This is a genomic window from Nocardia sp. NPDC049707, assembly GCF_040674855.1.
Taxonomy (GTDB): domain Bacteria; phylum Actinomycetota; class Actinomycetes; order Mycobacteriales; family Mycobacteriaceae; genus Nocardia.
Window position 1 is genome coordinate 144,642 of record NZ_JBFANN010000003.1, and the last position, 115,343, is coordinate 259,984.

The 115,343-nt window shown below is 65.3% G+C and carries 105 protein-coding genes, 6 pseudogenes and 1 riboswitch (2 of these 112 cut by a window edge); of the genes and pseudogenes, 46 read left to right on the top strand and 65 right to left on the bottom strand.

Translation table 11 applies throughout. From position 1 onward, the window contains the following. From AB0J29_RS04965 to AB0J29_RS04995, 7 genes are all read right to left on the bottom strand, one after another. Nucleotides 1-10,279, bottom strand: partial view of an amino acid adenylation domain-containing protein gene (locus tag AB0J29_RS04965; RefSeq protein ID WP_364779389.1) — the 5' portion only. Its footprint begins 3,368 nt before the window's first position; 10,279 of the gene's 13,647 nt are visible here — the first part of the coding sequence; the start codon lies at nucleotides 10,277-10,279; the stop codon falls past the left edge of the window. 386 nt (nucleotides 10,280-10,665) lie between these two features. Further along, on the bottom strand, nucleotides 10,666-12,324 hold the full coding sequence (lnt, locus tag AB0J29_RS04970) for an apolipoprotein N-acyltransferase (protein WP_364779392.1): 1,659 nt from the start codon (nucleotides 12,322-12,324) through the stop codon (nucleotides 10,666-10,668). After that, nucleotides 12,314-13,906 (bottom strand): amidohydrolase family protein, encoded by a 1,593-nt coding sequence (locus AB0J29_RS04975; protein ID WP_364779395.1) that lies wholly within the window; start codon nucleotides 13,904-13,906, stop codon nucleotides 12,314-12,316. Before AB0J29_RS04975 ends, lnt begins: the two co-directional genes overlap by 11 nt. Before the next feature lie 54 nt (nucleotides 13,907-13,960). Continuing rightward, nucleotides 13,961-14,185: a hypothetical protein gene (locus tag AB0J29_RS04980; RefSeq protein ID WP_364779398.1), complete on the bottom strand. Its 225-nt coding sequence runs from the start codon at nucleotides 14,183-14,185 to the stop codon at nucleotides 13,961-13,963. Nucleotides 14,186-14,305: 120 nt separating this feature from the next. Continuing rightward, entirely contained in the window at nucleotides 14,306-14,782 is a 477-nt protein-coding gene (locus tag AB0J29_RS04985) for an FxsA family protein (protein WP_364779401.1), read from the bottom strand. An 84-nt stretch (nucleotides 14,783-14,866) separates the two neighbouring features. Then, nucleotides 14,867-15,526: a response regulator transcription factor gene (locus AB0J29_RS04990; RefSeq protein WP_364779404.1), complete on the bottom strand. Its 660-nt coding sequence runs from the start codon at nucleotides 15,524-15,526 to the stop codon at nucleotides 14,867-14,869. A 140-nt stretch (nucleotides 15,527-15,666) separates the two neighbouring features. Further along, complete coding sequence (locus AB0J29_RS04995; protein WP_364779407.1) at nucleotides 15,667-16,434, bottom strand: glucose 1-dehydrogenase; 768 nt, start codon at nucleotides 16,432-16,434, stop codon at nucleotides 15,667-15,669. A gap of 87 nt (nucleotides 16,435-16,521) precedes the next feature. Here AB0J29_RS04995 and AB0J29_RS05000 point away from each other — a divergent pair, with 87 nt between their 5' ends. Then, complete coding sequence (locus tag AB0J29_RS05000; RefSeq protein ID WP_364779410.1) at nucleotides 16,522-16,845, top strand: helix-turn-helix domain-containing protein; 324 nt, start codon at nucleotides 16,522-16,524, stop codon at nucleotides 16,843-16,845. 76 nt (nucleotides 16,846-16,921) lie between these two features. Continuing rightward, nucleotides 16,922-17,575, top strand: a complete 654-nt coding sequence (locus tag AB0J29_RS05005) for a helix-turn-helix domain-containing protein (RefSeq protein WP_364779413.1) — start codon at nucleotides 16,922-16,924, stop codon at nucleotides 17,573-17,575. 4 nt (nucleotides 17,576-17,579) lie between these two features. Here AB0J29_RS05005 and AB0J29_RS05010 read toward each other — a convergent pair whose 3' ends face one another. Continuing rightward, the gene (locus AB0J29_RS05010) at nucleotides 17,580-18,347 is read right to left on the bottom strand and encodes a TSUP family transporter (RefSeq protein ID WP_364779416.1); all 768 of its coding nucleotides are present in this window, start codon (nucleotides 18,345-18,347) and stop codon (nucleotides 17,580-17,582) included. A 55-nt stretch (nucleotides 18,348-18,402) separates the two neighbouring features. Here AB0J29_RS05010 and AB0J29_RS05015 point away from each other — a divergent pair, with 55 nt between their 5' ends. From AB0J29_RS05015 to AB0J29_RS05030, 4 genes are read left to right on the top strand one after another with little or no spacing between them, the layout of a single operon-like run. Continuing rightward, nucleotides 18,403-19,581: a histidine kinase gene (locus tag AB0J29_RS05015; protein ID WP_364779419.1), complete on the top strand. Its 1,179-nt coding sequence runs from the start codon at nucleotides 18,403-18,405 to the stop codon at nucleotides 19,579-19,581. 12 nt (nucleotides 19,582-19,593) lie between these two features. Continuing rightward, nucleotides 19,594-19,746, top strand: coding sequence for a zinc ribbon domain-containing protein (locus AB0J29_RS05020; protein ID WP_364779422.1), 153 nt, complete (start codon nucleotides 19,594-19,596; stop codon nucleotides 19,744-19,746). A gap of 38 nt (nucleotides 19,747-19,784) precedes the next feature. Then, entirely contained in the window at nucleotides 19,785-21,314 is a 1,530-nt protein-coding gene (locus AB0J29_RS05025; protein ID WP_364779426.1) for a TldD/PmbA family protein, read from the top strand. Between the two features lie 8 nt (nucleotides 21,315-21,322). Continuing rightward, nucleotides 21,323-22,714, top strand: a complete 1,392-nt coding sequence (locus tag AB0J29_RS05030; protein ID WP_364779982.1) for a metallopeptidase TldD-related protein — start codon at nucleotides 21,323-21,325, stop codon at nucleotides 22,712-22,714. 33 nt (nucleotides 22,715-22,747) lie between these two features. Here the strand turns inward: AB0J29_RS05030 and AB0J29_RS05035 are convergent, their stop codons facing one another. Together AB0J29_RS05035 and AB0J29_RS05040 are read right to left on the bottom strand one after the other, a co-directional pair. Beyond that, complete coding sequence (locus AB0J29_RS05035) at nucleotides 22,748-23,131, bottom strand: PPOX class F420-dependent oxidoreductase (protein WP_364779429.1); 384 nt, start codon at nucleotides 23,129-23,131, stop codon at nucleotides 22,748-22,750. Nucleotides 23,132-23,172: 41 nt separating this feature from the next. Continuing rightward, nucleotides 23,173-23,721, bottom strand: coding sequence for a PadR family transcriptional regulator (locus tag AB0J29_RS05040; RefSeq protein WP_364779432.1), 549 nt, complete (start codon nucleotides 23,719-23,721; stop codon nucleotides 23,173-23,175). A gap of 108 nt (nucleotides 23,722-23,829) precedes the next feature. Between AB0J29_RS05040 and AB0J29_RS05045 the strand changes: the two genes are divergently transcribed. After that, a complete protein-coding gene (locus tag AB0J29_RS05045; RefSeq protein ID WP_364779435.1) occupies nucleotides 23,830-24,552 on the top strand; it encodes a glyoxalase in 723 nt (240 codons plus the stop codon). 6 nt (nucleotides 24,553-24,558) lie between these two features. Here AB0J29_RS05045 and map read toward each other — a convergent pair whose 3' ends face one another. Continuing rightward, nucleotides 24,559-25,323: a type I methionyl aminopeptidase gene (gene map, locus AB0J29_RS05050; RefSeq protein WP_364779438.1), complete on the bottom strand. Its 765-nt coding sequence runs from the start codon at nucleotides 25,321-25,323 to the stop codon at nucleotides 24,559-24,561. Between the two features lie 194 nt (nucleotides 25,324-25,517). Here map and AB0J29_RS05055 point away from each other — a divergent pair, with 194 nt between their 5' ends. Next, complete coding sequence (locus AB0J29_RS05055; RefSeq protein ID WP_364779441.1) at nucleotides 25,518-27,146, top strand: hypothetical protein; 1,629 nt, start codon at nucleotides 25,518-25,520, stop codon at nucleotides 27,144-27,146. A 32-nt stretch (nucleotides 27,147-27,178) separates the two neighbouring features. Here AB0J29_RS05055 and AB0J29_RS05060 read toward each other — a convergent pair whose 3' ends face one another. Together AB0J29_RS05060 and AB0J29_RS05065 are read right to left on the bottom strand one after the other, a co-directional pair. After that, a complete protein-coding gene (locus AB0J29_RS05060; RefSeq protein ID WP_364779444.1) occupies nucleotides 27,179-27,691 on the bottom strand; it encodes a hypothetical protein in 513 nt (170 codons plus the stop codon). 468 nt (nucleotides 27,692-28,159) lie between these two features. Continuing rightward, entirely contained in the window at nucleotides 28,160-29,302 is a 1,143-nt protein-coding gene (locus AB0J29_RS05065; protein WP_364779447.1) for an FAD-dependent monooxygenase, read from the bottom strand. Nucleotides 29,303-29,377: 75 nt separating this feature from the next. On the opposite strand from AB0J29_RS05065, the gene AB0J29_RS05070 reads away from it, so the two are divergent. Then, entirely contained in the window at nucleotides 29,378-29,950 is a 573-nt protein-coding gene (locus tag AB0J29_RS05070; RefSeq protein ID WP_364779450.1) for a TetR/AcrR family transcriptional regulator, read from the top strand. Between the two features lie 142 nt (nucleotides 29,951-30,092). Further along, entirely contained in the window at nucleotides 30,093-30,296 is a 204-nt protein-coding gene (locus tag AB0J29_RS05075; protein ID WP_364779454.1) for a hypothetical protein, read from the top strand. A 77-nt stretch (nucleotides 30,297-30,373) separates the two neighbouring features. Here AB0J29_RS05075 and AB0J29_RS05080 read toward each other — a convergent pair whose 3' ends face one another. Together AB0J29_RS05080 and AB0J29_RS05085 are read right to left on the bottom strand one after the other, a co-directional pair. Continuing rightward, nucleotides 30,374-31,177 carry an MFS transporter gene (locus tag AB0J29_RS05080; RefSeq protein WP_364779457.1) on the bottom strand — a complete coding sequence of 268 codons (804 nt, stop codon included), beginning with the start codon at nucleotides 31,175-31,177 and terminating at the stop codon, nucleotides 30,374-30,376. A 73-nt stretch (nucleotides 31,178-31,250) separates the two neighbouring features. Beyond that, nucleotides 31,251-31,886 (bottom strand): annotated as a pseudogene (locus AB0J29_RS05085) (MFS transporter); the annotation flags it as partial. Nucleotides 31,887-31,978: 92 nt separating this feature from the next. On the opposite strand from AB0J29_RS05085, the gene AB0J29_RS05090 reads away from it, so the two are divergent. Next, a complete protein-coding gene (locus AB0J29_RS05090) occupies nucleotides 31,979-32,701 on the top strand; it encodes a TetR/AcrR family transcriptional regulator (protein WP_364779460.1) in 723 nt (240 codons plus the stop codon). A gap of 141 nt (nucleotides 32,702-32,842) precedes the next feature. Here AB0J29_RS05090 and AB0J29_RS05095 read toward each other — a convergent pair whose 3' ends face one another. The 9 genes from AB0J29_RS05095 to AB0J29_RS05135 all read right to left on the bottom strand — a co-directional run bounded on the left by AB0J29_RS05095 (nucleotide 32,843) and on the right by AB0J29_RS05135 (nucleotide 41,263). Beyond that, nucleotides 32,843-33,391 carry a GNAT family N-acetyltransferase gene (locus AB0J29_RS05095; RefSeq protein WP_364779985.1) on the bottom strand — a complete coding sequence of 183 codons (549 nt, stop codon included), beginning with the start codon at nucleotides 33,389-33,391 and terminating at the stop codon, nucleotides 32,843-32,845. Nucleotides 33,392-33,538: 147 nt separating this feature from the next. Beyond that, nucleotides 33,539-35,047 (bottom strand): carboxylesterase family protein, encoded by a 1,509-nt coding sequence (locus AB0J29_RS05100; RefSeq protein ID WP_364779463.1) that lies wholly within the window; start codon nucleotides 35,045-35,047, stop codon nucleotides 33,539-33,541. A 196-nt stretch (nucleotides 35,048-35,243) separates the two neighbouring features. Beyond that, on the bottom strand, nucleotides 35,244-35,495 hold the full coding sequence (locus AB0J29_RS05105; RefSeq protein WP_364779466.1) for a nuclear transport factor 2 family protein: 252 nt from the start codon (nucleotides 35,493-35,495) through the stop codon (nucleotides 35,244-35,246). A gap of 202 nt (nucleotides 35,496-35,697) precedes the next feature. Then, nucleotides 35,698-36,342, bottom strand: coding sequence for a CoA transferase subunit B (locus AB0J29_RS05110; protein WP_364779469.1), 645 nt, complete (start codon nucleotides 36,340-36,342; stop codon nucleotides 35,698-35,700). 70 nt (nucleotides 36,343-36,412) lie between these two features. Next, nucleotides 36,413-37,159 (bottom strand): CoA transferase subunit A, encoded by a 747-nt coding sequence (locus tag AB0J29_RS05115; protein ID WP_364779472.1) that lies wholly within the window; start codon nucleotides 37,157-37,159, stop codon nucleotides 36,413-36,415. After that, nucleotides 37,156-38,340 carry a fumarylacetoacetase gene (gene fahA, locus AB0J29_RS05120; RefSeq protein ID WP_364779475.1) on the bottom strand — a complete coding sequence of 395 codons (1,185 nt, stop codon included), beginning with the start codon at nucleotides 38,338-38,340 and terminating at the stop codon, nucleotides 37,156-37,158. Before fahA ends, AB0J29_RS05115 begins: the two co-directional genes overlap by 4 nt. Continuing rightward, the gene (locus AB0J29_RS05125) at nucleotides 38,337-39,248 is read right to left on the bottom strand and encodes a hypothetical protein (RefSeq protein ID WP_364779478.1); all 912 of its coding nucleotides are present in this window, start codon (nucleotides 39,246-39,248) and stop codon (nucleotides 38,337-38,339) included. Before AB0J29_RS05125 ends, fahA begins: the two co-directional genes overlap by 4 nt. After that, complete coding sequence (locus AB0J29_RS05130; protein WP_364779481.1) at nucleotides 39,245-40,444, bottom strand: homogentisate 1,2-dioxygenase domain-containing protein; 1,200 nt, start codon at nucleotides 40,442-40,444, stop codon at nucleotides 39,245-39,247. Before AB0J29_RS05130 ends, AB0J29_RS05125 begins: the two co-directional genes overlap by 4 nt. A gap of 255 nt (nucleotides 40,445-40,699) precedes the next feature. Beyond that, nucleotides 40,700-41,263 (bottom strand): MarR family transcriptional regulator, encoded by a 564-nt coding sequence (locus tag AB0J29_RS05135; RefSeq protein WP_364779485.1) that lies wholly within the window; start codon nucleotides 41,261-41,263, stop codon nucleotides 40,700-40,702. A 230-nt stretch (nucleotides 41,264-41,493) separates the two neighbouring features. Here AB0J29_RS05135 and AB0J29_RS05140 point away from each other — a divergent pair, with 230 nt between their 5' ends. The 3 genes from AB0J29_RS05140 (at nucleotide 41,494) to AB0J29_RS05150 (ending at nucleotide 46,277) form a co-directional block, all read left to right on the top strand. Beyond that, on the top strand, nucleotides 41,494-42,177 hold the full coding sequence (locus AB0J29_RS05140; protein ID WP_364779488.1) for a helix-turn-helix domain-containing protein: 684 nt from the start codon (nucleotides 41,494-41,496) through the stop codon (nucleotides 42,175-42,177). 383 nt (nucleotides 42,178-42,560) lie between these two features. Then, nucleotides 42,561-44,888: a cytochrome P450/oxidoreductase gene (locus AB0J29_RS05145; protein ID WP_364779491.1), complete on the top strand. Its 2,328-nt coding sequence runs from the start codon at nucleotides 42,561-42,563 to the stop codon at nucleotides 44,886-44,888. A 42-nt stretch (nucleotides 44,889-44,930) separates the two neighbouring features. Further along, nucleotides 44,931-46,277, top strand: a complete 1,347-nt coding sequence (locus AB0J29_RS05150; RefSeq protein WP_364779494.1) for an MFS transporter — start codon at nucleotides 44,931-44,933, stop codon at nucleotides 46,275-46,277. A 376-nt stretch (nucleotides 46,278-46,653) separates the two neighbouring features. Here the strand turns inward: AB0J29_RS05150 and AB0J29_RS05155 are convergent, their stop codons facing one another. The 7 genes from AB0J29_RS05155 to AB0J29_RS05185 all read right to left on the bottom strand — a co-directional run bounded on the left by AB0J29_RS05155 (nucleotide 46,654) and on the right by AB0J29_RS05185 (nucleotide 52,952). Then, on the bottom strand, nucleotides 46,654-47,076 hold the full coding sequence (locus AB0J29_RS05155) for a hypothetical protein (protein WP_364779497.1): 423 nt from the start codon (nucleotides 47,074-47,076) through the stop codon (nucleotides 46,654-46,656). Nucleotides 47,077-47,402: 326 nt separating this feature from the next. Continuing rightward, nucleotides 47,403-47,891, bottom strand: a complete 489-nt coding sequence (locus tag AB0J29_RS05160; RefSeq protein WP_364779500.1) for a nuclear transport factor 2 family protein — start codon at nucleotides 47,889-47,891, stop codon at nucleotides 47,403-47,405. A 68-nt stretch (nucleotides 47,892-47,959) separates the two neighbouring features. After that, complete coding sequence (locus AB0J29_RS05165; RefSeq protein ID WP_364779503.1) at nucleotides 47,960-49,309, bottom strand: MFS transporter; 1,350 nt, start codon at nucleotides 49,307-49,309, stop codon at nucleotides 47,960-47,962. Between the two features lie 13 nt (nucleotides 49,310-49,322). Next, entirely contained in the window at nucleotides 49,323-50,804 is a 1,482-nt protein-coding gene (locus AB0J29_RS05170; protein ID WP_364779506.1) for an FAD-dependent oxidoreductase, read from the bottom strand. Next, nucleotides 50,801-51,586, bottom strand: a complete 786-nt coding sequence (locus AB0J29_RS05175; RefSeq protein WP_364779509.1) for an SDR family oxidoreductase — start codon at nucleotides 51,584-51,586, stop codon at nucleotides 50,801-50,803. The genes AB0J29_RS05170 and AB0J29_RS05175 overlap by 4 nt, the downstream gene beginning before the upstream one ends. Beyond that, complete coding sequence (locus AB0J29_RS05180; RefSeq protein WP_364779512.1) at nucleotides 51,579-52,415, bottom strand: SDR family NAD(P)-dependent oxidoreductase; 837 nt, start codon at nucleotides 52,413-52,415, stop codon at nucleotides 51,579-51,581. The genes AB0J29_RS05175 and AB0J29_RS05180 overlap by 8 nt, the downstream gene beginning before the upstream one ends. A gap of 81 nt (nucleotides 52,416-52,496) precedes the next feature. Further along, nucleotides 52,497-52,952, bottom strand: a complete 456-nt coding sequence (locus AB0J29_RS05185) for a nuclear transport factor 2 family protein (RefSeq protein WP_364779515.1) — start codon at nucleotides 52,950-52,952, stop codon at nucleotides 52,497-52,499. A 136-nt stretch (nucleotides 52,953-53,088) separates the two neighbouring features. On the opposite strand from AB0J29_RS05185, the gene AB0J29_RS05190 reads away from it, so the two are divergent. Continuing rightward, entirely contained in the window at nucleotides 53,089-53,829 is a 741-nt protein-coding gene (locus tag AB0J29_RS05190) for a helix-turn-helix domain-containing protein (protein WP_364779518.1), read from the top strand. Nucleotides 53,830-54,273: 444 nt separating this feature from the next. Continuing rightward, a complete protein-coding gene (locus AB0J29_RS05195) occupies nucleotides 54,274-55,035 on the top strand; it encodes a dienelactone hydrolase family protein (protein WP_364779521.1) in 762 nt (253 codons plus the stop codon). A gap of 123 nt (nucleotides 55,036-55,158) precedes the next feature. On the opposite strand, the gene AB0J29_RS05200 is transcribed toward AB0J29_RS05195, so the two are convergent. The 6 genes and pseudogenes from AB0J29_RS05200 to AB0J29_RS05225 form a co-directional block, all read right to left on the bottom strand. Beyond that, nucleotides 55,159-55,557: a hypothetical protein gene (locus tag AB0J29_RS05200; protein WP_364779524.1), complete on the bottom strand. Its 399-nt coding sequence runs from the start codon at nucleotides 55,555-55,557 to the stop codon at nucleotides 55,159-55,161. 21 nt (nucleotides 55,558-55,578) lie between these two features. Continuing rightward, nucleotides 55,579-56,118 (bottom strand): MarR family transcriptional regulator, encoded by a 540-nt coding sequence (locus AB0J29_RS05205; protein WP_364779527.1) that lies wholly within the window; start codon nucleotides 56,116-56,118, stop codon nucleotides 55,579-55,581. Between the two features lie 740 nt (nucleotides 56,119-56,858). Beyond that, nucleotides 56,859-58,298, bottom strand: coding sequence for a proline--tRNA ligase (gene proS / locus AB0J29_RS05210; protein ID WP_364779530.1), 1,440 nt, complete (start codon nucleotides 58,296-58,298; stop codon nucleotides 56,859-56,861). 531 nt (nucleotides 58,299-58,829) lie between these two features. Further along, the gene (locus AB0J29_RS05215; RefSeq protein ID WP_364779533.1) at nucleotides 58,830-59,567 is read right to left on the bottom strand and encodes a nitroreductase; all 738 of its coding nucleotides are present in this window, start codon (nucleotides 59,565-59,567) and stop codon (nucleotides 58,830-58,832) included. Between the two features lie 187 nt (nucleotides 59,568-59,754). After that, a pseudogene (locus tag AB0J29_RS05220) lies at nucleotides 59,755-59,883 on the bottom strand (NmrA family transcriptional regulator); the annotation flags it as partial. 46 nt (nucleotides 59,884-59,929) lie between these two features. After that, nucleotides 59,930-60,844: an MBL fold metallo-hydrolase gene (locus tag AB0J29_RS05225; protein WP_364779536.1), complete on the bottom strand. Its 915-nt coding sequence runs from the start codon at nucleotides 60,842-60,844 to the stop codon at nucleotides 59,930-59,932. Between the two features lie 100 nt (nucleotides 60,845-60,944). Between AB0J29_RS05225 and AB0J29_RS05230 the strand changes: the two genes are divergently transcribed. Both AB0J29_RS05230 and AB0J29_RS05235 read left to right on the top strand, forming a co-directional pair. Continuing rightward, nucleotides 60,945-61,094 (top strand): helix-turn-helix domain-containing protein, encoded by a 150-nt coding sequence (locus AB0J29_RS05230; RefSeq protein WP_364779539.1) that lies wholly within the window; start codon nucleotides 60,945-60,947, stop codon nucleotides 61,092-61,094. 53 nt (nucleotides 61,095-61,147) lie between these two features. After that, nucleotides 61,148-61,294 carry a hypothetical protein gene (locus AB0J29_RS05235; RefSeq protein ID WP_364779542.1) on the top strand — a complete coding sequence of 49 codons (147 nt, stop codon included), beginning with the start codon at nucleotides 61,148-61,150 and terminating at the stop codon, nucleotides 61,292-61,294. 77 nt (nucleotides 61,295-61,371) lie between these two features. Here the strand turns inward: AB0J29_RS05235 and AB0J29_RS05240 are convergent, their stop codons facing one another. From AB0J29_RS05240 to AB0J29_RS05255, 4 genes are all read right to left on the bottom strand, one after another. After that, nucleotides 61,372-61,746 (bottom strand): cupin domain-containing protein, encoded by a 375-nt coding sequence (locus AB0J29_RS05240; protein WP_364779988.1) that lies wholly within the window; start codon nucleotides 61,744-61,746, stop codon nucleotides 61,372-61,374. Nucleotides 61,747-62,201: 455 nt separating this feature from the next. Next, nucleotides 62,202-62,840: a hypothetical protein gene (locus AB0J29_RS05245; RefSeq protein WP_364779545.1), complete on the bottom strand. Its 639-nt coding sequence runs from the start codon at nucleotides 62,838-62,840 to the stop codon at nucleotides 62,202-62,204. A gap of 47 nt (nucleotides 62,841-62,887) precedes the next feature. After that, on the bottom strand, nucleotides 62,888-63,232 hold the full coding sequence (locus AB0J29_RS05250) for a PEP-utilizing enzyme (RefSeq protein WP_364779548.1): 345 nt from the start codon (nucleotides 63,230-63,232) through the stop codon (nucleotides 62,888-62,890). A 41-nt stretch (nucleotides 63,233-63,273) separates the two neighbouring features. Continuing rightward, complete coding sequence (locus AB0J29_RS05255; RefSeq protein ID WP_364779551.1) at nucleotides 63,274-63,546, bottom strand: hypothetical protein; 273 nt, start codon at nucleotides 63,544-63,546, stop codon at nucleotides 63,274-63,276. A gap of 107 nt (nucleotides 63,547-63,653) precedes the next feature. Between AB0J29_RS05255 and AB0J29_RS05260 the strand changes: the two genes are divergently transcribed. Then, the gene (locus tag AB0J29_RS05260) at nucleotides 63,654-64,862 is read left to right on the top strand and encodes an FAD-dependent oxidoreductase (RefSeq protein WP_364779554.1); all 1,209 of its coding nucleotides are present in this window, start codon (nucleotides 63,654-63,656) and stop codon (nucleotides 64,860-64,862) included. A 142-nt stretch (nucleotides 64,863-65,004) separates the two neighbouring features. Here AB0J29_RS05260 and AB0J29_RS05265 read toward each other — a convergent pair whose 3' ends face one another. After that, a complete protein-coding gene (locus AB0J29_RS05265) occupies nucleotides 65,005-65,769 on the bottom strand; it encodes a TetR/AcrR family transcriptional regulator (RefSeq protein ID WP_364779557.1) in 765 nt (254 codons plus the stop codon). A gap of 95 nt (nucleotides 65,770-65,864) precedes the next feature. On the opposite strand from AB0J29_RS05265, the gene AB0J29_RS05270 reads away from it, so the two are divergent. The 3 genes from AB0J29_RS05270 to AB0J29_RS05280 all read left to right on the top strand — a co-directional run bounded on the left by AB0J29_RS05270 (nucleotide 65,865) and on the right by AB0J29_RS05280 (nucleotide 68,107). Next, the gene (locus AB0J29_RS05270) at nucleotides 65,865-66,290 is read left to right on the top strand and encodes a DUF4440 domain-containing protein (RefSeq protein ID WP_364779560.1); all 426 of its coding nucleotides are present in this window, start codon (nucleotides 65,865-65,867) and stop codon (nucleotides 66,288-66,290) included. Nucleotides 66,291-66,310: 20 nt separating this feature from the next. Beyond that, the gene (locus AB0J29_RS05275; RefSeq protein ID WP_364779563.1) at nucleotides 66,311-66,907 is read left to right on the top strand and encodes an NAD(P)H-dependent oxidoreductase; all 597 of its coding nucleotides are present in this window, start codon (nucleotides 66,311-66,313) and stop codon (nucleotides 66,905-66,907) included. Between the two features lie 90 nt (nucleotides 66,908-66,997). Beyond that, a complete protein-coding gene (locus AB0J29_RS05280; protein ID WP_364779566.1) occupies nucleotides 66,998-68,107 on the top strand; it encodes an NADH:flavin oxidoreductase in 1,110 nt (369 codons plus the stop codon). A gap of 70 nt (nucleotides 68,108-68,177) precedes the next feature. Here the strand turns inward: AB0J29_RS05280 and AB0J29_RS05285 are convergent, their stop codons facing one another. Both AB0J29_RS05285 and AB0J29_RS05290 read right to left on the bottom strand, forming a co-directional pair. Further along, complete coding sequence (locus AB0J29_RS05285) at nucleotides 68,178-68,732, bottom strand: YdeI/OmpD-associated family protein (protein WP_364779569.1); 555 nt, start codon at nucleotides 68,730-68,732, stop codon at nucleotides 68,178-68,180. Between the two features lie 262 nt (nucleotides 68,733-68,994). After that, a complete protein-coding gene (locus AB0J29_RS05290) occupies nucleotides 68,995-69,459 on the bottom strand; it encodes a VOC family protein (RefSeq protein WP_364779572.1) in 465 nt (154 codons plus the stop codon). A 103-nt stretch (nucleotides 69,460-69,562) separates the two neighbouring features. On the opposite strand from AB0J29_RS05290, the gene AB0J29_RS05295 reads away from it, so the two are divergent. The 3 genes from AB0J29_RS05295 to AB0J29_RS05305 all read left to right on the top strand — a co-directional run bounded on the left by AB0J29_RS05295 (nucleotide 69,563) and on the right by AB0J29_RS05305 (nucleotide 72,141). Continuing rightward, nucleotides 69,563-70,564, top strand: coding sequence for a WYL domain-containing protein (locus AB0J29_RS05295; RefSeq protein WP_364779575.1), 1,002 nt, complete (start codon nucleotides 69,563-69,565; stop codon nucleotides 70,562-70,564). A 121-nt stretch (nucleotides 70,565-70,685) separates the two neighbouring features. Further along, entirely contained in the window at nucleotides 70,686-71,534 is an 849-nt protein-coding gene (locus AB0J29_RS05300) for a metalloregulator ArsR/SmtB family transcription factor (RefSeq protein WP_364779578.1), read from the top strand. A gap of 7 nt (nucleotides 71,535-71,541) precedes the next feature. After that, a complete protein-coding gene (locus AB0J29_RS05305; protein ID WP_364779580.1) occupies nucleotides 71,542-72,141 on the top strand; it encodes a dihydrofolate reductase family protein in 600 nt (199 codons plus the stop codon). A 129-nt stretch (nucleotides 72,142-72,270) separates the two neighbouring features. Here AB0J29_RS05305 and mgtA read toward each other — a convergent pair whose 3' ends face one another. The 3 genes from mgtA to AB0J29_RS05320 form a co-directional block, all read right to left on the bottom strand. Further along, nucleotides 72,271-74,976, bottom strand: coding sequence for a magnesium-translocating P-type ATPase (mgtA, locus tag AB0J29_RS05310; protein ID WP_364779583.1), 2,706 nt, complete (start codon nucleotides 74,974-74,976; stop codon nucleotides 72,271-72,273). 475 nt (nucleotides 74,977-75,451) lie between these two features. Next, nucleotides 75,452-75,637, bottom strand: coding sequence for a hypothetical protein (locus AB0J29_RS05315; protein ID WP_364779586.1), 186 nt, complete (start codon nucleotides 75,635-75,637; stop codon nucleotides 75,452-75,454). Between the two features lie 290 nt (nucleotides 75,638-75,927). Further along, a riboswitch (M-box (ykoK) riboswitch) is annotated at nucleotides 75,928-76,101 on the bottom strand. A 645-nt stretch (nucleotides 76,102-76,746) separates the two neighbouring features. Next, complete coding sequence (locus AB0J29_RS05320; protein WP_364779589.1) at nucleotides 76,747-77,265, bottom strand: hypothetical protein; 519 nt, start codon at nucleotides 77,263-77,265, stop codon at nucleotides 76,747-76,749. A 673-nt stretch (nucleotides 77,266-77,938) separates the two neighbouring features. On the opposite strand from AB0J29_RS05320, the gene AB0J29_RS05325 reads away from it, so the two are divergent. Further along, nucleotides 77,939-78,700, top strand: a complete 762-nt coding sequence (locus AB0J29_RS05325; RefSeq protein ID WP_364779592.1) for an endo alpha-1,4 polygalactosaminidase — start codon at nucleotides 77,939-77,941, stop codon at nucleotides 78,698-78,700. 340 nt (nucleotides 78,701-79,040) lie between these two features. Continuing rightward, on the top strand, nucleotides 79,041-79,304 hold the full coding sequence (locus AB0J29_RS05330; RefSeq protein WP_364779595.1) for a helix-turn-helix transcriptional regulator: 264 nt from the start codon (nucleotides 79,041-79,043) through the stop codon (nucleotides 79,302-79,304). Between the two features lies 1 nt (nucleotide 79,305). Here the strand turns inward: AB0J29_RS05330 and AB0J29_RS05335 are convergent, their stop codons facing one another. After that, a complete protein-coding gene (locus AB0J29_RS05335) occupies nucleotides 79,306-79,683 on the bottom strand; it encodes a PPOX class F420-dependent oxidoreductase (protein WP_364779600.1) in 378 nt (125 codons plus the stop codon). Between the two features lie 223 nt (nucleotides 79,684-79,906). On the opposite strand from AB0J29_RS05335, the gene AB0J29_RS05340 reads away from it, so the two are divergent. Both AB0J29_RS05340 and AB0J29_RS05345 read left to right on the top strand, forming a co-directional pair. Continuing rightward, the gene (locus tag AB0J29_RS05340) at nucleotides 79,907-81,391 is read left to right on the top strand and encodes a biotin carboxylase (protein ID WP_364779603.1); all 1,485 of its coding nucleotides are present in this window, start codon (nucleotides 79,907-79,909) and stop codon (nucleotides 81,389-81,391) included. Nucleotides 81,392-81,449: 58 nt separating this feature from the next. After that, nucleotides 81,450-82,643 carry a serine hydrolase gene (locus tag AB0J29_RS05345; RefSeq protein ID WP_364779606.1) on the top strand — a complete coding sequence of 398 codons (1,194 nt, stop codon included), beginning with the start codon at nucleotides 81,450-81,452 and terminating at the stop codon, nucleotides 82,641-82,643. Nucleotides 82,644-83,545: 902 nt separating this feature from the next. Here the strand turns inward: AB0J29_RS05345 and AB0J29_RS05350 are convergent. Then, nucleotides 83,546-84,895 carry a serine hydrolase gene (locus tag AB0J29_RS05350; protein WP_364779609.1) on the bottom strand — a complete coding sequence of 450 codons (1,350 nt, stop codon included), beginning with the start codon at nucleotides 84,893-84,895 and terminating at the stop codon, nucleotides 83,546-83,548. Between the two features lie 299 nt (nucleotides 84,896-85,194). On the opposite strand from AB0J29_RS05350, the pseudogene AB0J29_RS05355 reads away from it, so the two are divergent. The 4 genes and pseudogenes from AB0J29_RS05355 to AB0J29_RS05370 form a co-directional block, all read left to right on the top strand. Beyond that, a pseudogene (locus AB0J29_RS05355) lies at nucleotides 85,195-85,461 on the top strand (IS21 family transposase); the annotation flags it as partial. 653 nt (nucleotides 85,462-86,114) lie between these two features. Then, a pseudogene (locus AB0J29_RS05360) lies at nucleotides 86,115-86,198 on the top strand (AAA family ATPase); the annotation flags it as partial. 835 nt (nucleotides 86,199-87,033) lie between these two features. Further along, nucleotides 87,034-87,720, top strand: a complete 687-nt coding sequence (locus tag AB0J29_RS05365) for an alpha/beta hydrolase (RefSeq protein ID WP_364779612.1) — start codon at nucleotides 87,034-87,036, stop codon at nucleotides 87,718-87,720. A gap of 346 nt (nucleotides 87,721-88,066) precedes the next feature. Continuing rightward, a complete protein-coding gene (locus AB0J29_RS05370; RefSeq protein WP_364779991.1) occupies nucleotides 88,067-88,339 on the top strand; it encodes a TetR-like C-terminal domain-containing protein in 273 nt (90 codons plus the stop codon). A 756-nt stretch (nucleotides 88,340-89,095) separates the two neighbouring features. Here the strand turns inward: AB0J29_RS05370 and AB0J29_RS05375 are convergent. Both AB0J29_RS05375 and AB0J29_RS05380 read right to left on the bottom strand, forming a co-directional pair. Further along, a complete protein-coding gene (locus AB0J29_RS05375; RefSeq protein ID WP_364779615.1) occupies nucleotides 89,096-89,365 on the bottom strand; it encodes a helix-hairpin-helix domain-containing protein in 270 nt (89 codons plus the stop codon). Continuing rightward, nucleotides 89,362-89,616 carry a hypothetical protein gene (locus AB0J29_RS05380; RefSeq protein ID WP_364779618.1) on the bottom strand — a complete coding sequence of 85 codons (255 nt, stop codon included), beginning with the start codon at nucleotides 89,614-89,616 and terminating at the stop codon, nucleotides 89,362-89,364. Before AB0J29_RS05380 ends, AB0J29_RS05375 begins: the two co-directional genes overlap by 4 nt. Before the next feature lie 118 nt (nucleotides 89,617-89,734). Here AB0J29_RS05380 and AB0J29_RS05385 point away from each other — a divergent pair. Further along, nucleotides 89,735-90,546 (top strand): IS5 family transposase gene (locus tag AB0J29_RS05385; protein ID WP_364779994.1). Its coding sequence is split into 2 segments (ribosomal slippage): nucleotides 89,735-90,070 and nucleotides 90,073-90,546, totalling 810 coding nucleotides; the frame shifts between segments, so codons are not numbered across the junction. On the opposite strand, the gene AB0J29_RS05390 is transcribed toward AB0J29_RS05385, so the two are convergent. Beyond that, nucleotides 90,535-91,194 (bottom strand): LLM class flavin-dependent oxidoreductase, encoded by a 660-nt coding sequence (locus AB0J29_RS05390; RefSeq protein WP_364779621.1) that lies wholly within the window; start codon nucleotides 91,192-91,194, stop codon nucleotides 90,535-90,537. The genes AB0J29_RS05385 and AB0J29_RS05390 overlap by 12 nt on opposite strands. 226 nt (nucleotides 91,195-91,420) lie before the next feature. Beyond that, the gene (locus AB0J29_RS05395) at nucleotides 91,421-92,308 is read right to left on the bottom strand and encodes an MBL fold metallo-hydrolase (RefSeq protein ID WP_364779623.1); all 888 of its coding nucleotides are present in this window, start codon (nucleotides 92,306-92,308) and stop codon (nucleotides 91,421-91,423) included. 470 nt (nucleotides 92,309-92,778) lie between these two features. Between AB0J29_RS05395 and AB0J29_RS05400 the strand changes: the two genes are divergently transcribed. Continuing rightward, complete coding sequence (locus AB0J29_RS05400; protein ID WP_364779625.1) at nucleotides 92,779-93,372, top strand: hypothetical protein; 594 nt, start codon at nucleotides 92,779-92,781, stop codon at nucleotides 93,370-93,372. A gap of 468 nt (nucleotides 93,373-93,840) precedes the next feature. Beyond that, entirely contained in the window at nucleotides 93,841-94,140 is a 300-nt protein-coding gene (locus tag AB0J29_RS05405; RefSeq protein WP_364779628.1) for a hypothetical protein, read from the top strand. 341 nt (nucleotides 94,141-94,481) lie between these two features. Here the strand turns inward: AB0J29_RS05405 and AB0J29_RS05410 are convergent, their stop codons facing one another. From AB0J29_RS05410 to AB0J29_RS05420, 3 genes are all read right to left on the bottom strand, one after another. Then, complete coding sequence (locus AB0J29_RS05410; protein ID WP_364779631.1) at nucleotides 94,482-94,877, bottom strand: hypothetical protein; 396 nt, start codon at nucleotides 94,875-94,877, stop codon at nucleotides 94,482-94,484. A gap of 656 nt (nucleotides 94,878-95,533) precedes the next feature. Then, nucleotides 95,534-95,680 carry a hypothetical protein gene (locus tag AB0J29_RS05415; RefSeq protein WP_364779634.1) on the bottom strand — a complete coding sequence of 49 codons (147 nt, stop codon included), beginning with the start codon at nucleotides 95,678-95,680 and terminating at the stop codon, nucleotides 95,534-95,536. Nucleotides 95,681-96,222: 542 nt separating this feature from the next. Then, entirely contained in the window at nucleotides 96,223-96,789 is a 567-nt protein-coding gene (locus AB0J29_RS05420; protein ID WP_364779637.1) for a GrpB family protein, read from the bottom strand. Between the two features lie 788 nt (nucleotides 96,790-97,577). On the opposite strand from AB0J29_RS05420, the gene AB0J29_RS05425 reads away from it, so the two are divergent. Together AB0J29_RS05425 and AB0J29_RS05430 are read left to right on the top strand one after the other, a co-directional pair. Next, nucleotides 97,578-98,297 carry a VIT family protein gene (locus AB0J29_RS05425; protein ID WP_364779997.1) on the top strand — a complete coding sequence of 240 codons (720 nt, stop codon included), beginning with the start codon at nucleotides 97,578-97,580 and terminating at the stop codon, nucleotides 98,295-98,297. A gap of 42 nt (nucleotides 98,298-98,339) precedes the next feature. Next, a pseudogene (locus AB0J29_RS05430) lies at nucleotides 98,340-98,793 on the top strand (ATP-binding protein); the annotation flags it as partial. Nucleotides 98,794-98,902: 109 nt separating this feature from the next. Here the strand turns inward: AB0J29_RS05430 and AB0J29_RS05435 are convergent. Beyond that, on the bottom strand, nucleotides 98,903-99,331 hold the full coding sequence (locus AB0J29_RS05435) for a pyridoxamine 5'-phosphate oxidase family protein (RefSeq protein ID WP_364779640.1): 429 nt from the start codon (nucleotides 99,329-99,331) through the stop codon (nucleotides 98,903-98,905). A gap of 82 nt (nucleotides 99,332-99,413) precedes the next feature. Between AB0J29_RS05435 and AB0J29_RS05440 the strand changes: the two genes are divergently transcribed. Both AB0J29_RS05440 and AB0J29_RS05445 read left to right on the top strand, forming a co-directional pair. After that, nucleotides 99,414-100,412, top strand: a complete 999-nt coding sequence (locus AB0J29_RS05440) for an AraC family transcriptional regulator (protein WP_364779643.1) — start codon at nucleotides 99,414-99,416, stop codon at nucleotides 100,410-100,412. A 410-nt stretch (nucleotides 100,413-100,822) separates the two neighbouring features. Beyond that, nucleotides 100,823-101,119, top strand: coding sequence for a hypothetical protein (locus AB0J29_RS05445; RefSeq protein WP_364780024.1), 297 nt, complete (start codon nucleotides 100,823-100,825; stop codon nucleotides 101,117-101,119). A 65-nt stretch (nucleotides 101,120-101,184) separates the two neighbouring features. Here AB0J29_RS05445 and AB0J29_RS05450 read toward each other — a convergent pair. The 6 genes and pseudogenes from AB0J29_RS05450 to AB0J29_RS05475 all read right to left on the bottom strand — a co-directional run. Continuing rightward, nucleotides 101,185-101,403: pseudogene (locus AB0J29_RS05450) on the bottom strand (transposase family protein); the annotation flags it as partial. A gap of 302 nt (nucleotides 101,404-101,705) precedes the next feature. Beyond that, a complete protein-coding gene (locus AB0J29_RS05455; protein ID WP_364779646.1) occupies nucleotides 101,706-102,596 on the bottom strand; it encodes a class I SAM-dependent methyltransferase in 891 nt (296 codons plus the stop codon). Nucleotides 102,597-103,112: 516 nt separating this feature from the next. Further along, nucleotides 103,113-103,643, bottom strand: a complete 531-nt coding sequence (locus AB0J29_RS05460) for a hypothetical protein (protein WP_364779649.1) — start codon at nucleotides 103,641-103,643, stop codon at nucleotides 103,113-103,115. A 171-nt stretch (nucleotides 103,644-103,814) separates the two neighbouring features. Beyond that, nucleotides 103,815-107,429 (bottom strand): cobaltochelatase subunit CobN, encoded by a 3,615-nt coding sequence (gene cobN / locus AB0J29_RS05465; protein ID WP_364779652.1) that lies wholly within the window; start codon nucleotides 107,427-107,429, stop codon nucleotides 103,815-103,817. 178 nt (nucleotides 107,430-107,607) lie between these two features. Then, nucleotides 107,608-107,748: a hypothetical protein gene (locus AB0J29_RS05470; protein WP_364779655.1), complete on the bottom strand. Its 141-nt coding sequence runs from the start codon at nucleotides 107,746-107,748 to the stop codon at nucleotides 107,608-107,610. Next, nucleotides 107,745-107,888, bottom strand: a complete 144-nt coding sequence (locus tag AB0J29_RS05475) for a hypothetical protein (RefSeq protein ID WP_364779658.1) — start codon at nucleotides 107,886-107,888, stop codon at nucleotides 107,745-107,747. Before AB0J29_RS05475 ends, AB0J29_RS05470 begins: the two co-directional genes overlap by 4 nt. Between AB0J29_RS05475 and cobG the strand changes: the two genes are divergently transcribed. Further along, nucleotides 107,887-109,314 carry a precorrin-3B synthase gene (gene cobG, locus AB0J29_RS05480; protein ID WP_364779661.1) on the top strand — a complete coding sequence of 476 codons (1,428 nt, stop codon included), beginning with the start codon at nucleotides 107,887-107,889 and terminating at the stop codon, nucleotides 109,312-109,314. The two genes, AB0J29_RS05475 and cobG, sit on opposite strands and share 2 nt — an antisense overlap. Nucleotides 109,315-109,510: 196 nt before the next feature. Here the strand turns inward: cobG and ddaH are convergent, their stop codons facing one another. Further along, nucleotides 109,511-110,374: a dimethylargininase gene (gene ddaH / locus AB0J29_RS05485; RefSeq protein WP_364780000.1), complete on the bottom strand. Its 864-nt coding sequence runs from the start codon at nucleotides 110,372-110,374 to the stop codon at nucleotides 109,511-109,513. 146 nt (nucleotides 110,375-110,520) lie between these two features. Here ddaH and AB0J29_RS05490 point away from each other — a divergent pair, with 146 nt between their 5' ends. The 5 genes from AB0J29_RS05490 (at nucleotide 110,521) to AB0J29_RS05510 (ending at nucleotide 114,771) form a co-directional block, all read left to right on the top strand. Next, nucleotides 110,521-110,958 (top strand): Lrp/AsnC family transcriptional regulator, encoded by a 438-nt coding sequence (locus tag AB0J29_RS05490; protein WP_040691444.1) that lies wholly within the window; start codon nucleotides 110,521-110,523, stop codon nucleotides 110,956-110,958. A 75-nt stretch (nucleotides 110,959-111,033) separates the two neighbouring features. Then, complete coding sequence (locus AB0J29_RS05495; protein ID WP_364779664.1) at nucleotides 111,034-111,669, top strand: precorrin-8X methylmutase; 636 nt, start codon at nucleotides 111,034-111,036, stop codon at nucleotides 111,667-111,669. After that, the gene (gene cobJ, locus AB0J29_RS05500) at nucleotides 111,666-113,441 is read left to right on the top strand and encodes a precorrin-3B C(17)-methyltransferase (RefSeq protein ID WP_364779667.1); all 1,776 of its coding nucleotides are present in this window, start codon (nucleotides 111,666-111,668) and stop codon (nucleotides 113,439-113,441) included. The genes AB0J29_RS05495 and cobJ overlap by 4 nt, the downstream gene beginning before the upstream one ends. Nucleotides 113,442-113,549: 108 nt before the next feature. Continuing rightward, nucleotides 113,550-114,104, top strand: a complete 555-nt coding sequence (locus AB0J29_RS05505) for a dihydrofolate reductase family protein (protein WP_364779670.1) — start codon at nucleotides 113,550-113,552, stop codon at nucleotides 114,102-114,104. Between the two features lie 109 nt (nucleotides 114,105-114,213). Next, nucleotides 114,214-114,771: a PadR family transcriptional regulator gene (locus AB0J29_RS05510; protein WP_364779673.1), complete on the top strand. Its 558-nt coding sequence runs from the start codon at nucleotides 114,214-114,216 to the stop codon at nucleotides 114,769-114,771. Between the two features lie 26 nt (nucleotides 114,772-114,797). Here AB0J29_RS05510 and AB0J29_RS05515 read toward each other — a convergent pair whose 3' ends face one another. Then, nucleotides 114,798-115,343: the 3' portion of a cobalt-precorrin-6A reductase gene (locus AB0J29_RS05515; RefSeq protein ID WP_364780003.1), read on the bottom strand. 204 nt of this gene lie beyond the right edge of the window; only the last 546 of its 750 coding nucleotides appear in the window; its start codon lies beyond the right edge, outside the window; the stop codon is at nucleotides 114,798-114,800.

A 115,343-nucleotide genomic window follows, 5' to 3' on the forward strand; every position in this document is an offset into this window, starting at 1 on the left:
GAATCCCGTCCAGGGTGCCGCGCCAGTAGTCGAGCTGGCGGTGTACCACCGAATCGGGATCGCCCTCGGTGCCGAGCGTATCCTGTTGCCAGAGTGTGTAATCCGCGTACTGGATCTCCGATTCCGGCCAGTCCGGCGCCAAGTCGCCGCGTGCGGCCGCATAGGCGGCGGCCACATCCGCGGCCAGAGGTGCCAGCGACCAGCCGTCCATCGCGATGTGGTGCACGACGAGCACCAGCACGTTCTCGGTCGACTCCCCCAGTTGCGGGTCGCTGGATTCGTCCGGCTCGACCTTGATGAGCGCGGCACGCATCGGCACGGTCGAGGCGAGATCGAATCCCGGAGCGGCAAAACTCTGTACCGCGCCCGGTATTTCCGACGATGACATCGACACGACGAACGGCGTGATGGCGGCATCGGCCGGGTCGAGAATCCGCTGCGTGGGTACCCCATCGACCTCCGGGAAAACCGTCCGCAGCGTCTCGTGCCGCTGCTGCACCGCACACAATGCCCGCACCAGCGCATCGACATCCAGCTCACCGCGCAACCGCAGCACCAATGGGATGTTGTAGGCCCCGTCGGCATGATCCGCGCCGTCCCCGATCCGGTTGAACCGGTTCAGGAACCACAGTCGATACTGCGCCGCCGACAACGGAATCCGCTCCGGCCGCTCACGACGCACCAACTCCGATCGGATGTCCGCACGGGATCCGGAATCGAGCAGCGTCGCTAGTTCGGCCACCGTCGGCGTGCTGAAAACGGTGCGCACCTCCAGCCGAGTATTGGTCGCTACCGCCAGCCGAGCCACGAGTTGGGTTGCCAGCAGCGAATTTCCGCCGATCTCGAAGAAGCTGTCATCGGCGTTCACGACCTCGGCACCGACCAACTCGCCCATCACCGCGGCGACCAGCCGCTCGGAGTCGGTCGCAGGGGCTCGCTGCGCCGTGCGCGCCATCAACTGCGGTTCCGGCAGCGCGGCGACGTCCAATTTGCCGCTCGGGGTCAGCGGAATCCCGTCCAGCACAGTAATACTCGCCGGAACCATATGCGCGGGAAGCTGTTCCTCGACATGGGCGCGCACCGCATCGATATCCGGTACGGTCGCGTCGGCGGGCTGAATGAACGAGACGATCCGATCCGCACCCGCGATATGGCGCACCTCGGTGTGCGCGAACCGCACCTGCTCATGGGTGACGAGCGCACTGGTGATCTCGCCGAGTTCGATGCGGAAGCCGCGCACCTTGACCTGATGGTCGCTGCGTCCGAGATAGACGATCGCGCCCGCGGCATTCCAGCGCACCACGTCACCGCTGCGGTACATCCGCGATCCCGGTGGTCCGAAGGGGTCGGCGACGAATCGTGTCGCGGTGAGTTCGAACCGATCGAGATATCCACGCGTGACACCGAATCCGCCGAGGTACAGATCGCCGGGCACACCGATCGGGACCGGGCGCAGCCGCTCGTCGAGCACCACTGCCCGCGCACCGCGCACCGGGGTGCCGATGGTGATCGGTTCACCGATCGCCATCGGCTCGGAGATCGTGATGACGATGGTGGTTTCGGTCGGCCCGTATCCGTTGTGCATCTGCCGTCCCGGCGCCCAACGGGCCACCAACTCGGGACCGAGGGCCTCGCCGCCCACCATCAGCGCACGCAGGTGCGGCAATGACCACCGTTCCCGATCAATGGTGGCCAGCGCGGCCGGGGTGATGAACATGTGGGTGACACACTCACGCTCCATCAGGTCGGCCAGTTCGTCGCCGCCGTAGACATCGGTCGGAACGATCACCATCGTCGCACCGGATCCGATCGCGAGCAGCAGATCGAGAATGGCCGCGTCGAAGCTCGGGGAGGAGAAATGCAGCGTGCGCGAATCCTTGTCGATCCGCATCCGATCGCGGAGCTCGTCGCCGAAGTTCGACAGGCCGCTGTGTGTGACAGCGACACCCTTGGGTTTACCGGTCGAGCCCGATGTGTAGATCACATATGCCAGATCGGCGATCTCGACGGGGCGCAGGCGTTCGTAGCCGTCGATCATGCAGTCCTCGAATTCGTCGAGTTCCTCGATGAATTCGGGCGCATCCAGCAGCAGCCAGTCGGTGCCCGCGGTCGCGGGCAGCAGATCGGCGTGCTCGACCAGCGTGACACCCACCCGGCACCCGGAATCGATCAGCATATGCCGCACCCGGTCGGCCGGATAGTTCGGATCCATCGGCACGAATGCGGCACCGGACTTGGCCACCGCGAGCATCGTGACGACCGAGTCGACCGAGCGGGTCAGGCCAAGGGCCACCCGGTCCCCCGAACCGAGCCCGCGCTCGATCAGCACCCGTGCCAACCGATTCGAGCGTGCGTCGACCTCCGCGTAGGTCAGCGAGGTGCCGCTCGCGCGAATTGCCGTGCGCTGCGGATGCATATGCGCGGTGGCGGTGAAGTATGCGGCCAGCGTGCACTGCGGCGTGGTCGCACCGCCGGTGGCCGGGGTGAGCCGGCGACGCTCGAATTCGGTGCGCACATCGATATCGCGGACCAGCACCTGCGGCGTCGCGGTAATGGCCGCCAGTACCGCCAGGAAGCGATCAGCCAGCGTGCTGATCGTCTCGGCATCGAAAAGCTCTGCGGCGTATACGAATTCGAAGGCATGCGCCCCCGCGTCCGGTCCGGCGTCGCGAGCGGCGGCCGCGACCCGCAGCTCCAGATCGAATTTGGCCAGCGCGATATCCAATTCCTCGGCACGCAGCGCGAGATCGGGTAGTTCGAGCGACGGCACCGGCCCGTCCTGCACCGTCAGCGCCACCTGGAACAGCGGCTGTCGGCTGCTTCCGCGCGCATCGCGCCCCAGCTCGTTGACGACACGCTCGAATGGAATATCCGCGTGTGCCATGGCGGCCAGCTCGTTATCCCGATCCGCGCGCAGCAGCACGGCGAACGAGATATCCGGGTCGACGTTCGAGCGCAGCACCAATGTATTGACGAACATGCCGACCAGCTCGTCGAGCTTCGTATCGGCGCGCCCCGCAATCGGCGTGCCGATGACGATATCCCGACCGCCGGTAATGAACCGCAGCATGACCGCGAGGGCCGAGCGCAGCACCATGAACATGCTGACACCCTGTCCGTGCGCGAGTTCGGCCAGCGCCCGCTGCATAGGCTCGGGCACGGTGAAGCGCACCGAACCTGCCTCCTGCGTCGGCTCGGCCGGCCGGAGCCGATCGTAGGGCAGCGGCAGTTCATCGGGCAGATCCGCGAGTGCGGTTCGCCAGTACTCGAGTTGCGCGCCCGCGAGGCTGTCCGGATCGGCCTCGTCACCGAGGTAGGCGCGCTGCCACAGCCCGAAATCGGTGTACTGCACCGGAAGTGGCGTCCAACTGGGCGCGGCACCCGCACGCCGTGCCAGATACGCCGTGGCCAGATCCCGCGTCAGCGGGCCGAGTGACCAGCCGTCGGCGGCGATGTGATGTACCACGATGCCGAGCAGATGCCGCCGAGAGTCTGTGCGCAGCAAGGTGATCCGCAGCGGGATGTCCTTGGTGAGATCGAATCCGGTGCGGGCCAGGGCTCGCAGTGCCTGTTCGGCGGCGCCTTCGTCGGTCGCGACCGGCTCGACCACCGGCATCGCCTCGACGGTCGGGAGCACCGACTGTTGGGCGCCGAGATCGTCCTCCGGGAATACGGTGCGCAGCACCTCGTGCCGCTCGACCAGATCGGTCAGCGCGGCGCGCAGTGCCGCCGCATCCAGATCGCCGTCGATCCGAATGACGAATGCGATGTTGTAAGCGCTCGATTCGGGTGAGAATCGATTGAGGAACCACAGTCGCTGCTGGGGCAGCGACAATGGAATGCGTCCCGGACGTGGGGTGTGCACAGCCAGCGCCAACCGTTGCGTCCGGGGCGCTTCCGTTATCCGCTCCGCGATACCGGCCACCGTCGGCGCCTCGAAGATCAGCCGCACCGGCAGGTCGACGCCGAATTCCGCGTGCACCGCGGCGGTGAGGCGGGTGGCCAGCAGCGAGTTGCCACCGATGTCGAAGAAGCTGTCCTCGGCACCGGTCACGGGACGGCCGAGGATTTCGCCGAATGCGGCGGCGACGCGCCGCTCCAGCTCCGTACTCGGGGCACGTGAGGTACCTGCCGCCGCGAAAATCGGTGCGGGCAGCGCCTTTCGGTCCAGCTTGCCGGCCTGGGTGACGGGCATCTCGTCGAGTACCGCAATCGAAGCGGGCACCATATAGCCGGGAAGCCGCTGACGCGCGGTCTCGGTGATATCGGCGGCGTCGATCGGTTCGTCCGCGGTCACGTACGCGACCAGGCGGGGCTGGCCGTGTTCGTCGGTGTGCACAATGGTGAGCGCGGCGGTCACACCCGGATGGGCGCGCAGGACATGGTCGATTTCGCGCAGTTCGATGCGGAAACCGCGGATCTTGATCTGATCGTCGGCGCGGCCGAGGAAGCGCAGCTGTCCGGCCGGATCCGAGACCACGAGATCGCCGGTGCGGTACATCCTTTCACCGCGCCTACCGTGTGGGTTGGCCGGGAAGCGCTGTGCGGTAAGGCTGTATCGGCCCAGGTAGCCGCGAGACAGGCCCGGACCGGACAGGTACAGCTCGCCTGGGGTGCCCGGTGGCACCGGATGCAGTCGACCGTCCAGCACGAACAACCGCATACCGCGCACCGGCATCCCGAGCGGCACCGGGCGCCCCGGCCGCATCGGGCCGCTGGCGGTGGCCGCGACGGTCGCCTCGGAAGGTCCGTACATATTGTGGATGCGGTGCCTGGCCGACCACCGTTCTACCAGCTCCTCCGAGCACGCATCACCGCCGACGATGACGGCCTCGAGCTCGTCGAGCCCCGCCTCCGGCACGGTGGCGAGGGCGGCCGGCGTGATGAACGCATGGGTGATCCGCTCCGCGCGCAGCAGATCGGCGAGTTCCGTGCCGCCGTAGATACCCGCGGGTGCGACCACGATGGTGGCGCCGGCCGCGAACCCGAGCAGCATCTCCAGCACCGATGCGTCGAAGCTGGGCGAGGAGAAGTGCAGCGTGCGCGCCGAATCCGTGACACCGAACAGATGCATCTGCTCTTGTGCGAGCGAGGCGATACCGGCATGGGTGATGATCACGGCCTTGGGCTTTCCGGTGGAACCCGAGGTGTAGATCAGGTAGGCCGGATGTCCGGTGCGCAGCGGGTAGCTGCGATCTGCATCGGTGACGGGATCGGTTGAGTGGCGGGCGGATTCGGCGATCAGCTCATCCGAACCCAGCACCAGCCAATCGACATCGTGCTTGCGGTGCCTGCCACGTGCGGCAGGCCAGGCAGGCATGGTGGCCATGGATTCCGCAACGGTCAACCCGAGCATGGCGCCGGAATCGGCGATCATGTGCCCGATCCGCTCGCCCGGATAGCTCGGATCGATCGGCACATATGCGGCACCGGTTTTCGCCACGGCCCAGATGGCCGCGATGGAATCGAGGCTGCGCGGCAACGCGATCGCCACCACGACCTCGGGTCCAGCACCATGCTCGATCAGCGTGCGCGCCAAGCGGTTCGACATCTCGTCGAGTTGGCGGTAACTGGTGTCGACGCCCTTGTAGCGCACGGCGGCCGCATCCGGCAGCCGCTCCGCGATATCGGTGAACAACTGCGCCAAGGTGATCGAGGGCTCGCCCGGGGCACCGGCAATCGGTACCAGCTTCGCGGTCTCGCGGGTGTCCAGGATATGCAGATCGCCGACCGGGCGATTCGGCTCGGCGACGACAGCACTGAGCATGGCGATGAAGCGCCGGGCGAACGATTCGACCGTGCGCTTGTCGAAAATATCGGTGGCATAGCCGAATTCGGCGTGCAGCGGTCCCTCGGCGACGCCGTCGTGCAGCTCGAGTTGCAGATCGAACTTCGCGATATCCGCGGCGATCGGCAGCACCCGCGCCTGCACACCGGGCAGGTCGATGCTCAAATCCGGTGCGCGGTCATAGGACAGCATCACCTGGAACAGCGGGTGCCTGGCGGCGGAGCGCGCCGGGTTGACGAGTTCGACCAGTCGCTCGAACGGCACATCCGCATTGGCGAAGGCATTGAGATCGGTTTCGCGGACCACATCGAGCATCTCGTCGAATCCGGCGGCCGGATCGACCTCGGTCCGCAGTACGAGTGTGTTGACGAACATGCCGACGAGATCGTCGAGTGCCGGATCCGAGCGGCCCGCGATCGGGGTGCCGATGGCGATATCGGTGCTCGTGCACAACCGCGCGAGCAGGATGGCCAGTGTGGCATGCAGCACCATGAACATGCTGACACCACGGCTGGCCGCAAGTTCGCCTGCGGCGCTGCGGATCTCGGGTGCGATGGTGAATTCGACCCGGCCGCCGTCGGTGGAGCGGCGTAGCGGGCGCGGACGATCCAGCGGCAGGTCGAGCTGGTCCGGCAGCCCGGCGAGGGCCGAGCGCCAGTATGCGAGCTGGCGGCTCAGCGCACTAGCCGGATCGGCTTCCTCGCCGAGCAGTTCGCGCTGCCACAGGGCGAAATCGGCGTACTGCACCGGCAGCGGGTTCCACTGTGGTGCGATGCCCTTCGCCCGTGCGGCTGCCGCGGACATCAAATCCCTGGCCATCGGTGCGACCGACCAGCCGTCACCGCAGATGTGGTGCAGCACGATGAGGAATACGTGCCGATCCGGTCCGGTGGACCACAGGGCCACCCGGATCGGGGCCTGGCTGCGCAGATCGAAGCCGTATCCGGCGAACTCCTCGGCGAGTGCGCGCACATCGGCGCCGGTCGCGTCGATCGGATCCAGGGTGAGCGGGATATCGGTGGCCGGATGTATGAGCTGGTACGGGCCTTCGGGCGCATCCGGGAAGGTGGTGCGCAGGGATTCGTGCCGTTCGATCACATCGACGAGTCCGGCACGCAGCGCCGCGAGATCGATGGGTCCGTCGAATTCGACTGCCAGCGGCATGTTGTAGGCGGCGGTGTGTTCGGCGAAACGGTTGAGGATCCACAGCCGCTGCTGGGCCAGCGACAGCGGAATCCTTTCCGGCCGTTCGACCGGTACCAGCTTCGGGGAGGACGCATCCGGGTTGTCGGTGGCAAAGCGTTCTATCAACGCGGTGATGGTCGACGCCTCGAACAGGTCGCGGATGGTCAGTCCGGTGCCGAGAGCGGCATTGATCCGCGCGACCGCGCGGGCGGCGATCAGCGAATTGCCGCCGAGATCGAAAAAGCCGTCCTCGACACCGATTCCGTCGATGCCGAGAACTTCGGCGAAGATACCGGCGAGCACCCGCTCCACCTCGGTGCGAGGTTCGACGGTGAGCTGGCCGGACGGGCGGTCGGCGACCGGTTCGGGCAGCGCATTGCGGTCGATTTTGCCGTTCGGGCTCAACGGTAGTTCGGCGAGCACCATCAGCACCGAGGGCACCAGGTAGCCGGGCAGCGTGCGACGCAATGCGTTCAGCAGCGCAGTCCTGTCCAAATTTTCCGAAAAGTCCGGGGCGGCAACGACATAGGCGACGAGTTCGTCGCCGGTACGACCACGGTGGGCGACGCAGACCGCACGAGCGACCCGTTCGTCGGCCAGCAGTGCCGCTTCGATCTCGCCGAGTTCGATGCGCAGACCGCGGATCTTGACCTGGAAGTCGCTGCGGCCCAGGTATTCGAGAACACCCCGCCCCGAACCCCCCTGATGACTACCGAGATCCGGATCGCCCTGCCAACGCGCCAGATCGCCGGTGCGGTACATCCGGGCGCCCGGGGTGAACGGGTTGGCCACGAAACGGTCGGCGGTCAACCGGGATTGGCCGAGGTAACCACGCGCCAGTTGCACACCAGCGAGGTACAGCTCGCCGGCGACCCCCGGCGGTACCGGTCGTAAGCGTGTGTCCAGGACGTAGGTCTGGGTGTTCCACACCGGCGACCCGATCGGCACGGTATCCGCATCGGCCGGGCACGACCAGTAGGTGACATCTACGGTGGCCTCGGTCGGCCCGTACAGATTATGCAGCTGCGGCCCGTGCAGAGCCTTGTGGAAATCACGAACGGTGGCCGCGGGCAACGCTTCACCGCTGCAGAACACCTGGCGCAACGTGGTGCAGCCGCGCAGGTCGGTATCGGTGACGAACACCGAAAGCATGGACGGCACGAAATGGGCTACGGTAATGGACTTTTCGGCGATTGTCCGGGCCAGGTAGCCGGGATCGCGATGGCCGTCGGGCATCGCGACGACGAGTCGCGCGCCGATCTGCAAGGGCCAGAAGAATTCCCAGACCGAGACATCGAAGGTGGCCGGGGTCTTCTGCAGCACGGCGTCGGCGTCGGCGAGCGGATATTCGTGCTGCATCCAGCGCAGCCGGTTGACGATCGCGGCGTGGGTCACGCCAACGCCCTTGGGCTTTCCGGTCGAGCCTGAGGTGAAGATCACATACGCGAGATGATCGGCCCGCAGCGGGGCGAGACGGTCGGTGTCGGTGATCCGATGGGCGGCGAAATCCGCGAGGTCGACGGTATCGATCGCCACCGCCTCCGCGGCAGCGGGGAGCGCGAGTTCGTCTCGGGTCGTGATCAATACGCAGACCGGATCGGCCTGTTCAAGGATCTGTTCGATGCGCTCGACCGGGTGATCTGCATCCAGTGGCAGGTACGCCGCGCCCGCCTTGACGATCGCATACATACCGACGACCAGTTCGAGGCTGCGCCGCAGGTACAGCCCGACCACCGTCTCCGGGCCCGCGCCGCGCGCGATGAGCAGTCGGGCCAACCGATTGGCACGCTCATCGAGTTCGCGGTAAGTCAGTGTCGCGTCTCCGAATTCGAGCGCGACCGCATCCGGGCAGGTCATCGCGCGATCGGCGAACAGGCCGGGCAGTGTCCCCTGCTGCGGCGCGGTCTCGGTGGCGTTCCAGGTGCGCACCACGCGCTGGTGCTCGTCATCGGTGATGGCGATGAGGCTCTCGGCGCGCGCATCGGGTTCGGCGGCGAGGAATCGGGTCAGGAAGTCCAGGAACCGACTATGGTGCGCGGTGACCTCGGACTCCGCGTAGAGCTGCGGATTGGCCTCGAAGTCGATATGGATGCGACCACCCTCGCCGTTGTACAGATTGATGGACAGGTCCTCGACCGGACCGGTGGCCAGCACATGCAGCGAGCCGAGCAGACTGCCGAACTTCAGCTCATCGTGGAACAGCATGATGTTGACCATCGGGCCGAAGAACCCGCGCGCATCGCGGGAGTAGCCGCAATCGCGGCGGATGTCATCGTGTCGGTAGCGCTGGTGGCGCAGCGCACCGGTGATCTGCAATTCGGCGGCGCGCACCACATCGCGCACAGTGGTATCGGCATCGAAGCGCACCCGGATCGGTACCACATTCGAGACCACGCCGGCGGAGCGACGCAGCGCGACCGTGGTCCGCGCCGACACCGGCAGGCTCAGGACCACGTCGGGATTGCCGGTGACCGACCGCACATAGGCAGCCAGTGCGGCGACGAACATGGTCGAGCTCTGGGTCTCGAGTTCGGCGGTGACCGCGGTCATGGCGGTCTCGGCGCGTTCGTCGAGGACTGCGCAAGCACGCCGCCGCCCCGCATCGGGGGCGGCGGTGAGGCCGTTCACGCTGGACAGCGTCATCGGTCCCCCCGCGCCCACCAATTGCTCGAGCCAGTAGTCGCGGTCGTTGCGGAACCGGCTGGAGTCGCGGTAAGTGGATTCGTCCGCATAGATGGTGGCCAGCGGTGCGGCTCGGGATACCGCGGGTTCGGTGCGGTTCTCCACCGCCGTATAGATCTCCGCGGTGCGGGTGAGTGCGTTCATCGCGCCGTAGCCGTCGATCACGATGTGATGGCCGCGTGCATACCAGATGTAGTCGGATTCGCCGGTCCGCAGCACGATGTTCGTGGTCAGCGGATCGTGCTCGAAATCGATCGGTGAGCTGGCGTGCTCATTCATCCAGCGCAGTGCGGCAGCGTGCGGATCGGGCTCGTCGCGCAGATCGATGCGGGCCCAGCCCGGGCGGCGCGCATGGTCGATCACCTGATGCGGGACACCGTCGATCTCGACCAGCCGCACGTGTCCGACCTGCGTTTCGACACCGAACCGTTCGATCGCGTACAGCAGGCGGCCGACGTCCAAATCGCCGTGGATCTCGACATACTGCGCGATGGTCAGCGGAACATCCGGGCGGATCCGTTGGGCGTACCAAAGGGCTGTTTGCGCAGGCGACAGTGCGAACGGTTGTGCCGGGAATTCACCGGAAGAGCATTGGTCGACGCGATCCGTGGCCAATGACTTCATCAATCACTCCTTCTGCCGCTGTTGATGCACAACTCCCCGAGCACCGCCACCGCAGGCGCGCACGCGCCAGCCGTAGGACGTGATCCACGCCCATAGATTCGGAGCATCTAATGCAGCGGATGGCCAGCGTTGCGGATTTGTTTCACTTCGAACGACGTTGGCAGCAAGGCACTTTCGCAGGCTATCTTTCTGCAAACTTTACAGATTCGCGCGGTCAACGGCAGAAATGCCGCAATAACGTCGAAGCCCGTCAGATCCCATTATAACCTAGCTAACTACAAGCTAACGCTTAGGGAAGACTGGAGGTCGGTTTTCCAGCCCCGAAACATACCAACTGTTTGGTTAGGGGAAGCCCCTATGCGTCGCGTTCAGCCGATCTTGCGAGCTCAGCCGACCGGCTGGTCCATGGTCGCCCGGTCTTTCGCGGACTCGCCGCGCGCCTTTCGCCGCCGGATAAAAGCCACCACCACGGCAGCAGCGGAAAGAATAACCGAGAGAAGTTCCGGTTGCGGGCCGAATCGGGTCGCGAGTGTCACGCTGCTCCGCAATGGCAGTTCGGCGACTAGGGCGTCGGGTACGAACTTCGGTGTCTGCTGCTGGACCGTGCCGTCCGCGGTGATGATGGCGCTGACACCGGAGGTGGCGGCGACCACGAGGGCACGACCGTGTTCGACGGCGCGGATCCGAGACATGGCCAGCTGCTGATAGGTCATTTCGCTGTCGCCGAAGGTGGCGTTGTTGGTGGGCACGGCCAGCAGTTGCGCACCCGCGTGCATGGAATCCTGGAAGGCTCGGTCGAAGGCGACCTCGTAGCAGGTCGCGACGCCGATATCGATGCCGTCGGCATGCACAGTGCCGTTACCGTTGCCGGGGACGAAGTATCCGGCGCGGTCGGCGTATTCGGAGAACAGGCGGAAGAAGCCGCGCATGGGCAGGTATTCGCCGAACGGCTGGATGATCTTCTTGTCGTGCCGCTCTCCCGGACCGGCCGCACCGTTCCAGACGATGACCGAGTTCGTTGTCGTGCGATCGCCGTTCACCAGTACCGCACCGACGAGGATCGGCGCGCCGATCTGCTCGGACGCCTCGGTGATCTCCGCGGCCGCGTCGGCATTGCGCAGGGGGTCGATATCGGATGAGTTCTCCGGCCAGATCACCACGTCCGGCTTGCGTGCCTTGCCCTCCGCGACCGCCCGAGCCAATTCCTCGGTGCGCCGGACATGGTTGTCCAGTACCGCGCGGCGCTGGGCATTGAAGTCCAGCCCGAGCCGCGGCACGCTGCCCTGGATGGCGGCGACCGTGATCGTCCGGTCGCCCTCCCCGGGGCCGGGCAGCGCGGTCCGCAGGATCACTCCGGTGACCGGGATGATGACCAGAGTCGCCGCCGCGGCGATAATTCCGAGGCAGGTCATGGTATTCGCACGGCCCGGCTCGGCAGCCGAAGGATTATCCGTCGGCGCGACTGTCGTGCGAGTCCACAAGTGCAGCAGCAGTGCAGCCGCGGCGGTTGCGGTGAGCGCCACCGCGAATCCGACGAGCGGCGCGCCACCGACCATGGCCAGCGAGAGGTACCACCCGTCGGCCTGTCCGAACGCCAACCGCCCCCACGGGAATCCGCCGAACGGAAAGCTCGATCGCAGCCACTCGGTGGCCGTCCACGTCAACGCCACCCACACCGGCCACCCCGGCAGCGAAAACAACGACCGCGCCGCGAGCCCGAATAGTCCTATATATAGGGAACACACTGCCGACAACGCGAGCCACGGCACCGGGCCCACGTAGATCCCGGTCCACGGCAACAACGGAACGAAGAACCCGAGCCCCGCCAGGAATCCGTACCCGAACCCCCCACGCAACCGCGCGGCGCCGCGCACGGTCAGGGTCAGCACCACGATCCCGATCGGCGCGAGGAACCAGAACGGCCGCGGCGGAAAGCTTCCGAAGATGAGCAGCCCCGAAACCACCGCCGCCACCGACCGACTAAGTACCGCGTACCGCCCGAGCGCGGCCGTTATGCGCCCCACGCCCGATGTTTCAGGCCTCATGGATGGTGACTCCGCGGTGGACGGTGCGCAAGCAGGTGGGCAGGGATGCGTTCGGATCGAGAGGCGGTAGGCCGGGGACGCGCGAGCGGGGGTCGGTGGACCAGCGTTGGACGGTGTCGGCGGCGGCTGCGACGACGAGGTCGGCGGCGTCCCAGATCGCATAGGAGGCGGGGGCCCCCGGAACCAGAGTGCCGGCGACGCCGTCGCGGATGCCGCCCGCGCGCCAGGCACCGCGGGTGGCGGCGGCGAAGGCGGCACGGGGTGAGAGGCCGTGGCCGGGGGTGCGGTGGTTGACCGCGGCGCGAACCGCCGACCAGGGGTCGAGTGGGGTGACCGGTGCGTCCGAGCCGATAGCGAGGGCGATGCCCGCTGCGGCCATAGCCGCGAACGGATTCAGGGTCGCGGCGCGTTCGGCGCCGAGGCGGGTGGCGTACATGCCGTGTGGACCGCCCCAGGTCGCGTCGAAACCCGGCTGGACACTGGCGATTACGCCCCACGCGGCCAGTTTCGCGATCTGATCGGCATCGATCATCTCGGCATGCTCGACGCGGTGCGCGCGGGACGCGACGGCCGGACCACCGAGTTCGGCGACCACGCGTTCGAACCCGGCGACGACAGCGTCCATCGCGGCATCACCGATGACGTGGAATCCGGCTTGGATGCCCGCCTCGGTGCAGGCGCGCACATGTGCGGCGATCGTATCGGCGTCGAGGTAGCCGAGACCGGTTCCGGCGCCATCGGCGTAAGGCGCGCGAAGCCGGGCACTGTGCGAACCGATCGAACCGTCCACGAACAGGTCGCCGCCGAGCGCGTGCACCCCGAGTTCGGCGACCAGCGCCCGCGCCTCGTCAGCGGTGCGCACCACCTCACCCCAATAGGCGCGGACTTCCACACCGTGGTCGAACTCGAGCAACTCACGAATATCGGTGCGCCCGGCAATCTCCGGTCCCCCACATTCGTGCACGGCCACGACACCGTGCGCGGCCGCCGCATCCAACGCCGCCTTGCGCGCCCGATCCCGTTGTGCGCGATCCAATCCCGAGAGAACCGCGGTGCGCACCAGGTGATGCGCGTCGGTGCGCAGGGGTGCACCGCGGGTGAAGCCCGATGCGGCTGCGACGGCCGCAGTCAACAACGCCGACGACACCACCGCCGAATGCGCGTCCACCCGTGACAGATACACCTGCCGCCCCGGCTGCACCGCTGCGTCGATCTCCTCGACTGTCGGCGGGCGACCTTCCGGCCATGCGGTCTCGTCCCAGCCGTCACCGAGAATCGCGCCGTCGGGATGCGACACCGCGAATGTGCGCAACAGGTCCAGGCAGTGTTCGAGTGAGCGTGCCGCCGACAGATCGAGTCCGGTCAGCTTCGAGCCCAACGCAGTGACGTGCACGTGCGGATCGACGAACGCCGGTGCGACAAAAGCACCGTCCAGGTCGATGATCTCCGCATCTGGATGCAGCGCGCGTCCGGGTTGTTCGGCGCCGAGCCACACCACGGTGCCATCGGTCACGGCCATTGCCGTCGCGTCGGGTGAACTCGAGCTATAGAAACGACCGCCGATCAGCAACTGGGTACTCACGAGAGACCAGTCTGCCGTATGCGTGTTTCAGTCGGTCGAGTCGGACAGCCTCCCCTACGGCGAAACGTCCGCGGGTTGTGCGAGCACCGCCATGACCTCCGCGTATTTTGGCGCCGCGCCACCGGGTGCGGCCCGCATACCCGCCTCCACCGCGATCAGTTCCAACCGCAATGCCGCAGCCGTGAATCCGGAAATCGACTGTCCCGCAGCCGCCGCGGCCTGCCGAACCGCCGCTGCCAGCTCCTCACTCACCGTGACGGTGAGTTCTTCGGTCGCCATCTGGCCACCCTAGTCCTTTGATCCGTCTCACAAAATGGGCACGAGGGTGATAGTCGGCACGGTTATCGAAGCGGCCTGATGTGAACCCGAACAGACGCGACGGACCCTTCCGAGCAATCGCTACGGGAGAGCGGGGCGAGTCGACGGGCGAGGGTCGTCGTACCACTCGGTGACGACCACGCCGTCGACCACATCGTCTCCGTCGATGATCACGCCGCGATACGGCATCGCCGCCGCCAGTCGGCCGAACCGGCGCGCCGCGAACGCGGCGACCAGCGGACGGACCAGGAAGCGGGTCGGCGGCAGCAGCAGGAGCAGCCCGAAGAACGAGGTGACCAGGCCCGGGATGAACATCAGGAACCCGCCCGCGGCGACGAGCGCACCGTCGGCGACCGCGGTACCCGGATTGATCTCCCCACGCCCGGCGCGCCGGAATTGTTCGAAGACGCGACGACCCTGGGAGCCGATGAGCAGCATGCCCGCGGCGGACCCGGCGATGAGCAGTAGGATGGTCGGCATCACCCCGATGAGGTGACCGACGCCGATCAGCGCGGCGATCTCGACGATGACGTAGAGCACGAACAGTATGGCGGGCATGGCGATCCTTTCGGACGATCTACCCGGTTCAACGTCGCACGGTCCGATTTTTCTCCCGATCGCTCCTGATAGCTCGCTGAGATCTCAGCCGCCTGGTCGCACCAGCCCGGTCTCATAGGCCAGCACCACCGCTTGAACCCGGTCGCGCAGACCGAGTTTCGTCAGCACCCGCCCGACGTGTGTCTTGACGGTCGCCTCGGACAGATACAGCTGCTCGGCGATCTCGGCGTTCGAGCGCCCTGCCGCGATCTGCTCCAGCACCTCACGCTCCCGCGCGGTCAGCACATCGAGCACCACCGGATCCCGCGTACCGCCCGGGTCATCGCCGATGAGCCGGTCCAGCAGCCGCTTGGTCACCTTCGGCGACACCACCGCATCGCCGCCCGCGACACTCCGGATCGCCGAGACCAGATCCTCGGGCGGCGTGTCCTTCAACAGGAATCCGCTCGCGCCGGCTCGCAGCGCGCCCAATAGGTGTTCGTCGAGATCGAATGTGGTCATCATCAGTACCCTGCAGCCGTCACCCGCCTCGACGATGCGCTGGGTGGCGGATACCCCGTCGACGACCGGCATCCGCACATCCATCAGCACCACATCCGGTCGTAACTCCTTGGCCCGGGATATCGCGGCGGCTCCGTTCTCGGCCTCTCCGATCACCTCGATGTCCGGATGCGCACCGAGCACCATCTTCAACCCCATACGCATGAGTTCCTGATCGTCGACAACGAGAACGGTAATCGGCACGTCCCTAATCTATCGGCCCCGTCCAGCGTGTTTTACGCACCGTGCGCGGCGCTGCATCGGATGCAATCGTGCATGACGCTCGCCGGTTGTCGGTCATGACACCAGGGCTGCATCCCGCGCGAAGGTGCGGTGGCGTAGTGCTAGACCATGGCCGCGGGGGTGGCGGCTACGAGACCACCGTCGATGAGCAGGTCCTGGCCGTTGATGTATGACGCCTCGTCGGAGGCGAGAAAGGCGACCGCGGCGGCGACATCCGCTGAGGTGCCGATGCGCCCCGCGGCCACGGTGGCGACGGCGGCGGCCTGCACGTCCGGCGAGGCTTCGGCATAGAACGCGGGAGTCCCGGTGTAACCCGGACTCACCGAGTTGACCCGGATGCGCCTGGGTGCCAGTTCGGCCGCCAGTGTGCGTGCGAGGTTGTGCACCGCCGCCTTGGTCGCCGAGTAGAGTGCCGCGCCGGGCCCGCCCCGATGCAATGCGAATGATGCGTTGATCACGATCGCGCCACCATCGGCCAGCAGCGGGAGGGTCTGCTGGATGGTGAAGAACGCGGCCTTGAAGTTGATATCGACGACCCGGTAGAACTCGGCCTCGGTGACATCGGCGACCGCCTGGAATGCACCGACGCCCGCATTGGCGAAAACCACGTCCAGGCGTCCGTAACGGTCCCGGATCGCGGCCGTCAACACGTCGAGATCGGCGAGATCGGCTGCGTCGCCGGGGATTCCGAGGACGCGATCGCCACCGTTCAGCTCTTCGACCGCCGCATCGAGGCGGGATTTATCCCGTCCGGTGATGACCACCCGCCCGCCCTCGTCGAGCAATCTGCGCGCGGTGGCCGAACCCATACCGCTGGTTCCGCCGGTGATCAGCGCGATCTTGTCGTCGAATCGGGAATTGCTCGGCATGGCACGACCTCTCATACAGTTGGATAGTTCAAAAATATATGGACAGTTCGACTGTATGTCAACAATCGAGCTATCCTGGGAGGTGTGATGACTGCACATCCCGAGCGGGATCGGATCGAGTTGGCGAATGTATTTGCCGCGTTGGGAAATCCGTTGCGGCTGCGGATCGTTCGAGTGCTCGCGGATGGGGCCGAGCACACCTGCGGTTCGATCGTGGACGGTGTGCCCAAATCCAATCTGACACACCACTATCGGGTACTGCGCGATGCGGGCATCATCTGGCAGCGGCCATCCGGACGAGAAACCTTGCAGTCGTTGCGCCGTGACGATCTCGACGCCCGATTCCCGGGTTTGCTGGATTCGGTGCTCGACGCGGCCCGCCGGGATCAGTCGGAGACAACCCGAATGTGATCACGGTTCGGCCGCATGGCGCGCGCGAAATTCGCGGTTACCGTACCCAAGTCGGGTTATGCCGTACTGTGCCCGCGTGCCGCCATCCGCCCTCCGCGATCGCAAACGAGAACGTACCCGCCGTGCCCTCCTCGAGGCTGCTGTCGAGCTTTTCGAGAACAGAGGCTATGAGGAAACCACAGTGGCCGATATCGCCGCCGTGGCCGAGGTCGGTACCCGGACCTTCTTCAACTACTTCGCCAGTAAGGAAGAGTTGCTCTTCCAGGAGCAGGACGAACGGGTGCGCGCCGCAGTGGCAGCCATTGCGACTCGTCGGCCCGGCGAGCGGCCGGTGGAGGTGCTGCTGCGCGCATTGCGTGCGGCGGGTGACAATCCCGGCGAACATCTCGTCGATGATCTGAGCGCGCGCATTGCCGCACTGCGCGCACAGGTTTCGCGCACGGTGCCCGCGGTGAGCGGGCGGGCCGCACATGCGCAACTGGTCGCCCAGCGCGAGATCGCGCGGCAGTTGCATATGGCATTTCCCGCCGAATTGGACGAGGTCGGCGCCGCCGCACTGGTCGGTGCCGTGGTAGGCGCGGTGTCCGGCGCGCTGACGGTGCTGTTCCAGAGTCCGGTGACCGGAGTCGACGGCGAGCGGCTGCATCGCCAGATCCACGAGACGACCTCGCGCGTACTGCAGCCGTGGCTCGCGTCGAATACCAAGATGCATGCCGGACCGATGCACTGATCCGTCAGCCGAATTGCTGCCAGCCCAAACGGATCACCATGACGATGACGACCATCAGCAGTACGACGCGCACGAACTTCGCGCCGTTGCGTAATGCCATGTGTGAGCCGATGATCGCGCCGGCCACATTGCCGACCGCCATGGCCGCGCCCAGCACGAACATGATGTGGCCGGTGACGCCGAAGTAGATCAGCGCGCCGACATTGGATCCGCAGTTGATTACCTTCGCCATCGCGGCCGCGCGCACGAATTCGGTGCCGAGCAGGGTGGCGAAGGTAATGATCAGGAAGGTGCCGGTGCCGGGGCCGAGCAGTCCGTCGTAGAATCCGATCAACCCGGCGGCCAGCGCAATCACCAGCACGAACTTGCGCCGGGACGGTGCGTGCGTGGCCAGGGTGATGCCGATCGACGGGCGCAGCGTGACGAATACCGCGACGCCGACCAGCACGACCATCACGATCGGGATGAACAGGTCGCGATCGATGAGGGACACCGCGGCCGCACCGGTCGCCGCGGTGACCGCAGCGATCGCCGCCGCGGGCAGCAGCGTGCGCCACCGCATGGGAACTTTGCGCGCGAATGTGATGACCGATGCGCTGGTGCCCGCGACCGCGGCGAGTTTATTGGTACCGAGCGCGGTCTGTGGTGCGATGCCCGGCGCGACGACGAACAATGTCGGGAGGATGATCAATCCGCCGCCGCCGACCACCGCATCCACCCAGCCCGCGGCGGTCGCGGCCGTTAGTAGGGCAGCCCAGTCTGAGAAATCCACCCGGTCACCCAACCAGATGGTTGGATCGTGCCTGTCCGCACCTAGGCTGATGCTCGTGCGCCGGTTCAGTCTGTGGCTTCGCGGCAAGCCCCTCATCTCGGATTCGCTATTGGCCGCCGTGCTGATGCTGCTCGAGATTCTCGCGGTCGGCAATTCCGATAGCAAGCTGGCCTACCTGGGAACCGGTGTGCTGTTGACGGGACCGGTGGCGTTTCGGCGGCTGTACCCGCGGGCGATGGCGGGCGTGATGCTCGGTCTCTCGATCGCCTCGACGCTGGTGAGCTACGCGTCCGACGACAACGCCGACCATATCGCGCTGTTGGGGCTCGGCATCATGCTCTACACGCTGGTCGCGTATGTCGGTCGCAAGGAAGCACTGTGGTATGTGCTCGGCCTGATCGCCTACAGCAGCATCTCATTTCTCGTGGTGCACAAACCGGCCGGCTCGGATCTGATCTTCACCGCGATGTTCTACGCGCTGTGCTGGACGTTGGCCGAATTCATCGGTGCCAGACACGCTTACGACCAAGAGGTGGCGGCACGGCTCGCAGTCGCCGACTACGACCGGGAACGCCGCGCGCACGATGCCGTCGCCGCCGAACGCACCCGCATCGCACGCGAACTGCACGATGTCGTCGCTCATGCGGTCAGTGTGATCATCGTGCAGGCCGACGGTGCGAAGTATGCGCTACGCCGCGATCCGGACGCGGCCGAACGGGCGTTGACCACGATCGCGAGCACCGGCCGGGATGCCTTGCGGGAATTGCGCCGAACCGTCGCACTGTTGCGCATCGAGCACGCTCCGGATCAGTTGCCGCAGCACGGAACCGCGGGGCTGGCGAAGGTGGTCGAAATGATGCGCGATACCGGCCTCGCGGTGGAACTCGAAATGACCGGGGAACTCGACGATATCGCGCCCGAGGTGAGTCTCGGCACGCACCGCATCGTGCAGGAATCACTGACCAATACGCTCCGGCACGCCGGCTCTCATCCGAAGGCATGGGTGCGGGTGCAGCGCGGCGATGCGGACGTGGTCATCGAAGTCACCGATACCGGCGGGGTTTCGGTGCAGGAGCAGGCCGTGAGCTCGATTGTCGGCGGCGGTATGGGATTGGTCGGCATGCGCGAACGCATCGCCGTACTCGGCGGCACGCTGGAAGCGGGCCGCACCGCCGACGGCACGTGGCGGGTACACGCGACCATTCCGCTGGTGCGCGGCAACGACAACGGTTAGCCGGGTGGCGTTTTGCGCCGATCGCGGTCCCGGTTCAGATCATATTGCGGTACCCGAAAGGCCGAACTCACCTTGGCCGACCGAATCTGGGTCTGCGGGTGTGGCCGTCGACTCGACCGCGATCACAACGCCGCGGTCAACCTCGCCGCGAGACGGTCTCGCTGAAATCTCGGTGTTGAGCGAGACGCTGTAGGTTTGATCGGGTGAGCATCGCGACTTCCAAGGATGTGGACGCCGAGTTCCTTGCGTTACCACTGCACGCGCTCGCCGACGCCGCGCTGTCCGCGGCGCGTGCGGCAGGCGCACAGCACGCCGATCTGCGGGTGCATCGGCTGGTCACCCAGTCGATCCGCCTGCGTGACGGCCGAGTCGAGGCGATCAGCAATGCCACCGACCTCGGCTTCGCCGTCCGCGTGATCGTCGACGGCACCTGGGGTTTCGCCTCGCATGCCGCACTCACCCCGGAGACCGCGGCCGAGGTCGCGCGCCGGGCGGTCACGGTGGCGACGACCCTACGCGCCCTCAATCGCGAGCGTGTCGAACTCGCCGACGAGCCGCGATACGACGATGTGCAGTGGGTTTCGGCCTACGACGTCGACCCGTTCACGGTGCCGACCGCCGACAAGGTCGGTGTACTGCAGGATTATTCGGGCCGTCTGTCCGCCGCCGACGGCGTCGATCACGTCACCGCCTCGGTGCTGCAGGTCAAGGAGCAGACCTTCTATGCCGACACCGTGGGCTCCGCGATCACGCAGCAGCGCGTGCGCCTGCACCCGCAGCTCGAGGCGATCACCGTGGACGCGGCGGCGGGCGCCTTCGAGACCATGTGCACCCTCGCCGCGCCAGTCGGACGCGGGTGGGAGTACGTCACTGGTGCGGACGGAATCTGGGACTGGAGTGACGAACTCGCACGGATCCCGGGGTGGCTTGCCGAGAAGGTGAAGGCGCCGAGCGTCGAGGCGGGCCCGACCGACCTGGTGATCGACCCGACCAATCTGTGGCTGACCATTCACGAATCCATCGGCCACGCCACCGAATACGACCGCGCCATCGGCTACGAATCCGCCTACGCGGGCACCTCGTTCGCGACCCCGGACAAACTCGGCACCTTGCAGTACGGAACGCCGATCATGCACGTCACCGGTGACCGCACCGAGGTGCACGGGCTGGCCTCGGTCGGCTACGACGACGAGGGCGTCGCTGGACAACGCTGGGATCTGGTGCGCGACGGCATTCTGGTCGGCTACCAACTCGACCGCGCCTTCGCCCCACGCCTCGGCCTCGAACGCTCCAACGGCTGCTCCTACGCGGACTCGGCGCACCATGTGCCGATCCAGCGCATGGCCAATGTGTCGCTGCAGCCGGATCCCGAAAACGACACCAGCACAGCCGAACTCATCTCCCGGGTCGAGAACGGCATCTATGTCGTCGGCGACAAGTCCTGGTCGATCGATATGCAGCGCTACAACTTCCAGTTCACCGGCCAGCGATTCTTCCGCATTCGCGACGGCAAGCTCGACGGTCAGCTGCGCGATGTCGCCTATCAGGCCACCACCACCGACTTCTGGGGTGCCATGGAGGCGGTCGGCGGACCGTCCACCTGGCGCCTCGGCGGCGCATTCAACTGCGGTAAGGCCCAACCCGGCCAGGTCGCGGCGGTCAGCCACGGCTGCCCGTCGGTCCTGGTGCGCGGCATCAACATTCTCAATACCCGGACGGAGGCAGGCCAGTGACCGAGGTGATGATGCCCGCTGGTGCCGTCGTCGAGCAGGCGCTCGCGCTGTCGCATGCGGACGAGGCGATGGTCATCGTCACCGATGCGCATGAGGCGTCACTGCGCTGGGCGGGCAACTCGATGACCACCAATGGCTCCTCGATTTCCCGCGACTGGGCGGTCATTTCGATCTTCCGCGACGGCCCGAACTCCGCACGCGTCGGCAGCGTCGGCTCCACCAGCGTCGACCCGGCCGAGATCGAAGCGGTTGTCCGCGCCAGCGAGACGGCGGCCCGTAGCGCCGAACCCGCGAAGGATGCAATGCCGCTGCTCATGCCGGATTCGGCTGGTCTGCCGCACGCCGCCGGCGACTGGGCGGCCGCACCGGGCAGCACCGGGATCGAGGTGTTCACCGACCTCGCCCGCGACCTGGCCGGCGGATTCGACGGCGCCGATCGGCTCTACGGTTTCGCCCACCACCAGATGCATACGATGTGGCTGGGCACGTCCACAGGTATTCGCCGTCGCTTCGTGCAGCCCACCGGTTCGGTGGAGATCAATGGAAAGCGGGGCGAGGGCGCGGATCTCGCGAGTGCGTGGGTTGGTGTCGGCACCTCGGACTTCACCGATGTCGACGTACCCGGGCTGCTCACCGAATTGTCACGGCGGTTGGATTGGTCCAAGCGACGGGTCGAGCTGCCCGCGGGTCGCTACGAAACCCTACTACCGCCCTCGGCTGTCGCGGATCTGATGATCTACCTGGCGTGGTCCATGGAGGGCCGCGGCGCGCACGAGGGGCACAGCGCCTTCGCCAAGGCTGGCGGCACCCGAATCGGAGAGCGGCTCAGCGATATCCCACTGACGCTCTACTCCGATCCGAACGCGCGCGGCCTCGAATATCGTCCGTTCGTGGCGACTTCGTCGTCCTCGGAATCGCTGTCGGTGTTCGACAACGGTATGTCGGCCGGGCGGGTGGACTGGCTACGCGACGGCGTGATCCAATCGCTGGTCTACCCACGTGCCACCGCCGCCGAATTCGGCGCTCCCACTACGGTTCCCGGCGATAACCTGCTGATGACCGGCGGCTCCCGCGCGAGCATCGATGCGATGATCGCTGATACCGAGCGCGGCCTACTACTGACCACGCTCTGGTACATCCGCGAGGTCGATCCCGCCACCCTGCTGCTCACCGGTCTCACCCGCGACGGCGTCTACCTGGTCGAAAACGGCGCGGTCACCGCCGCGGTCAATAACTTCCGATTCAACGAAAGCCCCCTCGACCTGCTGCGCCGCACCACCGAAGCTGGTGCCACCGAAACCACCCTCCCCCGGGAATGGAAGGACTGGTTCACCCGAACCGCCATGCCGCCCTTGCGAATCCCGGATTTCCACATGTCCTCGGTCAGCCAGGCGACCTGACGGCGGTGGGCTCCCGCCGCGGGAGCCCGCAAACTACGCGGCCGGGGTGATCTCGAGGCCGATGGTGCCGGACTTGCCGCGGCGAATGCTGCTCGCGGTCACCAGAATCGGGCCGAGTAGCCAGTACTTCTTCTTGATCAGCTTGCGCACCCGTTCGGTGCCGGCGGCATCGAGCACCCGGCCGGTGCCTTCGATGACGTCACCGCGCGGCTTACCGGACGGACTGCACGGCTGGAAGGTGACGGCGGGATTGTTGCGCAGCCGCTTGACCTTCCAGCTGTTGGTCTCGGTCCACACATACAGCTTGCCATCGTCCTCGGCGGCCCAAACGGCGGTGCCGACCGGTGTGCCATCCTTGCGGAAGGTCGTCAGCAGCACGTAATCGGCCTTGCCGACCGCACCCAGCGTGTTCGTCATGCGGCCAGCCTATCCGCCAGCGGACCGGCGGGCGCCCGCCATCAGTCCGGCATCCGGTATTCACCCGCCTCCATGCGCTCGAGTACGCCACCGGTCCATTGCGACAGGTTGTCGAATACGCCGCTCCACAGCTCGAGCAGATCGGTTGCATGTGGCGGTTCGTATCGGCCGGGGAAGGTCGGGATCATGGCGAGCAGATCGTCGCGAACAGCCGCGGCATTGCGGCGTTGTTCGCGCAACTTCTCGACGACGTGCGCGCGTGGCAGCGCATCCATGAACGCGATCCCCGCACCGAGTTCCTCCATATCGACGCTGACCAGCGCCTCGTCCATGAGCTTGCGGAACTCGGCCTCCCCCGCCTCGGTCAGTTCGAACAGGGTCCGCCCCGGACCCTCGGCACTCCCCTGGGTTCCGTACGCGCTCAATTTCCCTTCCTGCGTCAGCTGTTTCAGCGCGTGATAGATGGACCCAGGCTTCACATTCGTCCAGGTTTCGGCACGCCATGACAGCAGTTCGCGACGCACGGCATAGCCATAGGTCGGCTGACGCAACCGCATCACGCCGAGGACCAGCAGGCGCACCGCCGACATCCGGACATCCCTTCTCTCGAAACGGCCATACTACTCAAATTTGACTTCTGACATTTCACCGCCATAATCTCCGGTAGTCAAAATTGATTACCGCAAGTGAGGTAGGCGATGACGGGCGATACAACGGTTCCGGTGTTGTGGAGCGGCGATCTGAAGGACACCCTCGACTTCTACCGAGCTCTGGGCTACACGGTGACCCGTGAGCAGACCAGGCCATACGCCTACGGCGCGATCGAGGCCAATGGCTGCGCGGTCCATTTCGCCGCCGCTCCGCCGGGCACCGAACTCCCCACGGAACAGGTCTGCTGCCTGGTCATGCTCGACGATGTCGCGGAGCGCCACGGCGCATTCACCGCGGCACTGCGCAAGCGTTACGGGAAGGTCCCCGCGAAGGGCTGCCCGCGCATCACCCGATTCCGGCCCGGCCAAAGCAGATTCAGTGTGGTCGACCCGGTGGGCAATACCATCATCTACATCCAGCGCGACGAGCCCGAAGACGTCGAGTACGGCGGCTCGCGCGAACTCGACGGCCTGGCACGGGTGCTGGACAATGCCCGCATCCTGCGCGATTTCAAGAATGACGATGCGACCGCGATCCGGGTGCTCGAGGTCGGCCTCGGTCGCTACTCCGCGCAAGCGTCGACTGCCGATAAGGCTCGGGCGCTCGCGGCGCTGACCGAATTGGCCATCGCCACCGGCGATTCCGAGCGGGCCGAGGAGTTGCGCGCCGAACTCAGGACCATGCCGCTCTCGGCAGCCGAACGCGCGAGCGTCGCGACCGAGACGCGCGCCGCCACCGATCTCGCGGATTGGCTCTCTCAAACAGATTGAGACAGGTTATGCGGCCGTCAACACCTGCGGCCCGTCCGCGGTGATCGCGATCGTGTGCTCGGAGTGCGCGGTCCGCGAACCATCCGCCGAGCGGATCGTCCAACCATCCGGATCCGTGTAAATCCGGTCGGTCGTGCGCGCGAACCACGGCTCGATCGCAATGGTCAACCCGGGCCGCAGCAGATACCCGCGACCCGCACGCCCCACATTCGCCACATGCGGATCCTCGTGCATTGTCCGCCCGAGCCCGTGCCCGCCGAATTCGGTATTCACCGGATAGCCGTTCGCCCGCGCGACCTCCGCGATGGCGGCGGAGATATCGCCCATCCGATTGCCGGGCAACGCAACCGCGATCGCGGCCGCCAGCGCGTCCTCGGTAGCCTTGATCAGCCGCAGATCCTCCGCATCGGCGGTACCGACGATCATGCTGGTAGCCGAGTCGGCTACCCATCCGTCGATGCCCAGCGCCAGATCCATGGTCAGCACATCACCGTCGCGCAGCGCATAATCGAACGGAAGTCCGTGCAGGACAGCATCATTCACCGACAGACAAACCATATTACGGAACGGACCGCGGCCGAACGACGGCGCATAGTCCCAGTAGCACGACACCGCGCCACGCTGCCGAATCCGCTGCCGCACATGCGCTTCCAGATCCAGCAGATTCACGCCGACCCGGGCCAGCACCCGCAGTTCCGCCAGGATCTCGGCGACAAAATGCCCCGCCACTCGCATGCGTTCGATCTCCTCCGGTGACTTCAACTCCACCATGTCCAACCTCCATCTCGGTATTTTAATACCGAGCATAGCGGTTGTCGGTATAAAAATACCAACTACCCGCTGACCAGGCGATGTGCTATGTTCGCGAACGCGAGAGAGCACTGGTTTGTTTCGTTTTTCGCCGCCCCGAGCGGCATGCGTTCCGCCCGATCGACTGCCCGATAGCGAACGTAGAGGAGCAAACGATGAGCCTGCGCCGCAAGGCACTCGTCGCCGCCGTCGCGCTGGCCGTGGCCCTGGCCACTCCCGCCTGCGGCGGCGAGTCGGCCAAGCACGAGAACCAGTCGGGCACCGCCGCAGGCCCCGCCCGCAACCCTTATCTCGCCGCCGCGACCTACGGGCTCACCCACATCGATCCGGGCCAGTCCGATACCTTCCCGTACGAAACGCCATCGGGCGAATTTCATATCGATCCCAAGCAGCAGCAGCGCATCACCGCGGGACCGGTCAACATCATGACGCTCGCCGCCACCGATCCGGACCACATGTGGGTCTCCTCCACCCAGGGCGTGGTCTATGTCCAGGTCGGCAATGGCATGTTCCACGAAATCGCCCGCGCGGACGCACCGGGTGTGACACCGCTGGCGCCGCAGGCATTGAACCAGGTGCTAGACCAGAACTTCACCGACGTAGGTCAGGTGGAGGCCGCCGTACACGACGACTGGCGCCTCGATTGGACGCGCATCACCAATGGCGTCTACAGCCTGGTGGACAAGGATAATCGGGTCTACTACGTCACGCAGAATGCGCAGATCGTCGTGTTCGGTTTGAAGAATTCGAACAATCCCGAAGCGGGCGTACGGATTCTGCGCACCCTCGACTTCAAACCCTGGCTCGGCACCGGTCCCGGTCTCGGCGGCCAACCCGAGTCCATCGTCGGCCTGAATATGACCTATGACGGCAAATTGGCCGTACTCAGCACCCGAGGGCTATCGATTATCGACCGCAGCCTGCAAGGCGAACCGCAGCAGGTTCATTTCGGCGCCGACGAGGTGGTCTCCAACGCGATGGCCGTGGACGAGAAGGGCGGGATCTACGCCGCCTCCGACAAGATCATGCGCAAGGTCGTGTGGACCGGCTCCAAACTCTCGACCGCAGCGGCCGATGGGGCATGGGAATCGCCCTATGATTTCGGACGCCAGCCGCCCGCGGTGAAGTTCGGCATCGGCACCGGCTCGACCCCCACACTGATGGGCTACGGCAACGACGACCGGCTCGTGGTGATCACCGACGGCGCCGACCGGATGAAGCTCGTCGCGTTCTGGCGCGACGCCATCCCCGAAGGGTTCCAACCCAAACCGGGCACCAAATCCGATCGGATCGCCGACCAGATCCCAGTGACGGCCGGCCTGAATCCACAGCCCGAGTTCATCCAGAGCGAGCAGTCGGTCGTGGTGGACGGCTACGGCGCCTTCGTGGTCAACAATGCTCGACCGCAAGGCGCACCGGACCGGCTCGTCGATGTGCTGGCGGGCGGTCCGGTATTCACGGCACCATCGGGCATCGAGCGATTCCAATGGGATCCGGCCGACCACAGTTGGTCATCGGTGTGGTCACGTCCCGATGTGGTCTCGACCAGCATGGTGCCCAGCCAGAGCAGCAAGTCCGGCGTGGTTTTCGTCAACGGCTACACCAAGATCGACGGCTGGGAGGTGACCGGCCTGGACTGGAAATCAGGAAGGACGGTGTACCGCACCATCTTCGGGCAGAGCAACCTCGGTAACGGCGCCTACGCGCTGATCCAGTTCTTCCCGAACGGGGATCTGCTGTTCAACAGTATCGGCGGACCATTCCGAGTGAAGCACAACGGCTGAGCCTGAGGGCCCCAGCCGGCGGAGGGGAAGCCCTAGGCGATGAACTGGCCGATGATCGCACCGATCGCACAGCCGATGATGGCACCCACCAGGAAGAACCAGATCCCGATGAGAATGCCGATGACACAACCGATCATCTCGCCGACCTCGACGACGGCGAAGGATCCCTGTGCCTGGTGCCGCCCTGGCACGGAGGCCGACGCCGGGGTCAGCATCAATTCCGTGCTGGTGTCGTCCAACGCCGGCGTGAGGGTGAACGTCTGCCCGGTCTGGGCCTGCAAGGTCGTCGGAATGGCGCCGACGACGGTGCCGTCGTCCGCGGTCACGGTGACCGCGTCGGGGCCGAGCGTGAATCTGCCGGCGGCCAGCCGGACCAGCGCGCTGGCGTGATCGGCGGCGAGGGTGGTGGTGTAGGCGACGGAGCCGGCGTTCGCACCAATGGTGACGTCCGAGGCCACCCCGGCCTGACCGTTGGCCATGACGGTGGTTGTACCGGTGGCCGCGATGGCCAAGATCGCAGTCGCCAGGAGTTTCTTGATCTTCACCGCACTTCCATTCGTTCCGATTTTCGATGTTCCCAGACGAACGGCACCGAATATGATCGCTCCCGGCTATCTTCTCGGCTTCGGACAATATCGCATTTCAGAGCGAATCGTTGGCCAACATGCCGCTTGATAGCTATTTAATCGCAATCATTTCCGGTACGTGACGGCCCGTCGAGCCGGGCTACCGGCGGAGAAAGGCCCCCACGTCACCCATCGCTCTTATTGTCCAGTTTCGTTCGTTGTCACCCGTGTCGGCTCCGGCCCCTACTGCTATGCCAATACTCTCAGTGCCGCGCTCGGGCAGACCTCGCCGCCCGCTCTGATCGAGACGCCGAAGGCCGCGTTCGTCACCGCGTGGGCAAGTCCGATCAGCTACTGCGTCGGAAGCTACCCGTTACGCACCGGTTTCCGGCAGACGACGAACGAATCCCGCTGCGGTGCAGAGCATTCCCACACTCGGGGCGTGGATTACTGCGGCGGATTCCAGCTCAGCACCGGATCCAGGTTGCGCAACATCGCGCTGCTCGACGACAGTCGGATCGCAGTGTCACGCAATAGGGTTGCGGTCGGCGACGACAATTGAGCCACGTCGCCGATGATTCGGGAACGCCGCACAATGGACTGGGTGCGCTTGCGGCGCAGCCGATCGTATTCGGCCAACGCGGACTCGATCGGCTGCCGGTCCAGTACTGCGGCGAGGGTCACCGCATCCTCGAGAGCTTGGTTGGCACCCTGCCCGAGATTCGGAGTCATGGCGTGGGCGGCGTCGCCGAGCAGGGCGACGCGCTGACGAACGAAGGTGTCCAGGGGCGGCAGATCGTAGATGTCGTGGCGCAGCACAGCGTCCGGGTCGACCGCGGCAAGGGCGGCGGGAATCGGATCGGCCCAGTGCGCGAATCTGCGCCGCACCTCGGCAAATTCCCGCCCCGGGAACCGCTGCCCCTCCGGCGCGTCGGCGACGCCGAACAGATATGCACACCCGTCCCGCAACGGGACGACTCCAAACCGCTCACCCCGGCCCCAGGTTTCACTACCACCGGGCACGAAGCCCAGAGGGCGGGTGATCATCCGCCAGGCGGTGTAGCCGGAGTACCGGGGCTCGCGCGCATGCGGCCAGAGCGACTCCCGCACTACGCTACGGATCCCGTCAGCACCGACGACGAGATCAGCCTCTGACACGCCACCGGTGTGCGTGACCCGCACTTTCGTGCCGTTGTTGTCGACGGCGGTGACCACGATGCCGAGTCGCAGGGTATCCACCGGCAGGGCCGCGGCCAGGATGGCGAACAGATCGCCGCGGCGAATGGCGACCGTCGACCCGTACCGACGCTCGAGCTCTGCCGTATCGGTCTTGGACAGCCACTTACCGGTCCTGTTGCGGATACCGGCCTCGGCGTCGATCCGCCCGGCCGTCCTGACCTCTTGCCCACGGCCGAGCGCATCCAGCGCCCGCACACCGTTGGCCCATAACGAGATTCCCGATCCCACTTCCCCAATCTCGGATGCCCGCTCGAGCACCTCGACTTTCCAGCCACGGTCGGCCAGGGCGATGGCTGTGGCCAGACCACCGATGCCGCCGCCCACCACGATCGCCGTCCTGTTATCAGTCACGATAACCTCCACTACAGATGTAGTTATCCTTTTGACTACAGTTGTAGTGGACGATGCGACAGATAGGAAGCAACCGTGACCGACACCGCAGACCGACGCACGCTTCTGGCCGACGCGGCGATCGAAACCCTGGCCCGCTCCGGCCTGCGTGGGCTCACCCACCGTGCGGTCGACCAGACTGCGGGCCTACCGGAAGGCTCCTGCTCCAACCACTTCCGCACCCGTGAGTCCCTGCTCGAAGCAGCCGTGCACCGCCTCGCCGAACTGGACACCGACGAGCTCGCCACCGAACCCCTCGACAACCCGGCAGTCGACGAGGTCGCCGACATCCTCAGCAACCTCGTCGACCGCTTCATCACCATCGACCGCGACCGCATGCTGGCCCGCTACGAACTGGCCCTCGAATCGACCCGCCGCACCCAGCTGCGCACGGCCTTGACTGATGGCGGAGCTCAGATCCGCGCCTTAGCCTCACACCTCTTCGCCGAACTCGGCGCACCCGACCCGGAGGTACGCGCGCACGCGTTCGTCGCCTGCATCGACGGTCTGATATTCGACCAACTGGCAGGCGCAGGCACCACCGCCGACCCCTACTCGCAGCGCCTCAGCGAAATCATCCGAATCCTGTTGCGCAGCTTCATCTCTTGACCCATGAAGCCCGCATCACTGCGGCCCATCACCTCGACCATTCGGTGATTCCGTCAACAATCATGGCGACTGCCTTGTTGATCGTGTTCGCGGTCAAGCCGCGGCCCAGGTGGGTGGCGTGGATGTGAGTCAGGCATCTTAAATGCCTGTCCTCGAGCTGGCCGACGATCTCTCCGCCGTCGGCGCGAGTGTGTACTGCTACCGCGTGCGAACACTGCATGCGGCCAACCCGCTCACCGGCGGCCATTGCATCGAGCTGCCCCTACTCTTCGGCGATGAGCCGGTCTGGCGCACCGCACCCATGCTGGGGGGAATGGGGGTTGAGGGATATCCGTGCGATAAGTAGCTCTAAGTCGCAGACCAAGCGCGCTGGGCTCGTCATGCCCAGCGGTTGGGTGGCGACCAGGACGACAATCTGAAGGACTATCTTTCGTTCGCGATGCCCGAGTTGATTGCTGGCAGTTTGTCCATACCGTCGGTGTCGGTTGTGGCCGGGGCGGATGCTCGTGTGGATTTCCGGGGCAGCAGCAGCGCGGGTACGACCGCGACAGCGCCGATCGCGAGTGCCCACCAGTAGGTTTGGGTGAACGCGTGAGTCAGCGTATGGGTGATTCCCTCGGCTCGGTCCGTTCTCGTGAACGCCTCTGAACCGGGGGCCCGGTGTTCGATGTTGCGCTGGACCAGCACCAGCAGCACTGCGACGCCGAACGAACTCGCCGCGCGAAGGCTGACGTTGGTAGCGGTGGTGGCCGAAGGGATTTCCGTGCGCTGCAACGTCTGATAGCTGGCGCTCATCGCGGCAGGCATGATCGTGCCGTGCCCCAGACCGATCAGGAACAGTGCTGCCACAACCAGGGCGTTGCTGGTGTCGGGGCCGATCTGGGCGAGGAAGACGATACCGAGCAACACGACGGGCAGTCCGGTGAGGATCAGCAGTCGCGGGGAGTGCTTGTCGGTCAGTTTTCCGGTGATCAGCGTCGTCATCATCGCGCCCAGCCCCAGGGGCGCGACCATCGCTCCCGAACGCAGCGGGCTGTCGCCGTCGACGGACTGGAAGTGCAAGGGCAGCAGCGCCGTCAGTCCGGACAAGGTACCGATGTAGACGAACACCAGCACGTTGACCGCGGCGAAATTCCTGTCCCGCAGCAGCCGGACATCGACCAGGGCCGCATCGCCCTTGCGGCGGGCGTGCAGGACATAGCAGGCGATCAAAGCAACTCCGGTCAACACGGATATCGGTCGGGCTCGTTCCGCTGCCCGCTTGTGCGGTGCCGTACACCAGCGCGCCCAAACCGGGTGACAGCAGCGCCAATCCGAGGATGTCGAGTCTGGCGTCGCGGTCGCGGACCTGGTCGGTCGGCAGTAGCCGAATCGCGGCGAGGACGGCTATCGCGCACAGGGGAACGTTGATGTAGAACATCCACCGCCACGACAGGTGGCCGAGGATCAGGCCGCCGACGGTCGGGCCGAGGACTGGGGCGAGCATGGCGGGCACCGCGACCGCGCTCATGGCGCGCCCCATCCGGGTGGGTCCGGCGGTGCGGGCCAGCATGGTCTGACCGATCGGCAGGATCACGCCGGCGCCGAAGCCCTGCAGCACTCGGAATGTGATGAGGCTGGTGATGTTCCAGGCCATTCCGCACAGCACCGATCCGGTGATGAACAGCAGCAGCGAGGCGATCCACATCGTCTTCGGGCCGAACCGCACAATCGCCCAACCCGACAGCGGGATGCTGGCCGACAGCGCCAGGGTGTATCCGGTCAGCACCCACTGGATCGCCGACGGCGATGTATGGAACTGGGTGGCGAGGGTGCTCACGGCGACGCTGGTGATCGTGGTGTCGAGGATCGTCATGATCGCGCCGAGAAGCACCACGACCACAACTGTGCGCAAGGCCGGGTCGAAGGCGGTTGATGCCGTTCGCGGTTGTGTCATTGCAGGATCCCCCTCATCGTTATCGATACACTGTATCGATAACGATACGGTGTTCTGTCAAGCGATACGGTGTCACGGGTAGACTGCGGGCCGTGGAGCTGCACGATTCCGGCGAAGACAACGTCTCTTCCGGTACCCCGATCTGGGCGCGAGAGTCACCGCGGCGGCGACCGGCGGTGACCAGGGACGACATCGTCGCCGCGGCAATGGATCTCGCGAATTCCGAGGGCCTCGACGCCGTGTCCATGCGCCGAGTCGCCTCACGGCTGGGCGTCGGACCGATGGCGCTCTACACGCACATCGACAGCAAGGACGACCTGTTCGACCTGCTCGCCGACGCGCTGGCAGGCGAGATCATCCTCGACGAGAACGAGCTCACCGCGGACTGGCGTGCATCGATCACGCAGGTGGCCCGCAGCGAGCGCGCCATGATCAAACGGCATCCCTGGGCCACAGACCTCGTCGGCAAGCGCACGACAATCGGACCGAACGCACTGCTGCACATCGAACAATCACTCAAAGCGCTGGACGGACTGGGTATTTCACCGGCGCAGGCGACACAGATCGTGCAAGCGGTCGACCAGTACACCACTGGATTCGTCCTGCGCGAGACCCTGGCATCCTCGCCAGAGTCGTTCGGCCTCGACTCGCCCACCGGCGCCTACGTTCGCGACGCGGCGACCAAGGCCGGCCACCAGCGGCTGGTGGAACTCCTCGGGCACAACCCTTCCGAGCTTCCCGACCCCGACGAGAGTTTCGAACAAGGACTGCGCTGGCTACTGGAAGGTATCGCGCGCGACATCACCGGTCCGTGACCCCAGGAGGCGTCTCAGAAAGCTCACGTGGCGCATTGCCGCCCGCCAAGTACGCCTGCCCGTCTGCGGAGGCATTGATGACCTGGCAGGCTCGCACGGACCCCGCTGCTCGGCGGCGGAAGTAGCCGCGCTACCTGCGGTTCAGGCTTTGAACGAGTGCAGGCTGGCCACACACAGGGTCTGCTCGGCGTCGAACCATACGAAGGTGCTGACCGGCTGGAAGCCCAGGCGCAAGGCGAGACTGAGCGAGCGTTTGTTGGCCGTTTGCGTCGCGATGAGGACTGGCTGGTCGGGGAGTTCGTCTGCGGCGGCTAGCAATACGGCTGTAGCCGCCTCGCTCGCCAGCCCTGCGCCCCAGATATCGGGCCGCATCAGGTAACCCAGTTCCAGTTCCTCACCGTCTTCGGTGACATGACCGGGGTAGTCGGCGGCGCGTCGTTTGAGCTCGAATGTTCCGAGAAGGTCGTCGGTGGCTTTGTCGGCGATGACGAAGGTGCCGGGGGTGGTGGTGGCGTTGGCAGCGCCACCGATCTCGTCGAGGTATTGCTCGACACGCTCTCGAGGAAGCGGGCCGCCGATGTAAGCCCCGACCTGCGGGTCGGTCCGTAGCTCGATGAGCCTTTCCCGATCGGTATCGCGCGCTTTGCGCAGCAGCACGCGCTGCGCTGCAATCTCGACAGCGGACAGCATCGGCAACTGATTCACGTGGCCCTCCCCTTTGCTGGACGTTTGATCCATAAGATCATGTTGCTCGGCTACACACATCGGTCACTGCCCACTTTCCGCGCACACCTGAACCGGCCGCCCGAAGCGGAAACCATTGTCTTGCTGGTAGTTTCAGCGCGTGAGGTCCAGGGTGTCGAATCGGTGGGCGGACCAGATGCGGCGTGAGGGTTCCTCGGGGTAGGGCTGGGTGACCGGTTCGGCATGGTAGACGCGGGTGGTTCGTTTCTCCGGATCGTAGGGGGCCCAGCCGGGTTTGCCAGTGGTCGCGAAGTTCACCCAGTCAGTGCGCATGTGCTGGCCGACATGGGAGATCTCGTTCGCTGCGTTCGGGTGGGCAGCGCGGTGAGCGCGTACCTCTTCGGGACTGAGGGTGCCGAACAGGAGTAGGAAGTCCAGGCAGTGCGAGGCGCCCTGTTCGGAGTTGAAGCTCCAGGCCAGTTCGTAGAGCCACACGGGTCCGCCGCCGGTGTGGGCAGCGTCGGCCAGGTGCAGGCTCGGCATCCGGAACAGCCAGTCGGTATGGACAAGCTCGAATCGCCGGCCGGGGGTGGCGTCCGGATAGGCGGCGCGGTAGAGCCGGTCGCCTTCCGCGTCCGGTGCGAGGTGTTCGAATGCCGCGGCCATTTGTACTGGGGTCGGTTCGCTGCCGGGTCGGGAGGTATAGAGCCGGAACTCGTCTCGGGTGTGGCCGATGAGCAGGTCCACCGCACGCGCGGCACCATCGGCGACCGCACTCCACGGTGCGCACGGAAGCACGTCGCCGCCGACGACGGGCGAGAACGGGGTGGGCGTGAGCGCCATCGGACCCCAGATATCCACGAACTCCGGCATTTTCGCGATGACCGCAGTGGTCGCGTCGGTCACGGCCCGTGGCGGGAGACTGGCAAGGTCCGCGACGCTGGCCTGCACGCCGAGCTGGGCGGCGATCGTGGTCGAGATCGCGGTGGCGAGCTGTGGGGTGAAGTAGGTGCCGGGCATGCTTTGGCTGATCGCCCGTCGAAACAGTCCGGCCGCCTTCGGCATGACGAGCAGGGCGGCGATGCACGCCCCGCCGGCGGATTGGCCGAAAACGGTGACGTTGGCCGGGTCGCCGCCGAACGCGGCGATATTGTCCTGGACCCAGCCCAATGCGGCGATCTGGTCGAGGATGCCGCGGTTGTCGGGGGCGCCGGTGATGCGGGCGAACCCGTCGACGCCGACGCGATAGTTCATGCTGGCCACCACTACACCCGCCTCGGCGAGTGCGGCCCCGTCGCAGTGCGGGTTGGCGGTGTTGTTCTCCAGGTAGGTGCCGCCCTGAATCCACACCATCACAGGCAGTTTCGCGGCACCTAGCTCGGGTGACCAGACATTGAGGGTCAAACAGTCTTCGGAGCCATCGTCGGTACTGCCGGATACCGACGACATCACCGAACCAGTGTTACTCGCTTGCGGAACCGGCGGTCCGAACTGCTGTGCGTCGCGGACTCCGTCCCACGGCTGTGCAGGAACCGGGGCTGCGAACCGTCGTGCGCCGACCGGTGGCTCGGCGTAGCGGATGCCCCGGAAGACCGTGATGGGGCCTTCCCGCCTGCCGCGCACGACTCCGGCCGCAGTACGGATTTCAGGTTCGATGTCCACGCGATGCTCGCCTTCCTGCGGTACCCGATTCACGACCTTCAGCCGAAACCGCAGGCTACCCAGAAGGATTCGCGGACGGCTACGGATTATCCGCCCGCGTTCGCGCCTCGTTGTCACGCCGCCGCCCTCGCCCAGGCAAGCCGCCCGTATCGCGAGTCGACACGGGCTCTGGAGAGGCATTCTGGGAATCCGAAGGTCAGCCGTCGGAGGGGGAGCTTGCCAGGGTTTCTGCGCTGTACGGGAGCCCTTGACCGAGTGCCCAGTTCTCCGTGATCCGGCCGCTGTCGATCCGGAAGATCTCGATCATCATCGGCTGCGGGCCATCGTGGGCGACCGGGATTCCTTCGATAGACGAGCGAACCGCGACCTTGTCGCGGTCGACCAGAACATCTTCGGCTACAACGCGTATGCCGGGGAATTGGGCAACGAGACTGCGCCAGGCTGCCATGACTCACTCGCTGGGATCCAGCAGACACAAGGTTGTCGGATCGGGTTTCAGGTAGACGCCCGCATTCTGGGAGTCGGCTCGGTCGCCACCTGCGGATCGATCGGCCGCACCTCTGCGCACGACCATGGGTATGGGGGCGCCCCATCCCCATGGCGAGAACCGCCGTTTTACGTCTTATCAACCACCTGTGAGGAACGCAGCACTAGGCGGCGGCAAGGTCGACGACCAGTTCGGCACCGGTCGCGGACTTCACCTGCTCGATGGTGACGTCGGGCGCGAGTTCCCGCAGTACCAGTGCGCCGTCCTGGACGTCGATAACGCCGAGATCGGTGATGATGCGCTGCACCACCGCCTGGCCCGTCAGCGGGAGCGAGCACTGCTCGACGATCTTGGCGCCGCCATCACGGTCGGTGTGTTCCATGACCACGATGACGCGCCGGGCACCGTGCACCAGATCCATGGCACCGCCCATACCCTTGACCATCTTGCCCGGCACCATCCAGTTGGCGAGGTCCCCGTTCCGGGAGACCTGCATACCACCGAGGACCGCGGTGTCGATGTGCCCACCGCGAATCATGCCGAACGACAACGCCGAATCGAAGAACGCCGCACCCGGGTTCACCGTCACCGTTTCCTTTCCGGCGTTGATCAGGTCGGGGTCGACCTGATCATCCGTCGGGTAGGGACCGGTGCCGAGGATGCCGTTCTCCGAGTGGAGGACCACCTTCACCCCGTCGGGGAGGTAGTTGGGGATCAAGGTCGGCAGGCCGATCCCCAGGTTGACGTACTCACCGTCGATCATCTCGGCCGCGGCGCGCGCGGCCATCTGCTCCCGTGACCAGCTCATACTGCATCCTCTCGGGCATGAGCGGAGCCCTGCGTGGTCACGCTACGCTGCCGCCTCCGGGCCTGACCGCTCATGCCGACACCGTCCGTTTCTCGATTCGCTTGTCCCCCACACCCGTATGCACCACCCGCTGCACGAACACGCCCGGCAGATGAACCTGCGCGGGATCGAGTTCGCCCGGCTCGACCAACTTCTCCACCTGTGCGATGGTGACCCGGCCCGCCATCGCGGCCAACGGGTTGAAATTCATCGCGGTTTTGTTGAACACGAGATTGCCCTCCGTGTCACCGATCTCGGCGTGCACGAGCGCGTAGTCCGTGACGATCGACTCCTCGAGCACGAACGTCTTGCCGCCGAACTCGCGAGTCTCCTTGGACGGCGACGCGATCGCGACCGAGCCGTCGGCGTGGTAACGCCACGGCAACCCGCCATCGGACACCGGGGTGCCGACACCGGCCGGGGTGTAGAACGCGGGGATACCCGCGCCCCCAGCCCGCAGCCGCTCGGCGAGCGTGCCCTGCGGGGTCAACTCCACCTCGAGCTCACCCGACAGATACTGCCGCGCGAACTCCTTGTTCTCACCCACGTACGACGCGGTGACGCGACGGATCCGACCGGCCGACAACAGGATTCCCAGCCCCCAGTCGTCGACACCGCAGTTGTTGGAGAACACCTCGAGCCCTGACACGCCGAGTTCGGCCAGACCACAGATCAGCTCGCTCGGGATGCCGCACAGACCGAAACCACCGACCGCTAGCGACGATCCGTCGGCGATGTCCGCGACGGCCTCCGCCGCGGTCGCGAAGACCTTGCTCATCGGGCGTCCCCCGTCGCGGGCAGGATGCGGGCACGGACTTCCCCGAAGCCGATGCGGCCGCCGCTCGCGCCGGGCGCGGTCGCCGAGATCGAGATCTCGTCGCCGTCCTCGATGAACGTGCGCTGCTCGTCACCGACGGTGACGGGTTCGGCGCCACCCCAGGTCAATTCGATGAAGGCACCGCGTTGTGCCTTCTCGGGACCCGAGATGGTGCCGGACCCGAACAGGTCGCCGGTGCTGGCGGCGGCACCGTTGACGGTGGTATGCGCCAGCATCTGCGCAGGCGACCAGTACATCTGTGCGTACGGCGGGCGGGAGACGACGTGACCGTTCCACTCGACCTCGAGGTCGATGTCCAGACCCCACTTCTCCTCGCCCTGCAGGTACGGCAGCGGAGTCGGATCCTGCACCGGGGTGTCGATGCGGGCGGCCTCGAGCGCCAGCAGCGGAACGACCCACGCGGAGACCGATGTCGCGAAGCTCTTGCCCAGGTTCGGGCCCAGCGGGACGTACTCCCACGCCTGGATGTCACGTGCCGACCAGTCGTTGAGGATCACCACTCCGAAGCAGTGCTCGGCGAACTGATCCGGGGTGATCGAGGAGCCCATCGGCGAGCCGACACCGACGATGAAGCCCATCTCGGCCTCGATGTCGAGGCGGATCGACGGACCGAACGACGGCACGGTGTCGGCGGGGGCCTTACGCTGCCCGCACGGACGGACGATATCGGTGCCGGAGACGACGACGGTGCTGGAGCGGCCGTGGTAGCCGACCGGCAGATGCTTCCAGTTCGGCATCAGCGCAGCCGAATCCGGACGGAACAGCCTGCCGAGGTTGGTCGCGTGGTTCTCCGACGCGTAGAAGTCGACGTAGTCCGCGACTGCGATGGGCAGGTGCATCGTGACGTCGTCGATGGAGAAGACCGCGTCGTCGGCGATCTCACCGGACACCAGCTCGGTGATCCGTGCGCGGACCGCGACCCACCGCTCGCGGCCCTGGGCCATGAACGCGTTGAGGGTCGGGTGGGCGAAGACCTCGTCGCCGAGGGCCTTCGCTAGGTCGACAACGCTGTCACCGACGCGCACACCGACCCGTTGCCCGGCATCAGCGGTCGAGAACACGCCGTAGGGCAGGTTGTCGACACCGAACAGAGAATCGGCGGGGATCGAGATGACGGTCATACGTGGGGTCCTTCCTCGGTCGAGGTGGAGTCCACCGAGCCGACAAGCGCGGAGGGCTCGGTGGAAGCTTGGGGCACCAGTCCGAGGCCGACCAGTTCGGTCAGCGGATCGCTGATGCTGCAGGTGCCGAAGGACCGGAAGGTTGCGCGCAGAGCCTCCACCGCCTCGGCAGACAGCCCTGCCAATTCTCGGGCGAGACTCGTTCCGTCACGATCGGCGAGCGTGGCCGCGATGTCGTCGACACCCGCCCCATCGACGGCCCGGTGGGTCGCGAGCATGACGTTGAGGAAGCCGTGCTGCTCGAATCCCGTGTGCGGGTCCGTGTTCCGCACCGCATGGTGCAGACCGGCGGTTCCCTTGAACCGCACGCCCGCACCGACGACCGCGTGAATGGCGGCGGCAAGCTCGGCCTCATCCGGGTAGGCGGTGGCGACGATGCCGCCGGTGCGGAACTTTGCCGCGTACGGCGTACTCGCCAGGTGGGACAGGATCTCGGCACGGCGGTCGTCGCGCGGGACCTCGACGAAGATGTCGACATCCGGTGCGGTCGAGGCGATCTCGTCGAGCGCGGCGAACAGCTCGTCGGGAGTCTGTCCCCCGGGCACGGCGATCTCCAACGCGACGAGCTGCACGTCGTCGATGCCGCGCAGCTGTTCGAGCGCACCGGGAACGGCAGCGGTGCCGCCGGGCACGGTGAGACTCAGCTCGAGCCGGCCGTCGGTCGCAGCGAGGATCACGGGCAGCTCACCCAGCCGCGGCGCGGGGAACACGAACGGCCCCACCAGCGCGGCGTGGTCGCTGCTCTGGTGCACGAAATGCGCGGGGACCGCTTCGCCGATCGCGGCGTTCCCCGGTGGGAACAGCGCCGCATCGTCGCACAGGCCCCGCACCAGTGCAGAGATGGTCATTTGTTCGGCCCCCTTCCGGACCAGCTCCAGGCGTAGGCCTGGTCCTCGCATGCCAACGCACCCTCACCGAGCTCGAGCGGGCGGAACGTGTCGACCATGACGGCGAGCTCGTCGAAGAACTCGACGCCGATGCTGCGCTCGTACGCGCCGGGCTGCGGGCCGTGGGCGTGGCCGCCGGGATGAATCGAGATCGAACCCTGGCCGATACCCGAACCCTTACGGGCCTCGTAGTCGCCACCGCAATAGAACATGATCTCGTCAGAGTCGACATTGGAGTGGTAATACGGCACCGGAATCGACAGCGGATGATAGTCGACCTTGCGTGGCACGAAGTTACAGATCACGAAATTATTGCCCTCGAACGCCTGATGCGCCGGCGGCGGTTGGTGCACGCGGCCGGTGATGGGCTCGTAGTCGGAGATGTTGAAGGTGTACGGGTACAGGCAGCCGTCCCAGCCGACGACGTCGAACGGGTGGTTCGGGTACACCATGCGGGTGCCGGCGATCCGACCGCCGGCCCGGTGCTTGACCAGCACCTCGACATCGGTGCCCTCAGCGACCAGCGGCTCGGTGGGGCCGTGCAGGTCGCGCTCGCAGTACGGTGCGTGCTCGAGCAGCTGACCGTACTTCGACAGGTAGCGCTTGGGCGGGACGATGTGACTGTTTGCCTCGATCGCATACGCGCGCAACGGCTCCGACCCCTGCGGCACCCAGCGGTGGGTGGTCGACATCGGGATCAGGACGTAGTCACCCTGACGTGCGTGCAGGGCACCGAACACGGTCTCGACGATCGCCTCGCCCGATTCGACGTACACCATCTCGTCGCCGAGCGAGTTGCGGTACAGCGGGGACTCATTGGCAGAGACCACATACGAGATGCGCACGTCGGCGTTGCCGAGAATCAGTCGGCGGCCGGTGACGACGTCGGTCTCGCCCCACGTCTCCGCTGGAAAGAGGTCGTGGAGCTTCAGGTGCCGCGGCTTGAGCGGATGGTTGGGGGTGGTGCTCTGGTCACGCAGCTCCCACACCGTGGCGTCGACGATGGCCGACGGGATGTGACGGTGGTACAGCAGCGACGAATCCGACGAGAAGCCCTCCTCGCCCATCAGCTCCTCGAAATAGAGCCGGCCGTTCTCGTCCCGGTGCTGGGTGTGACGCTTCGGCGGGATATTGCCGAGCTGTCGATAGAACGCCATGACCGGCCTCCTGATGGGTTCGCGCCCGGTTCGCTCCGGGCTGTGGTCGTCACCGTCGGTGGAACAGCATCGCGGCTGTGATCGTCACTACCCTCCGGTTAGTAAACACATTAACTAGTTTCGGCGCGTGAACGCAACCACATGACCAGTCTCGCCTTCACGCACCCGCCCCTGCCCCACGATGTATGCACTTATCCGGGGCCCCGCAACGACCTCCCAGGCGCCGATGAGTGCGCACCATGCGAGAGAGTGGCGTCAGTTGCGGCCGCGGACGTCGAACTGGCTGCGGTTGGTGATCAACTTGTCGAGCAGCATCACGAGAATGTGCTGCTCGGCCTCGGTAAGTACGCTCGCCCACGCGTACTCACGCTCGTTGTGTTCCCGGTAGGTGGCAGCCATCTCGGCGCGCCCCTTCTCAGTGAGCGACAGCTGCACCGAGCGCCCGTCGTGCTCATCCGGCCTCCGCTCGAGCAGGCCGCCCGCTTCCAGCGTCTTCGTCAGGTTCGACACCGCCGCACGGCTCATACCGGTGAGCTTGGCGGCACTCTTCGACTCGATCGGGCCAGCGAGCCAGGTCACGAACATCAGCCGGAACGCCGACCACGACAGCCCACGGGGTCGGTGCACCGAGGATTCCAGGTCGTAGGTGACCACGTTCGCGGCCCGGTTGAGGGTCAGCAGAACCTGGGTGGCCAGCTGGTGCGTGGAGCCGAACTCGGTGCTCAGCCGCCGATTCGCGAGGTCGATGAACGACCAGAAGTCGAGCGAGTCGGGCGTCGCCGAATGCTCCACCGCGCTGCGTCTTTCGTCCCCGCTCATGCGGCCGACCCTATCGCGGCCGGTAGTGGATGCGCGCAGCGCGGGCGGTCCCGAATACTCACCCAATTAGTATATCTGTGAACTATTCACGAATACCTCATCGCCGTCCTCCGATCATGCCGATCAACAACGGCGATCGCTGCGCCCCAACGGGTTACCGCTCCGCGCCGGAAGTTCTGTACAAAGGATTCGAACCGACGGGCCGGGACGACGACACCGAGAGGACGCACATGACCACGCTGCAGACACTCGACCGTGGGCTACGCGCGCTCGACATCGTCGCGCAGTCGCCGTCCGGCATCTCGGTGGCCGACCTGTCCAAGGAACTCGACGTCCACCGGGCCATCTGCTATCGGATCGTCGCCACCCTCGAAGCACACTCGCTGGTCACCCGCACCACCGACGGCCGGATCCGGCTGGGCGTCGCCACCGCCGTGCTCGCTTCGCGGTTCGAACCGCAGTTCACGAGAGACGTCCAGCCCGTCCTGCACGCACTCGCCAACGAAACGCTCGCGACCGCGTTCATCTCCGCAGCCCAGGGCCCGAACTGTGTCGTGATCATGGTCGCCGAACCGGAGGGCGCCCTACTGCGGGTCGGTTACCGCGTGGGCAGCAGCCACCCGCTCGAGCGTGGCGCAGCCGGCATCGCGATCCTCGCGCGGCGCCCGGAAGCGCCCGGCGACTCCGATGCCGTCCGCCAAGCCCGCGCCGACGGCTACAGCCTCACCCGCGGGCAGCTCGAGCACGGCGCCGTCGGCATCGCGTCCGGCATCGCCCTCCCGGAGGGGGTCAGCTCGAACACCGGCCTCGAACGCAGTGTCGGCGTCGTCGCAATAGACGGGCTCGATACCGACCGGGCCGCGGACGCCGTGATGCGCACCGCCCGCGAGGTCGAGCACCTCATCAGCGTCTGACGCTTCCCCGTTCCCTCTCTCCTGCCCGTTTCGTAAGGCTGCCTCGAACCACCGTGGCACCGGTCGCACCCACACCGGTGACCACGGCGAAGACCCGCGGCGCACCGAATTCTGCCCAGCCCCTTGCCAATTCGAGCGCCGAAAGCGGTGTCACCTCCGACCGCTCGAGGATCACTGCGGTGCGGTGCGCACAGCGCGAACCGAGCGCGGGCAATCGGGTCATCCCCAGAGGCTCGGAACAGGCCACCTACCTGTTGTCCAAGCCGTACTTGACCTCGAATGTGACCGCGCTTACTCTGTCCGGAGTTCGCTCACCGATACATGGTGTGCGTTATTAGTAACTTCGCATTTCAGCGCAGTTTAGACAGACGGAGATGCAAGTCATGAGCGTGTGCCCGATCGACCACGCAGCCCTACAGAACACCGGCCGCTCCACGGCCGTGCCGGGCTGCCCGGTTTCCGCGAATGCCGCCGCCTTCGATCCCTTCACCGGCCCGTACCAGATCGATCCCGCGGCGTCGCTGCGTTGGTCGCGCGACGAGGAACCCGTGTTCTACAGCCCCGAGATCGGCTACTGGGTCGTCACCCGGTACGAGGATGTCAAGGCGGTCTTCCGCGACAACATCCTGTTTTCGCCGTCGATCGCACTCGAGAAGATCACCCCGGTCTCCGACGAGGCGACCGCGACGCTCGCCAAGTACGACTACGCGATGTCGCGCACCCTCGTGAACGAGGACGAGCCCGCGCACATGCCGCGACGCCGCGTGCTGATGGACCCGTTCACCCCCAAGGAACTCGTCCACCACGAGCCAATGGTCCGCCGGCTCACCCGCGAGTATGTCGACCGCTTCATCGAGTCCGGCAAGGCCGACCTCGTCGACGAGATGCTGTGGGGGGTCCCCCTCACCGTCGCCCTGCACTTCCTCGGTGTGCCCGAGGAGGACATGGACACGATGCGCAAGTACTCGATCGCGCACACCGTGAACACCTGGGGACGTCCGGCGCCCGAGCAGCAGGTCGCGGTGGCCGAGGCAGTCGGCAAATTCTGGCAGTACGCCGGGCAGGTGCTCGAGAAGATGCGCAAGAATCCGTCCGGACACGGCTGGATGCCGTTCGGCATCCGCATGCAGCAGGAGCAGCCCGACATCGTCACCGACTCGTACCTGCACTCGATGATGATGGCGGGAATCGTTGCGGCACACGAGACCACGGCCAATGCGTCGGCCAACGCCTTCCGCCTACTGCTCGAGAACCGCAGCGTGTGGGAGGAGATCTGCGCCGACCCGAGCCTGATCCCCAACGCCGTCGAGGAGTGTCTGCGCCACTCCGGTTCGGTCGCCGCGTGGCGCCGACTGGTCACCGCCGACACCACCATCGGTGGCATCGACATCCCCAAGGGCTCGAAGCTGCTGATCGCCACGTTGTCCGCCAACCACGACGAGCGCCACTTCGACAACGGCGACGACTTCGACATCCGGCGCGAGAACTCCAGCGATCACCTGACATTCGGGTACGGCAGCCACCAGTGCATGGGCAAGAACCTCGCCCGCATGGAGATGCAGATCTTCCTCGAAGAGTTCACCAAGCGCCTCCCGCACATGGAACTGGTCCCCGACCAGGAGTTCACCTACCTGCCCAACACGTCGTTCCGCGGGCCGGATCACGTGTGGGTGCAATGGGATCCGGAGAAGAATCCGGAGCACGCCGATCCGTCGATCCTCGAGAACCGCCAGCCGGTGAAGATCGGCGAGCCGTCGAAGACCAACATCTCGCGGAGCGTCACGGTGGACGCGATCACCCCGGCCGCCGACGGTGTCGTGCGCGTGACGTTGTCCGATCCGTCGGGCAAGCCGCTGCCCAAGTGGACTCCAGGCTCGCACGTCGATGTCGAACTCGGCGAACTGTCGCGGCAGTACTCGCTGTGCAGCGATCCGAACGACCTGTCGCACTATGAGATCGCGGTGCTCGAGGAGCCCGAGAGCCGCGGCGGCTCGCGCTACGTGCATCGCACCCTGAAGGCCGGCGACACGCTGAAGATGCGCGGACCGCGCAGCCACTTCAAGCTCGACCCCGACGCCGAGCGCTACGTCTTCATCGCGGGCGGCATCGGCATCACCCCGATCGTCGCGATGGCCGACCACGCGAAGGCCGCCGGCAAGGACTACGAGATCCATTACTGCGGACGCGATATCGCGACGATGGCGCTACTCGACCGGCTGACGGCCGACCACGCCGACAAGCTGGAGGTGCACTCCAGCACGGCGGGCAACCGGCTCGACATCCCGGCCCTGCTCGACGTCCCCGTCGACGGGACGCAGATCTACTCATGCGGCCCGCAGCGACTACTCGCCGCGCTAGCGGAAGCCACCGCGCACTGGCCGGAAGACTCCCTCCACGTCGAGCACTTCACGTCGAACCTGGCGACGCTCGACCCGGCCAACGAGCACGCGTTCGAGGTCGAACTGCGTGACTCCGGTCTGACTATCCAGGTGGCCGCAGACCAGACGGTGCTCGAAGTCCTGCGCGCGTCGAACATCGACATCCAGAGCGACTGCGAAGAGGGGCTGTGCGGATCGTGCGAAGCCCCCATCCTCGACGGCGAGGTGGATCACCGCGACATGGTGCTCACCAAAACCGAACGGGCGCAGAACAAGTCGATGATGACGTGCTGCTCGCGTGCATGCGGCACAAAGATCACCCTCGCGCTCTGACCAACCTCCCCAGAATCTCTTCAGCACCCGAAAGGATCCGTCATGGGATCTTCCAGCGTCTCCGCGCCCGCAGTACCACCGGGCTCGTCTGCGATCGACCAGCCACCCAAGTCCAGCTTCACGCGCGTCCTCACCGGCAGTATGGCCGGTGCCGTGCTCGAGTGGTACGACTTCGCGATCTACGGCATCCTCGCCGCGACCGTCCTCGGTCCGCTGTTCTTCCCTGGCGACAGCGGCGTCGCGAAGCTGCTGTTGGCCCTGGCCACGCAGGGCCTCGGCTTCGTCGCCCGCCCGTTGGGCGGCATCGTCTTCGGCCACCTCGGTGACAAGTTCGGGCGCAAGCCGATGCTGGTTGTCACGTTCCTGATGCTGGGCACCGCGACCGCGGCGATCGGCCTGCTGCCCACGTACGACCAAATCGGTATCTGGGCCACCGGCCTGCTGGTCGTTCTTCGCATGATCCAGGGCTTCGCTCTCGGCGGCGAGTTCGGTGCGGCGGTGCTGCTGGTCAGCGAGTACGGCGAGCCGAAGAAGCGCGGCTTCTGGGCATCCTGGCCACAGGCCGGCGCCCCGCTGGGTACCGTCCTCGCCACCATCGTGGTCTCGGTGATCGGATTGTTGCTGTCCGACGACGGGTTCGACCGATGGGGTTGGCGAGTCGCGTTCCTGTTCGCGATCCCGCTGCTGATCATCGGATTCTGGGTGCGCCGCGGCGTCGAGGAGTCCCCCGTCTTCAAAGCCGCCCAGGCGGCAGACCGCGCACCGGCGGCGCGGGAGCGTTCGTCCATCCTCGAGGCGCTGTCGCGCCCGCGTGAGGTCCTCACCGGCCTGGGCATGCGCCTCGGCGAGAACATCGCGTTCTACGTCTACACCGTCTTCGTCATCGCATACGCCACCACATACTTCGACTTCCACCGCGGCGACATCATCATGGCCGTCACGTTCGCGTCGCTGTGCCAGTTCGTCGGCATGATCGGCGGCGGCGCGTGGTCCGACCGAGTTGGCCGCAAGAAGGCGCTGATGGTGCCCGCGATCGTCCTTGTGGTCTGGGCGCCGGTGTTCTTCTGGCTGGTCCAGTTGGAGAGCCTGCCGATGCTGTGGCTCGGCGTCTGCGTGGGCGCCTTCTTCCACGGCATGCTCGCCGGCCCGGAGGCCGCGTGGATCACCGAACTGTTCCCCACCCGCTACCGCTACGCCGGTTCGTCGCTGGTGTTCCAGGGTTCGTCGATCATCGCGGGTGCCCCGGCGCCGTTCATCGCGGTCTGGCTGATCAAGAACTTCGGTGTCGGTACGGTGGTCGGCTATCTGGTGGTCACGATGGCGATCACGGTGATCGCCATCTCGTTCAGCCGGGAAACCAAGGGCGTGGATCTCGACGATATCGCCTGAGGCGAGACCGTTCGGTCGCCCCACACGACCTGACATCTGGGCCTCGGTCCCGCCCCGCCCGGGGTGGGACCGGGGCCCGACTCATGCGTTGTTCGAGGCACCGGTCGCGCTGGCCACCAGCATCGAAAGGGTCCCTTTCCAGCCACGCCCGCACGGTCGCCCGGTGGGACGCAAGCCATTAGTGAGCCACACCAAACAAGCCGGGAGCAGCCGATTAGGGAGCCTCCCACCGGGCACCTGGGACTCGATCCTGGCCGGGATCAAACCCTGACACCAGTCTTAAGTAGCCGATTACAGGATATTCAGGCTGGCTGTGATCCGCGGCGTTGCGTAGCGGTGTTCTCGCGGCGTCAAGTGGCACCGAGGACGCGGTAGGTCACCTAACGTCAGGGCTCCGAATGGCCCGGCCGTCCAGCAGGCGGCGGATCTCCTCGCCCGGATATGGGGTGCTCCGGCTCTCCTGCTGGAAGGCACGCGTGAATGTGGACATCGCCGCGGCGATCGGTGCGTGCCGGAAGCCCGCCCCGCCGGTGAGACCGACGCCGTAGTGGTAGAACAGCGGCAAGTCGAAAAGGTTCGCCGTGGACCGGACATGCTCGGGCTGTCGTTCCAGGTCGGTGAGAGGTACTCGCTTCACGAAGACCGGGGTTCCGGCGACCTCCAGCAGTGCCGACTTCCCACCGATACCGGCGCCGAGCGGTGCGGCCACGTCCACGAGCTCGCGCAACGCGTGATCGCTGTGCAGCGCCAGTGCCGTGGAGACGGCGCTGTGGACGTGCAGGCGCGCCGGGCGCGACATGTCGCGGGTCGTCGCCGCGTCAGATGACGAGGACGTCACTGCGTCAAGGGAATTCGCTGCGGCCTTCATGTGGGCGCCGACCTCGATTCAGCCATGGGCCACGCGGTTGTGCCGGCGGCCTCCGGAGCGGGCAGGAGGTCGGTCCGCAGGCCGCACCCGACGGCGGTCCCAGCTTGCCCCCGGAACCGCACTCTACGTCACGATCTGCAGGACTTGACGATCTATAGGACTATCGCAAGAGATGCAGTGCGCAATGCATGACAGCGCCGGCACCCGCGGACAGGGTGCCGGCGCTGTCGTCTTCGCGACCCCGGAAGCGTTGCCGGTCAGGGCTTTCCGGTGAAGACCGGGTCCTCGAAGGACCGACGTGATCGGACCCAGGAGGGGGCCAGGCCGTCCACGATCTCGTCGGTCACGGACTCGTCGAACACGACGATGCGGTCCGCGATGCGCCACTGCCCGTCGCGCCGCTCGAAGCGGTCGACGTAGCGGCACTTGATGGTTGCGCGCGACTGCGACGCCCCCGGCCGCGCCGGGGCCTGCCGCAGGTAGCACAGGCAGTACGACTCCACATTCGCCGTGTCGCCGTCGAGGTCGATCAGCACGTTGGTGATGTAGTGCAGGGACGAATCGATCGTGGCGTGCCGGGACTTCATGTCCTCGATCAGGCCGTCCACGGTGCCGACGTAGCCACCGTGGTTGTCGATCGCGTCCGGGAAGTAGCAGTCGGCCACGCGGTCGAAGTCCTTGCGGTCCACCGCCCGTGCGTAGCGGTAGAGGACCTCGGTGATCTCCTGCTTGTCGATCAGCGACATGTGCATCTCCTATCGAACGAAAACGGGCCCTGCCGATGACGCCACCGGCAGGGCCCGACCCAGCCGTACTAGTCGGCGCGGAGCTCGATGCCCTTGGTCTCCTTGACGAAGAACACCGCACCGAGGGTGAGCAGCGCGCAGAACACGAAGTAGCCGGCCGGCGCGAGTCTGTTACCGGTGATGTCGATCAGCCACGTCGCGATGAACGGCGCTGTGCCACCAAGGGCCATGTTGGTGATGTTGTTGCCCAGGGCGAGACCGCTGTAGCGGACCGACGCCTTGAGCATCTCGACGTACGTCACGTACGACGCACCGTTGACCACCGACACCGCGATGAACAGCACCGACTGCCCGAGGACCGCCTGCCAGATGCTCCCGCCCGCCATCAGCATGAACATCGGGACACCCAACACCACGGCGGCGATACTGCCGACGAACAGCACCGGCTTGCGGCCGTGGCGGTCGGCCAGGTAGCCCGCGATCGGCAGCGTGACGACACCGAGGATCAGCGCCAGGGACGTGGACAGGAACGCGACGGTGGAGGACTGCCCACCGGCCTTCTGCAGGTAGGTCGCCGCGTACACCGAGGCGATGTAGTAGCCACCGGTGATGAGCGCACCGAGGAAAATGATCTTGACGAGGGCGCCGCCGGAGCTGGTGATCAGCTCCTTGACCGGGACCTTCGCGGTCTCGCCCTTGTCCTCGAGCTCCTTGAACTGCGGGGTGTCCTCCATGTGGTTGCGGATCCAGACGCCGACCACACCGATCACGACACTGAGCAGGAACGGAATTCGCCACGCCCACGAGATGATCTGGTCGTGCGTGAACACCGAGGTGAGACCGAGCGCGATCAGCGACGCGACGAGCGAACCGAGGTAGGTGCCCGAGTTGACCATCGAGGTCTGGAAGGCGCGCCACTTGGCCGGAGCGGACTCGGACACGAAGGCGTTGGCACCGCCCAGTTCACCACCGGCCGCGAAGCCCTGGAGGCAGCGGGCCAGCACCAGGATCGCCGTCGCCCACACACCGAGCGTGATATAGGTCGGCATCAGACCCATCGCCGCGGTCGCGACGACCATCAGCAGAATCGTCCAGGAGAGGGCGTTCTTGCGGCCGTATTTGTCGCCGATGTGGCCGAAGAAGATGCCACCCGGCACGCGCAGGAAGAAGGCGACGGCGAACGTCGCGAACGTACCGAGCAGCGCGGCGGTGTCGTTCTCCGAGACGAAGAACAGCGACGCGATGATCGTGGCCATGTAGCCGTAGATACCGAAGTCGTAGTACTCGACGACGGTACCGACGATGGCGGCCCGAACCACCTTGACCGTGGACTGCTTCTGCGCGACCGGCGCGGGAGCCGGTCCGCGGACGGGCTCGGAGTTACGAGCCGCGGGCTCCACAGTGTCGTTTATTGGCATGGGTGGTCCTTTGTCAGTGTCTAGCATGCAACACGCTCGGTGCTGCGGTTGTTATTGCCGTCGATGTCATCGACTCGCCGCGCGCGGTATGTGCGGCGTTGATTCCGGCGATCCGGCCCATTGTGAGGGCGTTCGCCACGGCGTTGCCGCCGCCTACGTACCGGAGGCCGAGGATTCCGGCTCCGGCTTCTCCGGCCGCGAACAGTCCGTCGACCGGACTACCGGTCCGGTCCAGTACGGACGCGTTGCTGTCGATCTCGACGCCCGCGTGCGTGCAGACGAGCTCGGCAGGCAGCAATCGCGCGGCATAGAACGGACCCTGATCGATCGGATCCGGGTCAGCGGTGGAGCCCTTGTTCGCCAGCGTGCGATGACGGAGGAAGTCGTCGTCCACGCCGTTCGGGAGCTGCGCATTCCATCGCGTGACTGCCGCCGCGAGAGCATCGGCTGGCACACCCATCCCCCGGGCGAGTTCCGCGACGGAATCGGCCCGCAGCGTCCGTCCGGAATCAGCCTCTTCGAGAATCCGACCGGAATCCCAATCAGCATATCCGGCAGGAAGATTCAGGCGAGCCTTGTCGTCGAACACGACCCAGGCGCCACCCTCCTGTGCGTCGATGATCCCGGTCGAGACCGCGTACGACGCGTCCTCGTCCATGAACCGCCGGCCCTGGCCGTTGACGTAGATCCGCGACTTGGGCGGGAAGCCCGACTGCCAGTGGTGGTACCGCTGGAAGTAGACCGTCGGCAGCATCAGACCCCAGCCCGCACCGGCGACGGCCGCGCCGACCTGCTCGCCGAAGGCCAGGTGATCGCCCTGGCTGCCCGGGGCGGCCACGACGAACAGGGAGTCCCCGCCCCTGTTCGCGAACGGGTACAGCTGGTCGACCAGGCCCTTGTTCTGCGCGAACCCACCGCTCGCGATCACGACCGCCGACGCGCGGACCTCGATGTCGTCGGCGACGACACCGACCACCCGGCCATCCTCGATGAGCAGCGACTGCACACGGGTGTTCATGACGACCTCGACGCCGCGTTCTCGGCGCGCCTTGTCGAGCGCCTGGACCAGCCCGTAGCCCTGGTCCTTGGGCACGTGGCCGCGCCAGACGTCCTCGACACCGGCCTGACACAGGCCCGGCATGTGCGCGTTGGCCGACTCTCGTGCGGGGATCTCCACGCCCAGGCCGATGAGCCATTCGAGCGTCGGCCCGGTGTTCTCGCAGAACGCCCGAACCAGGCCCGGCTTGAGCATCCAGTGGTTGAGGTCCATGTAGTGCTGGAAGAACTTCTCCGCGGAGTCCTCGATGCCGAGGCCGCGCTGCACGCTGGTCCCGGCGGCGGTGAACAGACCCGCCGACAGTTGCGTCGAGCCGCCCAATTCGGTCTGCGACTCGAACAGCAACACCGACGCGCCCTGCTCCGAAGCGGACACGGCGGCCGCCAGTCCCGCTCCGCCGCCGCCGATCACGACGACGTCCCAGGTGTCTTCACTCATGAGAGGACCCCTCCCGTCTCGGCGACGATGCGGTGGTACAGCCCGTTGGACACCAGGCCACCGTCCACCGTCACCTCGCTGCCGTTCATGTACGTGGACCGGTCGGACAGCAGGAACAGCACCGCGTTCGTGATCTCGTCGACGGTGCCCATGCGTCCGGCCGGAATGCTGCCCAGTGAGGCCTTGATGAAGGCATCCGCTCCCCCGACGAGAGCGGTGCCGACCAGTCCGGGATGCACAGAGTTCACCCGGATGCCCCATTTCGCGAGCTGTCCCGCCGCCGACTTCGACAGCCCGGTCAGGCCCCATTTGCTCGCCGCGTACGCGGGCGAGAAATATCCGATCTGCCCGGAGATCGACGAGATGTTCACGATCGATCCACCCCCGCTCCCCCTCATCAATGGAGCGGCGGCTTTGATCCCGTAGAACGGCCCGAACAGATTGATCCGCATGGTCAGTTCCCAGACGTCGTCCGGGGTATCCATGAACTCGCGTCGACGGCTGATACCGGCGTTGTTGACCAGGCCGCCGAGTTCCCCTGCGGTGCAACGGATCTCGTCGATCACGCGGGTCCACCCGGCAGAGTCCGCGACGTCGAGTTCGTGCGCCGACGCACTGCCGCCGGCGGCCTCGATCTCGGTGAGCACCGCGGAGGTGTCCGCGACGTCGGCCAGACACACGTGCACACCGCGCTCGGCGAGCGCCTTGGCGTGGTTGGCCCCCATGCCGGCCGCAGCGCCGGTGACGAGCACGACGCCCGGGTAGGCGATGGACTCAGACATGCCGCGAACCACCGTCGACAGCGATGGAGTGCCCGGTCACGTAGCGGGCGCTGTCCGAGAGCAGGAACAGCAGCGGGCCGAAGACCTCTTCCGGCGAGCCGATGCGGTGCAGGGGTACGACGTTCAGTGCGTGCTCGAGCGCGGCAGGGTCCTCGCGGACCCAGCGGGTCATCTCGGTGTCGATATAGCCGGGTGCGATCGCGTTGACGCGAATTCCCTTGTCGCCGAGCTCGACCGCGAGCGACTCGGTGAGGTGCGCGACAGCGGCCTTGGACGTGCAGTACGCGCCGCGGCCGCGCCGGACGCGCAGCGCCGACACCGACGACATGTTCACGATCGCACTGCCCGGGGCCATGTGTCGCGCCGCCGCCTGCGAACCGAACAGCACGCCCTCGACGTTGACGTCGAGCACCGCGGCGATCTGCTCCGGGGAGATCTCCTCGACCAGGGCGAACGGGAAGATGCCCGCGTTGTTGATCCAGAAGTCGATGCGGCCGAACTCCCGCAGCGCCGTCTGTGCGAGGGCCTCGTGCTCGTCAGCCTTGGTCACGTCGACGCGGGCACCGACGACGCGGCCCGGCGTATCGGCGAGCGAGTTCGCGGCGAGTGCGTCGGCTATCTCCTGCGCGGTCGCGGCCATCTGCTCTTCGTTGATGTCGGCGCCCACGACGTGCACGCCGCGGGTCGCGAGACCGGCGGCGAAGGCCGCGCCCATGCCGCGGGCGGCGCCGGTGACGACGGCGACCTTGCCAGCCATCTCCGGGTACAGCGCCGTCATCTGCGACGCGTCGGTGCGGCCGGGATTCTGGGTGTCGGCGGTGTCGGTCATGATCGGGTGTTTTCCTCCAAAAGCAATGTTCTGCATAAGATTCGAGGCTCTCGTTTGTCGAGGCTCGCGGTGACGAGATGGTCAGGCCGGTCGGCTCTGATCGTCCCGGCGGACGGACCGGCGCGCGATGCGCCACTGGTCGTCCTCTCGCACCACACGGTCGGTGACGGTCGTGAACCGCACGAGGCGGGACTCGCCGCCGATCCGTGTCGCGACGATCTGCAGGTAGGCGCGAACCTCGAGTTCGTCCTCGCCGGCGCGGTCGACGACGATGTTGGTGAGCACGTGCCGGTGCGCCTCCCCTGCCGCGGACGCGTTCGTGAAGAACCTGTTCGCGAACTCGGTGAGCGCGACCGTCCCCACGACCGGTTCCGGATAGCTGGGCGAGTGGAACTCGCCCTCCGCCGTGAAGGTGGCCGCCCACGCCGCGGCTGAGCCTTCGTCGATGAGGTGGCTCTGACGACCGTACAGCTGGTGAATCTCCATGAATGCCGCCGCACCGATGTCGGCAGCGGCATTGATACCCGTCCCGGTCATAAAACGAACTCCTCGGTCACTCTCCGGTGCATCCATCGGGATTGCACCGCCTCGCCATGTGTGCGATAATCGGACGCATAGTGCGATTAAGGTGAAGAGTAGGTGACTCGCCTCACATACGTCAAGGGAGGGATGCATGACATCGATCCGATCCGATGCGAAAACGAGCGAAACCCCTGGAAGGACCAGCGGTATCCAACTCGATTCGCGGATGTCGAAAACGCTGCACCATGGGCTCGAAATCCTCGAGTTGCTGACGCAGCACAAGTACGGGCTGACGATCACCGAGATCGCGGCCGGAGTCGGCGTGCATCGGACCGTCGCGGACCGTCTCGTACGCACCCTGGAGGCACACCGCCTGTGCCGACGCACCGAGAACAAGCGCATCCTGCCGGGCTCCGGGCTCATCTCGCTCGCGGGTTCGGTAGAGCAGGATCTGCGTGAACTCGCGCGACCGGTACTCGAGGAGCTCGCGGACGCTGTCGAGGCGACCGCGCACCTCGCGGTCCGGGAGGGCGAGGACGCGGTCCGCGCCATGATGGTCATCGAACCGCGGAACTCGCGCGCTCACGTCGGCTTCCACCCGGGTCAGGTCGATCCGATCAACCGCGGGTCGGCGGGTCTGGCGATGCTCGCGGCCCTACCGCCGCGCGAAGGGGAACGCCCCGAGGTCACCCACGCACGCGAGCGCGGGTTCGCGGTGACGACCGGGGAGGTGACTCACTCGATCACGGGCATCTCGGCCGCCGTGCCGAACCGGCGCCCCGCAGACCTCGTCAGCATCGGTGTCTCGGTGTTCGACTCGTCGGACGAGCAGAAGCTGGGCGCGGCCGTCATGGACGCGGCCCGGCGATTGGGAGCACTGCTGCTCCGCTGACCAGCGCGGTGCGGGTCAGCGAGAATCCCTGGCCCGCACCGCGAGACGGGCACCGAAACACATGGCGCGCCGCCCACGCGAACCGACCCCCGCGCCGCAGGTACCCGAATGTGCTGTCGCAGTGGCGCACCGAGGCGATGCTGCGCGACCGGCTCAGCGAACTGGGTGGCGATGTCGAATTCGGTTGCCGTCTCATGGATTTCGAGCAGGTGTACAGCCGAGGGGATTCAGAGCGTGCCATCGGCCCTGACCGGTGGGCTACGATATGAGGCGATGACTACCGGGACGGCGTTGCGCCACACACGGATGGGTTACCCGGTGCTCTTCTGAGCGCCGCGCGGGCCGGTGCTGGCCCGCTTTACGATCGAGGATCCTGCGGTATTGCGCGGGCTCCGCCTTCGTCGTGTTGATCACAGGACATCAACTACGACAGAAGGATTCACGATGACTACAACGCACGGTATGTCGGTCGACATTCGGACACCCGATGGTGTCGCCGACGCGTACGTCGCCTACCCCGACGATGGCGCCGCCCATCCGGGAGTGCTGGTGATTCAGGACGGTTTCGGACTACGGCCCAGCCTGCGGTCGCTGGCCGATCGTATTGCCGCCCACGGCTACACCGTCCTGATCCCGAACGCCTATTACCGGCACGGACGTGCACCGGTAATCGAGCTACCGGACTTCATCGACCCGGCGCAGCGGCCGGAGATCTTCCAACAGGTCATCCCGATGATCCGCGAGCTCACACCGGAACTTCTACGCTCCGATGCCGCCGCCTACCTCGAATGGCTCGCAGCGTCGCCGCAGGTCGCCGCGGGGAATGTCGGCCTCACCGGCTACTGCATGGGTGCCCGGCTTGCGGTGCTGACCGCCGCGATGTTCCCCGATCGGGTGGCGGCGGTGGCCGGATTCCATGGCGGACCGCTCGTCACCGGCACTCCGGACAGTCCGCACCTGACCGTCGGAAACATCACCGCGGAGCTGTATTTCGCGCACGCCGGCGAGGATCAGCACATGACTCCGGAACACATCGCCCAGTTCGACAAGGCACTCGATGCCGCCGGCGTCCGCCACCGCACCGAGGTCTACGCGGGGGCCCAACACGGCTACACCCAGGCCGACACCTCCGCCCACGACCCCGAGGCCGCCGAACGGCACTACCGCGAACTGCTGGCCCTGTTCGACCGCAATCTGCGACAGTAGCTGAGGAAATCCAAGCTGGATCCGGAGGGGCGCCAAACCAGGCTGGACCCATGTGCCGCCCCACCGACCCACTGATTCAGTGAAGTCATTATTCACCGTTGTGTTCCGCAGGTGTGCGGTCCGTCAGCGCGTTTCGAGATCAGTTTCGGTGGCGGATTGAACGGCCATGATGGCCTGCCAGGGGGTGGCGTCGAAGATGAGCCTAATCGCGGCGATGCGTCCGTCGTGGACGCGAAAATGCTCGGCTGTGTGCTGAATTCCGGCAGGCGAGTTCGTGTGGAGGTCGTAGACGAGTACGGCGTCGGTATCGCTGTACAGCTCGCTGACCATATCGATGTGGTCGATGATCTGGATGAGCTGTTCGATGCCGGCGAGATGTCCGGTCGGGCTGGTGGATTCGATGAAAGGGCTGCGGAAAGAGAAGTTCTGGCCGAGTTGCGCGGCGGCAGTAGGGATATCGCCACGGAAGCGGGCTCGATGATATGCCTGGACGGTTTCTCGGGTCGGTGAGGTGGTGGTCATCGTGTCTCCCGTGCGGCTGGTTCAAAGGGCTGGTCGGCTGGTGTCATCGAGGTATTGCTGGATCCCGCGCTGGTTGTCGACGACTCGCAGACACAGGTGGCGCAGTTGAGCGAGTTCGTCGGGGGTGAATCCGGCGAAGATGGCCGACATAGCCCGGCCGGTCGGCTGACGGAACGACTCCAGCCATTCGTGTCCGGCGCTGGTGATCGCCACGCGCACCGCGCGGCGATCTTGCCGATCCGGGACGCGTTCGGCCAGGCCGTTGCCAGCGAGTGTGTCCACCAGACCGGTGACATTGCGTGAACTAACTCCGCAGGCACGTGCGAGATCCCCGATGCTCAGATCGTGGTCGGACACCGCGAGGCGGCCCAGCACGTCCAAGGCCCCCGTGCTCAGTCCGCGGGCGCCCGTGCCCTTGGACCGCAGCCGGTCGACAGCCTGCCATGCCGATCGAAGAGCTGCGGCCGCTTCCAGCGAGCCGACGTCGCTTCCGGTTGCAAGTACCTGCATCGATTGTCGGACGCCAGGGTCGTACAGCAGGCCATCCTCATCACGTGCCATCCCAGGGGCAGAATTATGTACGTCATTCATAATGAATGACTACCTTAATATGTCGGGTCGAGCGAGGACAACCCGGCGAAGATCCCTTGGCCAAGCCACGCCTCGAGCATCGACCGCCACCTCATATCGCGAGATCACCGCCACTCATCGCTGCGAGTCACACAGGTTTCCGCAGGACGGATCTGTCAAGGTTGCCGTGTACGCACCAACGTCAACCTGTCAGGGATTCGCAATACACTCCACACCATGCGCATCGGCTATGGGCGAGTCTCCACCCGCGACCAGCACCCGAAGCCCTGCACGACGCACTTACCGCAGCCGGATGCGAACAGATATTCATCGACAAGGCATCCGACAAACTCGCCTCCCAGCCCGAGCTGAGCAAGGCGCGGCTGGTGGCCAACCGGCCCTGAGACCAACTGGTGGTGACCAAACCCGACCGGCTCGGCCGCTCCCTCGAGCGCCTGAGTCCGCGAAACACACCCCACAACGATTCCCAAGGGCCGCAGGCGAATCGGGCGAGCGTGACCGGTCCCCCGGCTGCGGGTCGCACGTTCCTGACCTACAGCGCCAACAGCAACAGCAACAGCAAACGAGTGTGGCCCGAGGTCGGTGGTTACTGCTCGAGGCCGGGGACCCATCCGGATACGGACGATCGAAAACCCTTGCCGTGCTGGACGAATACTCCGACCTCGAAACCACGTGGATCGCCCTGAACCCAGGGCGATCCACGTGGCGTTTCAGTAGGCGCGGGAGAAGATCACCCGCTTGCCGTAGACGGCCGGGGCGTCGCAACGCACGCACCGGCCCGCTTCCGGCGGCCCGTCCAGCGGCACACATCGCGGCGTAGCCGCCGACATGGCCTTGATGTCGTCCTCACAAGCCGGCTGCCCGCAATGCAGCGCTCGCACCCATCCCGACGCAACCCCGGACTCGAACGCGGCCCAGTCCTCGACATCGGCGGTGTGGGTATCGCGGAACTCGGTGGCCCGAGCCAGCAGGAACGCCTGAAACTCTGCGAGAATGCCTGGCATGAGGTGCGGCAACGTATCCAACTGCACCGACTGCTTACCGTGATCGCCCAGACGCCGCACCAACACTGCGGTCCCGGCCGCGAGGTCACGTGGCCCCAACTCGACCCGGACCGGCACTCCCTTGAGTTCCCAATCGTTGAATTTGAATCCCGGGCTGAGCTGGTCGCGGTCATCGACATGCACCCGAACACCAGCACCGCGCAGACTCCCGGCCAGCGCATGCGCGGCCGCCACCACATCCGCGCTGTCGCCACGGGTGATCGGCACGATCACCACCTGATGCGGCGCCAGCAGGGGCGGCAGCACCAGGCCGCGATCATCACCGTGGGTCATCACGATCCCGCCGAGCATTCGGGTACTCATACCCCAGGACGTGGTGTGGCACAACTCTTCTCGCCCGTCCACGCTGGCGTAGCGGATACCGAACGCTGTCGCGAAGTTGGTCCCCATGTAATGCGATGTACCGGCCTGCAAAGCCTTGCCGTCACGCATCATCGACTCGATAGTCACCGTGGCGACCGCGCCCGCGAACCTCTCACCGGCGGTCTTCTCACCCACCACCACCGGCATCGCCGCGTACTCGCGCGCCACTTCCTGGTAGATGTCGAGCGCGAGCATCATCTCCGTGCGCGCCTGCTGCTCATCAACGTGCGCTGTGTGGCCTTCCTGCCACAGAAATTCGGTGGTGCGCAAGAACATTCGGGGGCGCATCTCCCACCGGACCACATTGGCCCACTGGTTCAGTAGCATCGGCAGATCGCGATGCGAGGAAATCCACTTGGCCATCATCTCCCCGATGATGGTTTCCGACGTCGGCCGCACCACCAGCGGTTCTTCGAGCTCTTTGCCGCCCGCGTGGGTCACCACGGCCAGTTCAGGAGCGAACCCGTCGACGTGATCGGCCTCGCGCTCGAGGTAGCTCTGCGGAATCAGCAACGGAAAGTACGCGTTCTCGTGCCCGGTGGCCTTGATCCGCGCATCCAGCTCGGCTTGCAATAACTCCCACACGCGATAGCCATACGGTCGGATAACCATCGTGCCCTTGGCCGGACCCCGATCGACGAGGCCGGCCTTCACAACCAACTCGTTGTACCAGGAAGTGAAATCCTCACTCTGGGCGGTTACACCGCGCTCATCGCGTGCCATGCCACCAGGCTAGTGCCCCAGCGGGCGGCGTAGTGACCTGCCTCATCAAGCCTCCGCCCCAACGCACCGAAGAGGCGAGTGCTCTGATACCCGTCTCACCCCAGCCGTGCCGCTTTACGCCGCCCTGATCAACATCGGAAATGTATCCCATTGTGCCGCAATCGGTTGAACCTCTATTTCGACTCGAATTGTTGGTTCCGTTACGGAAGTGCCAGAGCTACATTCCGCGTACGCATTTCCGCGTAACCAAAAGAAACGAGCCGATGGCCGACGAATACCCCTGTAACCGTGAGCGCAACACCCGAATGCACCAGCAGGCACGCCGATTCCAATGAGTGGGTCGCCCGCATCGAGTTCGTAAGGATTCCGATTGCCACCAGCACGGCCGAATGCGAGCATCTTCCGGCACAGGCATCCCACAGGTTCGCCACGCAGCCCGCCGTCTTCGACGAGGAAAACCTCGTGTCGTCGACCGAGTTGCCGCAGCGCCGATGCTTCCAAACCAGCCATGCACGCGCGTCATCGTCGACGTCACTCGTGGCTGTCTGTGAGGTAATCCGCGACGCTGGGGCCGCTGACACGCCGAGGTCCTCCGCGTGCCGGGCGCCGCTCGACGAACGTGACCGTCTCGTCGAGCGGCGCACGCCCCGTACGGGAGTAACCGACTGTGACGTCCTCGAATCCAATCGACATGCCACAGAAGAGAATCAGCCCGTCCGGTGGTGACACGATCTCCGCAACGGTCTTGCGGTACACAGACCACGCCATTTGCAGGCAACTGTGGAGCCCTTCGGCGCGGAGCAGCAGCATGACGGTCTGCAGATACATGCCGACGTCGGCCCATTGAGGTGGGCCCAGGTCGCGGTCGATGTAGCAGAACAGGGCGGCGGGTGCGCCGAAAAAGTCCCAGTTCGCGGCGGCTGCTCGCTGGCGAGCCGCCATGTCCTCGCGCGAAATACCGAGTTCGCCGTAACGCTCCTTGCCGAAGGCGACTCGGCGCTCGCTGTACGGGGGTTTCAGTACAGGTGGGTACATCTCGTATTCCCGCTCGTCCCAGGGGTCGCCTGCGGCCACGCGCGCGCCTGCGAGCTTCTTCAGCTCGGCCAGCGGCGTGCCAGTCAGTACGTAGGAGTTCCACGGCTGCAGGTTCGATCCGGACGGTGACCAAGCCGCGGCGGAGAGCACGCGCTCCAGCACTTCCCTCGGGACTTGCTGGCTGGTGAATCCGCGCACCGCCCGTCGGCTCATGACCGCCTCATAGATGTCCAAGATCGCCTACCTCTCGGGTCTACTCTGCTCTCCATGCCTGCGTCCGTTGGGCTCACGGGAGTGGCATTCGATGTCATGTCGTTCGGTTCCATTCGGCGGACGGGTGCGAATGCGTCAGCCACGCGGAGCCTTTCGCTCCTGAGGCGCAGCCGGCATTGTGCGCCAGCCAATTCCTGAAGGGGGTCTAGAAGTCGACCACCGGCTCATCGTCGAAGGATGGCGAATTCGACACGTCGACAATGACTTGTGTCCCGGTCAGGATTTCAGCGAGTCCCTCTTTCGTCAGGATGTTGACACCCGTCTTCGGTGACGCCGCTGAATTCCCGACGCAAGACACTAGTTCGGCCCTGACCAACACGCGGTCAGTATTCCCACCAGGCCGGTACCCAACGAAAGACGTCGCCGGCAACCGCCACCCGGCCGACGGATGGGAACGACAGGTGAGTGGCCACCAGCGGCTCGCCGGTCGCCGCCAGCTCCCGCAAAAGATCGACCCGGACGCGGGCCGCCGCCTCGGGGTCGTGTTCGAAGCCGTTGATCCACTCGGGGCTGTCGAACCCGACCGCGAACACGGCGTCGCCGGCGAACGTCAGCCGGTCGCCGCCGGATGCCAGGCGGACCACGCTGTGCCCAGGCGTGTGGCCGCCGGTGCGACTGACGAGCACCCCCGGCGCCACCTCGTACTCCGCCTCGAACGGCCGCAGCTGGCTGCGGTACTCGTCCAAGAACCGCGAGGCGGCCGACCGAAGCGCGTCCACCACCGGCGGCGGAATGGAGGTCCGGGAGAAATCGGGCGACGCCCAGAACTCGGCCTCGGCGGCCGCCAGGTGGACCCGCAGGTCCGGACGCAGCCGGCCCCTCAGCCCGTCGGCGAGCAGCCCGCCAACGTGGTCCATGTGCAAGTGGGTGAGCACCACGTCGGTCACGGACGCGGGATCGATGCCGGCGGCCTCCAGTCGGTGGGCCAACTGCCCGGCCCGCGGGAAGTCCGGGTACTCCACCCCTAGCCCAGCGTCGATGAGTACGGTCCGATCGCCGCTACGCACCACGACCACGTTCAGCGGCCACTCGAGCACGTCCGGCGGCAGGAACATGTCGTCCAGCCAGGCCGCCAGGTCAGCCGGGTCGGCGTTGGTGGCCAACGTCGTGGCAGATATCGGTAGCACCCCATCGCTGATCACCAGCACGTCGATCTCGCCGACCTGCAGTGCGTAGCGCGACGGAACCAACTCGTCGGGCCCCTGACCACCGAGTTGTGCGGTGTTGTCCAAGCTCATGTTTGTCTCCTGTCGAGTTCATACGCGCATGGGATGCGCCGAAATATCGGCTGCATGATGAGCAACGATCGGAGAGAGATTCACACGCATGGAACGCAGCGTGACACCGTGGCAAACGTACATCACACCCGCGGAAGCCGCCGAGGTGCTCGGCGTCACCCGCCGCACCGTCACCAACATGGTGGCAGACGGATGCCTACCGGCATATCGGCTCGGACTACGCCTCACCGGCTGCGCCTGGATGAAGTAGAGGCAGCCCTGCAACCCGTCAACCAACCCGCATAGCCGCGTAGGCGCGGCCGGGTGCTCGGCATCGCATCGGCACTGCCAGCCGCCACCGTGGCCGACCTCGACGCCGACCGGTACCTGCTCAACGTCGCCAACGGCACGCTGGATTTGCGCATGATGGAACTGCGCGAGCATGACCCGCCGGACCGCATCACCAGGTGACATGCGGCGCGTACAACCCGAAAGCGCCAGCGGGCAATGCTTTTCAGCGGTTTACCGGTCAGGCGGTGAGCAATCCGCTACGGACGGGGCGCCCGCAAGTGGCGTCGCTGTTCGAGTTCTTTGGTGCTTACCGGAATCAGCATCGGCTGGCCGGGCGCGCAGAACATCGTCACCACGAAGATGGATTCGGCATCGTCGAGGTTGTTCCCATCCTGGTAGTGGATGACATCCCCACCAGGCTCCCAGAACGTCTCACCCGCCGCGATCACCCGCTGCGGCTCACCCTCCAGCTCGAAGAGCATCTCGCCCTTGATGACATAGCCGTATGCCGGACCGGAATGCCGATGCGGCGGTGACCCCGCACACCCAGGGGCCAGAGTGACCAGGATCGTCATAGCTTCAGCGCCGTCCGGGATTTGCGGCGCTCCCGCAACTGACCCGATCACTTCGATCTTGGGAGGGGCCGTCGTTGCGTCCGGGTTCTCGAGATGATGCGTATGCTCTGTGGTCACGGTTCTTCCCTTCGTACCAACTGCGTACCGAGTAGTCGCCGTCGCGGACCGCAACGCGGATAGGTGAGGTCCCGTCGTGCTCTGTCCATTCATCACGAGGTTCTACACATCGACGCCGATAATGCGGCAATAACCACATCCGCGGAAACAAAAACCACACGCCGAACCGATCTTATCGGATCACCTCCGAAACCATCGAAGAAATCGCTCGCTACCAGGGCAGATGTGCGTGACGGTGGCCAGATGCGCAGCCTTCCATGAGCGCCGCGAGCAGCTGGTAGCCAGCCGCAGGTCGCTGTAGCCGATTCCAGTGCGTCGAGCCCACACCGACTACTCGGGCTGTTTTGAGCAGCGCGCGGCTGACCACCCGAACCGCCGGGCCCTGGAGAACTCACTTACGGGCCGGAGGTGAGTGCCCTGTCGATACCCAGCGTGGCAATCAGATCTTCGTGCAGTTCGAACCAAACTCGGTGGGCGGAATCGTGTTTGGTGCCGGTAACCATCTCGGGATTGTCGGCGGCCAGGGAGAGGGCCGCGGCGAACCGAGTGTCGTAACCGGAGAACCGGGCGAGTCGTTCGGTGAGCTGAATCGTCAGCGGAACCAATTCCTCTGCGAGGCTTTCCAGTTCGGCCAGGATCGACCGGTCCCGCTGCGCGTCGCTGTGGTCGTTCTCTGTCATGCTGCCATCGGGAAGGATGGTCAGCTGCCAGGCGGTGCAGGCCTGCACCAACCGTGCGTTGAGCGGGAGAAACATGCGATAGACGTCTTCCGCGAACGCTTTTGCCCCGCACTCGGAAAGCTCGTCGGCGAGTAGCCGCTCATTCTCCGCACGCCCGCTCGCGGTGAGCGACCACCCTGCGTCCGCACCGAAACGGAAGCGGCTGATCCAACCACACTCTCGGAAGTTCCGTACATGCGACTCGGCGAGGCCGACAGGCATTCCATATCTATCGGCCACCGCTTGCGTATCAACGAACCCGCCGAGGCGGATTGCGTGCAACGCGAGCACCGAACTGCGTGAAACGTGCGTCATACCGGACCTTTCTTTCGTGTCGAGCAGCCATGCCTGGTGAAGCGACATCAACGTTGGGTTGAGCGAACGGCATGAACGTGTCCATTGGTCCCATCGACCGAGATAGTCCGATGATTCGCCAGGGCGTCCATCGCTCCCTTGGCCGCCACCACGGCTGGAATCCCGTACTCGCGGGCGACGATTGCCGCGTGGGACAGGATTCCCCCGATTTCGGTCACCACCGCGGCGGCAACGCCGAAAAGCACTGTCCACGACGGATCGGTCGTGTGACAGACGATGACATCGCCCGGCCGAACCGTGTCGAAGTCGTCAACACTGTGCACCAGCCGGACCGGACCGGCGACAACACCACGGCTGGCCGGGGCGCCGGTGACGATCGGCGCTTCTGGCATCTTGGTTCCTCCTGTCCGCCGCGCCACGACGATTCGGCCCGTCACCGCTGCGTGGTAGCCGCATGGCGCTCTGCGACGCGGGTGGCGAATCGTTGCTGCGCGGCCTGCCTGGAGACACCGAGGTGGGCGCCGATTTCCGCCCAGGGCATGCCGGCGTGCCGGGCTTGGTCCACAAAATAGTCGAGCAGTTGATCGGCCAGCCGCAACCAGTGCGCAGCGTGAATCACCGCTGCCACCAACTGATCCAGGCTGCTATCGGGGTGGGCCCGCTCGATCGCGGCGATCACGTCGCGCAGTGGCACCTGTCGATCCATGCGTCAACCATAGGTTGACGATCCGGTCATCGTCAACTATTAGTTGACGGCATGACGATAGTTCGTGGATAACTTTCGCCGACAACGGATCGATACAGGAGTCGCACATGGAAGCTCTCGAGAACGCCGCTCACCATCACGCCACGACGCCAGGCAGGCGGGCGGCGGTCATCGGCGCCGGTATCGCCGGTTTGGCCGCCGCGTTGCGGCTGTATCAGCAAGGCTGGGACGTCGTCGTGGTCGAGCGCGCGCCGACTCGTCGCAGTAGCGGTTACCTGGTGAACCTGCACGGACCCGGATACGCCGCCGCCGAGCGGCTCGGGCTCATACCGGCGCTGGCTCCGCGCGATATCGGGTTCTTCACCTCAGTCCTCGTCCACGCGGACGGCCGGGAGAAGTTCAGGATTCCGGCCGCTGTCACCGAGGCTGCTGTCGGGAACCAGGCACTGAGCCTGTTCCGCGGCGACTTGGAGTCGGCGCTGTACGACGCGGTGGCCGACCTCGTCGACATTCGTTTCGGCACCACTGTGCAGGCCGTCGCCCAGACCTCCGAGGAAGTCGTGGTCACCCTCAGTGATGGCACCCGCCTGCAAACCGAACTCCTCGTCGGCGCCGACGGCGTGCATTCTCGAGTCCGCGAGCTCGTATTCGGCGCCGAGCCCGAGTATTTCGTGGACCTGGGTCACATGGTCGGCGCATTTCCGCTGGAAACAGTTCCCGAGCACGTACAGGAAGGCGTCAGCACCACCTTTATCGGCCCCGGACGCACAGCCGCGGTGATGAACTTGGGACCGGAACGGTCCTCGGCGTTCTTCACCTACCGCTGCCCCGACCCGGCCGCCGAACTGGCTCTCGGCGCCGCACCCGCGCTCACCCGAGCGTTCGGGGATCTCGGAGGCGGTGTCGCCGACGCCCTGTACCAACTCGAGGCCGACCCCGACACCGCCTACTTCGACTCGGTGGGCCAAATCGTGATGGACCGCTGGAGTCACGACCGAATCGTCCTGCTCGGCGACGCAGCATGGTGCGTAACGGTATTCGCCGGTTACGGTGCCGCCCTCGCCCTCGACGGTGCCGACCGGCTCGGTACCGCGCTAGCGGCGCACGGCGATGACATTCCCACCGCTCTCGACACCTGGGAGACGTCGTTGCGCCCGGAAGTACACAAACGACAAGCGCTGGCCCAGAAAGGAATCAGCCGATTCGCCCCGCCGTCACGCACACATGTGTGGGCCGGCGAACTGATGCTCCGCGCCATCCAGCTCCCCGGCATCCGCGGCCTGGTCCGGCGCTCCATCCAACGCGCCAACAACTAGTCGGGTGCCAATTTCGGCGACTGAACACCGCGAGTCCGACGCATAGCAAAGGCACTGCCCCAGGCATCTCTCACGAACGCACGATTATGCCGTTGAGCGCTCTCGCTCATGCCGAATGCAGGTTGCCGAAGGCGCACCGCGGTCAAGGCTGAGAGGTGTTCTCGCCGTGGCCGGTTCCCGTTGGGAGGTTGGCTGCGATGCCTTTGAGCACACGGTCGAGGCCGTATCGGAAGCGCTCTTCGGGAGGCAGGTGCGGAACCTGCGATTCTCTGATCGAGCGGGTGAACATGGGATACTGCTCGGTGGAAATGATCTGAGCGACATACGGTCCGACGTAACCGCTCATCCATTCGGCCATATCCATGCCGGTGGCCCGAGCCTGGTCGAGCCAGCCGATTTCCCGTTGGACCGCGCCGTAGGTGTAGTCACTCACCATCCCGGCGAGACTGGCGATTTCATCGACGTCCAATCCGAACCCATCGAGGGTCGTCATCGCGAATTCCACCACCTCCAGGGAGTTCGGGCCCAGTGTGGGCCGCCTGTTGGCGAGGGCGACCCACCAGGGGTGACGCAAGCCCACCATCCGCGTCTGCTCGGCGACCAGGGAGAGGTCTCGGCGCCAGTCTCCGCTCGATGCGGCCGGAAGGTCGATCTCGCCCATGACGGCGTCGATCATGAGGTCGATCAGGTCGTCACGACTTGCCACGTATCTGTACAGCGACATGGCGCCGGTGCCGAGTTCCAAGGCGATCCGGCGCATCGTGACCGCCTCCATCCCCTCGCCGTCGGCGACCTGGACAGCAGCGGTGGTCACCTCGGCGCGGCTGCGGCGCGGTCGTCGTCCCGGCCCGGTGCGCTCCAACTGCTCCGGCCGCATCCAGATCGTCATGTTCTCGTGGCTCGGCATAGCCCTCCTCTCAATTGCGTACATCGTACTTGAAATGAATTCCTATTTTGAGTACGTTGTACCCGAAATGGTCCCGACGAAGGAAAGGACACAGCGTGGATGCTCGACCAACCCTGAGCGACCCCGATGACAAGGTCCGGGCATGGCAGGTGGCTGTCGAATTCGCCGAACGCTTGCAGGGCGTCGACGATGCCGACGGATACGACGCCGCCTTCGCGGCGGACATCGTGTGGGGCAGCCCCTATGGGGCGAGCGTGGCGGGATACGCCGAGATCAACGCGATCCATCGCCGTCTGGTGTCGGCGAAGGTGGCTCCGCCGTCCCGGTTCGAGGTGGTCTCGGCCGTCGCTCCCGCGCCTGGAGTAGTGGTGACGCAGATCCGCAGGCGCGCAATCGATTCCGGCGGATTCTCGGAGATGGCGTTGTATGTCCTGGTCGAGCGCACCGGACGATGGTGGCTGGCCGCGGCGCAGAACACTCCCATCGGCGGCCCGCCACTACAAACCACAGACCCTGCCTGATCCGCCCTTGGAGGATTTCCATGACCAACACGACCGACACCATCGAGACGGCAGTGATCATCGGCAGCACTCGCGACGGTCGGTTCGGCCCGGTCGTCGCCGACTGGATCGCCGGACACATCGCCGCGCGCGAGGACATGACCGTAGACGTGATCGACCTCGTTCAGACGCCCCTGCCGACCGTCTTCCCGGCGTTCGGGCAGGGCCCCTCCGACGAGGTCGTAGCACAGCTGGGCGCGGTATCGCCGCGGTTGGCCCGGGCCGACGCCTTCGTGATCGTCACACCTGAGTACAACCACAGCTTTCCCGCTCCGCTGAAAAACCTCCTCGACTGGCACAACGAGCAGTGGCACGCCAAGCCGGTCAGCTTCGTCTCCTACGGTGGCCTCGCGGGCGGGGTGCGCGCCGTCGAGCATCTGCGTGTCGTGCTCGCGGAGCTACACGCGGTCACGATCCGTAACACCGTCAGCTTCCACAACTACGGCGAGGTCTTCGGTACCGACGGAAAACCGTCCGACCCAGGGCCCGACGTAGCGGCAAAAGCGATGCTCGACCAGCTCACCTGGTGGGGGCAGTCATTGCGTCAGGCCAGAAGCGTACTTCCGTATGCCGTCTGACATCGCGCCGCCACACCTACCCGAACCGCTGACCGCACAGCCCATATCCCCCCATCGCGGCAAGTCGGCCTTGATCGAAAGCGAACACCGATGCCAACCAATCCCATCGAACGGGCCACCGACATTTTGGTCCGTCCCCTGTCCCTGGGAAGTCTCACGCTGCCCAACCGTGTCGTGATGGCACCGATGACGCGCGAGTTCTCCCCAGCAGGGGTGCCAGGCGACGACGTAGCGCAGTACTATGCCCGGCGGGCAGCCGCCGGTGTCGGTCTGATCATCACCGAGGGCACCTACATCGGCCACGACTCAGCCGGCAGCAGTGCGCGCGTCCCGCACTTCTACGGCGATGAGGCGCTGGCAGGCTGGTCGGCCGTGGCCGAGGCCGTCCATCGGTCCGGTGGCCGGATCATGCCGCAGTTGTGGCACGTCGGCATGGATCGCGCCATCGGCAACCCGCCGGTCCCCGCCGCCCCGCGCATCGGTCCGTCCGGCATCGCTCTGGACGGCACGAACTCTGGTCTGGCAATGACCCAGGCCGACATCGACAACGTGGTTGCCGCTTACGCCACCGCCGCGGCGCGGGCCGAAGCGCTCGGCTTCGACGGCGTCGAGATCCACGGTGCCCACGGCTATCTGATCGACCAGTTCCTGTGGGCCTACACCAACCGGCGCACCGACACCTACGGCGGCGACATCGTCGGCCGTACCCGGTTCGCCGCGCAGATCGTGGCCGCGTGCCGAGCCACCGTCTCCGACGACTTCCCCATCTGCTTCCGCTTGTCCCAGTGGAAGGTGAACCACTACCAGGCGCGGATCGTCGAGACACCGCAAGAACTGGAAACAATGCTCGGCCTGCTGACCGACGCGGGCACCGACGTCTTCCACTGCTCCACCCGGCGGTTCCAATTGCCAGAATTCGAGGGTTCCGAACTCAACCTGGCGGGATGGGCAAAGAAGCTCTCCGGCAAACCCGCCATCAGCGTCGGATCGGTAGGCCTCAGCAACGAGTTCCCCCAGATGTCACCGGGTGCAGCCACCGGCATCGGCGAGCTGCTCGATCGCATGGAACGCGACGAATTCGACCTGGTGGCGGTCGGCAGGGCTCTGCTGGGAGACCCCGACTGGCTGCCGAAGGTCCTCACAGGACACAGCGACAGGCTCATCCCCTTCCATGGGGGCCTACTCGGCAATCTCCACTGATCCGGCCGCGAAGATCTCCCATTATCTTCTTCGCAGCCCTTGATCGAGGGCCACGGTCGCCAGGCCCCTGTCATATGTTCTCGAGACGCTGAACGAGAGCCGCGATCCGCCGTGCACGTAGTGCTGGTGCGGCGGTGATGACAGGCAGCAGAAGTGAGTACCGTTGTCCCGAGCCCAGATTCGTGAACCCCGCGGCTGCTCGTGGGGACGAGGCAAGCGCGGCGTGGAGATCGTAGGGAACCTCAACGGTAGCGGCCCCCGCGTAGGCCCGATCCCATCGGCCGTCGAGCCGGGCCCGGTCGACCTCCACCTGACCCCGCGGCCGCATCCGTCCCTGCCCGATCAGGCTTTCCACCAGACCGACGTTCCGTCGCGACCACATCGACCTACGCCGTCGTGGGGTGAACCGCTGCAGGAACGTAGTCGCGTCCCGCCTGCGCTTCTGCCCGTCGATCCAGCCGCTACACAGGGCCTCATCGAGAGCCTGGGTATACGTCAGCGTCGTCGGCGATGTTGTTCCTCTCTTCGCCAAGACCAGCCAGACGCCGTCCGACGCGTGCTCGTTCTCGTCCAGCCATGCCCGCCAGGCAGCTGCATCCGGGATCAGCAGTGATTCCTCAACCACGAATTGTTATTTCTCCACATCGGAATTGACGGGCGGCTAGTTCGATGGAACCCCAACAGCCTCGCGGCCTAGGCCAACGCTGCTGCGCGTGCGCCGACGGGGCGCCTGCGCAGTTCGGGCCGATATTCCATGTGATCGTGTTCTTTCGGAGAAATTGCCCGTCGAGACGCGTAGTCGGGACGCGTTGATACCTGCCCGGGCCATCAAATATGCGACCCGGGCCGGAGAAGACACCGGCGAGCGCCGATGGTGTGGACGCCCGCTAGGACTGTCCGGAGGTGACGTCGAGGATCCAGGTGATCCCGAACCGGTCGGAGAGCATGCCGAAGGCGGGTGCCCACGGAGCGGGCCCGTACTCCTCGATCACAGTGGCACCCTCGGAAAGCGTGTTCCACACAGCGGCTACCTCGTCGACGCTTTCGCCGCGCACCGACATGAAGAAGGGCGCGTTGGTCAGTGTCGTGCCGTTCTCACGCTTGCTCGACCACGAGTCATCGGAGGGCCGCAGTTGCGACTGAGACGGGACGTCGTAGGCCATGACACGGAACCCGGAGTCCGCCACAACCTGTCCGAACACCACCTTGTCGGCGTCGGGGAGGTCCTCGGGCATACCGAAGTCCCCGTAGGTGGCCATGCTGAGTTCACCGCCGAAAACCGATTGGTAGAACTCCAACGCCGCACGCGCATTGCCGGTGAAGTTCAGATGAGCGACAGAATTGATCGACACGATGCTCCTTGTTGATCGTTGGATGCCCGAAATCGCGAGCTGAGGACACAGTGACAGCCTTAAAGGTCAGCATTTGTCCGCTATGCCCCGCAGACTGTCGGACATGCCCGTAAGTTCTGCAAAGACGACCTCCGGTCGGCTTCTCTCGTTGCTGTCACTGCTTCAATCGACGCGCGATTGGCCGGGCTGGAAGCTGGCCGAGCGTCTCGATGTGAGTGAGCGGACCGTGCGCCGAGATATTGACCGGTTACGCGAACTCGGGTACGAGATCCGGGCGCTCAAGGGACGCGAAGGCGGCTATCGGCTTGACGCAGGCTCGGCGGTCCCGCCCATGCTGTTCGACGATGAGCAGGTGGTCGCGATCGCCATCGCACTCCAAACGGCTGGGAACCTGGGGGCGGAGATCGAAGAACCCGCAGCCCGGGCGCTGAACACGGTGAGACAGTTCTTGCCCAACCGCCTACGAGCCCGCGTAGACGCCGTCAAGGTCACTGCGGTCCGTGCTGGTGACGGTGCGCCCACTGATCAGGCTCGCACGGATGTACTGCTGGCCATCGGAGCTGCCATCCGCAACCACGAGGAGTTGCGGTTCGACTACTCCGGGCCAGGTGCGGATCGCGGGGACAGCATGCGTCCTCCCCGACAAGTCCAACCTCATCACCTCGTGGCTCACGCGGGACGCTGGTATCTGGTTGCATGGAATCCCGGTAGCAAGGATTGGCGCATCTACCGCGCTGATCGGATCGCTCCCCGACTGCCCAACGGGCCGCGTTTCGTGGCCCGCGACATTCCCGGTGGCGATGTCGGCGCATTCCTGGCGGCCAGATTCAAAGGCTCCACAGCAGCGAACGAGTGGCCTTGCCACGGCGACGTCATCCTGCACACCAGCGCCATCGAAATCATGTCCTTCGCCGACGACGCGGTGGTCGAAGCAATCGACGTCGGCCGTTGCCGAGTACAGGTGGGCTCATGGTCATGGGCCGGAATAGTTGCCTGGCTGGCCCGGTTCGACGCCGACATCGATGTCCTGGGTCCGCCAGAACTTCACGAAGCCTTTGCCCTCTTCGCCGCTCGCGCCGCACGAGCATCCTCGCGGCACGAGTGATCAAAGTGAGTGAGACCATAACCGGCCTGCCCGATACGGTGGCTCGTCAACGAACGTGCGTTCGTTCTCCCGGCAAGACCCGCAGCCGGTTCCAAAGAATTCCTTGACACGAATATTCTTCTTGGAGAATATTCTGGGCGTGGAGCAGATCGCAGCAGCACTCGGAGACAGCGCTCGGTGGCGCATCGTCGAACTCCTCGCCGAGCGTCCACGCTCGGTCGGCGAACTTGCCGAGCTGACCGGCCTGCGGCAACCGCAGACCACCAAACACCTGCAAACCCTCGCCCGCGCCGGACTGATCACGGTCTCGCCACTCGGACAGCGACGAATCGCCGCTGTCGAGGCGGAACCGCTGAAGGCTTTCGCGCATCGGTTGCGGGAACTGGTCGAGACCGTCGAGGCCAACGCAGGTGAGCGCGACACCCTTGCGCGCTACCGCGCCGCTCTCGATGCAGAGTCCGCACTCGCGGACCGGCACCGGTGGGCGGATGGGCGCCCCTTCACCTTCGAGCGTGTACTGACCGCGCCTCCGGAGGTCGTCTGGCACTACTGGGTCGTTCCGGATCTGCTCGAATCCTGGTGGGCCCCACCGTCGATGACAATCACCGACTGCGTCATCGAGCCGCAGCCGGGCGGTCGGGCAATCCTCGACTACCGCGACGCCGAGGGGCGATATCGCTCCGCGGGCCAGGTTCACGTCGCGAGCGAACCCGGTCATCTCACGTTCGACCTGTCGGTGTTCGACGCGGCGGGCACGGTGTCGTTCACCGGCCACTACGACCTGACCCTGAACGGGGATCCGGGCGGAACCAGGCTGCGGCTCGACCTGACGATCACCGACACTACCGTCGACGCGGCTGCCTTCATCGCCGGCATCGAAACGGGCTGGGGCCGAGTTCTCGATCAGCTCGCCCACATCGTCAACACATCGCAGAACGCCACGAAATCACTTCGCGCCCAAAGGAAGTAGGACCATCATGACCACCTCGACCGCACGCACCGTGACCGCCAACATCGCGCTCACCCTGGACGGCCGCTACAACGGCCCCGGCGGCCCCACCGATATCGCCGCCATCGTCCCTTACGCCACCACCGAGGTCGCGCGAAACCACCTCAACCGCCTCCACGAGAACGCCACGACTGCTGTACTCGGACGCAAGAACGCCGAAGGCTTCCTCGAGTTCTGGCCAGCCGTCGCAGTAGACGACAATGCCGATCCTCGCGATCGCGCCTACGCCAAGTGGCTGGTCGACACCGACAAGGTCGTCTTCTCCACTACATTGACCGATTCGCCTTGGGAGCGCACCCGCATCGCGAACGCTCCCGCCGCTGACGTCATCACCCAACTGAAAGCCAGTGGCGAGGGCGAGATTCTGGTCAATACCAGCCCAACGGTCACCAAGGCGCTGCTCGCGGCGGACCTGATCGACCGACTGTATCTGCTGATCACCCCTGAAATCGTCGGTGCCGGAGAGCAGCTGTTCGTCGACGGCCTACCAGGTTCGCAGTGGCGGCTTACCAGCCAGGAAGCCGGCGAGATCGGCGAGATCGCCGTCGTCTACGACCGCAAGCGCTGATCGACCGGTAGCCGTCGTAACACCGATCCCGTTCTGGCCCGGCTCGAACGGGGGCCGGCGCACAGTACGGATCGAAGGCAGCGATCCGCACGAGTCGAAGATCGTGTGGATCGCTGCCGATCGTTCTGGTTAGAGCCAGGTGCCGAACTTGCGGATGAAGCGCACCTTCACGAACTGTGTGAGGACGCAATAGGTGACCAGTGTGAGGACCAGCCACGGGAAGTAGGTCCACGGCAGGGGAACCAGCCCTAGCGACTGTCCCCATCCGGTGAACGGGAAGATCAGGCCGAAGATGCACGCGGCACCGGTGGTGATCATGACCGGCCAGGAAGCCCGAGACTGGACGAACGGGATCCGTTGGGTGCGGATCATGTGGACGATCAGAGTCTGCGAGATCAGCGACTCGATGAACCAACCGGACTGGAACAATGCCGCGTGTTCGGAGCTGTTGGCAGAGAAGATGAACCACATGAGCGCGTAGGTGGAGAGGTCGAAGATCGAGCTGATCGGGCCGATGAAGACCATGAACTTCGCCAGCGAGTCGGTGGCCCATTTCTGTGGCTTGGCGAGGAATTCGCGGTCGACGCGATCCCAGGGGATGGTGAGCATGGACAGGTCGTAGACGAGGTTCTGCACCAAGATCACGGCCGGAATCATCGGCAGGAACGGCAGCAGTGCACTGGCGACGAGTACCGAGAACATGTTTCCGAAGTTGGAGCTGGCGGTCATCTTGATGTATTTGATGATGTTGCCGAAGGTGCGGCGGCCCTCGATCACCCCGTTCTCGAGGACACCGAGGTCCTTCTCGAGCAGGATGATGTCGGCGGATTCGCGGGCGATGTCCACGGCGGTGTCGACCGAGATGCCGACGTCGGCGGCGCGCAGCGCAGGGGCGTCGTTGACTCCGTCGCCGAGGAAGCCGACGGTGCGCCCGCGGCGTTTGAGGGCCTCGACGATGCGCGCCTTCTGCATTGGGTTGACCTTGGCGAAGACGTTGGTTTCGTCGACGATCTGGTCGAGTGCTTCGTCGTCGCGGGAATCGATCTCGGGTCCGGTGACGATGGTGCCGATGTCGATGCCGACCTTGCCGCAGACGGTCTCGGCGACGATCGCGTTGTCGCCGGTGATGACCTTGACCGCCGTTCCGTGCTCGCGCAGGGCCGCGATCGCCGGCGCGGCCGACTGCTTCGGCGGGTCGAGGAAGGTGAGGAAGCCGACGAGCGTCATCCCTGTTTCGTCCGCGGTGGAGTATTCGCGTGAATGAGCGGTGGTCTCGTCGCTCGACAGATGCCGGGTGGCCACCGCCAGGACGCGCTTGCCTTGGCCGTTGTAGCCGGCCACGAGTCGATCGAGGTGGGCGATCACTCCTGGAGTGAGATCCTGTGGGGCGCCGCCCACCAGTGCGGAGCCGCACACCGAGAGGATTTCTTCGACGGCACCCTTGGTGATGATCAGGTCGGTGTCTCCGTCGTCGACGACCACGGACATGCGGCGGCGCTTGAAGTCGAAGGGGATCTCGTCGACGAGGCCGTGGTCGCGGCGGATGGAGTCGAGCAGATTCTCGCCTGCGGCGGTGAGGATTGCCTTGTCGAGCATGTTGCGCAGCCCGGTCTGGAAGTACGAGTTCATGGCCGCCAGTTGGAGCGTGTGCTCACTGACGCAGCCTTCGGTGTCGAGGTGTTCCTCGAGCACGATCCGGTCCTCGGTGAGGGTGCCGGTCTTGTCCGTGCACAACACATCCATGGCGCCGAAGTTCTGGATCGCGTTGAGCTGCTTGATGATCACCTTGTGCCGCGACATCGATATGGCGCCCTTGGCCAGGTTCGCGGTGACGACGAGTGGCAGCATTTCCGGGGTCAAACCGACTGCGACGGCGACACCGAACAGCAGCGCCTCGGTCCAGCTCTTGGTCAGGCCGTTGATGACGAAAACGGTCGGAACCATGACGCTCATGAACTTGATCAGCATGAAGCTGACTTTGCGCACACCGATGTCGAAGCTGGTCTCGGGACGCTTAGCCGCCAAGCCGGCGGTCATGGCGCCGAAGTAGGTGCCACGGCCGGTACTGACCACCACCGCGGTGCCGGACCCGGAGACCACAGAGGTACCCATGAAGCCGAGGTTCGCCGCATCGAGGACCTGAGCCGGGTCGAGATCGGTCACCGGATCGCCGACCTTCTCGGCCGGCATCGACTCGCCGGTGAGCATCGCCTGGTTGATTTGGAGGTCCTTGGCTCGGATGATCCGGACATCGCCGGGAATCATGTCCCCTGCCGCGAGCTGGACGATGTCGCCGGGCAGCAACTGGTCGATCGGTAGCTCGGTGGTGACCTGTTTGCCGTTGACCTGCCGAGTGGTGGCGACTGTGGTGGTGACCATGGCCTTCAATGCCTCGGCGGCGCGGCTGGAGCGATATTCCTGCCAGAACCGCAGAGTGACACTCACCGTGACCATCACCGTCACGGTGATGACACCCTTGTAGTCCGGACCCTCCTCCGGATCCGCCAGATACACGTCCGTCAGGTACATGACTGCACCAATGAACAGCAGCACCAGGATGAAAGGGTTCTTGAACGCGCCCAGGAACTGCACGATCGCCGGGGCCGGGCGATCGTGTCGGACCTCGTTGAGGCCGTGGGCGCGGCGCAGTGGCTCGATCTGATCCTCGCGCAGGCCATGGTTGGTCGTCCGCAGGTCAGCGAGTACGCCGGGCGCACTCAGGCGGGCGAAGCGCGCGAGCAGTGTGGTCTGGTCGTCGGAGAGGACTGCTGTGGTTATGCGGAGACCGAACTTCCTCGGCTTCGCGGCCGGGGCAGTGATATCGGACACTGACATAGTGGAGCACCTTCGAGGTTTGCGCCTGCCCGGTTCGGCACGGCACGGGACGGGACGGGACGGGACGGGAAATGTCTAAGGCAGCAACGGATCTCATTCGATTCAGATGGGTCCCGTCTGCCGTAGGCGGTCCCGCACGGCCGCCGGTGGTTGCCAGCCGTGTGGGACCTGCAGATTCAGCTTGGTGAGCCCACCGCCTCTGACAGGTCGGCGGAGCCGGTGGCCAGGTCGCCGAGTCCAGCGAAGATGCTGCCGAGAGCGCTCAGGATCCCGATCTCGCTCGAACCCATGGCATGAACTCCTTTGTCTTTCGTTGATTCGGTGTCGCCTTGCCGCTGCCCAAGTCCAGGCGGGGCACCGATGTGTGATGGCAGAAAGCGGGCAGCGCTTTGGGCGCCCGGGGTGACGGACATCGCAACGCGCACATTTCCCCGCGAAAGCGTGAATCACGTTCTCGCGGAAGAAATATGGTGCGTCAGGCGAACCCCATGCCGCCGCCGAGCGAGGCCGCGATGACGGCCGGAGGGGTGTACCCGGCGCGCAGGTTGGCGCGCTCCTCGGGCATGAGACGACGCGCCCGGAAGGCACGCGCCGACCGGCCCCAATCGATCAGCAGATCGGTGGCGGTAAAGGTGTGCGGACGTGACATGATGAAGGACATGCCTGGCTCCTTACACGGAAAGGCAACCAGGGCAAGGGAATACGACGTCACGTGCGACGCCGCAGCGCACAACAACGGACCAAAGTCGGGTCCGGTCATATCAGCGGAGAGGCGTGTCAGGTTGTGACGGTGGAAACCCAGCCGAGGTGAAGGTACGGATGGAACATCGAACTGGGATAGGGACTGTCGCTGTTACTCACGTCGTTCCCTCACCTCCTCGAGAACAGGACGCGCGGGGGCGTCGAAGTGCATCGAAATCGCAAGGAGGCTCCCAGGAACGGAATCCCGGGCGAAAACCTCACTCGTCAGAGCTTTGGCACTGCAAGACGTGTCCCGATTGGATCAGGAAGCCACTTTGGGTCACCCCTTGATCCGGGGAGACCTGTCCTAACCTTGGGCGTCTCTCGACGTCGTCAGATCAGTGGCCTGTGTTCTTGCAGGAGCCTCACCTATCGAGGTACTTGCACAGGCAACATTGACCGAACCTGCCCGACTTGTCAACCCGCACCACACGATCCGCCTGGACATTCCAAGACAATGCGAAGCCGATCCCGTTCCTGCGCTTCACAATTGGCCACCGCCACTTCGACGCGGAGAGGCGGATGCAGAGGCCTTGGTGTCGTTGGCTGCGCGGACGGGAACTCCAGCATCACACCAGGACAGTGGCTGCGATGCACTGAGCGCCCGTCTCACGGGGAGAGCCCCGGGTGCGGATCGGGATCCCCCGCACCGGCGACCCCAAGTCAGGCCGTACGACGACGAGTCAGCAGCGCTGGCAGAACTCAATCCGAACGCGCGGATCGGGAAGTCGGCCGATGCGACCAGCCGGCCTTGCCGAACCTGATTGGCCGCCGAAAGACACTGTGTGACTTCCGAACTCAGCCTTCTGGTGCGAAACGTACGATTTGACATTGATTGTCGACGCGATGATCATTACCGAGGTAACGCACCTCGCTAGGCGAGGCTCCTGCGTGGATTCGTTGCGGGACACTCTTTGTCGCTTCTGACATCGCGTGGAAGAGGTTATTGACGACGACCTCTCTTCCACGCAGTACTCGAGCAGCTCGGGATGTACGCCGCGGCGGCGCAGTTCGACTGTGCAGAAGGACCTATGCGCGGCTCTGAAGGACTTTGCCCAGTCGCAGCGCGACGTCCTGACGCCTGTCCGGATCGCTGATTTTTGCCTTGATGCCGCAGAATTCACCGCTGCGGCATGGAAACCACAGCTCGCCGTGAAGGTTTGCGTACGTGGCCCCGGCGCCGAACCCGCTCACCTGCTCCCCGATCTCGGCCACGGCTTCGTACTGCGCGGCGGGCAGCACCGTCGCGTGGATCGCCTCCACGAGGCCGTCCTTTTCGCCTGCGGTCGAGGACCAGACGCATCCGCCGAGCAGGTAGTCGTGCTGGCCGCCGTCATGCGGGCCGATTGCCTGGGTGATCTCGCTGTTGGTGAGACGATCGCATTCGCCACCCTGGCCCGAGGCGGTCGCACCAGGAAGCGCGGGCGCCGTACCCGGAAGGCCGACCGACGTGGTGGGCCTCGAATCGCCGCCATTTCCGCAAGACACGACTGCGGCGAGGACGCCCCCAACAATCGCGAGTTGGCCGAGCGTTCTGAAGATTCCCATGCGTCATTCCTTCTCTTTCGACGGGCGCCGACAGCCACCGGCGGACGCCGACATGGGATGCTATCCACGGTCAGGCGTCGCCGACTGCCTCTATTCCCGCGCTGCGGCACATCGTATTTCGCTGGCTATCCGGTCCGCTGAGATCTCGGCGAAGTTCCGGAACAACCTGACCGAACCGCCGCCACGCTGGCAACGGTCGAATACACCGGTCACTTGCTCACCAAAGGGGTTGTGGCAGTGCATCGTCGGCGCCCTGCGCAAACACGGCGTGCCGGCCCCGGCCGTGGACCTCGCCGTCGAACTCGGCCGGGTCCTGGTATCCCCACCTCTCCCACAGCCTCGGCACACCAGCCGCACCAAGCCACGACCGCCGATCCAGGAGCCCTCGGCAACCCTCGATACAGTCCCGATTCCGCCGCACTCGCATGCTGGACTTCACGATTCCTTCGTGGTGTGTATCGGAGACTGCAGGTTAGCCTGATCTGCAGCCCGCGCGGCGTGAGATCGACCGCCGTACCGCGGCGACGGTGATCGGGGAAGGAGTGGGTCGATGTCGAGGTGGCGATGCCAGCGCGCAGCGATGATGGTGGTCGTACTCGGTGCCGTCGTCACGATCTCAGGGTGTGCTGCGGACGGCGGGCATGGACAGCCATCCTCGAGCGGGAGCGTTGCGATGGTGGTGACGACCAGCCCCGCGGTGCAGTGGTCGAAGGTCGAATTGCCGTCGGCCGGAACACGTTTCGATTACCAGATCGGCGGCGCGTATCCACCGCCGGACGGTGTGCGGGTCGTGTCGCGGGATCGCTCCGCCAGTCCGGTCGCCGGACTGTACAACATCTGCTATATCAACGCCTTCCAAGCACAACCCGGGGCCGACACCGTGACATGGTGGCAGGCCAATCACCCCGGCCTGCTGCTGCGGGACACAGACGGCGCCCTGGTCATGGACCTCGACTGGAACGAAGCATTGCTGGATGTGTCCACCGACGCCAAACGCGCCGAACTCGCGGCGATCGAAGACGCCTGGGTCGACGACTGCCGCACCAAGGGCTACCAGGCGGTCGAACCGGACAATCTCGATTCCTACCAGCGCTCGCACGGGTTGTTGACCGCAGCGGCCAGCGTCGCGTTCGCATCGCGGCTGGCCAAGCACGCTCATGAGGTCGGCTTGGCCATCGCGCAGAAGAACACCGTCGAACTGCTCGACCGGCGCGACGCAATCGGTTTCGACTTCGCGGTGACCGAGCAGTGCGGCGCTACCGACGAGTGCGGCCAGTACGCCGCGGCCTACAACAACCGGGTGCTCGACGTCGAATACGACCAGGCCGGTTTCGCCGCGGCCCGCAGCAGCTGGGGCTCACGGCTGTCGATCGTGCGCCGCGACCGCGACGTGAGCACTCCGGGCAACCCGACTTACGTTTACGAATCCGCTTGAACCGCAAGGCATCAGCGGACCATTCCCGAGAGTGACGAGTTGCTTGCACGGAAAGTCCCACGTCATCTCTCACCCTCCCGACCCCCGCGGACAAGCCGCACTATTTCCGGGTACGCCTGTCGGGTACGCCTGTACGGACACGCGGACTCCAACGAATACCGCATCGGAGACCGCGGAGAGAACCGCGTACTCCAGCTCTGGCGTGCCTCCGAAAGTCCCCACGACGGCTTGATGCAGGAATGAGGCATCCGGCGGCTTCCCGACCGTATCGGCCGACCTTTCCGAGTGAAGCACAACTCCTGACCTTGCGGTATTTAAATACCGCCCATAGTCTGGTCACATGGTCCGACTTCCGCTAACTCCCGCCCAGGTCGAGGCCGGTCGGTGCCTCGGAGCCCGGCTGCGGGCCGCGCGCGCCGACCGCGACCCGGCCCGGATCGCCCTGGCCGCCGGAATATCACCCGAGACGTTGCGCAAGATCGAGACCGGACGGCTGCCGACCCCCGCATTCGGGACGATCGTCTCGCTGGCGGCGGCCCTCGAGATTCCGCTGCAGGAACTCGCCGATGCCTGGCGCTCGGTGAGCCTCGCAGAATCCGCCTGACTTATGCCGGGGTAATCGCAATCCCGACTGAGCCGTCCGCGCCCTTGAACAACTTCTGCAGGCGGATCAGCACGGTGCCGATGATCCCGTATTTGCGCGAGACGAGATCGCGCACCCGCTGCGTCCCTGCCGCATCCAGCACCTCGGCGTTGCCCGCGAACTTCTCCTCGCTCTTCGGGCGGCCACGGCCGTCGCAGATCTGCAGGGTCACCGCCGGATTGCGACGAATCCGCTTCACCTTCCACGTCTTCGAATTGGTCCACACCACGATCCGCTCGCCGTCCGGAGCCACCCATACGGGGACGCCGACCGGCGAACCGTCCTTCTTGTAGGTGGTCAGCAGGGCGAAACCGCTGGTGCTCACTTCGTTCCAGGTCATACCGAAAACGGTATGCCGGAGCGACGTCGGCGACATCCGTATGGTGTCGGCACGAAGTACGAGGCCGACGTCGAGGCACTCCACGCTTCCAACACGACCATGGGAAGGTGCACACTTGTGACATGGAGGTATGCGAGCTCACCGTCTTCGCGTTGACCGCAGTGCCCCTGTCCCCGCCGCGGTCCTTGCGCCGGGCCCAGGCGTCGACGTCACTGCGGCCGGCGTGATCGTGCCCGCCGGCAGCCCGAAGCCTGAGTCGCGCGGCCCGTTGAACGGCATCTCGGACGTACGCGCGTTCTTTCACACCAACGCCGTGCCGCTGTACTTCATCTCGCCGACCCCGTTCAACCTGCTAGGCATCGACCGCTGGGTACGGAACTTCTTCTACCTGACGTACTTCGACTCTTTCGAGGGCGCCCATCCGCGGGTGTTCGTGCCCCGGCAGCGCGATCGCAGGGATTTCGGGTCCATGGGAGATGTGTGCAACCACCTCCTGCGTGATCCCGAGACACTCGAGTTCATCGCGCACCGAGGGCCCGGTGGCAAGGCCTGCTTTGTGATGCTCGACGAGGAGACCCAGGCCCTCGCGCACGAGGCGGGGCTCGAGGTCATGCACCCGTCGGCGGAGCTGCGCCATCGCCTGGGCTCCAAGATCGTCATGACGCGCCTGGCCGACGAGGCGGGTGTGCCGAGCGTGCCTCATGAGATGGGGCGGGTCGGCTCCTACGACGAGCTGCTGGCGCTCGCGGAAAGTGGCGGGCTGGGAAATGACCTGGTCGTCGAGGCCGCTTATGGCGACGCCGGGACGGCGACGTTCTTTGTGCGCGGCCAGCGCGACTGGGACCATTACGCCGGTGACCTCGTGGGGCAGCCGGAAGTCAAGGTCATGAAGCGCATCCGCAATGTCGAGGTGTGCCTCGAGGGCGCTGTGACCCGCCACGGCACCGTGATCGGCCCCGCGATGACGAGTCTCGTCGGTTACCCGGAGCTGACTCCGCGCAAGGGCGGCTGGTGCGGCAACGACATCTGGCGCGAGGTGCTGCCGCCCGCACAGACGCACGCGGCGCGAGAGATGGTACGAAAACTGGGCGACGTCCTCCACCGCGAGGGATACCGCGGCTACTTCGAGGTGGACCTGTTGCACGACCTGGACTCCGACGAGCTCTACCTCGGCGAGGTGAACCCGCGCCTCAGCGGCGCAACCCCCATGACGAACTCGACCACCGAGGCGTACGCCGACGTGCCGCTGTTCCTCTTCCACCTGCTCGAGTACATGGACGTGGAGTACGAGCTCGACGTCGAAGAGATCAACTCGCGCTGGGAGCGGGGCTATGGCGAGGACGAGGTCTGGGGTCAGCTGATAATCACGGAGACCTCGCCGGATCTCGAGCTTTTCACCGCGACCCCACGCACCGGTGTGTGGCACCTCGACGACGACCGGGGCATCTCGTTTGCGCGCCGGGACAGCGGCTGGGACTCGCTGATCGACGAGTCCGAGGCCTTCTACATGCGTGTCGCGGCGCCTGGCGATTTACGCTGCGAGGGCGCCCAACTCGGCGCGCTCGTCACCCGCGGGCACCTGCAGACCGACGACTACCAGCTCACCGAGCGCTGCCGGCGCTGGGTCGAGGGCATCAAGGCGCAGTTCGCCTCAACACCCCTGGCTCCGGCCACGCCGATCGTCTCGCGGCTCGTCGCACGAGCATGACTGGAATCAGCGCACCCTTGGCCATCCGACCACCCGGCGATCCCGTGAAGCCGCGCGCATGATCGGCGGCGAAGCTGGTCGCGTCTCAGCCGGTATCTCACTGGACAACTGGCTGTCGTCGCCACATTCGCATTGGTCCTTTCAGCACGTCGAAGACTTCGTGCCGACCGCGATAATCTCGCGCGGAACCGGGCCAGCCGCAGCGTTACCCGCAGCCAGTGCTCCGATGGCCGAGATCCGGGTGACCCGCGCTGATGGGGTGGCGACCACCGTTGGCGCTGTAATGGCCACCACCGCTACCGACGGGTGGGCCGTCGCCCACCGCGGTTCGATGGTGGTCGAGGAGTACTTCGACGGCTTGGGGGCCCAGACCCGGCACCTGCTGTTCTCGGTGAGCAAGTCGCTGGTGGCAGCCGTGGTCGGCGCGCTGCACGGGGGCGGCGCGATCGAGCTCGACGCGCCGGTCACGGCATTCGTTCCCGCCTTGGCGAACTGCGGTTACGCCGGTGCGACGGTGCGCCATCTGCTGGATATGAGGTCGGGTATCACCTTCTCGGAAAATTACCTCGACCCGGACGCGGAGATACACATCCTCGAGCAGGCGATCGGGTGGGCGCCCAGGAGCAGTCCGGGCGTCCCCGCCACGCTGCGTGACTTTCTGCTGACCTTGCGGCAGAAGTCGGCTCACGGCGGCCCGTTCGAATATCGCTCGTGCGAAACCGACGTACTCGGCTGGATCTGCGAGGTCGCCGGCGGCCAGCGGATGCCCGAACTGATGTCGGAACTGCTGTGGAGTCGCATCGGCGCCCAATGCGACGCCACCATCGGCGTAGACGCGGTCGGCACCGGAATATTCGACGGCGGCATCAACGCCTGTCTCACCGACACCATCCGGTTCGGGTCGCTGTTCTTGCACGACGGCGTGTCGTTGACCGGCCAGCAAGTGATGCCGTCGGCGTGGATCGCCGACACTCTCGACGGCGGGCCCGACTCGCGTCAGGCGTTCGCCGCCAGCCCCGACGACAACCGAATGCCCGGCGGGATGTACCGGAACCAAGTGTGGTTTCCCTACCCGGGCAGCAACGTCGTGTTGTGCCAGGGCATGTGTGGTCAGATGATCTACATCAACCGCGCCGCGGAGATGGTCGCCGCCAAGTTATCCACCCAGCTGCACTCTCAGGACCCGCAAATGCTGTTGGACACACTGCGCGCATTCGATGCTGTGGCACACGAACTGGCTCGAAATCACTAGTTACTTCGCCCTGAAACACCCGGATCGGCGGTAGGGCGGCTGGTTCGCGGGGCTGCTGAGAGCGAATGACCGTACTCGTCACGCGCCATCTCGCGCTCCTCAGCAAGTTCCGAACTCGCTTTGGGCGCATAGCGAGGGTTACATAGATAGATGCGCATATATAAATACCTATCTGCCTAATCGCAACGCATCCGCGCCGGCGAGCCACCGCGTGAGTCATACGCTCGAGTTAGGCAGTGGCCTCGGTCTTTCGTCGATCATGAGCCTCGCGCCCGTTGGTGCCGCTGTGTCGATCGGCACCGGATCACCCGGCGGCCCGCTCCCCCGCCCCAGAACGCGACTCAGCCTGATCATCGATGTCGCCATCAACTCAGTTGGCGTGGCGATGGGCTACTGGACTGGAGCTCGGGCTCGCCAGACGACATCGCCTCCATCGCCTTAGGACGGATCAACGCGCCAGCGCCCTAATACTTTTCGATGATACGTATTATCAAACCTCTTGATGTACACATCAACTTCGCAGCTGCCGCGGGACGGGATCGCAAGGGCAAGTGGCGAAACCGACCCCGTCGGAGCACGCCCTCAGACACCAACCGCTCGGCGGCGGTAATGCGGGCCGTGCATCCCCGGATCGCACTGTCATCGCGGGCGGACAGAGTCCCGAGAGCGGCTTCGATCATCTCCACAGTGTGAGATCGGAGTCGGGCGGTGGGCAGTCGCAGTTCTTGGCGCGAATTCCGAAGGAAACGAAACGCTCCTGGACGCCGCCGCCAGTGATCATGCGCTCAGCGCGCGCGAACGCTGTGAAGCCGGCCAAGACACCGTCGACCCGGATCTCGTAGCGACATGAGCGCTGATGCCGGATTTCCGAGCTGATAGGCGCTCCTTCTTCGGCGTCCGATTCAGCGGATGCCGGGCGTGCGCGGATCCGGACCGAGGCAGACTTGAACGACGCAGCCTGGCGGGGTATCCGCTAATGGTGGTGCCAACGGGTAGTTCAGGCAGCTGAGGACATTGCAGCCCGGATATGCCGCGGGCCCGACACCGAAGACGGCGAGCAGCAGATTCGTATCCACGTACTCGCCCGGATCCTCGCTGGTCGGCGGTTCGACATACGGACCGGGATCGGGCACCGGATGGTCCTGGAATGCCGCGAACAGTCGGCGGAAGAATTCGTGCGGCAGCTCCGTGGTGTTCTGCAGGGCCGCCGCAATGCCCTGGTTGCTGACACTTCCGAAGGCTCCGGTCCACACCACCGTCAAATCCAGACTCGGCACGATGAAGACGTTCTGCATGCCGAGTCCGACCATGAAGTACATGTCGGCGGGCTGGAAGTCGGAGTTCTCAGAGCATCCGAGGCCGATCCAGAACAGGTAGCCGAAGCACTTGTTCGCTGATGACGGCTGGCGTGCCATGCGCAGATAGGTCTCGGAGACGACTTGCCGCGTGCCCCAGCGTCCGTTGTTGCTCACCAGCAGGCCGAGCTTCGCGAAATTGTTCGGCGGGATCAGCAGATGGGCGTATCCGTAGGTGTGACCGGCACGATCGCGCGCCCAATAATAATCACCGCGTTCGATGCCGAGCGGATCGAAAAGCTCGCGTTGCGCGAACTGCTGCAATGGCTCACCCATGGCCAACTCGATGATATAGGCAAGCAGATCGACAGCGCGTTCGCTGTAACTGAATGCCGCGCCCGGCGGATTCTCCAACGGCACTCCGAGCGCCTGCACGGCACTATTCGGATCGATCGGAATCACCCCGGTGATACCCTCGGAGAGTATAGCCACCGCCAAGCCGGACGATTCGGTCAGCAGATTCTCCACGGTGATCGACCGATGCTGCGCATCACCGAGTCCGGGCGGCAGATACCGATCGATCGGCGCCTCGATATCGAGTTTCCCCTGATCCCAGGCTATTCCGGCGAGCAACGACACAACGCTCTTCGTCGCACTCCAGACATTCCAAGCGACATTTCCGGTCTGATCATTCGTCGGGCCCTCGCCGATCAGGCAGTTGCGCCGGAACACCTGCACATTCAACCGATTACGCCCACTCGCGAATGCCAAGGCATCCGCGAGTAGTCCCGAATCCAGTCCAACCTGTTCCGGCGACGCCCGTTCCGGCTCCCGCCCGGACGACACTCCACACGACAGCTGCTCGGCGGGCACGGCGGGCGCGCCCCCAGCGACAACGCTCCCCGCAACCAGCGATACCGCCGCAGTTCCGGCCAGGAATCTGTAAATGCGACCCATAGCGGAAGGCTATCGTGCCCAATCGGGCCAGAGCGGACGACAGGCTGAATCAACACTGCTCCATCAACCAACCCAAGATCCCGAAAGATCGCCCGTGACTGCCTCCAGCGCAGCAGACCGCCAGCCGGGCAATCCCGCCGGTGGTTCTATCGGTGATCTGTGACGTCACCTGTCGGTGGATGTTGGCGTCGGTGCGGGGCGGGAGATGTTCGTATCGGCGGATTTTGACGTCGTGATCTTGGTTGCGGTGCGAGGATGCGTGTGCTTCATCCCGTTTCTCGCGTGGAAGAAGGTCACCGGTCCCGGTCCGGTTGATCGGGCGCCAGGTCAGAGTCGTGCTGCACGCCAACCACCTGATCGTGTTCGACGGCCGCACCGAGGTCGCCCGCCACGAACGATCACCTGCCAAGGCTGGAACCCGGTTGGATCTCGACCACTACCTCGAAGGGCTGCTGCGCAAACCGGGCGCGTTGCCCGGGGCGACCGCGCTCGAACAGGCCCGGATGACAGGGAAATTCACCCCGGTCCACAAGAGCTGGTGGGCCGCCGCGCGACGCGCGCACGGCAGTAGGTCTTCGACTGTGATTGGGCACCAGCCGTTTTCGGCGGGCGATGGATATCCTGCGGCCGTGACAGTGCACACGCAACGTCCTCTGCTGTTCCTAGACGTCGACGGAACTCTCCTCCCCTGCGGCGGGGCACGGTCCCCATCGACCCCGGAAGAATGGCGAGACTGGCAAGACCACTCGAATCCGCAGTTGGCCAAGCTCGTTCCCGAACACGGCCCGCGCCTGCTGGCGTTGTCCTGCGATCTCGTCTGGGCGACCGCGTGGATGCACGACGCCAACAAGGTGATTGCCCGCTACTCGGCCTGCCGCAGCTGCCAGTGGCCGATCTCCCGGACGCGCCGCAGGAAGACGTGGTGGGCTCCCTGCACTGGAAAACCCGAACCCTCGTGGAAACTGCTGCCGGGCGTCCATTCGCCTGGGTAGACGACGAGATCACCGATCTCGACCGCGTCTGGGTGTCAACCAATCATCGAGGACCGGCCCTGCTGCACCGTGTCGATGCCCCGACCGGCCTCACCGACACCGACTTCCACACTCTCGACAACTGGCTTGCGGCACGCGCTGCCGTGATCAATCGACACCTAGTCGAAGACACCTGTCCACAACACAAATACGCTGGTCAACAACACAATTCGCCTGTCGGAGCCGAGATAACCGCGGTGATCGTCGACCGCCTCACCTTCGGCGGCCACATTATCGAAACCGGCACCGACTCCTACCGCCTCGCCCAGACAGCGCAAGCAGCGGCCGCGGCGAGATGGCGTCGGATTTCACCGATAGATCGCTGGTCAACACGCAGAAACCGCTGCCACGGGCAATTACCATCAACGATTACGCCGTCTGAACAACCGGATCCGCCCGCACGCCAAAGACCCTGCGCGGGCGGACACTTCCTATGTAGGGTCCCGGACTGGCAGGAACCCATCCCGGCGCGGATATACGTGCCAGCACAAACCCGGATAGCACGTGGGTCTCGAAGGCTGCGGTCTCATCCTCGGTCGCTGGAGCCCGCAGCTCGCGTACCCCCGCTACGTTGAGATTGTGCCTTGCCCTCACCGTTGGGGCGCAGTGACGTCACTATTCACCGTCACGATCACGGCTGAACTGACACATTAGGCGTCCGACTTCGCCGATAAACGACGCCGGAATTCGGCTCTCGCACATATTCCGTGATCGTCGGCCGCTGCGGTCAGCCCGAGATGCACTACTGGACAAGTGATCACGTGGAACTGACAGTGGCATCTCTCGGCCGATGCCGCCACCACTTCCACCTGATCGGCCGACCAACAGCGCAGAACGTGATCTGATGTGGAGGCGAATACTGTTGAGTGAGCGATCCTATGGGGGCGCGTCACGCAATGTGTGCCAGATCCCGGAATTCACTAGCACAACCACCGCCGGCCAGATCCTGGCAGGATCTGATGGTTGACAACTAATCTGCTACCTGCCAGACCGCGCGGTATGCCCACTAACTAGCCGATGTTCGGACAGTGCCGAATCTGATGGGGCGGACAGCGGATCCGGCCGCGTCTGTTTAGTCGGGGACGAACCAGGGGTGACATGCGATCGATGAAGGTCCGAGCCGGTGACGGAACTGTGCTGCACGTCGGTGTCACGGGAGCTGGCCAGGATGTCGTCGTCTTGTCGGGTGGACCGGGCTGCATCCACTATCTCGAAGACGACATGTTGGCACCCCGTGGAATGCGGGCGTGGTATCCGGAGCCCAGGGGTGTCGGACGCTCCGAGGGTGGGCCGCACAACCTGGCTCAGGCTGTCGCCGATATCGAGGCGGTGCGGCGAGCCCAAGGCATCGGCAGCTGGGGAGTGCTCGGCCATTCCTGGGGCTCGGACCTGGCGGTACGTTACGCGCTGGATCATCCCGATCGAGTCCGATCTGTCGTCGGCGTCGCCGGACACGGATTACACAAGGACCGGACCTGGTCGCAGGCATACGAGTCCGCCCAGCACCGTGAATCCGACCTCGAAATCGCCTGGGAACCAAACGTTCACACCGCACTGAGCGCGTCGTTCGTGGAGTGGATCCACGAACCCGACCTGTTTCGGCAATTGGCCGACACCGACGTATCCATGAGTTTCGTCGCGCCGCAGCACGATATCCGCCCGTCGTGGCCGCTGCGACAACTCGCCGCCTTGATCCCGAACGGCAGGTTCGAGGAAGTACCCGGAGTCGACCACAACCTCTGGTCCACCGATCCGCAGGTGTGGGTCGACCTCATCACCAGACTGTGCGCATAACCGAACATCCCGCGCGCTTGATCACACTGGACGGGCAGCCATCGAAGCGATCGGCCCCAACCTGTACGCCCCTGCCGCCGCGTGGCGGCGGCGAAAGCCAAACGGGCACAGGAGATCAGCGTCGCCGATTCGGACAGAAAGTTTGGGCGAGTTCGTTGCAGCACGCCTGATGCATCCAGGTACTGCTTGATGTGCCGAGTAACCAAACCGAAGTCGACACCTGTCAGGGCAGGTATGCGAACCGGTTGGTTCTTGAATCCTGTTGTGACACAACGTGTTCGACACTCCCGGCTACGGCAGCTGAACGTCCGGAAATGCCGAATATCGCGCAGGCTGGCACCAACCCATTACCGCATGGTGCCGTACTCGGCCGGGTCGACGTCACCACCGCTGCCCGCTCGCCACGTCTTCCGCGACCGGATTCGGCAAACACTGGCGGTGGCGGCGCGCGATCGCCCGCGGGGAGATTCCCGACAGCATCGATCCTGCCCAGATGGCGAAAACGCTTGTGGCGCCACTCTATTTCCGTGTCCTGATCACCGGCGAGCCCGTCGATGAAAGCACCGCCGACGCGGTGGCACTGACAGCCGCACGCACCCGCTTGTTCACCAACGACTGAATGCCGCATATCGGTCTGTTCGGGAACGCGGCGTTCTCCACTCGGCAGCGCGATAACCTGTTCTGCTTTCCGTAATGCTGTCGGTGGTCCCACGACTGGCAACGTGGGTGGTCCCACGACGGCAAACGACAGCCAGGGCGGGCCTTGGCCCGGCGGGATCAAAATTCGCCGTAATCCATTGTGCCCTCGTGGAATTAAGAGGTAACAAACCGGTGTACAACTCTGCCGGGAAAATCGTCAGATACATCGCAAAGACCTATTTCCGAGACACCGACGGAGCGCTCCGTCTGGTCACAGCCAGTGGCCGCAGCCAACCCAAAGCCAAAGCGGCGCTGGATGATAAGCTCAGCAGCCGCGTTGCTCCGTCGAATGCAGCCGTATCATCGGAAACCCTGATCGGTGCGTTTGCCGAGCGATGGCGAGCCAGAATCGAACGATCGAACCTATCGGTCGATACCAAGCGCCGGTATGGAGAGATCCTGGATCTGCACATCTTGCCCGAACTGGGCAAATTCACCGTCGGCGAATGCACCAGCGCCGTCTTGGAAGGCTTCCTCGACGATCTCGGAGAGAACGGATCGGAAAACCCACCGCGAAACTGGCGAAAACATGCCTATCCGGGATGTGGACCATCGCAAGCCGGTACGGGGCAGCACCGGGCAATATCGTCGAACTGCTGGCCCCGATCATCGTGGATGACAAGCCCGTCGTCGCGTGATCGACTACCGAAGTCCTCGCCATTCGCGCGGCACTGCGTCAGGACTGCCCTTGGCGGCGTTTACGTTCCGCAGTGAACTCCCACCACGGACGCGGCGGTCCACCGTCGGCCTGGTCCACCACGGACATGAACGTATCCAGCAGGCAAGGGTCGTGTGCGCGGCCATCGAGCGCGCACAGTTGCTCGAACATTTCGAACGGGTCCCGGCCGACAAGTTGGTCCGGCTCGGTGATGTCGAGCCGGGCCAAATATCCCACGATCGCGGGACCGACGTTGGCCATCAGCAGTAGATCGGACTTTCCACTCATGAGTGCACCTCGCTGCGCTCCGCTCCAGCACGAGCGATCGGCTCAGCTGTATATATTGCGCCGACCCCCGCGTTGTCGAGTACATCCGCCAGCAGTCCGACCTGTTCGCGGGCGGTCGCACAGGGGAACAGCACCACATCGTCGGCGCCGGCTGCGGCCAGTCGCGGTAGTTCCTCGATGATTCGATCGGGATCGGTGAGTAGGTCCGGCTGGATCTGGGGAAAATATTGCTGCCCGTAATAGTGGGTCACGTATTCCTCGGCTACCCGGTTGGCGTTCTGTCCTAAGACCGTGTCTCACGTCGTTGTAGTTCGCTCGATATGTGTTGTAACCGGTTGTGCCGCATGATGTCTGGTCGTGGTCGATGATCTGTCGCAACGTCTGGTCCCGGATGGGTTGTGGGCGCTGGTCGAGCCGTTGTTGCCGAAGTTCGAAGCTCGCCCGCAGGGTGGTGGCACGGCGCCGGTCGATGAGCGGGCCGTGTTCACCGCGGTGGTGTTCGTGCTGACCAGCGGTTGTGCGTGGCGGATGCTGCCGCCGTCGTTCGGGGTGACCGTCCCGACCGCGCATCGCCGATTCACCGTCTGGACCGAGGCCGGTCTCTGGCGGCGATTACACCGCGCGGTGCTGGACGAGCTGGGTAGCCAGGGCTTGATCGACTGGTCGCGGGCGGTGATCGACGCGGCGTCGGTGCGAGCGAAAAAAGGGGCGATATGACCGGCCCGAGCCCGGTCGATCGAGGCAAATCCGGTTCGAAGATCCACGTGCTGTCCGACCGTGTGGGACTGCCTCTGGCCGTGGGTATTTCGGCAGCCAATACCAACGACGCCGAAGCGATGCGCCCGCTCGTGCGGGCGATCCCGGCAGTGCGGTCGCGGCGCGGGCCACGCCGACGCCGACCGGCAAAGCTGCACGCGGACAAGGCATACGACCACACCGAGCTGCGCCGATGGGTCCGTGACCGGGGCATCGGCGTCCGGATCGCCCGCAAGGGCATCGAATCCAGCGACCGCCTCGGCCTTCACCGCTGGGTCATCGAACGAACAATCTCCTGGCTGACCGGCTACCACCGGCTCAACATCCGCTACGACCGGAAGGCCACGCACTTCCTGGGCTTCCTCACCCTCGCCGCAGCATTGACCGGCTACAAGAAACTAGCGAAGGCGAAATCAGCGACATGAGACACGGTCTAAGCAGAAGTAGCGCTCAACGACGACCCGCGGAGATCCGGTCCGACCGACCAGCGACCACTGCCGACGAACACTCGCGGCTCCTTCGCGCAACATCTCCAGGCCGAAGGAGGGGGCCACCCAGCCGTCGGACAGCGTCGCTGCCCGACGGAATGCGGCGGGTACGAGTCCGCCGAGCAGAATGTGGGGGCGCCCTTCGGGCAGCGGCGGCATAGACCCGGACGCGCCGGTCACCGACCCCTTCCACACGTCACGCATTGTGCTCAGCATCGCTTCGAACGCGTGGCCCCGCCCCTGCATCGAGACGCCACTGGCCGCGTAATCCTCCGGCCAGCCGCCCATTCCGAGCCCAACCCCGAGCCGACCGGCCGAGAGCTGATCGATCGAGGCGATCTGCTTCGCCACAGCCAAGGCATTCTGTCGATATCCGATGTTGAGCACAGTCGTCAACAACTCGATCCGCTGGGTGCTCGCGGCAGCGGCGGCCAGCGCAACGAGCGGGTCCAGGTTGTCGTAGATCAACCGATCGATCACACCCAGGGAACGGAATCCGCGCTCCTCGCTCTCCGCGGCCCACCACCGGATCGACGAGGCATCCACCCCTGGTATGGCGGCTGGCAGTCCAATCCCGATTCTCAACGGCTCCTCCGATCACTGTTTGCCGATGAGTCAACACGCGCGGAAGTGACAAGTCTTGAACGAATCGGACATCCACATGACTTGTACGGATTCTCGGACGTCGAGTCGACTCGACGTGAGTGAGTGAGCTGCCATTCAAACCTTGGTGGATCTACCACCTCATGCCGGTCGACGGCCTGCTTGCCATCGCGCTGTAGCCGATGGCGAACCCAAGGTTGGGCGATGGTCAGCGTTCGTGTCCGTCGGTGCCGCGTAAACGCTCGAATTCTGTAGCGCAGTGGGACGAAAACACCGTCACCGCGTCACGATGATCGTGCACCAACTCCCGCAAGCGCCGCTGGTTCTCGACCCGTGACGAGCGCAGCGTGTCCAACGACCGCTGGAACACACTCGCTCCCAACGGCATACGCGGCCGACGTTCCATCTGGCCGTGAAAGGAGTATGCGTCCCCGGCATGCAACAGCCAGCCATTCCCGGTATCGACCGCAACTCCAACGTGCCCGCGGGTGTGTCCTGCCAACGGAACCATCAGTATCTCCGTGGGCAGCCCGCGTAACTCCCGCACCGCTCGGAGGCCGAACAAATGGTCATCACGACTGTCGGACTCCCCGTATGCCATCCACTTGGGTCCGTGTTCGATCTGCACTGGCCTATATCGGAACCGCTCCCGACGTCCGTATGCACCGGTCATGGCATCCAGCTCGGCCTGATAGACGTGCACTGTCGCTTCCGGGAAATCGGCCAGGCCGCCCGCATGATCCAGATCCAGATGAGTCACGATGATGTCGCGCACATCCTCACGCGCGAATCCCAGGTCCTCCACGTGCCGGGCAATAACCTGATCGAGAACGGGTCTCGTGCGTCGAATGATCTGCCGCCCCACCCACACTTCGGGCCTGGTCACCGCTTGCTCTCCATAGCCGGTGTCAACCAAGGCCAACCCTGTCGAGTGCTCGATCAGCAGGCAGTGACACGCAGTCGCTGCCCGGCGGAGCACTCCCGGCTGGCCGTCGATCAAACGGCCCCCAAGAGGCCGCGTCCCCCCGCCGTCCAGATGATGGACACGCACGAATCTGCTCCTCCGCGATTTCCCTGGCTGGTCGGCAACGTACACGCTCGGCAATCTACTGCGAGAGGTTCAGCTGTGGCCAGTAAGGCTAAAACCCCTGTGCTAGCTGCGAATTGATGTGCACTGTCACGGTGAAGGGGCAAAGTTTGCTGTTCAGCCTCGGGGCAGACGCGGGACTCGTCGGGTTCCCGGCGTCGTGGAGGTCCGGATGGCGGCCGAACCGGGTATGACGTACCCGCCTGCCTAGTCGATGATGGATTCGGTGGCTCTGGGACTCGCGTTCGTCGTAGCGGACAGCACCGACGAACTGGACTTCAGGTGCGCCGAAGTCCGCACGAGAGTCGGCGATTTCTTTGTGGGCGAGCGGCATCCCTGACCCGACTCACCTCGGCCGCAATCGTGACTGCTCGGCGGCGCCTGTGATAACGCAACCGGCACCGCGATGTTCCGGTTCCGTGGACGACGCAAGGGTGCGGTGATCACGTCGATCACCTCGTTCGGCATGATCCACAACCATGGGTGATTTCTTCGAACGGATCGTCGATATCGAGGTGCCGGCCGCGGAAGCGGAGGCGCTGGCCGCGCGGATGCTGGATTGGATGATCGCCGAGCGGCTGCTCACGCGGGAGATGTCCAGCGACGCGATGTACAGCCTCGGCGTGGACGAAGGCTATGTGCCCGGGCCTGATTGGATGCGGATCACCGAGGAATGGGGCGATGATTGGATCCCCGGTCCGGTCGCCGTGATCATCGGGCGCGACGACCACTACGGTGGACAAGGCGCGATCGAACCGGAGTCCGCCGAGTGCCCGCACTGTCATACGAAAACCGTCATCATCGACTACCCGCAGCAGTGGGAGGCCGATCCAGAAATCTGGCAGCCGTTCGCAGACGGCATCGACGCGTGGAAGCAGACCGGCACCGGAACCGTCGCCTGCAGCTCCTGCGGCGACCTCATCTCGGTCACCGAGTGGGAATGGCCGTGGGGCTTCGCTCTCGGCGCACTGGCCTTCGACTTCTGGGGCTGGCCGCCTCTCACCGACAGCTTCGTCACCGAGTTCGCCGCACAACTGGGGCACCGCATCGAACATCACACGGGCAAGTTCTGAGAGATTCGCCGCGGGGCAGGGTCGATCGAGGTTCAGCTACGCTGCTGAATCCCACGTCGGTCACTGGTGAACTGTAGCGTCGGACGGCCAGGGCCGAGATCGGTTGATCTCGGTGAACGTGACGTCACCGTCGAGCGTGCCTCAGTGGCTGGGTGTCTCCGAACTCTTCTGCCGACGAGAGTGCGCTGGCATCATCGTGATCGAGGCTTCGCAAGATCGACCGCCTGACCTCTCCACGCGGCACCGGACTCGATGGTGTTCCAGAGTGGTTGGCCCTCAAGCTGTTTCGTACTCGACATTTGAAATCCGTAGTGAACCCAGGTCATTCGAAATGCATGGACGCCTGGCTTGAGGGGGCCCGCGGTGCACGGGGCTTGCCCTAACCGATGGTTACGTTCGGCGTGTCGGTCCCGCCGTGCGTCGGCACATCGGTGAGGCGAGCCGCCATGCGACAACTGGATGTTCGTTGTGAGCCGAAGGAGACGTATCGCCCCTTTCGGCTGGGAGGACTGGGAGCACATGTGGTTCTTCAAAGACAACAGGGTCGCGTCCTACGACGGCAACAACAATGTGCTCCGTGTAGAGATCTGGAGAGCGCTCTCCACCAACTCGCCGTCGGAGTTCCACAGGGACATCGACGCATTCGCGTTCGACGCCTGGTACCTGTGGTTCTTCAAGGGCGAGCGATACTGCGTATTCAACGGCTATACGGAGCAAACACGCGAGCACGGGTCTATTCGCGAGCGGTTCCCCGGCGTGCTGAGTTAGTGCCGGCTCATGAACATACTGTCCGCGTCGCCGCGCCCAACTGCTGAATAATGCCGCAGGCGACCCCACCTTCGAGCCGTTCTCGTCAATTTCAGCGACGGGTACCGCGACGTAGAATCCCTCACCAGAAGGGTGCTCCTCGTTACTTCCGATTCAACCTTGGACAAGTCGAATCATCACAACTCGGAGCACCTTTCGCCATTCCGCGGAAACAGTCAGCTCAACCGGCGTGAACGGCCGAGGTCAGGGTGCCGATCGCCCTCGGTTCCGCCGGATGAAGGCGGGTAAACCTTACCTCGCCCGGTTCGGTCGCGACGGGTGTTGGCCGCCGCGGGCGCATATCAAGGGACGGTAACCGTCACCGGCTCGGTGAACGGCATTCCGCCGGTCGAGGTGTCGTCGAAACAGCCGCCCCGGGCGCTGATGGTCGTGCCCGATTCGAGCCCTTCCAACGTTGTGGTCACGGTCTGGCCGGGGCCGGCCAGGGACTCCGGGGCGCTGTTGCCGAAGAAGCGGTGATTGTTCTCGGGGCCGACGCCGGCTTCCGCCCAGCACCGGCCGGTGCCATTAGGGTTTTTTATCGTCGCTGTCACGGTTCCCGGCGCGGTGCCGGCGAAGGTGACCTCGGGAGCCTGCAGCGGCGCTTGCGCGTTCGCCGGCGCGGTGACCGGGCCGAACGCGACAAGCGCAGTGAACGCGGCCAGCAGAATGGATCCGTTGATTCGCTTATTTGTCACAAACGAACCTTACCGGAAGCGAGTGAGTGAGCCGAATGTTGGCTTCCACCACGGGATTCCGAGCACATTCGACTGTTGGTCAGTGCCGCGCTCTTTCGCCGGGCCTTCGGTCCGGCGTGACCGGATTCGGGTTGGGTTTTCGTTGCGTGTGCGCAGCGTATGGGCAGACTTGGGTTCCCCGCAGTCAGGTGTCTTCCGGGTTCCACCGGCCCGGAGTGATGCCCTTTCAGATTTGTCGGAGCGGTTTAGTGCTGGTCAGCCGGGCTACAGGTGGCCAGCGGCGATGAGGAGCAAGCCGGCTCCGGATGCGTGGCGAGACAGGGACAGCCGGACACCGCGGACATGGCGGGCGATTCGGCTGGCGATTGAGAACAGCTGCAGGCGAGGGGTTTTCGGTTCCCAGCGGCGGGCTGGGTGGTCGTACGGGGCGTGCATCTGCAGCCAGCGGCCGATGCGAGAGTCAGCGCGGCGATGGCGCACCAGATGCGGTTGGCGTTGATTCGATGGAATTGCTCAGTCGCTCAACAGGATTCGTTTCCAGAGAAGGCCCGTTTTCGCGCGCCTGAACATCTGGCGTTTGATCATCTTGATTCGGTTGACACACCCCTCGACCTGGTCCGCCGCTGCAGGGCAGCGTCAATCCGGCGGTGACCGCATCAGGTCGCCGCGCACGCCGCGGACGAACGAGTGCAGGCGCGCTCCTGATCGGTCAGCCGGGCCTTGGCGCGGAACCGGCGGAAGAACTCGCTCACCGTTGCGGTCAGCGAGATTGTGTCGTGGGTCGGGAAAGCGATCACGGCCATAACATTGCTCCTTGACGAAAACCTAACTGCTGCAATATCTCCCGGCACGCTGACCGGCCCTACGGGGTACTCAGGGCATGCGGAATCCACATCGCCCCCCTCATTCAGGCGCGGTGCCGGCGAAGGTGGTCGATGCTCGAATTTCTGCGGTGTCAGGCGTTCACGGGGCTGCAGCAAGCTGGGAACGAAGCATGTTTTCGAACCGGACTCGGATACGGACTATCTCCGGACTTCATTGCTCGTCCCTCACCTCCTTGCAGCCGGGATGTACGCGGACGTCACTACTCGTCGCGCCAGAACACAGGGGGGATAGCCCCAGGAAAACCTGAGGGCGAGCACCCCTCTCGTCAGAGCTTCGGCACTGCACGACGTATCCGACTACGCGGGAAGCCACCTGGGGTTACCCCTTAATCCGGGGAAACCTGTCCTGAGCCTGGACGTCTCTCGACGGCTGTCAACGGCAGGCGAATCGTTGCTCTGGCACGAATTTCGTGATTTTGGCTGTGCGGCTGCAGGTTTGGTGGTCGGTAGAGGGTCGGCGTTCAGATTTCCGGTGTCCATCCAGAGGTCTGAGCCCACGTCTGTGCCCGCTGGGTGATTTCGGCAATCAGTGGGCCCTTTGCGTCGGCGTATGCATTCATATCGGTCCAGTCTCTTTGCGCGAGCTGATGTTTGAGTTGTTCGTATGCCATGCGGTCGGCGGCGTCGAGCCTCAGCCAGTCACGGAAGAGGAGGTGGCGGCGTTCCCAAGCGCTGTCGAGGGAACAGATGTGGACATGGACATCACGGCGCGAGGTTCGCACCATACGGTGGCCTCGTTCCCGGACCCGAAGTTGGTAGCCCGCGGCAAGTAGCGCATCGAGATAGGCTGCCTCATCCTCGACATCGGGGACGCTGAGGTCGATGTCGATGATCGGTTTAGCGGAAAGACCCGGCACCGACGTCGAACCGATGTGGTCGATGCGCCGCGCGGTGCCGCCAAGAGCGTCAGCGATGCGGGCACGCTCTTCGATGAAGCGTTGCGGCCAAACGGCGTCGTAATCGACGATCTGAATGTCGCGCTTTTCTATGCCACCGATCAGTTCTGTTCGATCGTTCACGTGGACCATCCTCATAGATGGGCGCAATGTAGAGGATAGAAGCCCTGAAGCTCACCAAGTCCGCACTCGAGGTCAGCTTGTACCCCTGTACGGTCTCCAATCGCCGCGTAGGGGTTGCTCAGTCGCTCAACAGGATTCTTTCCGGAGGAGGTCAGGTTTGGGGCTCTGGCGCATATTCCGTGATCGTCGGCCGCTGCGGTCAGCCCGAGATGCACTACTGGACAAGTGATCACGTGGAACTGACAGTGGCATCTCTCGGCCGATGCCGCCACCAGTTCCACCTGATCGGCCGACCAACAGCGCAGAACGTGATCTGATGTGGAGGCGGATACTGTTGAGTGAGTGATCCTATGGGGGCGCGTCACGCGATGTGTGCCAGATCCAGAATTCGCGTGCTGCCGACAACGGCGTCGGATCAGTGGCCTGTGTTCGAACAGGAGTCTCACCCAGCGGGGTGCTGATTGACGAGGCAAAGCGTGACAGCCGAAAAGCGATTCGCCAATTCGGGCGGATCACCCAATGGCTATCTCTAACTGCTCGGCCATTTTGGACGACCAGCAGAAGACCCACGATGCGACACAAAAACAGGCTAACGACTCAGGAGATGCACTTCACGCGCAACACAATAGTTGGTCTTGCACCTCGTCAGCCGAGATCAGCCGACCGGAACGCTGTCGGGACGAAAGCGCGAGTTAGGTATGTAAACCCTTCCTACGCAATGGTTTACCTAATTTCGGGCAGCCTTACATTGCTGGCACGGCGTCGGAAAGCCGATTAGCGTTGGCCCCGTGCTTTTGATGAACGGCGGAAATTCAGCGGTCCTGCCGCACTCCGAGACCCACGGCAACGGGCTTGCCGCACGGCTGAATTGGCTGCGCGCGGGCGTGCTGGGCTCGAACGACGGAATCGTTTCCGTGGCGGGCATCGTCATCGGCGTGGCGGCCGCGACGGCCGATCGTGGCACGATCATGACGGCGGGTATCGCGGGTCTGGCCGCGGGTGCGGTATCGATGGCCCTCGGTGAGTACGTATCGGTCAGCACCCAGCGCGACAGCGAACGGGCGATCCTCGAGGTCGAGCGCCGGGAACTGGCCGAGCAGCCCGAAGCGGAGTTGGCCGAACTGGCGGCTATCTACGAACACAAGGGCCTGTCGCCGGTGACGGCCCGGAGGGTGGCCGAGGAGCTGACTGCGCAGGACGCATTCCTGGCGCACGCCGAGGCCGAACTCGGGATCGACCCGAATGAGCTGACCAACCCTGTGCATGCGGCGGTGTCATCGGCGATCTCGTTCACCCTTGGCGCCCTGCTTCCGCTGCTGGCGATCCTCGTCCCCACCGCGATCCGCGTCCCGTTCACCGCGGGCGCGGTGCTGGTCGCGCTGGCATCGACCGGCGCGGCCGGAGCCTGGCTCGGGCAAGCACCGGTGCGGCCCGCGACGATCCGGGTGCTCATCGGCGGTGCCGTGGCGATGCTCGTGACGTACACGGTCGGCCATCTGGTCGGTGTAGCCCTGTAGCGGTGTCGAATCCGGCCCGATACTGACCTCTAGGTTCCGGGTGCCGCCTGCCTGCAACGCGAAGTCGCCGCCCGCGAAGCCCACGGCGGCGAGGGCCACATCCGCGCCGCCCGCTTCCCATCACGAAAGTCGTTGAAGGAGTTTGGCTTCTACCACCAGCGCTCGTTTAAACGCGGCATCATCACTCATCTGGGAACCCTGGACTTCGTCACCGCCCGCGAGAATGCCGTGTTCCTGGGCCCGCCCGGAACCGGCAAGACGCATCTGTCGATCGGGCTGTCCATCCGCGCGTGCCAGGTTTCCGGCCGAGTGAGCCTCGGCCAGGCGCGCAACCCATTTCGGCCGCTGGGGAGAGGTGTTCGGCGATGACGTCGTCGCCGCGGCGATGATCGACCGGCTTGTCCACCACGCCGAGGCCATCTCCCTCAAAGGCGATAGCTACCGGCTCGAGGGCCGCGACCTCGGCCGCGTCCCCGCGGCCGAGACCAACAACTGACCTCGAGCACACGATATGCGGCAGAAGAGGACGTTCCTACCGCCCGCACGCGATGCCCGCTCGTTGCCGCTGGGGGACGGTGGTGCAGGTGAAGAGATTGTCGCGCAGGTCAAAACAGGAAGCGGCTTACGGTCTGCGGATGAATGACGAGCCGGACGTAGTCTGCGGCCAGGATCCCTGCGAGGTCGGCGGCGCGGGCCGGGTCGTCGAGATCCCAGTAGCGGGTGGCCAGGCGGGCGGCCAGGTCGTGCGCCCCGTCGGGTTCCACTGTGGTGCGGCCGGCGACCGAGAGCCAGCGTTCGCGTTCACCCACCGGGGCGGCGACGACGATCGAGGCGCGGGCGTCGTTGCGCAGGCGCCGCACTTTGAGCGAGTCCGGCTCCGTGAACAGCTGGATCGTGCCCTCGGCAGTGGCCTCGAACCACACCGGCCGGGGCTGTGGCGGAAGTGGCCCCCCGGCCACGGACAGGAATCCATGCAGAGGGCGCCGCAGGAACTCGAGGTCCTGGGTGGTCAGTGCATTGGTGTTGGTGCTCATGATGCCGATTCAACACCGCCGACTCGGACGATCCCATGGGTAAGGCGCCGGATCCCCTGCGTATTCGTCTAACCTCGCTGAGGTGGACGCGTTCAGTGACCTGCTTCGAGGGGTGCGAGCCCACGGCTCGTTGTTCGGCAGCTCGACGCTGTCCCCGCCCTGGGCACTGCACTTCGTGGACGGCGCGCCGCTGACCCTGTGCACCGTCTTGTCCGGAGCCGGGTGGATCGTGCCGGAACACCGTCCGCCCGAACCGCTTCGCGCCCGCGAGACGATCGTCGTGCGCGGCCCCGCGACGTTCACCTTCGTCGACGAGGTGGGCACCCTGGCCGAACCGATCGCGTGCGGCGAGTTCTGCGCGACACCCGAGCAGGGCGGGACCCACCACCGGCTCGGCTGGAACGACACCGGTCACGGCGGAGTCGACCCTGATGCGACCACCTTGATCGTCGGCGCCTATCCGGTGCGCGGCGAGCTCAGTCGCCGGCTGCTGGACGCGCTGCCCGACGTGCTGCGCGTGGACGCCGACGGCACGGCTGAGGCCGTGCAGGATCACCTCGCCGCCGAAGTCGCTGTCGACACGCCGGGCCAGCAGGTAGTCCTCGACCGGCTGCTCGACTGGATGCTGGTCTGCGCACTGCGCGAGTGGTTCGACCGGCCCGACGGCGCACCCCCGGCCTGGTGGGCCGCTCAGCGGGACCCGGTGGTCGGCCACGCGCTGCGCCTGCTGCATGCCGAACCAGCCGCACCTTGGACGGTCGCCGCGCTGGCCGAGCACACCGCGGTGTCGCGTTCGACGCTGGCCAAGCGGTTCACCGACCTGGTCGGCGAACCGCCGCTGACCTACCTCACCCACTGGCGCATGGCACTCGCGGCGGACCTGCTGCTCGAGCGGGACGCCGCAACCGTCGCGGACATCGCCCGCACCGTGGGCTACGCCGACCCGTTCGGGTTCAGCGCGGCGTTCAAACGAGTCCGAGGCGTCAACCCGAGCGAGTTCCGGCGCACCGCGACCACAGCCTCCCCCGCGATCGAGCGGCTCGTTCCAGCCAGCACCACCCCGGCCGGCTCGAACGCCTGAGAATCAGCCGGCATCCACGTCGCGCCACGCCGGGCAACGCGGGCATCCACGACGGGTGTATTGCCGTCGAGCACGACCGCGGTGCCACGCTGGCCAGCCCGGTCACAGCGAACCGCTTCGGTGTGGACTCCACCTCGGTGTTTGTGCGCTGCGCCGATAGCAGACTTCGACGATCGACCGCAGCAGCTGAGACAGCGTGATAAACGCGCTGGATTCGGCACTACTGGACGGTCGTCGGAGCCGGGTGGGTCACGGTTGAGTCGGAAGAGGCGGGTCACGGATGGGGATCTGTCCATTTTTCGTGAACAGTTCTGGAGCGAGCAACTGGGTGCGCTTGTGTGTCTGCTCGGTCGCCGCAGTATGCCCATCGCCATCAGGAAATGGTTCGACAGTCCCGATACGGTAGGTGCGTGATGAGGAGAAGTCCGCAAGAGAAGAAGCAGCTGAGCTACGCCAAGGACCGCCGCAACGCCTACGGCGAGAACGATAAGGCGTCGCGGAAGAACCTGCCACGTAAGCGGGCACGGGTACACCGCGCCAATCGGCATCGGGCCCACCAGGATCTGCTTGCAGCAACCGGGCTGGTCGACACCGAAACGTCAGACGTTGCCGAGCTGCGGCTGAGGGGTCGCAGGCCCAAAGAGTTCCGAAAGCAGCCGGACCTCTCGTTGGGCGAGTATCTGCGCCGGAAGTCAAGAGCCCGATAGCAAACCTGATTGCGCGGTGCCTGTTCGGCGAAAGTTTTTCTGCCGCAATCGGAGTTGTCACAGAACAACCGCCTCACCTGCAATCGGATCAGCACCTCCCGGCCAGTGATCGCGGTATCGGACAACCACCGCCGATAACGACTATGAACCCGCCGGGACAACCACCCGCACCCTGGGCACGCGGCCGGCTCATCACCCGTCCTCGCATCGATCCGCACCCTGGCCCCTGCCAAGTCCACGCTGTCGATCTGCAGCCCGACCAGATGAGGGAACAGGACCACCATCGGTCCAAGACCAGAACACCGGCCACATGATCGATCATCAAGCGTCCGTTGGCAATCCAGGACGGATCAATCACACAAACCGTGCCAGATCCACGGATGGGCCGGAGTTGACAAGCAGTGGCACAGTGGCCAGTTCGACACGGGCAAAGCGAGGCGATGGCCTGCCGTGGGTCTGACCGCGACGGATTCATGGTGTGAGGTCACGGCAGGTCGCTCGTAGTGCCCAGGCCGGGGCGCGGTCCGACTTCCGCATCAGCGAACTCCGTCGAATGCGGCAGTGGTGCTCGCCGCACAGCGCCGAATCAGGACGACTTGATAGCTGTCAGAAAACGCAGGCTGTCGAACATTTGGTTCAGCGGCTCTTCGACCGGTGCCATGGGACGGTCATAGCAATCGGCCAGTTCCTGCAGGTCCAGGGATGACGTGGTCCAGCCGTGGGCGGCGAGCGATTCAGCCGGATCGGTGCGTTCGTCGGTGTAGAACAGTGACGCGAGGTCGACCTTGCCGAACGGGGTGTCTTTCAAGTAGTCCGACTCTTGCTCGGCAATGTGGCCAATGTCGACGCCCGTGCCGACAATCTCCGCCGCCACCGCGCTCCCGGGTGCCGAAAGCTGTTCGATCCGCGCGAACAAGGCATCATGTGCGGCACCTGGCAGGTAGGGCAGCAGCCCTTCCGCCGACCATGCGGTGGGCGAGGTCGGATCGAATCCTGCCTCGACAAGCGCCGCGGGCCAGTCGTCGCGCAGATCAACGGCTACCTCGCGCCGATCCGATCTCGGCGCGGTGCCGGATTCGGTGAGCACCCGGTGTTTGAATTCCAACACTTTGGGCTGGTCGATCTCGAACACGACCTCGCCTGCCGGCCAATCCAGCCGGTAGGCCCTGGCATCGAGCCCGGCAGCCAGGATCACCGCCTGGGGCACCGGCGCCGCCGTAGACAGGAAGAAATCGTCGAAGAACTTACTTCGATATCCGATGAACCCAGAGGTGAACGGGATCTGCGCCCACAACGTCGGATCGGTGATCAGTCGGTTCATGTCCGGATCACCGGATGCCACCACGAACCGGGCGGCGTACTCATCATGGATGAGGGCATCCGGCCGTTTCGTCTCGATAGCGCGCGCGGCCGCGACGCCGAGCGCTGTCATGCCGACGCTGCTCACAATGTCCCAGGTATCGCCTTCGGTACGCATATGCCGTCCTCGAAGTTTCCTGATTGCCGTGGCTATAAACTTGATCATACGACTTAGCGGACTACGGATCCGGATGCCCGGCGGTAGCCGCCCACACGCCCCCTCCATACTGCGCCTCGGCAGGACAAGATGCCGGCGCCGCTATCGACTCGAACAAGCGGTTGCTCTCTTCGGCAACTTCGGTTGTCTCGGCGAGCATCGACTCGTCGTCCACGATCCCGCGTCCAGGCCGGCGCAGCAGACGCTCCAGTGCTGCCACAGCTTGTCGCGTTCGTGCTCGAGGACGCTGCCGAGCGTCAATTGTGTCAGCCGGATTCGCGGTGGCGTCCTGGACGCGCCGGTGCTCGCCGCGCACCTCCGCGCAACCGCCGAACGCCTTCGGAAAGCAGCGGGCGCGAATCGACAAGAGATGTGCCCTGAATTTCGGTGAGCGGCAACCCCGGTCGGGCGAATTCCGCGGAAAGCCCGGCCGGGACTACCCGTTCGAGCGTTACTCGAACAGCTCGCGTCAGCACGTCACTGATTGGCGCCCGCGATACCGCCGATGATTCCCCCGATGACACAGCCGGGCAGGAATCCGACGACAATGAACAGCAGCCCGATCAGCGCGCCGACGGCGCATCCGATCAATACACCCGCGACCGTGGTACCCGCATCACCGATGAACTGCAGCGGTGCCGAGTGCGGTGCCGGAGCGCTGACCGGCGTCAGCGTCAATGTCGTTGCCGTGGCATCGACTTCGGGTGTGACACGCACCTGCTGACCCGCCACCGTCTGCAGTGTGGTCGGCACGGTGGCGACCACTGAGCCGTCGGGTGCGAGCACCGTGATGCCCGCCTCGGGCGTCAGGACGAACTTGCCCGAGGCCAATGTGATGGTGGCATCGGAGCGGTCCTTCGCCACCGCCGCAGTGTATTGGACGCCGTGATCCATGCCGTTGAGAACGGTTTCCGACGACACTTCAGGCGAGCCGTAGGCGGTGGCCGCGGTGATGCCTGTCGCGGCAACGGTCAGAACTGTTATCGCTATCAAATTTTTGATCTTCATCAGGATTTCCAATCATCCAGCCGATTCGATCGATGAATCCGAGAAAAGGACATCGGACATCGATCATCATGCGCTCTCGACACACTCGGCATCGCGAGAATCAGGAAATCGAATTACGTTGCAAGATCAAATAATTCGAAATACCGAGGAACTGGGGTATTGCTTTTCCAGCTATTCCAGTTCACCCTCGGTCTCCAGGTAGATCTGCCGCAACTGGTCCAGTGTTGCCTGCTCCGGATGCTCCCACAACTCCCGTTGCGCCGCTTCCAGCAGCCGCTCGGTAATGCCGTGCAGCGCCCATGGGTTGGACTGCTCCATGAACTTGCGGTTCACGTCATCGAAAACATAACTCTCCGCGAGCTTTTCGTACATCCAGTCCGCAACGACATTTGTGGTGGCGTCGTAGCCGAACAGGTAGTCGACGGTGGCCGCCATTTCGAATGCGCCCTTGTAGCCGTGGCGACGCATCGCCTCGAGCCAGCGCGGATTCACCACTCGGGCCCGGAAGACGCGGGAGGTCTCCTCCGAGAGCGTGCGGGTTCGCACGGCGTCGGGGCGAGTGCTGTCACCGATGTAGGCCTCCGGATTCTTGCCGGTCAGTGCGCGCACGGTGGCGACCATTCCGCCGTGGTACTGGAAGTAGTCATCGGAGTCGGCGATATCGTGTTCGCGGGTGTCGGTGTTCTTGGCGGCCACCGTGATCCGGCGGTACGCCGTGCGCATATCGTCGGCGGCAGGTGCACCATCGAGGTCACGACCGTAGGCGAAGCCACCCCAGGCGGTGTACACCTGCGCGAGGTCGTCATCGGTGCGCCAGCTCTTGGAGTCGATCAATTGCAGCAGACCCGCGCCGTATGTGCCGGGTTTAGAGCCGAAGATGCGCGTCGTGGCCCGGCGCTTGTCGCCGTGTTCGGCGAGATCGGTCTGTGCGTGGGCGCGAATGTAATTCGACTCGACGGGCTCGTCGAGGTCGGCGACCAGGCGGACCGCGTCATCGAGTAGGGCGAGCACATGCGGGAACGCATCGCGGAAGAAGCCGCTGATGCGGACCGTGACATCGATGCGCGGACGGCCCAGTTCCGCGAGCGACATCACCTCGAGGGTCGTGACGCGGCGGCTCGCCTCATCCCAGACCGGGCGGACACCCAGCAGCGCAAGAACTTCCGCGATGTCGTCACCCGAGGTGCGCATGGCGGAGGTGCCCCACACCGACAGCCCGACCGAGCGCGGATACTCACCGTGATCGGCCCGGTATCGATCGAGCAGGGAATCCGCCATCGCCTGACCGGTCTCCCAGGCCAGTCGAGACGGGACTGCCTTCGGGTCGACCGAGTAGAAGTTCCGACCGGTCGGCAGCACATTGATCAGACCGCGCAGCGGGGACCCACTCGGCCCCGCCGGGATGAAACCGCCGTTGAGCGCGTGCAGGATTCGGTCGATTTCGATGCCGGTCTGGCGCAGACGGGGCACGACTTCGGTCGCAGCGAAACGCAGCACGGTACGCACCGCGGCGAACGTCGGGTCGGACGCGGGTGCGTTCAGGGCGTCCACAATTCCGTCGACGGCGTCCACCGACCAATCGGCGGCTTGCAGTCCGGCGAGCAGCTCACGGGCCTGGGTCTCCACCGCGTCGACCCGCTCACGTGCCTCGGCACCGGATTCGTTCAGCCCCAAGGCTTCCCGAAGACCGGGCACATTCCGTTCACCACCCCACAGCTGGCGCGCGCGGAGCATCGCGAGGACCAGATCGAGTTCGGTCTCCCCCGCGGGCGCCTGCCCGAGAACGTGCAGTCCGTCGCGGATCTGCACATCCTTGATCTCGCACAGCCAGCCGTCGACGTGCAGCAGCATATCGTCGAAGACATCCTCGTCGGGGCGTTCGGACAGACCGAGATCGTGGTCCATTCTGGCCGCCCGCATGAGCGTCCAGATCTGCTGGCGGATGGCGGGCAGTTTGGCCGGATCCAGGGTGGAGATATTGGCATGTTCGTCGAGCAGCTGCTCCAAACGCGAAATATCACCGTAACTTTCGGCGCGGGCCATGGGTGGGATGAGGTGGTCGACGAGGGTGGCGTGGGCGCGACGCTTGGCCTGGGTGCCCTCGCCCGGGTCGTTGACCAGGAACGGATAGATCAGCGGCAGCTCACCGAGCGCGGCGTCGGTGCCGCAGGAGGCAGACATGCCGAGGGTCTTGCCGGGCAACCATTCCAGGTTGCCGTGCTTGCCGAGGTGCACCATGGCATCGGCGGCGAAACCGTCCGGTGCGGCGATCCACCGGTAGGCGGCGAGGTAGTGGTGGCTGGGCGGCAGATCCGGGTCGTGGTAGATGGCGACCGGGTTCTCGCCGAAACCGCGCGGCGGCTGCACCATCAGTACGATATTGCCGAAACGCAGTGCGGCGATGACGATTTCGCCCTTGGGATCGGCCGAGCGGTCGACGTAGAGTTCACCGGGCGGCGGTCCCCACGCCTCGACCACGGCCGTGCGCAGATCCTCGGGCAAGGTGTCGAACCAGCTGCTGTACCGGTCGGCGCTGATACGGATCGGGTTGCCTTCGAGCTGTTCCGCGGTGAGCCAGTCGGGATCTTGACCGCCTGCGGCGATCAACGCGTGGATCAACGCGTCGCCGTCACGTTCCGCGAGTCCGGGCACCGCACTGTCGTCGCCGAGATCGTAACCGGCTGTGCGCATCTCGGTGAGGAGCCGGATCGCGCTGGCCGGGGTGTCCAGGCCGACGGCGTTGCCGATGCGCGCATGCTTGGTCGGGTAAGCCGACATCATGATGGCGATGCGGCGCCGTTCGGCGGGAATGTGGCGCAGCTGTGCGTGCCGGACCGCGATACCGGCGACCCGGGCCGCGCGCTCGGGATCGGGCACGTAGGTGGACAGTCCGTCGGCGTCGAATTCCTTGAAGGAGAACGGAACCGTGATGATGCGGCCGTCGAATTCCGGGACCGCCACCTGGGTGGCGACGTCCAGTGGGGAAAGCCCGTCGTCGTTGGCCTCCCATTGGGCGCGGCCACTGGTGAGGCACAGGCCCTGCAGGATCGGCACATCCAGTTCGGCGAGGGCGGCGACATCCCAGGCCTCGTCGTCGCCGCCGGCCGATGCGTTGGCAGGCTTGGTGCCGCCCGCCGCGAGGACGGTTACCACCAGTGCGTCGGCGGTGCGCAAGGTGTCGAGAAGTTCCGGCTCGGCAGTGCGCAGGGATGCGCAGTACAGCGGTAGGGCCTTCGCGCCCGCATTTTCGATTGCCGTGCAGAGGGCTTCGATGTAGGCGGTGTTTCCGGCGAGATGCTGTGCGCGGTAATAGATTACGGCCACCGTCGGCGGGTGCTCGACGGTTGGATCCAGGTCTGGCGTGCGCTCGAGCTCGCCCCAGCTCGGCAGTTGCACCGGCGGCTCGAAGCCGCGGCCGGTGAGCAGCACCGTATCCGAGAGGAAATTGTGCAGTTGACGGAGGTTTTCCGCACCACCCGCGGCGAGGTAGTTGTGCGCGTCGGCGGCGACACCGCCGGGCACCGTCGAACATTCCATCAACTCGGCATCGGGTGCGATCTCACCGCCGAGCGCCACCATCGGCACCCCGCTGGCACGCACCGCCGCGAGCCCGTCCTCCCAGGCGCGCTTGCCACCGAGGATCCGCACGATCACCAGATCGACGCCGTCGAGCAGCGCGGGCAGGTCGTCGACCAATAACCGAGCCGGATTTCCCCACCGATACTCCGCACCGCTCGCACGCGCGCTCAACAGGTCGGTGTCGGACGTCGACAGCAGCAAAATCACAGGTGGCAGCCTTCCTCGGGTGACGCGCCCATCGGTTACAGTGCTCGCCGGAGAGGGTCTGGCTTTCGACAGTGGCGCGACCGCACCGGAGTTCCACCGGTTTCCTCATCGCCCGCCGAGCAACCCAGATGCTAACCCGCCACCCCGCGCGGCTTGCCGACAGGTAAGTGCCCGGTGTTCAGGCTAGGTCGGCGTTTCCGTCGATCACCAGGTGATAGTGGAATTTGTCGACCCGCCACCCCGCGGCGGTGCGTTGGGTGCCGATGCTGTAGCTGCCGACAAAGGTGCGCGTCTTGCCGTGGTACGCATCATTCTTCACGTGCACTGCGATGGGTCGGCATGGATTTCGGCGTGGTCACCCCGCAGATCGACCAGACCGCGACTCGGCGCTCGCGGAGGATCGAGCATCGCGGCCACCGCCGGTGGTGCTGCCGCCGGGTCGTAGGCTGGATGGGTCATGACGCGTACGAATCCCGATTCCTGCCCCGGTGTGCTGCGGCTGCATCAGGCGGCCGATGGGCCGCTGGCTCGGATTCGGCTACCCGGTGGGCGGCTGGAACCGGGGCAATTGCAGTCTTTGGCCGAGGCGGCCGTCGAACTCGGCGATGGGAATATCGAGCTGACCTCGCGGGGCAATGTGCAGTTGCGGCAGGTACGTGATGCGGCCGCGCTGAGTGAGTGGTTGGCGGGTGCCGGGCTGTTACCGAGCGATACGCATGAGCGGGTGCGCAATATTGTCGCCTCGCCGCTGTCCGGTCGGATCGGTGGCTGGGCGGATGTGCATGCGCTCGTTCCGGCGCTCGACCTGGGTTTGCGCGCCGCTGCGCGGTTGGCCGAACTGCCCGGCCGCGTGCTGTTCACCCTCGACGACGGTCGCGGCGATATCAGCGGCCTCGGTGGCGATATCGGTGTGCACGCCACGGACACAGACGAATTCGCGCTCGTGCTGGCGGGTAGGGATGCGGGCATCCGAGTATCCACGGCCGACGCGGTACCGGTGATGCTGGCTGCCGCGCACGCCTTCCTCGATCTCGGCTCGGATCAATGGCGGCTGCACGAAGTCGATGACGGTGCGCGCCGAGTGACCGACATCCTCGGCCTGTCCCCCGGCCTCGAACGCCTGGAATTCGGTGCCACCCATGACATTCCGATCGGCTGGCTCGACCAGGACAACGGCCTGGTCAGCCTCGGCGCGGCCGTTCGCCTCGGCTCCCTGTCCGCCCGCATCGCCGAATTCATCGCCGCCATCGAACGTCCCATCTTCATCACCCCCTGGCGCAGCCTGGTGATCACCGATCTCGAGGAATGGCCCGCCGAACAGGTCGTTCGCGTACTCGCCCCCATGGGCCTGATCTTCGACGCCAACTCCCCCTGGCTCCAGGTCAGCGCCTGCGCCGGCCAACCAGGCTGCGCGAAGGCGCTCACCGATGTCCGTGCCGACGCCACCGCGGCCGTCGAGTCCGGTCGCGTACCGCCCACCAACCAGCCCGCCGCAGACAGCGATACCAACGGCCACGCAACAGAGTCCGACCGCCCAACCGCAAACCTCGACTCGACAGCCACAGACCCGGCGGCATCCGCTCCGAACGCCATCGCCCCGAACGCCACAGCGCTCCCTCCGGACGCCGAAGCACTCGACTTCGACGACGTTGCGCCCGCCCCGAACATCGCCGCACCTCACCCGAACATCGCGGCGCCCGCCCCGAATATGGCATCGGCCTCCAGCGCAGTCACAGATCTCGGTCCGGCCATCGAACTCCGCAGCGCCGACGATGTCATGGTCGCCGGCCGCCAACACTGGTCCGGCTGCGACCGCCGCTGCGGCCGCCCGCGCGGCCCGGTCACCGACATCGTCGCCACCGAAAACGGCTACCGCATCGACTGAGGACACCCAGCAAGCGACGGACAGGCTTCGCATCGCGCCCCAACACCAAAGCGCGAGACGCCGGTCGTCAGCGCCGCCGACGCCGGTGCGGCCGGTTCGCGGACAACATCTCAGCCACCAACGACGGCAACGGAATCGGGCTGGCATCCGGCGCGCAAGCGACCGACCAGCGGTGCGGCGCGAGCGAACTCACGAGTTACGAAGCCACCGCGGTCGGCGCACTGCGCGGATCCTCGTGCATCTCCAACGTGCAGCACTTCACCCCGCCACCGGCCTTCAACAACTCCGAGAGATCGATGCCCACCGGGTTGTACCCCTGCGCACGCAACTCCGAAGCCAGGTTGTCGGCCCGACTGCTGATGAAGACATTCAGCCCATCGGAAACACCGTTCAGCCCGAGAACGACCGCGTCGGCGGCCGTTGCGAGGATGGCATCCGGATAGAGCTCGGCCAGAATCGCCTGACTCGCAGCGGTGAAGGCGGGCGCGAAGTACGCGACATTCGTGTCACCGAGGACCATCAGCGCCGTATCCAAGTGATAGAAGCGTGGATCGACCAGTTCGAGCGAAACCACCGGCAGATCGAAGTATCGCTCGACCTCGCGATGCGCGGCAACAGAACTCCGGAACCCGGTCGCGGCCAGCATGCGCTCACCGACGAGCAGGAAATCACCTTCGCCCTCATTGATTTCCTGCGCTCCCACCAACTCCACGAGCCCCTGCTGCGCGAACCAGCGGTGATACGCCGGACCTTCCTCGGCCCGCTCAGCATGGGTGAACCGCGCCGACATCGCCCGCTCACCCACGATCAGGCCACTATTCGCGGCGAAAACCATATCGGGCAGACCGGGCTCCCCCGGCACGACCTCGATGCGATGGCCGTAGTGCTCGAACGTCGCGCACAACGTTTCCCACTGCGACAGCGCCAGTGCGCGATCGACGGGTTCCTGCGGATTCATCCACGGATTGATCGAGTAGCAGACGTCGAAGTGATCCGGACGGCACATCACGAACCGGCGTGGTGCCGGCCGCCGCGCGGGCTCGATACGGAGGGTGGTCACAGAGGTCAACGTGTCTCCCGGGGGTAGGCGCGGATCATTGCACTGACACGACGGTAAATCGCCTAGTATTGCGCCAGAAATAACGATTCATTGCGCATGATCGATCGAATTCGGCGAATCATTGCGTCGATCGGAAGTGGTGCGGCTTGGATGACATCGACCGGCAGATTCTGGCGCATCTGCTCAAATCGGCGCGCGCCTCGTTCCAGGAGATCGGCGCGAAGGTCGGGCTGTCCGCGCCGGCCGTCAAGCGCCGTGTCGACAAGATGGTCGCCAGCCGCCAGATCACCGGCTTCACCGCACTGGTCAACCCCGCCGCACTCGGCTGGACCACTGAGGCCTATGTCGAGGTGTACTACCGCGACAACATCACCCCTGCCGAACTCCGCCGCAGCCTCGAGCCGATCCCCCAGGTAGTCGGCGTCTGGACCATCGCGGGTGAAGCCGATGCCTTGGTCCATGTCATGGCGACAGACATGGCCGAAATCGAATCCACCGTGGAACGCATCCGCGAGAACACCCGCGTAGGCCGCACCCGCAGCTCCATAGTCATGTCCCGCATCCTCGAACGCCCCCGAACCTGATGCAGGTGTCCTCTCGACATTCGCATTCTCGACCCGCGCCGAGCGCGCGGAGGCAAGACTCATATGGTGGTGCGCATGTCCGATGTTCGTGCCGGTTATGTCACTGATGGGGCCGAGATCTATCGGCGGTCGTTCGCGATGATTCGGGCCGAGGCAGATCTGAGCGGGTTTCCGCAGGATGTGGCGCAGGTGGTGGTGCGAATGATCCATGGGTGCGGGCAGGTGGATCTGGCCGGGGATGTGGCGTTTTCATCCGGTGTCGTGGCGGCGGCGCGGGCGGCGCTGCGGGCGGGGGCTCCGATTCTCTGTGATGCGCAGATGGTCGCGTCCGGTGTGACGCGCAAGCGACTGCCCGTCGACAATGATGTCATCTGCACGCTCGGCGATCCGCGGGTGCCGGAACTGGCCGCGGCAATGGGCAATACGCGTTCGGCCGCGGCGCTGGAATTGTGGCGCGATCGCCTCGAGGGCGCGGTGGTCGCCATCGGGAACGCACCGACCGCCCTGTTCCATCTGCTCGACATGATCGATGCGGGTGCGCCGCGCCCCGCCGCCATCCTGGGCATTCCAGTCGGTTTCGTGGGCGCCGCCGAATCCAAGGATGCGTTGATCGAATTCGGCGGGGTCGAGTATCTGACGGTGCGTGGGCGACGCGGTGGCAGCGCCATTACCGCGTCGGCACTGAATGCGATTGCGAGCGAGCAGGAATGAGCAACGGCAAGCTGTGGGGCGTCGGACTCGGCCCCGGCGATCCGGAGTTGGTGACGGTGAAGGCGGCGCGGGTGATCGCCGCGGCCGATGTCATCGCCTTCCACAGTGCCCGGCACGGCCGCAGTATCTCGCGGGGTATCGCCGCACCGTATATGCGTGCGGGCCAACTCGAAGAACACCTGATCTACCCGGTGACCACCGAGACGACCGACCACCGCGGCGGGTATCAGGGCGCCATCGACGAGTTCTACGAACAGGCCGCCGAACGCCTGGCCGCCCATCTGGCGGCGGGCCGGTCCGTCGCGCTGCTCGCCGCCGGCGATCCGCTGTTCTACAGCTCGTATATGCATATGCACCGTCGGCTGGCCGACCGGTTCGAGGCCGAGATCATCCCCGGCATCACCTCGGTGAGCGCTGCCTCGGCCGCCCTCGGCACGCCGCTGGTCGAGGGCGAGCAGGTGCTGACCGTCCTGCCGGGCACCATGCCCACCGATGAACTCACCCGCCGCCTCCGCGATACCGACGCGGCCGCCATCATGAAGCTCGGTCGCACCTATCCCGGTGTACGCCAAGCCCTCTCGGATTCCGGCCGGCTCGCCGACGCCTACTATGTCGAACGCGCGAGCAGCACCCGTGAGCGTGTGCTCGCCGCCGCCGAGGTCGTTGACGCGGACGTGCCGTACTTCTCGATCACCCTCGTCCCCGGCCCCCAGCCGACAACCTTGCTGCGCCTTGCGAATTCGGCGCGGAACGAGCAGTCCACCGTCGACACGACGACTACCCTCGTTGCGAACGCCGGATCCAACGCACTGCGCCTTGCGGATTCGGCGCACAGTCAGCATTCAGCCATCGGCATGACGAACACCCCTATCGCGAACACGGGGTCGGACGGAACCATCGATGCCAGGAACGAATCCGCCGCAGGCCGCGCGGAGGTGCACCATGCGAGTACCGGACCGGACCCGCACCGTGCAGCCACTGAGTCCGAGACGCAGCGCGCCGACACCGGCGGCGGAAACCCCGCCCGAGTCGGCGAAGTGGTCGTCGTCGGGCTAGGCCCCGGCTCACCCGAGTGGACGACGCCGGAGGTCGAACACGCACTCGCCGAAGCCACCGATCTGGTCGGCTACACGACCTACATCAATCGGGTGCCGTCACGGCACGGGCAGCGCAGGCATGCCAGCGATAACCGGGTGGAATCCGAACGTGCCGCCATGGCATTGGATCTCGCGAAGCACGGGGCCAAGGTCGTGGTCGTGTCCTCGGGGGATCCCGGGGTTTTCGCCATGGCGGCGGCGGTGCTCGAGGAATCCGCCGATCCACAGTGGCAAGGGGTGCCGGTGCGGGTGCTGCCCGGGCTCACCGCGGCCAATGCCGTCGCCAGCCGGGTCGGCGCGCCGCTCGGCCACGATTACGCGATGATTTCGCTCTCCGATCGGCTCAAGCCGTGGGAGGTTGTCGCACAACGGCTTTCGGCGGTGGCATCGGCCGATATGGCGATCGCGATCTACAACCCGGCCTCGAGTAAGCGCACCTGGCAGGTCGCTGCGATGCGCGATGTGCTGCTCGAGCATCGCAAGCCCGATACCCCGGTGGTGCTCGGTCGCGATGTCGGTGGACCCACCGAATCCGTCCACGTGGTCACCCTCGCCGAATTGGATCCGGCCGCTGTCGATATGCGCACGCTGCTGATCATCGGTGCGTCCACCACTGCCGTCATCGAATCCGACCAGGGCACCAAGGTCTACACTTCACGCCGCTACCAGCGTTGATTCCGGCACCGCAGAAAACCGTAAAGATTCCGAAAACAGGTTCGGCCATGCTGAAGGCATCACCAACAGCGGGCCGGACGGTCCGCGACACGCCGGAAAGGCAACCCGATGCGCAAGCTGAAGCTCCAGGTCCAGACCACCATCGACAGCTACATGTCCGGCCCGAACGGCGAGATGGACTGGATGACCTTCCCGTGGTCCGATGACCTCGCCGCCCGCGTCGGCGCCATCACCGCCGAATTCGACACCATTGTGCTCGGCCGCAAACTCGCCGAGGGCTTCATTCCACACTGGGCCGCCAAGCCCGAACACGAGCCCCAGGTCGCCATCGACAAGATGAACAACACGCCCAAAGTCGTGATCTCGAACAGCCTCACCGAATCGCCCTGGGAGAACACCGTCGTCGCGGGCGGCGACCTCGCCGAGACCATCAACGGCCTCAAGGCCCAGCCGGGTGGCGACATCATCGTCTACGGCGGCGGCATGCTCGTCGCGAACCTGATCGCCGAGAACCTCATCGACGATCTGCACCTGTTCGTCAACCCCACCGCGATCGGCGCCGGCCTGCCGGTCTTCCGCGGCACCACCCGACTCCACCTGGTCTCCGCCACCGGATTCGAGTGCGGGGTGACCGAGCTGCATTACCGGCCGAAGAGCGCCTGACCACAGCCACCCGAACAACGTACCGAGGATGCCGATCTGCGAATTGATCGGCATCCTCCCCTTCGCTAACATTCCACTATGGAACGTTGAGAGCGAAAGGAGCGGTAGGTTGGCGAATACCTCGGCACAACGCAAATCGCTGAATTCCACGGCGGCGTCGCTGCTCGGATTTCTGCACGACGGTCCGATGTCGGGCTGGGATCTGGTCACCCAGGCCCAGGACCGGATCGGCGATTTCTGGACCATTACCCAGAGCCAGGTCTACCGGGAACTGGCCGCCATGGACGCGGCCGGACTCGTCGAAAAGGGTGAGACCGGGGCGCGCGATCGCACGCCGTATCAGATCACCGATGCCGGTCGCGAAGCATTCCTCGAATGGATCGCCCGCGATCCGGGCGCGGAGACCATTCGGGTGCCACTGTTACTGACCCTGTCCTTCGGAGAGCACGTCGATCCCGATCACCTCGATCGAATCATCGCCGCCAACAAAAGAATTCACCAGCAGCGCCTCGACCGCTATCTCGCCGACGACCACACCGACATGTCCCCCTACCAACGCGCCACGCTGGAATTCGGCATTGGTTACGAACGCACAGTGCTGGCCTGGTTCGACCGACTGCCGCAACTCCTCGGCCGCTCGAACACCGCAGCAGCACGGCCCGAGTGAACATCGGAGCCGAGATACCAAGTCGATCAGAAATTGCCGGATGCGTTATCCCGCAACCACTTCCACGCCTCCGCGACAGTTTCCGCAACGACCGCGTCCGGTGGCAGCTCGGGGCGATCGACGACGACAACGGGAAGGCCCGCCGAGCGAGCGGCGTCGAGTTTGGCGGCGGTCTGATCACCGCCGCTATCCTTGGTGACCAGCACGTCGATCCGATGCCGGGTCAGCAGACGCTGCTCGTCCGCAGGCGAGAACGGCCCACGCGCCAGGAGTAATTCGTGATGCGGCGGCAGCGCGCCGGTGGGTGGATCGATGGCACGGATCAAGAACCACTGGTTCGCCAGGCCCGCGAAGGCGGCGACACCTTGGCGGCCGATGGTCAGGAAGACGCGTTCCCCTAACTCCGAAACCTTCTGCGCGGCCACATCGAGATCGGGCACCCGGATCCACCGATCACCGGGCTGTTCGGACCACCCCGGCCGCCGCACATGCAGTAGCGGTAGCCCGAGATCCGTCGCGGCACCGGCGGCATTCGCACTGATCATGCCCGCGAACGGATGTGTGGCATCGAT

Coding starts and splice junctions, on each gene's coding strand:
- lnt (WP_364779392.1), bottom strand. CDS start 12,324: ATGAGGCCTGAAACATCGGGCGTGGGGCGCATAACGGCCGCGCTCGGG.
- AB0J29_RS04980 (WP_364779398.1), bottom strand. CDS start 14,185: ATGGCGACCGAAGAACTCACCGTCACGGTGAGTGAGGAGCTGGCAGCG.
- AB0J29_RS04985 (WP_364779401.1), bottom strand. CDS start 14,782: ATGCCCGCCATACTGTTCGTGCTCTACGTCATCGTCGAGATCGCCGCG.
- AB0J29_RS04995 (WP_364779407.1), bottom strand. CDS start 16,434: ATGCCGAGCAATTCCCGATTCGACGACAAGATCGCGCTGATCACCGGC.
- AB0J29_RS05000 (WP_364779410.1), top strand. CDS start 16,522: ATGACTGCACATCCCGAGCGGGATCGGATCGAGTTGGCGAATGTATTT.
- AB0J29_RS05030 (WP_364779982.1), top strand. CDS start 21,323: ATGATGCCCGCTGGTGCCGTCGTCGAGCAGGCGCTCGCGCTGTCGCAT.
- AB0J29_RS05035 (WP_364779429.1), bottom strand. CDS start 23,131: ATGACGAACACGCTGGGTGCGGTCGGCAAGGCCGATTACGTGCTGCTG.
- AB0J29_RS05040 (WP_364779432.1), bottom strand. CDS start 23,721: ATGTCGGCGGTGCGCCTGCTGGTCCTCGGCGTGATGCGGTTGCGTCAG.
- AB0J29_RS05045 (WP_364779435.1), top strand. CDS start 23,830: ATGACGGGCGATACAACGGTTCCGGTGTTGTGGAGCGGCGATCTGAAG.
- map (WP_364779438.1), bottom strand. CDS start 25,323: ATGGTGGAGTTGAAGTCACCGGAGGAGATCGAACGCATGCGAGTGGCG.
- AB0J29_RS05055 (WP_364779441.1), top strand. CDS start 25,518: ATGAGCCTGCGCCGCAAGGCACTCGTCGCCGCCGTCGCGCTGGCCGTG.
- AB0J29_RS05075 (WP_364779454.1), top strand. CDS start 30,093: ATGCCTGTCCTCGAGCTGGCCGACGATCTCTCCGCCGTCGGCGCGAGT.
- AB0J29_RS05095 (WP_364779985.1), bottom strand. CDS start 33,391: ATGCTGTCCGCTGTCGAGATTGCAGCGCAGCGCGTGCTGCTGCGCAAA.
- AB0J29_RS05105 (WP_364779466.1), bottom strand. CDS start 35,495: ATGGCAGCCTGGCGCAGTCTCGTTGCCCAATTCCCCGGCATACGCGTT.
- AB0J29_RS05110 (WP_364779469.1), bottom strand. CDS start 36,342: ATGAGCTGGTCACGGGAGCAGATGGCCGCGCGCGCCGCGGCCGAGATG.
- AB0J29_RS05115 (WP_364779472.1), bottom strand. CDS start 37,159: ATGAGCAAGGTCTTCGCGACCGCGGCGGAGGCCGTCGCGGACATCGCC.
- fahA (WP_364779475.1), bottom strand. CDS start 38,340: ATGACCGTCATCTCGATCCCCGCCGATTCTCTGTTCGGTGTCGACAAC.
- AB0J29_RS05125 (WP_364779478.1), bottom strand. CDS start 39,248: ATGACCATCTCTGCACTGGTGCGGGGCCTGTGCGACGATGCGGCGCTG.
- AB0J29_RS05130 (WP_364779481.1), bottom strand. CDS start 40,444: ATGGCGTTCTATCGACAGCTCGGCAATATCCCGCCGAAGCGTCACACC.
- AB0J29_RS05135 (WP_364779485.1), bottom strand. CDS start 41,263: ATGAGCGGGGACGAAAGACGCAGCGCGGTGGAGCATTCGGCGACGCCC.
- AB0J29_RS05140 (WP_364779488.1), top strand. CDS start 41,494: ATGACCACGCTGCAGACACTCGACCGTGGGCTACGCGCGCTCGACATC.
- AB0J29_RS05145 (WP_364779491.1), top strand. CDS start 42,561: ATGAGCGTGTGCCCGATCGACCACGCAGCCCTACAGAACACCGGCCGC.
- AB0J29_RS05150 (WP_364779494.1), top strand. CDS start 44,931: ATGGGATCTTCCAGCGTCTCCGCGCCCGCAGTACCACCGGGCTCGTCT.
- AB0J29_RS05155 (WP_364779497.1), bottom strand. CDS start 47,076: ATGTCGCGCCCGGCGCGCCTGCACGTCCACAGCGCCGTCTCCACGGCA.
- AB0J29_RS05160 (WP_364779500.1), bottom strand. CDS start 47,891: ATGTCGCTGATCGACAAGCAGGAGATCACCGAGGTCCTCTACCGCTAC.
- AB0J29_RS05165 (WP_364779503.1), bottom strand. CDS start 49,309: ATGCCAATAAACGACACTGTGGAGCCCGCGGCTCGTAACTCCGAGCCC.
- AB0J29_RS05170 (WP_364779506.1), bottom strand. CDS start 50,804: ATGAGTGAAGACACCTGGGACGTCGTCGTGATCGGCGGCGGCGGAGCG.
- AB0J29_RS05175 (WP_364779509.1), bottom strand. CDS start 51,586: ATGTCTGAGTCCATCGCCTACCCGGGCGTCGTGCTCGTCACCGGCGCT.
- AB0J29_RS05180 (WP_364779512.1), bottom strand. CDS start 52,415: ATGACCGACACCGCCGACACCCAGAATCCCGGCCGCACCGACGCGTCG.
- AB0J29_RS05185 (WP_364779515.1), bottom strand. CDS start 52,952: ATGACCGGGACGGGTATCAATGCCGCTGCCGACATCGGTGCGGCGGCA.
- AB0J29_RS05190 (WP_364779518.1), top strand. CDS start 53,089: ATGACATCGATCCGATCCGATGCGAAAACGAGCGAAACCCCTGGAAGG.
- AB0J29_RS05195 (WP_364779521.1), top strand. CDS start 54,274: ATGACTACAACGCACGGTATGTCGGTCGACATTCGGACACCCGATGGT.
- AB0J29_RS05200 (WP_364779524.1), bottom strand. CDS start 55,557: ATGACCACCACCTCACCGACCCGAGAAACCGTCCAGGCATATCATCGA.
- AB0J29_RS05205 (WP_364779527.1), bottom strand. CDS start 56,118: ATGGCACGTGATGAGGATGGCCTGCTGTACGACCCTGGCGTCCGACAA.
- proS (WP_364779530.1), bottom strand. CDS start 58,298: ATGGCACGCGATGAGCGCGGTGTAACCGCCCAGAGTGAGGATTTCACT.
- AB0J29_RS05225 (WP_364779536.1), bottom strand. CDS start 60,844: ATGAGCTTGGACAACACCGCACAACTCGGTGGTCAGGGGCCCGACGAG.
- AB0J29_RS05245 (WP_364779545.1), bottom strand. CDS start 62,840: ATGACGCACGTTTCACGCAGTTCGGTGCTCGCGTTGCACGCAATCCGC.
- AB0J29_RS05250 (WP_364779548.1), bottom strand. CDS start 63,232: ATGCCAGAAGCGCCGATCGTCACCGGCGCCCCGGCCAGCCGTGGTGTT.
- AB0J29_RS05255 (WP_364779551.1), bottom strand. CDS start 63,546: ATGGATCGACAGGTGCCACTGCGCGACGTGATCGCCGCGATCGAGCGG.
- AB0J29_RS05260 (WP_364779554.1), top strand. CDS start 63,654: ATGGAAGCTCTCGAGAACGCCGCTCACCATCACGCCACGACGCCAGGC.
- AB0J29_RS05265 (WP_364779557.1), bottom strand. CDS start 65,769: ATGCCGAGCCACGAGAACATGACGATCTGGATGCGGCCGGAGCAGTTG.
- AB0J29_RS05275 (WP_364779563.1), top strand. CDS start 66,311: ATGACCAACACGACCGACACCATCGAGACGGCAGTGATCATCGGCAGC.
- AB0J29_RS05280 (WP_364779566.1), top strand. CDS start 66,998: ATGCCAACCAATCCCATCGAACGGGCCACCGACATTTTGGTCCGTCCC.
- AB0J29_RS05295 (WP_364779575.1), top strand. CDS start 69,563: ATGCCCGTAAGTTCTGCAAAGACGACCTCCGGTCGGCTTCTCTCGTTG.
- AB0J29_RS05305 (WP_364779580.1), top strand. CDS start 71,542: ATGACCACCTCGACCGCACGCACCGTGACCGCCAACATCGCGCTCACC.
- mgtA (WP_364779583.1), bottom strand. CDS start 74,976: ATGTCAGTGTCCGATATCACTGCCCCGGCCGCGAAGCCGAGGAAGTTC.
- AB0J29_RS05315 (WP_364779586.1), bottom strand. CDS start 75,637: ATGTCCTTCATCATGTCACGTCCGCACACCTTTACCGCCACCGATCTG.
- AB0J29_RS05320 (WP_364779589.1), bottom strand. CDS start 77,265: ATGGGAATCTTCAGAACGCTCGGCCAACTCGCGATTGTTGGGGGCGTC.
- AB0J29_RS05325 (WP_364779592.1), top strand. CDS start 77,939: ATGGTGGTGACGACCAGCCCCGCGGTGCAGTGGTCGAAGGTCGAATTG.
- AB0J29_RS05330 (WP_364779595.1), top strand. CDS start 79,041: ATGGTCCGACTTCCGCTAACTCCCGCCCAGGTCGAGGCCGGTCGGTGC.
- AB0J29_RS05335 (WP_364779600.1), bottom strand. CDS start 79,683: ATGACCTGGAACGAAGTGAGCACCAGCGGTTTCGCCCTGCTGACCACC.
- AB0J29_RS05345 (WP_364779606.1), top strand. CDS start 81,450: ATGATCGGCGGCGAAGCTGGTCGCGTCTCAGCCGGTATCTCACTGGAC.
- AB0J29_RS05350 (WP_364779609.1), bottom strand. CDS start 84,895: ATGGGTCGCATTTACAGATTCCTGGCCGGAACTGCGGCGGTATCGCTG.
- AB0J29_RS05365 (WP_364779612.1), top strand. CDS start 87,034: ATGAAGGTCCGAGCCGGTGACGGAACTGTGCTGCACGTCGGTGTCACG.
- AB0J29_RS05375 (WP_364779615.1), bottom strand. CDS start 89,365: ATGAGTGGAAAGTCCGATCTACTGCTGATGGCCAACGTCGGTCCCGCG.
- AB0J29_RS05400 (WP_364779625.1), top strand. CDS start 92,779: ATGGGTGATTTCTTCGAACGGATCGTCGATATCGAGGTGCCGGCCGCG.
- AB0J29_RS05415 (WP_364779634.1), bottom strand. CDS start 95,680: ATGGCCGTGATCGCTTTCCCGACCCACGACACAATCTCGCTGACCGCA.
- AB0J29_RS05420 (WP_364779637.1), bottom strand. CDS start 96,789: ATGGTCCACGTGAACGATCGAACAGAACTGATCGGTGGCATAGAAAAG.
- AB0J29_RS05425 (WP_364779997.1), top strand. CDS start 97,578: ATGAACGGCGGAAATTCAGCGGTCCTGCCGCACTCCGAGACCCACGGC.
- AB0J29_RS05435 (WP_364779640.1), bottom strand. CDS start 99,331: ATGAGCACCAACACCAATGCACTGACCACCCAGGACCTCGAGTTCCTG.
- AB0J29_RS05455 (WP_364779646.1), bottom strand. CDS start 102,596: ATGCGTACCGAAGGCGATACCTGGGACATTGTGAGCAGCGTCGGCATG.
- AB0J29_RS05460 (WP_364779649.1), bottom strand. CDS start 103,643: ATGAAGATCAAAAATTTGATAGCGATAACAGTTCTGACCGTTGCCGCG.
- cobG (WP_364779661.1), top strand. CDS start 107,887: ATGACGCGTACGAATCCCGATTCCTGCCCCGGTGTGCTGCGGCTGCAT.
- AB0J29_RS05475 (WP_364779658.1), bottom strand. CDS start 107,888: ATGACCCATCCAGCCTACGACCCGGCGGCAGCACCACCGGCGGTGGCC.
- AB0J29_RS05495 (WP_364779664.1), top strand. CDS start 111,034: ATGTCCGATGTTCGTGCCGGTTATGTCACTGATGGGGCCGAGATCTAT.
- cobJ (WP_364779667.1), top strand. CDS start 111,666: ATGAGCAACGGCAAGCTGTGGGGCGTCGGACTCGGCCCCGGCGATCCG.
- AB0J29_RS05505 (WP_364779670.1), top strand. CDS start 113,550: ATGCGCAAGCTGAAGCTCCAGGTCCAGACCACCATCGACAGCTACATG.